The 115,111-nt window shown below is 72.6% G+C and carries 95 protein-coding genes and 2 pseudogenes (2 of these 97 running past the window's edge); 48 read left to right on the forward strand and 49 right to left on the reverse strand.

Annotated features, from left to right (window positions below; genetic code table 11):
• Positions 1-1,532, forward strand: the 3' portion of a protein-coding gene (locus tag ACFYZR_RS23250; protein WP_391913427.1) for a GMC oxidoreductase. It extends 70 nt beyond the left edge of the window; 1,532 of the gene's 1,602 nt are visible here — the last part of the coding sequence; the start codon falls outside the window, past its left edge; the stop codon is at positions 1,530-1,532.
• A gap of 118 nt (positions 1,533-1,650) precedes the next feature.
• Here the strand turns inward: ACFYZR_RS23250 and ACFYZR_RS23255 are convergent, their stop codons facing one another.
• The gene (locus tag ACFYZR_RS23255; protein ID WP_391913220.1) at positions 1,651-3,828 is read right to left on the reverse strand and encodes a PIG-L family deacetylase; all 2,178 of its coding nucleotides are present in this window, start codon (positions 3,826-3,828) and stop codon (positions 1,651-1,653) included.
• A 262-nt stretch (positions 3,829-4,090) separates the two neighbouring features.
• Between ACFYZR_RS23255 and ACFYZR_RS23260 the strand changes: the two genes are divergently transcribed.
• Entirely contained in the window at positions 4,091-4,666 is a 576-nt protein-coding gene (locus ACFYZR_RS23260) for an RDD family protein (RefSeq protein WP_391913222.1), read from the forward strand.
• Positions 4,667-4,697: 31 nt separating this feature from the next.
• On the opposite strand, the gene ACFYZR_RS23265 is transcribed toward ACFYZR_RS23260, so the two are convergent.
• Positions 4,698-5,744 carry a polyprenyl synthetase family protein gene (locus ACFYZR_RS23265; RefSeq protein ID WP_391913429.1) on the reverse strand — a complete coding sequence of 349 codons (1,047 nt, stop codon included), beginning with the start codon at positions 5,742-5,744 and terminating at the stop codon, positions 4,698-4,700.
• A gap of 10 nt (positions 5,745-5,754) precedes the next feature.
• A complete protein-coding gene (locus tag ACFYZR_RS23270) occupies positions 5,755-6,801 on the reverse strand; it encodes a tetratricopeptide repeat protein (protein ID WP_391913223.1) in 1,047 nt (348 codons plus the stop codon).
• A gap of 262 nt (positions 6,802-7,063) precedes the next feature.
• On the opposite strand from ACFYZR_RS23270, the gene ACFYZR_RS23275 reads away from it, so the two are divergent.
• Complete coding sequence (locus tag ACFYZR_RS23275; protein ID WP_391913225.1) at positions 7,064-8,680, forward strand: phospholipase D-like domain-containing protein; 1,617 nt, start codon at positions 7,064-7,066, stop codon at positions 8,678-8,680.
• Positions 8,681-8,883: 203 nt separating this feature from the next.
• The gene (locus tag ACFYZR_RS23280; RefSeq protein WP_391913227.1) at positions 8,884-9,816 is read left to right on the forward strand and encodes a D-alanyl-D-alanine carboxypeptidase family protein; all 933 of its coding nucleotides are present in this window, start codon (positions 8,884-8,886) and stop codon (positions 9,814-9,816) included.
• 15 nt (positions 9,817-9,831) lie between these two features.
• On the opposite strand, the gene ACFYZR_RS23285 is transcribed toward ACFYZR_RS23280, so the two are convergent.
• From ACFYZR_RS23285 to ACFYZR_RS23300, 4 genes are all read right to left on the reverse strand, one after another.
• Complete coding sequence (locus ACFYZR_RS23285) at positions 9,832-10,770, reverse strand: alpha/beta fold hydrolase (protein ID WP_391913229.1); 939 nt, start codon at positions 10,768-10,770, stop codon at positions 9,832-9,834.
• Positions 10,771-10,891: 121 nt separating this feature from the next.
• Complete coding sequence (locus ACFYZR_RS23290) at positions 10,892-12,196, reverse strand: wax ester/triacylglycerol synthase domain-containing protein (RefSeq protein WP_391913231.1); 1,305 nt, start codon at positions 12,194-12,196, stop codon at positions 10,892-10,894.
• Between the two features lie 70 nt (positions 12,197-12,266).
• Entirely contained in the window at positions 12,267-13,511 is a 1,245-nt protein-coding gene (locus ACFYZR_RS23295) for a glycosyltransferase (protein WP_391913233.1), read from the reverse strand.
• Between the two features lie 68 nt (positions 13,512-13,579).
• The gene (locus ACFYZR_RS23300) at positions 13,580-15,154 is read right to left on the reverse strand and encodes an alpha/beta hydrolase (protein WP_391913235.1); all 1,575 of its coding nucleotides are present in this window, start codon (positions 15,152-15,154) and stop codon (positions 13,580-13,582) included.
• A 144-nt stretch (positions 15,155-15,298) separates the two neighbouring features.
• On the opposite strand from ACFYZR_RS23300, the gene ACFYZR_RS23305 reads away from it, so the two are divergent.
• Positions 15,299-16,480: an aminotransferase class V-fold PLP-dependent enzyme gene (locus ACFYZR_RS23305; RefSeq protein WP_391913237.1), complete on the forward strand. Its 1,182-nt coding sequence runs from the start codon at positions 15,299-15,301 to the stop codon at positions 16,478-16,480.
• On the opposite strand, the gene ACFYZR_RS23310 is transcribed toward ACFYZR_RS23305, so the two are convergent.
• The 5 genes from ACFYZR_RS23310 to ACFYZR_RS23330 form a co-directional block, all read right to left on the reverse strand.
• Complete coding sequence (locus tag ACFYZR_RS23310) at positions 16,468-16,710, reverse strand: hypothetical protein (protein WP_126917194.1); 243 nt, start codon at positions 16,708-16,710, stop codon at positions 16,468-16,470. The two genes, ACFYZR_RS23305 and ACFYZR_RS23310, sit on opposite strands and share 13 nt — an antisense overlap.
• Positions 16,711-16,722: 12 nt before the next feature.
• The gene (locus ACFYZR_RS23315; RefSeq protein ID WP_391913239.1) at positions 16,723-17,013 is read right to left on the reverse strand and encodes a hypothetical protein; all 291 of its coding nucleotides are present in this window, start codon (positions 17,011-17,013) and stop codon (positions 16,723-16,725) included.
• A gap of 232 nt (positions 17,014-17,245) precedes the next feature.
• Complete coding sequence (locus ACFYZR_RS23320; RefSeq protein ID WP_391913241.1) at positions 17,246-18,388, reverse strand: amidohydrolase family protein; 1,143 nt, start codon at positions 18,386-18,388, stop codon at positions 17,246-17,248.
• A gap of 1 nt (position 18,389) precedes the next feature.
• Positions 18,390-19,748 carry a glutamine synthetase gene (locus tag ACFYZR_RS23325; RefSeq protein WP_391913243.1) on the reverse strand — a complete coding sequence of 453 codons (1,359 nt, stop codon included), beginning with the start codon at positions 19,746-19,748 and terminating at the stop codon, positions 18,390-18,392.
• A 117-nt stretch (positions 19,749-19,865) separates the two neighbouring features.
• A complete protein-coding gene (locus tag ACFYZR_RS23330; protein WP_391913245.1) occupies positions 19,866-21,092 on the reverse strand; it encodes a serine hydrolase domain-containing protein in 1,227 nt (408 codons plus the stop codon).
• A gap of 233 nt (positions 21,093-21,325) precedes the next feature.
• Here ACFYZR_RS23330 and ACFYZR_RS23335 point away from each other — a divergent pair, with 233 nt between their 5' ends.
• From ACFYZR_RS23335 to ACFYZR_RS23345, 3 genes are all read left to right on the forward strand, one after another.
• Positions 21,326-21,694, forward strand: coding sequence for a hypothetical protein (locus ACFYZR_RS23335; protein ID WP_391913247.1), 369 nt, complete (start codon positions 21,326-21,328; stop codon positions 21,692-21,694).
• 104 nt (positions 21,695-21,798) lie between these two features.
• Positions 21,799-22,002, forward strand: a complete 204-nt coding sequence (locus tag ACFYZR_RS23340) for a hypothetical protein (protein ID WP_391913249.1) — start codon at positions 21,799-21,801, stop codon at positions 22,000-22,002.
• Positions 22,003-22,223: 221 nt separating this feature from the next.
• The gene (locus ACFYZR_RS23345; protein ID WP_391913251.1) at positions 22,224-23,222 is read left to right on the forward strand and encodes an ABC transporter substrate-binding protein; all 999 of its coding nucleotides are present in this window, start codon (positions 22,224-22,226) and stop codon (positions 23,220-23,222) included.
• A gap of 84 nt (positions 23,223-23,306) precedes the next feature.
• On the opposite strand, the gene ACFYZR_RS23350 is transcribed toward ACFYZR_RS23345, so the two are convergent.
• Positions 23,307-24,440, reverse strand: coding sequence for a M20 family metallopeptidase (locus tag ACFYZR_RS23350; RefSeq protein WP_391913253.1), 1,134 nt, complete (start codon positions 24,438-24,440; stop codon positions 23,307-23,309).
• A gap of 155 nt (positions 24,441-24,595) precedes the next feature.
• Here ACFYZR_RS23350 and ACFYZR_RS23355 point away from each other — a divergent pair, with 155 nt between their 5' ends.
• The 3 genes from ACFYZR_RS23355 to ACFYZR_RS23365 are packed head-to-tail and all read left to right on the forward strand — an operon-like array spanning position 24,596 to position 33,370.
• Positions 24,596-31,759, forward strand: coding sequence for an amino acid adenylation domain-containing protein (locus ACFYZR_RS23355; RefSeq protein WP_391913255.1), 7,164 nt, complete (start codon positions 24,596-24,598; stop codon positions 31,757-31,759).
• 4 nt (positions 31,760-31,763) lie between these two features.
• A complete protein-coding gene (locus ACFYZR_RS23360; RefSeq protein ID WP_391913257.1) occupies positions 31,764-31,967 on the forward strand; it encodes an MbtH family protein in 204 nt (67 codons plus the stop codon).
• Complete coding sequence (locus ACFYZR_RS23365) at positions 31,964-33,370, forward strand: DHA2 family efflux MFS transporter permease subunit (protein WP_391913259.1); 1,407 nt, start codon at positions 31,964-31,966, stop codon at positions 33,368-33,370. The genes ACFYZR_RS23360 and ACFYZR_RS23365 overlap by 4 nt, the downstream gene beginning before the upstream one ends.
• A 54-nt stretch (positions 33,371-33,424) precedes the next feature.
• Here the strand turns inward: ACFYZR_RS23365 and fes are convergent, their stop codons facing one another.
• Together fes and fhuB are read right to left on the reverse strand one after the other, a co-directional pair.
• A complete protein-coding gene (fes, locus tag ACFYZR_RS23370; protein ID WP_391913261.1) occupies positions 33,425-34,645 on the reverse strand; it encodes an enterochelin esterase in 1,221 nt (406 codons plus the stop codon).
• 204 nt (positions 34,646-34,849) lie between these two features.
• The gene (gene fhuB, locus ACFYZR_RS23375; protein ID WP_391913263.1) at positions 34,850-37,036 is read right to left on the reverse strand and encodes a Fe(3+)-hydroxamate ABC transporter permease FhuB; all 2,187 of its coding nucleotides are present in this window, start codon (positions 37,034-37,036) and stop codon (positions 34,850-34,852) included.
• 146 nt (positions 37,037-37,182) lie between these two features.
• Between fhuB and ACFYZR_RS23380 the strand changes: the two genes are divergently transcribed.
• Complete coding sequence (locus tag ACFYZR_RS23380) at positions 37,183-37,938, forward strand: SDR family oxidoreductase (RefSeq protein WP_391913265.1); 756 nt, start codon at positions 37,183-37,185, stop codon at positions 37,936-37,938.
• Here the strand turns inward: ACFYZR_RS23380 and ACFYZR_RS23385 are convergent.
• A complete protein-coding gene (locus tag ACFYZR_RS23385; protein WP_391913267.1) occupies positions 37,923-39,320 on the reverse strand; it encodes an NB-ARC domain-containing protein in 1,398 nt (465 codons plus the stop codon). The genes ACFYZR_RS23380 and ACFYZR_RS23385 overlap by 16 nt on opposite strands.
• 338 nt (positions 39,321-39,658) lie before the next feature.
• Here ACFYZR_RS23385 and ACFYZR_RS23390 point away from each other — a divergent pair, with 338 nt between their 5' ends.
• From ACFYZR_RS23390 to ACFYZR_RS23400, 3 genes are all read left to right on the forward strand, one after another.
• Entirely contained in the window at positions 39,659-40,531 is an 873-nt protein-coding gene (locus tag ACFYZR_RS23390) for a hypothetical protein (protein WP_391913269.1), read from the forward strand.
• An 87-nt stretch (positions 40,532-40,618) separates the two neighbouring features.
• Positions 40,619-41,686 carry a YncE family protein gene (locus ACFYZR_RS23395; protein WP_391913271.1) on the forward strand — a complete coding sequence of 356 codons (1,068 nt, stop codon included), beginning with the start codon at positions 40,619-40,621 and terminating at the stop codon, positions 41,684-41,686.
• Between the two features lie 181 nt (positions 41,687-41,867).
• Positions 41,868-42,815 carry a polysaccharide deacetylase family protein gene (locus ACFYZR_RS23400; RefSeq protein ID WP_391913273.1) on the forward strand — a complete coding sequence of 316 codons (948 nt, stop codon included), beginning with the start codon at positions 41,868-41,870 and terminating at the stop codon, positions 42,813-42,815.
• Between the two features lie 13 nt (positions 42,816-42,828).
• Here the strand turns inward: ACFYZR_RS23400 and ACFYZR_RS23405 are convergent, their stop codons facing one another.
• The 5 genes from ACFYZR_RS23405 to ACFYZR_RS23425 all read right to left on the reverse strand — a co-directional run bounded on the left by ACFYZR_RS23405 (position 42,829) and on the right by ACFYZR_RS23425 (position 48,232).
• On the reverse strand, positions 42,829-44,016 hold the full coding sequence (locus ACFYZR_RS23405) for a cytochrome P450 (RefSeq protein WP_391913274.1): 1,188 nt from the start codon (positions 44,014-44,016) through the stop codon (positions 42,829-42,831).
• Positions 44,017-44,167: 151 nt separating this feature from the next.
• Positions 44,168-46,162 (reverse strand): ABC transporter ATP-binding protein, encoded by a 1,995-nt coding sequence (locus ACFYZR_RS23410; protein ID WP_391913276.1) that lies wholly within the window; start codon positions 46,160-46,162, stop codon positions 44,168-44,170.
• 165 nt (positions 46,163-46,327) lie between these two features.
• Positions 46,328-47,008 carry a phosphatase PAP2 family protein gene (locus ACFYZR_RS23415; protein ID WP_391913278.1) on the reverse strand — a complete coding sequence of 227 codons (681 nt, stop codon included), beginning with the start codon at positions 47,006-47,008 and terminating at the stop codon, positions 46,328-46,330.
• Positions 47,005-47,643, reverse strand: coding sequence for a phosphatase PAP2 family protein (locus ACFYZR_RS23420; RefSeq protein WP_391913280.1), 639 nt, complete (start codon positions 47,641-47,643; stop codon positions 47,005-47,007). Before ACFYZR_RS23420 ends, ACFYZR_RS23415 begins: the two co-directional genes overlap by 4 nt.
• 184 nt (positions 47,644-47,827) lie before the next feature.
• On the reverse strand, positions 47,828-48,232 hold the full coding sequence (locus ACFYZR_RS23425) for a rodlin (protein WP_391913282.1): 405 nt from the start codon (positions 48,230-48,232) through the stop codon (positions 47,828-47,830).
• A 346-nt stretch (positions 48,233-48,578) separates the two neighbouring features.
• On the opposite strand from ACFYZR_RS23425, the gene ACFYZR_RS23430 reads away from it, so the two are divergent.
• The 5 genes and pseudogenes from ACFYZR_RS23430 (at position 48,579) to ACFYZR_RS23450 (ending at position 54,062) form a co-directional block, all read left to right on the forward strand.
• Positions 48,579-48,893, forward strand: coding sequence for a putative quinol monooxygenase (locus tag ACFYZR_RS23430; RefSeq protein ID WP_391913284.1), 315 nt, complete (start codon positions 48,579-48,581; stop codon positions 48,891-48,893).
• A gap of 367 nt (positions 48,894-49,260) precedes the next feature.
• Positions 49,261-50,280 carry an isopenicillin N synthase family dioxygenase gene (locus ACFYZR_RS23435; RefSeq protein ID WP_391913286.1) on the forward strand — a complete coding sequence of 340 codons (1,020 nt, stop codon included), beginning with the start codon at positions 49,261-49,263 and terminating at the stop codon, positions 50,278-50,280.
• 134 nt (positions 50,281-50,414) lie between these two features.
• Positions 50,415-51,735, forward strand: a pseudogene (locus tag ACFYZR_RS23440) (DUF692 domain-containing protein).
• An 18-nt stretch (positions 51,736-51,753) separates the two neighbouring features.
• The gene (locus ACFYZR_RS23445; protein WP_391913288.1) at positions 51,754-52,764 is read left to right on the forward strand and encodes a TIGR04222 domain-containing membrane protein; all 1,011 of its coding nucleotides are present in this window, start codon (positions 51,754-51,756) and stop codon (positions 52,762-52,764) included.
• Between the two features lie 401 nt (positions 52,765-53,165).
• Complete coding sequence (locus ACFYZR_RS23450; protein WP_391913290.1) at positions 53,166-54,062, forward strand: S1 family peptidase; 897 nt, start codon at positions 53,166-53,168, stop codon at positions 54,060-54,062.
• A 37-nt stretch (positions 54,063-54,099) separates the two neighbouring features.
• On the opposite strand, the gene ACFYZR_RS23455 is transcribed toward ACFYZR_RS23450, so the two are convergent.
• Complete coding sequence (locus tag ACFYZR_RS23455) at positions 54,100-54,984, reverse strand: helix-turn-helix domain-containing protein (RefSeq protein ID WP_391913292.1); 885 nt, start codon at positions 54,982-54,984, stop codon at positions 54,100-54,102.
• 118 nt (positions 54,985-55,102) lie between these two features.
• On the opposite strand from ACFYZR_RS23455, the gene ACFYZR_RS23460 reads away from it, so the two are divergent.
• Positions 55,103-56,155, forward strand: a complete 1,053-nt coding sequence (locus tag ACFYZR_RS23460) for an NAD(P)-dependent alcohol dehydrogenase (RefSeq protein ID WP_391913294.1) — start codon at positions 55,103-55,105, stop codon at positions 56,153-56,155.
• 93 nt (positions 56,156-56,248) lie between these two features.
• Here ACFYZR_RS23460 and ACFYZR_RS23465 read toward each other — a convergent pair whose 3' ends face one another.
• The 3 genes from ACFYZR_RS23465 to ACFYZR_RS23475 are packed head-to-tail and all read right to left on the reverse strand — an operon-like array spanning position 56,249 to position 59,999.
• The gene (locus ACFYZR_RS23465; RefSeq protein ID WP_391913296.1) at positions 56,249-58,492 is read right to left on the reverse strand and encodes an MMPL family transporter; all 2,244 of its coding nucleotides are present in this window, start codon (positions 58,490-58,492) and stop codon (positions 56,249-56,251) included.
• Positions 58,489-59,712: a beta-ketoacyl-[acyl-carrier-protein] synthase family protein gene (locus tag ACFYZR_RS23470; protein ID WP_391913298.1), complete on the reverse strand. Its 1,224-nt coding sequence runs from the start codon at positions 59,710-59,712 to the stop codon at positions 58,489-58,491. Before ACFYZR_RS23470 ends, ACFYZR_RS23465 begins: the two co-directional genes overlap by 4 nt.
• The gene (locus tag ACFYZR_RS23475) at positions 59,709-59,999 is read right to left on the reverse strand and encodes an acyl carrier protein (protein ID WP_391913300.1); all 291 of its coding nucleotides are present in this window, start codon (positions 59,997-59,999) and stop codon (positions 59,709-59,711) included. Before ACFYZR_RS23475 ends, ACFYZR_RS23470 begins: the two co-directional genes overlap by 4 nt.
• A 352-nt stretch (positions 60,000-60,351) precedes the next feature.
• On the opposite strand from ACFYZR_RS23475, the gene ACFYZR_RS23480 reads away from it, so the two are divergent.
• From ACFYZR_RS23480 to ACFYZR_RS23525, 10 genes are all read left to right on the forward strand, one after another.
• The gene (locus tag ACFYZR_RS23480) at positions 60,352-61,086 is read left to right on the forward strand and encodes a Mut7-C RNAse domain-containing protein (RefSeq protein WP_391913302.1); all 735 of its coding nucleotides are present in this window, start codon (positions 60,352-60,354) and stop codon (positions 61,084-61,086) included.
• An 87-nt stretch (positions 61,087-61,173) separates the two neighbouring features.
• A complete protein-coding gene (locus ACFYZR_RS23485; RefSeq protein ID WP_391913304.1) occupies positions 61,174-61,443 on the forward strand; it encodes a DUF1876 domain-containing protein in 270 nt (89 codons plus the stop codon).
• 94 nt (positions 61,444-61,537) lie between these two features.
• On the forward strand, positions 61,538-61,978 hold the full coding sequence (locus tag ACFYZR_RS23490) for an MscL family protein (protein ID WP_391913306.1): 441 nt from the start codon (positions 61,538-61,540) through the stop codon (positions 61,976-61,978).
• 138 nt (positions 61,979-62,116) lie between these two features.
• A complete protein-coding gene (locus ACFYZR_RS23495; protein ID WP_391913308.1) occupies positions 62,117-63,826 on the forward strand; it encodes a sensor histidine kinase in 1,710 nt (569 codons plus the stop codon).
• 32 nt (positions 63,827-63,858) lie between these two features.
• Positions 63,859-64,512 (forward strand): response regulator, encoded by a 654-nt coding sequence (locus tag ACFYZR_RS23500; RefSeq protein WP_391913310.1) that lies wholly within the window; start codon positions 63,859-63,861, stop codon positions 64,510-64,512.
• Positions 64,513-64,805: 293 nt separating this feature from the next.
• Positions 64,806-66,077, forward strand: a complete 1,272-nt coding sequence (locus tag ACFYZR_RS23505; RefSeq protein ID WP_391913312.1) for a phenylacetate--CoA ligase family protein — start codon at positions 64,806-64,808, stop codon at positions 66,075-66,077.
• Positions 66,074-67,414, forward strand: a complete 1,341-nt coding sequence (locus ACFYZR_RS23510; RefSeq protein WP_391913314.1) for an MFS transporter — start codon at positions 66,074-66,076, stop codon at positions 67,412-67,414. The genes ACFYZR_RS23505 and ACFYZR_RS23510 overlap by 4 nt, the downstream gene beginning before the upstream one ends.
• Positions 67,411-68,556, forward strand: a complete 1,146-nt coding sequence (locus ACFYZR_RS23515; RefSeq protein WP_391913316.1) for a GNAT family N-acetyltransferase — start codon at positions 67,411-67,413, stop codon at positions 68,554-68,556. Before ACFYZR_RS23510 ends, ACFYZR_RS23515 begins: the two co-directional genes overlap by 4 nt.
• Complete coding sequence (locus ACFYZR_RS23520; RefSeq protein WP_391913318.1) at positions 68,553-69,710, forward strand: acyl-protein synthase; 1,158 nt, start codon at positions 68,553-68,555, stop codon at positions 69,708-69,710. The genes ACFYZR_RS23515 and ACFYZR_RS23520 overlap by 4 nt, the downstream gene beginning before the upstream one ends.
• On the forward strand, positions 69,707-72,205 hold the full coding sequence (locus ACFYZR_RS23525; RefSeq protein WP_391913320.1) for an acyl-CoA reductase: 2,499 nt from the start codon (positions 69,707-69,709) through the stop codon (positions 72,203-72,205). The genes ACFYZR_RS23520 and ACFYZR_RS23525 overlap by 4 nt, the downstream gene beginning before the upstream one ends.
• A gap of 64 nt (positions 72,206-72,269) precedes the next feature.
• On the opposite strand, the gene ACFYZR_RS23530 is transcribed toward ACFYZR_RS23525, so the two are convergent.
• The gene (locus ACFYZR_RS23530) at positions 72,270-73,829 is read right to left on the reverse strand and encodes a Na+/H+ antiporter (RefSeq protein ID WP_391913322.1); all 1,560 of its coding nucleotides are present in this window, start codon (positions 73,827-73,829) and stop codon (positions 72,270-72,272) included.
• Positions 73,830-74,072: 243 nt separating this feature from the next.
• On the opposite strand from ACFYZR_RS23530, the gene ACFYZR_RS23535 reads away from it, so the two are divergent.
• The gene (locus ACFYZR_RS23535) at positions 74,073-76,688 is read left to right on the forward strand and encodes an ATP-binding protein (RefSeq protein WP_391913324.1); all 2,616 of its coding nucleotides are present in this window, start codon (positions 74,073-74,075) and stop codon (positions 76,686-76,688) included.
• Positions 76,689-76,691: 3 nt separating this feature from the next.
• Here the strand turns inward: ACFYZR_RS23535 and ACFYZR_RS23540 are convergent, their stop codons facing one another.
• Positions 76,692-77,399 carry an esterase/lipase family protein gene (locus tag ACFYZR_RS23540; RefSeq protein WP_391913326.1) on the reverse strand — a complete coding sequence of 236 codons (708 nt, stop codon included), beginning with the start codon at positions 77,397-77,399 and terminating at the stop codon, positions 76,692-76,694.
• A 141-nt stretch (positions 77,400-77,540) separates the two neighbouring features.
• Here ACFYZR_RS23540 and ACFYZR_RS23545 point away from each other — a divergent pair, with 141 nt between their 5' ends.
• Entirely contained in the window at positions 77,541-78,104 is a 564-nt protein-coding gene (locus tag ACFYZR_RS23545) for a hypothetical protein (RefSeq protein ID WP_391913328.1), read from the forward strand.
• Between the two features lie 23 nt (positions 78,105-78,127).
• Here ACFYZR_RS23545 and ACFYZR_RS23550 read toward each other — a convergent pair whose 3' ends face one another.
• From ACFYZR_RS23550 to gndA, 3 genes are all read right to left on the reverse strand, one after another.
• On the reverse strand, positions 78,128-78,994 hold the full coding sequence (locus tag ACFYZR_RS23550) for a hypothetical protein (RefSeq protein ID WP_391913330.1): 867 nt from the start codon (positions 78,992-78,994) through the stop codon (positions 78,128-78,130).
• A 120-nt stretch (positions 78,995-79,114) separates the two neighbouring features.
• Positions 79,115-79,525, reverse strand: coding sequence for a nuclear transport factor 2 family protein (locus ACFYZR_RS23555; RefSeq protein ID WP_391913332.1), 411 nt, complete (start codon positions 79,523-79,525; stop codon positions 79,115-79,117).
• Positions 79,526-79,589: 64 nt separating this feature from the next.
• The gene (gene gndA, locus ACFYZR_RS23560) at positions 79,590-81,050 is read right to left on the reverse strand and encodes an NADP-dependent phosphogluconate dehydrogenase (RefSeq protein ID WP_391913334.1); all 1,461 of its coding nucleotides are present in this window, start codon (positions 81,048-81,050) and stop codon (positions 79,590-79,592) included.
• A gap of 441 nt (positions 81,051-81,491) precedes the next feature.
• Here gndA and ACFYZR_RS23565 point away from each other — a divergent pair, with 441 nt between their 5' ends.
• From ACFYZR_RS23565 to ACFYZR_RS23580, 4 genes are read left to right on the forward strand one after another with little or no spacing between them, the layout of a single operon-like run.
• Complete coding sequence (locus ACFYZR_RS23565) at positions 81,492-81,833, forward strand: hypothetical protein (protein WP_391913336.1); 342 nt, start codon at positions 81,492-81,494, stop codon at positions 81,831-81,833.
• Positions 81,830-83,305, forward strand: a complete 1,476-nt coding sequence (locus tag ACFYZR_RS23570) for a PrsW family glutamic-type intramembrane protease (protein ID WP_391913338.1) — start codon at positions 81,830-81,832, stop codon at positions 83,303-83,305. Before ACFYZR_RS23565 ends, ACFYZR_RS23570 begins: the two co-directional genes overlap by 4 nt.
• A 14-nt stretch (positions 83,306-83,319) precedes the next feature.
• Positions 83,320-83,640, forward strand: a complete 321-nt coding sequence (locus tag ACFYZR_RS23575; protein ID WP_391913340.1) for a hypothetical protein — start codon at positions 83,320-83,322, stop codon at positions 83,638-83,640.
• A complete protein-coding gene (locus ACFYZR_RS23580; protein WP_391913342.1) occupies positions 83,630-85,888 on the forward strand; it encodes a hypothetical protein in 2,259 nt (752 codons plus the stop codon). Before ACFYZR_RS23575 ends, ACFYZR_RS23580 begins: the two co-directional genes overlap by 11 nt.
• A gap of 154 nt (positions 85,889-86,042) precedes the next feature.
• On the opposite strand, the gene ACFYZR_RS23585 is transcribed toward ACFYZR_RS23580, so the two are convergent.
• Positions 86,043-86,525, reverse strand: coding sequence for a transposase (locus ACFYZR_RS23585; protein ID WP_391913344.1), 483 nt, complete (start codon positions 86,523-86,525; stop codon positions 86,043-86,045).
• Between the two features lie 107 nt (positions 86,526-86,632).
• On the opposite strand from ACFYZR_RS23585, the gene ACFYZR_RS23590 reads away from it, so the two are divergent.
• Positions 86,633-87,070: a hypothetical protein gene (locus tag ACFYZR_RS23590; RefSeq protein WP_391913346.1), complete on the forward strand. Its 438-nt coding sequence runs from the start codon at positions 86,633-86,635 to the stop codon at positions 87,068-87,070.
• Positions 87,071-87,257: 187 nt separating this feature from the next.
• Here the strand turns inward: ACFYZR_RS23590 and ACFYZR_RS23595 are convergent.
• Positions 87,258-87,389: pseudogene (locus ACFYZR_RS23595) on the reverse strand (TetR/AcrR family transcriptional regulator); the annotation flags it as partial.
• Between the two features lie 145 nt (positions 87,390-87,534).
• Here ACFYZR_RS23595 and ACFYZR_RS23600 point away from each other — a divergent pair.
• Positions 87,535-87,693 (forward strand): hypothetical protein, encoded by a 159-nt coding sequence (locus ACFYZR_RS23600; protein ID WP_391913348.1) that lies wholly within the window; start codon positions 87,535-87,537, stop codon positions 87,691-87,693.
• 80 nt (positions 87,694-87,773) lie between these two features.
• Here ACFYZR_RS23600 and ACFYZR_RS23605 read toward each other — a convergent pair whose 3' ends face one another.
• From ACFYZR_RS23605 to ACFYZR_RS23635, 7 genes are all read right to left on the reverse strand, one after another.
• Positions 87,774-88,022, reverse strand: coding sequence for a metal-sensitive transcriptional regulator (locus tag ACFYZR_RS23605; RefSeq protein WP_391913350.1), 249 nt, complete (start codon positions 88,020-88,022; stop codon positions 87,774-87,776).
• A gap of 87 nt (positions 88,023-88,109) precedes the next feature.
• Positions 88,110-88,991 carry a sulfite exporter TauE/SafE family protein gene (locus ACFYZR_RS23610; RefSeq protein ID WP_391913352.1) on the reverse strand — a complete coding sequence of 294 codons (882 nt, stop codon included), beginning with the start codon at positions 88,989-88,991 and terminating at the stop codon, positions 88,110-88,112.
• On the reverse strand, positions 88,988-89,572 hold the full coding sequence (locus tag ACFYZR_RS23615; RefSeq protein ID WP_391913354.1) for a rhodanese-like domain-containing protein: 585 nt from the start codon (positions 89,570-89,572) through the stop codon (positions 88,988-88,990). The genes ACFYZR_RS23610 and ACFYZR_RS23615 overlap by 4 nt, the downstream gene beginning before the upstream one ends.
• Before the next feature lie 194 nt (positions 89,573-89,766).
• On the reverse strand, positions 89,767-91,152 hold the full coding sequence (locus tag ACFYZR_RS23620; protein WP_391913356.1) for a rhodanese-like domain-containing protein: 1,386 nt from the start codon (positions 91,150-91,152) through the stop codon (positions 89,767-89,769).
• Positions 91,153-91,207: 55 nt separating this feature from the next.
• Positions 91,208-91,519 (reverse strand): rhodanese-like domain-containing protein, encoded by a 312-nt coding sequence (locus tag ACFYZR_RS23625; RefSeq protein WP_391913358.1) that lies wholly within the window; start codon positions 91,517-91,519, stop codon positions 91,208-91,210.
• Positions 91,520-91,829: 310 nt separating this feature from the next.
• Positions 91,830-92,435 carry a hypothetical protein gene (locus ACFYZR_RS23630; protein WP_391913360.1) on the reverse strand — a complete coding sequence of 202 codons (606 nt, stop codon included), beginning with the start codon at positions 92,433-92,435 and terminating at the stop codon, positions 91,830-91,832.
• A 114-nt stretch (positions 92,436-92,549) separates the two neighbouring features.
• On the reverse strand, positions 92,550-94,934 hold the full coding sequence (locus ACFYZR_RS23635; protein WP_391913362.1) for a phosphoketolase: 2,385 nt from the start codon (positions 94,932-94,934) through the stop codon (positions 92,550-92,552).
• Positions 94,935-95,136: 202 nt separating this feature from the next.
• Here ACFYZR_RS23635 and ACFYZR_RS23640 point away from each other — a divergent pair, with 202 nt between their 5' ends.
• The 6 genes from ACFYZR_RS23640 (at position 95,137) to ACFYZR_RS23665 (ending at position 99,655) form a co-directional block, all read left to right on the forward strand.
• Positions 95,137-95,319: a hypothetical protein gene (locus ACFYZR_RS23640; protein WP_391913364.1), complete on the forward strand. Its 183-nt coding sequence runs from the start codon at positions 95,137-95,139 to the stop codon at positions 95,317-95,319.
• A 38-nt stretch (positions 95,320-95,357) separates the two neighbouring features.
• Positions 95,358-96,266, forward strand: coding sequence for a universal stress protein (locus ACFYZR_RS23645; RefSeq protein WP_391913366.1), 909 nt, complete (start codon positions 95,358-95,360; stop codon positions 96,264-96,266).
• A 301-nt stretch (positions 96,267-96,567) separates the two neighbouring features.
• Positions 96,568-97,035 carry a hypothetical protein gene (locus ACFYZR_RS23650; protein ID WP_391913368.1) on the forward strand — a complete coding sequence of 156 codons (468 nt, stop codon included), beginning with the start codon at positions 96,568-96,570 and terminating at the stop codon, positions 97,033-97,035.
• Positions 97,036-97,120: 85 nt separating this feature from the next.
• On the forward strand, positions 97,121-98,056 hold the full coding sequence (locus ACFYZR_RS23655; RefSeq protein WP_391913370.1) for a hypothetical protein: 936 nt from the start codon (positions 97,121-97,123) through the stop codon (positions 98,054-98,056).
• 394 nt (positions 98,057-98,450) lie between these two features.
• A complete protein-coding gene (locus tag ACFYZR_RS23660) occupies positions 98,451-99,413 on the forward strand; it encodes a Dyp-type peroxidase (RefSeq protein ID WP_391913372.1) in 963 nt (320 codons plus the stop codon).
• A 17-nt stretch (positions 99,414-99,430) separates the two neighbouring features.
• Positions 99,431-99,655: a hypothetical protein gene (locus ACFYZR_RS23665; protein WP_391913374.1), complete on the forward strand. Its 225-nt coding sequence runs from the start codon at positions 99,431-99,433 to the stop codon at positions 99,653-99,655.
• 449 nt (positions 99,656-100,104) lie between these two features.
• Here the strand turns inward: ACFYZR_RS23665 and ACFYZR_RS23670 are convergent, their stop codons facing one another.
• The 4 genes from ACFYZR_RS23670 to ACFYZR_RS23685 form a co-directional block, all read right to left on the reverse strand.
• Positions 100,105-100,881 (reverse strand): polysaccharide deacetylase family protein, encoded by a 777-nt coding sequence (locus tag ACFYZR_RS23670; RefSeq protein WP_391913376.1) that lies wholly within the window; start codon positions 100,879-100,881, stop codon positions 100,105-100,107.
• A gap of 374 nt (positions 100,882-101,255) precedes the next feature.
• Entirely contained in the window at positions 101,256-102,473 is a 1,218-nt protein-coding gene (locus ACFYZR_RS23675) for a cytochrome P450 (RefSeq protein ID WP_391913378.1), read from the reverse strand.
• Positions 102,470-103,225: an alpha/beta fold hydrolase gene (locus tag ACFYZR_RS23680; protein WP_391913380.1), complete on the reverse strand. Its 756-nt coding sequence runs from the start codon at positions 103,223-103,225 to the stop codon at positions 102,470-102,472. Before ACFYZR_RS23680 ends, ACFYZR_RS23675 begins: the two co-directional genes overlap by 4 nt.
• Positions 103,226-103,319: 94 nt before the next feature.
• Positions 103,320-104,213 (reverse strand): alpha/beta hydrolase, encoded by an 894-nt coding sequence (locus ACFYZR_RS23685; protein ID WP_391913382.1) that lies wholly within the window; start codon positions 104,211-104,213, stop codon positions 103,320-103,322.
• 175 nt (positions 104,214-104,388) lie between these two features.
• On the opposite strand from ACFYZR_RS23685, the gene ACFYZR_RS23690 reads away from it, so the two are divergent.
• The 3 genes from ACFYZR_RS23690 (at position 104,389) to ACFYZR_RS23700 (ending at position 107,675) form a co-directional block, all read left to right on the forward strand.
• On the forward strand, positions 104,389-105,408 hold the full coding sequence (locus ACFYZR_RS23690) for a hypothetical protein (protein ID WP_391913384.1): 1,020 nt from the start codon (positions 104,389-104,391) through the stop codon (positions 105,406-105,408).
• 625 nt (positions 105,409-106,033) lie between these two features.
• Positions 106,034-106,645 carry a response regulator gene (locus ACFYZR_RS23695; RefSeq protein ID WP_391913386.1) on the forward strand — a complete coding sequence of 204 codons (612 nt, stop codon included), beginning with the start codon at positions 106,034-106,036 and terminating at the stop codon, positions 106,643-106,645.
• A 70-nt stretch (positions 106,646-106,715) separates the two neighbouring features.
• On the forward strand, positions 106,716-107,675 hold the full coding sequence (locus ACFYZR_RS23700) for a sensor histidine kinase (RefSeq protein ID WP_391913388.1): 960 nt from the start codon (positions 106,716-106,718) through the stop codon (positions 107,673-107,675).
• A 121-nt stretch (positions 107,676-107,796) separates the two neighbouring features.
• Here ACFYZR_RS23700 and ACFYZR_RS23705 read toward each other — a convergent pair whose 3' ends face one another.
• From ACFYZR_RS23705 to ACFYZR_RS23730, 6 genes are all read right to left on the reverse strand, one after another.
• Complete coding sequence (locus ACFYZR_RS23705) at positions 107,797-108,648, reverse strand: hypothetical protein (RefSeq protein ID WP_391913390.1); 852 nt, start codon at positions 108,646-108,648, stop codon at positions 107,797-107,799.
• Between the two features lie 25 nt (positions 108,649-108,673).
• Complete coding sequence (locus ACFYZR_RS23710) at positions 108,674-109,570, reverse strand: papain-like cysteine protease family protein (protein WP_391913392.1); 897 nt, start codon at positions 109,568-109,570, stop codon at positions 108,674-108,676.
• 20 nt (positions 109,571-109,590) lie between these two features.
• Positions 109,591-111,324: a mycolysin gene (locus ACFYZR_RS23715; RefSeq protein ID WP_391913394.1), complete on the reverse strand. Its 1,734-nt coding sequence runs from the start codon at positions 111,322-111,324 to the stop codon at positions 109,591-109,593.
• Positions 111,325-111,653: 329 nt separating this feature from the next.
• Positions 111,654-113,213: a hypothetical protein gene (locus ACFYZR_RS23720; RefSeq protein ID WP_391913396.1), complete on the reverse strand. Its 1,560-nt coding sequence runs from the start codon at positions 113,211-113,213 to the stop codon at positions 111,654-111,656.
• Positions 113,214-113,331: 118 nt separating this feature from the next.
• The gene (locus tag ACFYZR_RS23725; RefSeq protein WP_391913398.1) at positions 113,332-114,501 is read right to left on the reverse strand and encodes a glycosyltransferase; all 1,170 of its coding nucleotides are present in this window, start codon (positions 114,499-114,501) and stop codon (positions 113,332-113,334) included.
• A gap of 4 nt (positions 114,502-114,505) precedes the next feature.
• Positions 114,506-115,111: the 3' portion of an alpha/beta fold hydrolase gene (locus tag ACFYZR_RS23730; protein ID WP_391913400.1), read on the reverse strand. It continues 231 nt past the right edge of the window; the window shows 606 of its 837 coding nt (coding positions 232-837); its start codon lies off the right edge, out of view; its stop codon occupies positions 114,506-114,508.

A 115,111-nucleotide genomic window follows, 5' to 3' on the forward strand; every position in this document is an offset into this window, starting at 1 on the left:
CCGGCCGGGCGGCCGGGGACGGCGGGACGTCCGTGCCGGCCGTGGTGATCGGCACCGGTTACGGCGCCGCCGTCGCGGCACTCCGGCTCGGTGAGGCCGGGGTGGAGACCCTGATGCTGGAGATGGGGCAGCAGTGGGACAAGCCGGGGTCGGACGGCAAGGTGTTCACCGGCATGCTCAAGCCCGACGAGCGCTCCAGCTGGTTCAAGAAGCGCACCGAGGCCCCGCTCGGCTCGTTCCTCTGGTTCGACGTGGTCAACCGTGACATCACGCCGTACGCCGGAGTGCTGGACCGGGTCAACTACGACCAGATGTCCGTCTACGTGGGCCGCGGCGTCGGCGGCGGCTCGCTGGTCAACGGCGGCATGGCCGTGACGCCCAAGCGCTCCTACTTCGAGGAGGTGCTGCCGCAGGTCGACGCCGCCGAGATGTACGACCGGTACTTCCCGCGCGCCAACTCCACCCTGCGCGTCAACCACATCGACACGAAGTGGTTCGAGGACACCGAGTGGTACAAGTTCGCCCGCGTCTCCCGGGACCAGGCCGCCAAGGCGGGCCTGGGCACCACCTTCGTGCCCAACGTCTACGACTGGGACTACATGCGGCGCGAGGCCGCCGGCGAGGTGCCGAAGTCCGCGCTCGCCACCGAGGTCATCTACGGCAACAACCACGGCAAGATGAGCCTGGACAAGACCTATCTGGCCGCCGCCCTCGGCACCGGCAAGGTCACCATACGGACCCTCCACAAGGTCAAGGCCGTCCGGCGGCAGAACGACGGCTCGTACGTCCTGACCGTCGAGGAGACGGACGCCTACGGCAAGACGCTGGCGTCCAAGGAGATCTCCTGCACCTATCTGTTCCTCGGCGCCGGCAGCCTCGGCTCCACGGAACTGCTGCTGCGCGCCCGGGAGACCGGCGCCCTGCCCGACCTCAGCTCCGAGATCGGCAAGGGCTGGGGCCCCAACGGCAACATCATGACGGCCCGCGCCAACCACATGTGGAACCCCACCGGCGCCAAGCAGTCGTCCATCCCCGCCCTGGGCATCGACGACTGGAACAACCCCACGGCACCCGTCTTCGCGGAGATCGCCCCGATGCCCGCCGGCCTGGAGACCTGGGTCAGCCTCTATCTGGCGATCACCAAGAACCCCGAGCGCGGCACCTTCGTCTACGACGCCGCCGCCGACCGGGCGGACCTGCGGTGGACCCGCGACCAGAACGCCCCGGCCGTCGCCGCCGCCAAGTCGCTCTTCGACCGCGTCAACAAGGCCAACGGGACGATCTACCGCTACGACCTGTTCGGCACCCGGCTCAAGGCCTTCGCCGACGACTTCTGCTACCACCCCCTCGGCGGCGCCGTCCTGGGCAAGGCCACCGACCTCTACGGCCGTGTCTCCGGCGCCAAGAACCTCTACGTCACGGACGGTTCGCTGATTCCGGGCTCCATCGGCGTCAACCCCTTCGTGACCATCACCGCGCTCGCGGAGCGCAACGTCGAGCGCGTCATCCAGCAGGACATCAAGACGAAGTGACGTGGCGCTCCGCCGGGCATCGGGATCGGTCGCCCGCGGGCCGGCGGGGGCCTCTCGCGCCCACGCGGCGGAGCCGCAATCGACACTGCCCCGCGCCCCTTCCGGGGGCGCGGTTCGCTCAGGACGTCAGTACATCGCTCAGCGTCCTGCCATCGTGGGTGACCCAGGACGCGACGGCTCCGCCTCCCGTACCCCCGACCCGGGCGCTGCCGAGCCGTCCGTCCGTGCCCAGCACGACCGCGACCGTGCGCCCCCGGGAGTCCCGGGTGAGCGCGGCCGTGCCCCGGTGGGGGACGCCCCCGCCGAGCCAGGGGCCCGGGCGGCCGGAGCCTGCGGACAGCCGCACCAGTCCGGCGGCGTCACGAGCGGCGAGCACGGTGACCGTGCCCTCCCGCGCCAGCGCCACCCGGCCGTAGCCGCCGATGGGCGCGCACTGGGCGGTGACGCGCCAGCCGGCGCCGCCCGGCCGCAGATCGGCGACCACCACCCGGGAGGTGACGGGTTCGCGCAGGGCCAGGCGCATGCCCCCGCCGGGGAGCGCGGCCAGGCTCAGCGGGCCGGTCGCGGCCGGGAGCAGGGTGGGCCCGGCCGCGCGCGGCGCTCCGCCCGGCTCCCGGGACCGCCAGTGGTGGACGGTCCGGGGGCCGGCCGCGACGACGTGGACGCGGCCCGTGTCGTCGACGGCGGCGGCCAGACCGTCCTGGACCACCACGGGCCGCCCGGGGCCCGAGGGCAGGGACCGCCACGCCTCCCACTCCCCGGCGCCGTCGGTGGAGCGAAAACTCACCCCGCCCGACCGGTTCCGTACGAAGACGAACACCCTGCCGTCCCGGCCGGTCACCGCCACCGGATAGCCCGTCTCCAGCGATCCCGAGGGGTCCTTCTCCGGCGCGCCGAGGGAGAGCCACGGGCCGAAGGCCGGGGCCGCGGCGGACACCGTGCCGGTCTGGGCCGTCGTCACCACCTCGCGCCGGTGGGGGACGCCGGGCGCGGGAAGCACGGTGCGCACGGAGAACAGCCCCAGCGTGCCGTCCGCGTGCCGCAACGCCTGCACCTGACCCTCCAGCAGGGAGCCGCCGAGGGGCACCGGGCCGGACCAGACGCCGCTGCCCGCCCCGGTCTCCGTCCAGCAGTGGGCCTGTCCGCCGAGGACCGCGAAGGCCGCGAGCCGTCCGTCCGGCAGCGGTCGCACCCAGTCCTGTGTGCCGGGGGCGCGGTGGCGGAGGTTGTTCGTCCAGCGGGTGTCCTTCGAGCGCGCGCCGACCTTGCGGTCGCCGCACCCGGCCGGATCGCCGCAGTCCCGGCCACCGACCCAGCCGTAGACGTCGAGGACGGTGGTCTTGTGGGCGGTGGCGGCGTCGTCGAGGCTGTTCGGCAGGAGGGCCACCTCGTAGCCGAGGTAGCTGTCGACGGCCGTGAGCCGGGCGGGTCCCCGCCCCCAGTACCGGGCCAGGGCCGCCTGCGCGAAGTGGGCGGAGGCCGTGTGGTCCTGGTGGTCGTAGGTGGCGATGCCCTGGAGCACGGCCGGGGCGCCGGCGTAGTACGGCTGGCGCGCCAGGCGGGTGGGGTTGGGGTCGAGGGTGCGGACGACCGTGGGCCGATGGCGCTCCAGCACGGCGGCGAGCGAGTCGATCACCTGCTCCCGGGTGTAGCGGAAGGCGCGGCCGACCGGGCTCGCGGTGGGCACGAGCGTGGGGAGGTCCCGCGTCGCGCCCAGCCACAGGCCCCGCAGGCTGTCCCGGCGCGGCGCCCGCAGGGTCCGGGCCTCGACCAGCTCCATGAAGATCAGCTGGACCCGGGGTGCGGCGACGAGCGTCTGCGACTCGACCCGGAAGCCCGGCAGAAGCGTCAGCGGCTCGACGTGCCAGGGGCTGAGCCAGTCGCCGGTGACCATGTAAGCGGTCGCCTCCCGCAGCCCGTTGATCCTCGCACGGGCGAAGTCGGGCCGCCGCTCCGGCAGTCCGGCGTAGCCGGGGCCGACGCTCAGCGCGTTACGGCCGTCGGACTCGCCGCCGGTCATGCAGACCGTCACCACCGGAGCCCCGCCGCGCAAGGCCAGCTCCAGCTCCGGGTTCATGAAGTACAGCGAGTCGTCGGCGTGCGCCATGATGTGGACGAAGGCCTCCGCCGGGGCCTCGCTGGCGGGCCGCGCGGTGAACCGCCCCCGCCCCGCGCCCTGTTGCGCCCCCGGCGCCGACCACTGGAGAGCGCCCGCCGCGCCCGCTCCGGCGACGAGGCCGCACCCGGCGACCCGCAGGATCCGGCGGCGCGCTATTCGTCCTGACACAACGGACACGACGGATCTCCCCTCGGCGACGGTGGGGGTGCGGAAAGAGAAGGACTGATCGTATGATCCGCGTCCGCCGGTTTTCCCGCTGTTGTGTAACAGCCGTGCCACGGCCACAAGGGATGACAAAAGGGCGACAATCGAAAGTTATGGCAATGTCCGGTGATCCGATGATCCGCGCCCGTTCTCCGGATAACCGTTTGTCATCGATCTCCGCGGTCCCCCGAAACCGATTTGTGTGATCGGCGGAGTCTCCTATTGGATCAGTTGTGTGAGTCATTACCAGCAGCCTCCGGCCGCCGGGCAGAACCCGTACGGTCAGAACCCCTACGGCCAGCAGCCCCCCTACGGCCAGCCGCAATCCCCTTACTACCCGCCGCCGATGCCCCCGATGGGTGCCGGTGGCCCCCCGCCGCAGGCCCTCGCCGGCCAGGGAGCGCGCCTGGGCGCGCGCATCCTCGACGGCATCTTCGTGGTCATTCTCATGATCGTCCCGCTGGTGATCAGCGGCGCGATCAGGGCGACCGCCGACGGCGCGGCCCCCCTCGCGACCCTCGTGATGCTCGTCGGCATGATCGCGGTGTTCATGCTCTACGAGCCGCTGATGCTCTCGAAGTCGGGTTCCACCTTCGGCAAGCGCATCTGCGGTATCCGCGTCGCACGGCTTTCCGACGGCCAGAACCTGTCCTACGGCGGCGCGCTGTGGCGCATGTTCAGCAGCTACCTCATGGGCTTCGTCCCGTTCCTGGGCCTGCTGAACATCCTCTGGTGCCTCTGGGACAGCCCTTACCGCCAGTGCCTCCACGACAAGGCCGCCAGCAGCGTCGTCGTCCTGCGCGCCGCCTGAGCGCGGGCCGCGCCACGCGGCCCGCGCCCCGTCACAGCCGCCGGTCCACCAGGAACCCGGTGAGCGCGACGAGTTCGTCCACCGTACGGGGTGCCAGTGGCACCCCGTACAGGCATTCCCGGGCCGCCGCCACCCGGCGCCGGGCCTCCGCGAGCGCGGCGTCCCGGCCCCCGGCCTCCTCGACCAGCCCCGCCGCGCGACGGGCCGCGCCGGCGTCCAGCGGGACGCCGGGGGCGAGGAGCGCGGCGAGCTCACGGGCGGCGGGGCCGTCCGCCGCCAGCGCGGCCAGCACCGGAAGGGTCTTCTTCCCCCGCGTCAGATCGCTGTGGACCGGCTTGCCCGTGATGCCCGGATCACCCCAGATGCCCAGCAGGTCGTCCACGGCCTGGAAGGCCGGCCCCAGTTGCCGGCCCGCCTCCCCGAGCGCCTCCACCACCAGCGGCGGGGCGCCCGCCAGCACCGGACCCAGCGTCAGGGCGCAGGCCAGCAGCGAGCCGGTCTTGCCCGCCGCCATCGCCTCGTACTCCGCCGGGCGCACGGCCCTTCGCCCCGTCCAGGGCCGGGCCTCGAACAGCAGGTCGTCCGCCTGTCCCCGCACCAGCTCGCGCAGCGCCCCGGCCAGGTGCGCCACCGCCGCCCCGGTGCGGTCGCCACCGTGCCGGGCGAGCGTCTCGACCGCGAGCGCGAACAGGGCGTCCCCGGCCAGCACCGCGGGCCCGGTGCCGTACGCCCGCCAGGCGCTCTCCCGGTGGCGCCGCCGTTCGTCGCCGTCCATGACGTCGTCGTGCACCAGCGAGAAGGTGTGCACCAGCTCGACGGCCACCGCCGCCGTGACGCCCTCGTCCCCGGCCGCGCCGACGGCCTCGGCGCCCAGCACCGCGAGCGCCTGACGGACGCCCTTGCCACCGCCGCCCGTGCCCGGGGTGCCGTCCGCCTCGCTCCAGCCGAGCGCGAACGAGGCCATCCGGCGCGGCCACGGGTGGAGGGTGCCCACCGCCTTCCGCAGGGCCGGGTCGACGAGCTCCCGGCAGCGGCCGAGCACCCCGTCCGGCGACACCGGAGGCAGCGGAGTGTGGATGGACGTCACGTCAGCCCTCCGATCCGGCCCGGCCGGGGACGATCCCGAGCTCCGCGCACGCCTTGTCGACCATGTCCCGGGCGTGCAGCAGCCCCAGCCCGCCCAGCCTGCCGCGCAGCTCCTCCAGGTCGGCGGCCGTCTCCGCCAGGTCGCGCCCGAGCCGGGCCCGCGCCTTGACCAGGCCGAGCGTCGCCAGCGCGGCGCCCCGCGGCTCGGACATGGCCCGGAACTCCTCCAGGGCGCCGGCGTAGACCTCCCGCGCCTCCTCGTACCGGCCCGCCCGGAAGAGCACGTTGCCGCGCATCTTGTGGTTGTAGGCCAGCGCGCTGACCAGGTTCATCTCCCGGCAGGCGGTCTCCGCCCGGGACAGCAGCGCCAGCGCCCCGTCCGTCCCGCCCCGCAGCGACAGCACGTCGGCGATGCCGCGCAACGCCCAGGCGTGCCCCCGCGCGTCGTCGGCGTCCTCCGCTATCCGGGCCGCCTCCTCGAACATCTCCAGGGCCTTGTCGTACGCGCCGGTGTTGCGGTGCATCTGCGCGATGCCCTCCAGCGCCCACACCGTGTGCCGGGCCTCGCCGCGCTTGCGGGCCTCGGCCAGCAGCTTCTCGTGGAGCTCGGCGACGGCCCGGTAGTCGCCCTGGATCCGGCCGGTCTCGGCCAGTCCGGCGAGCGAGTAGCCCCGGGCCACGATGTCCCCGCCGCGCTCGGCGAGCCCGGCGGCCAGGGCCAGTCGGCGCCGGGCGAGCCGGAGTTCGCCGCGCTGCCGGGCCAGGGTGCCGCCGCTCCAGACCGCCCACGCCATGGCGCCCTCGTCCCCGGCCCCCCGCGCCGCCCGGTAACTCGCCTTCCAGGCCTCCTCGGCCTCGGCCACCCGGCCCAGCCGCCGGCTGGCCTCGGCGACGGCCAGCCCCGCGTGCGCCGTATCCAGCGCGGATCCGGCCAGTTCGGCGCGCCGCCGTTGCTCCACCGCCTTGGTCAGCACCTCCTCCAGGGAGGAGTTGACCGAGAGCTCGCCGAGCGCGCCCCGGTACTCGGGCGCGAATGCCTTCCCGTACATGTCTGCCTTTCTTCGTGACGCCACGGGCGGGGCGGGCACGGTCGCCCGGTCCCACCAGTGGTCACGAAGCTATGGCCAAGGGTCGCCCGGGCGAATCCATCCACGAGGCGGTCCGGCGTACCTCTGAGGGCTGGTGGCCGAAGTGCGTGTCATACGTGAGATGTACGGGTCCGAAGAGCTGATAGTTTCTGCGCGTTGATCTTCCGTTGGCCGACTCTTGGCCTTCCGTTCACGGAATCGTTACTTGTTGAAGGACGCACCAATGCCTCGCCACCGGCTCCGCCGTTTACACCGTCTCGCCTCCTGCGCGGCGGTCTCGGCCGTCGCCCTCGCCGCCCTGCCGGCGGCCCCCGCCTTCGCGGCCACCTCCGCGACCCCGCACCTCGACGCCGTGGAGAAGACGCTGCGCGAGGTGTCGCCCGGTCTCGAGGGCGACGTCTGGCAGCGCACCGAGGGCAACAAGCTGGACGCCTCCGCCGATGACCCGGCGGGCTGGCTGCTCCAGACCCCCGGCTGCTGGGGCGACGACAAGTGCGCCGACCGCCCCGGCACCAAGCGGCTGCTGGCGAAGATGACGGAGAACATCTCGCGGGCGAAGCGCACGGTGGACATCTCCACCCTGGCGCCCTTCCCCGACGGCGCGTTCCAGGACGCGATAGCCGCCGGCCTCAAGACCGCCGTCGCCTCCGGGAACAAGCTGAAGGTCCGGGTGCTGGTCGGGGCCGCGCCGGTCTACCACCTCAACGTCCTGCCGTCGAAGTACCGGGACGACCTCAAGGCCCGGCTCGGCAAGGCGGCCGACGACATCACGCTGAACGTCGCCTCGATGACCACGTCCAAGACCAGCTTCTCGTGGAACCACTCCAAGCTGCTCGTCGTGGACGGCGCCTCCGCCATCGCCGGTGGCATCAACAGCTGGCAGGGCGACTACGTCGGCACCGAACACCCGGTGACCGACGTGGACATGGCCCTCACCGGCCCCGCCGCCACCTCCGCCGGCCGCTACCTGGACACGCTGTGGACGTGGACGTGCCGGAACAAGAGCAACGTCGCCAGCGTCTGGTTCACCTCCTCGGGCGGCGACTGCATGCCCACGATGGAGAAGGACGCCAACCCGGCCTCCGCCCCGCGCACCGGGAACGTCCCCGTGATCGCGGTCGGCGGCCTGGGCGTCGGCATCAAGGACTCCGACCCGTCCTCCGCGTTCCGGCCCCAGCTGCCGACCGCCCCCGACACCAAGTGCGTCGTCGGCCTGCCGGACAAGACCAACGCCGACCGTGACTACGACACGGTCAACCCCGAGGAGAGCGCCCTGCGCGCCCTGGTGGCCAGCGCCGAGCGCAGCGTGGTCATCTCCCAGCAGGACCTCAACGCCACCTGCCCGCCCATCGCCCGCTACGACATCCGGCTCTACGACCAGCTCGCCGCCAAGCTCGCGGCCGGCGTGAAGGTCCGCATCGTCGTCAGCGACCCGGCCAACCGCGGCGCGGTCGGCAGCGGCGGCTACTCGCAGATCAAGTCCCTCGCCGAGATCAGCGACACCCTCCGAGGCCGCCTCGCCCTGGTGACGGGTGATCAGGACAAGGCCCGGGCCGCGATGTGCGCCAACCTCCAGCTGGCCACCTTCCGCAGCTCCGACAGCGCCAAGTGGGCCGAGGGCCACCCCTACGCCCTCCACCACAAGCTGGTGTCGGTGGACAGCTCCGCCTTCTACATCGGCTCGAAGAACCTCTATCCGTCCTGGCTCCAGGACTTCGGCTACATCGTCGAGAGCCCGGAGGCGGCGAAGCAGCTGGAGAGTGAGCTGCTCGACCCCGAATGGAAGTTCTCGCAGGCGACCGCGACGGTCGACCACGCGAAGGGCGTCTGCTCGATCTGAGCGGGTTTTCCCGGCCCTGCAGAGGGGGAGTGTCCATGGCGCGAGCCACGGCCGCTCCCCCTCTTTCCGTAAATAAATACGTTCGACCCTCGGGTGATCATCCGACTGTATTCACTGAAGAGTGAACGGATTTCCTCTCGCGCGGCGCCGGGTGCGAGCATGCGCACGCCCCGATCCGACCAGTGAGGAAATCTGGAGACTCTATGCAGCGATATGGGGGACGCGACGCACGGCCGCTCCGCTGGGGAGCGGCGCTGACCGCGTCGGTCGCGGCCGTGGCGCTCGCCCTCCCGTCGGCCACCGCCGAGGCGGCGGGCGGACCGGCGGGAATCGGCGCCAAGGGCGCCTATCTGCTCGACGGCGGCACGGGCCGCCCACTGTGGAGCAAGGAGGCCGACACCCGGCGGCAGATGGCCAGCACCACCAAGATCATGACTGCCGTGGTCGTCCTCGACGAGCACGCCGGCGAACTGGACCGGGAGGTCCCCGTCAAGCAGTCCTACCGCGACTACGTGGCCCGGACCGGCGCCAGCACCGCCGACCTGCGCACCGGCGACAAACTGACCGTACGCCAGCTGCTCTACGCGCTGATGCTGCCCTCCGGCTGCGACGCCGCCTATGCCCTCGCCGACACCTTCGGCAGCGGGGACACGGAGGAGGAGCGCACCGCGTCCTTCGTCGCCGCCATGAACGCCAAGGCTCGCGAACTGGGAATGCGCGACACCCACTACGACTCGTTCGACGGGATCTCCGGCAGCGGCGAGAACTATGGCACCCCGCACGACCTCGCCCTGCTCACCCGGCATGCGCTGCGCGGCGCGACGCTCGGCTCGGTGGTCCGTTCACTGAACACCCAGCAGAAGGCGACGAATGTGAATCGCCTCTACACCTGGTACAACACCAATAAACTCCTCGGCTCCTACCGGGGCGTCGTCGGTGTGAAGACCGGGACGACGCAGGCGGCCGGGCCCTGCCTCGTATTCGCCGCCACGCAAAAGGGCCGCACGGTCGTCGGCGTCATTCTCAACGACGCCGTGGGCCGTTATCCGGACGCCGCGAAAATGCTGGACTACGCCTTCGGCGCCAAGACCAGGATGACGCTCCGGAAGCTCCCCAAGGGCGCCCACGAGGACTGATCGCGGCCCATGGGATCAGTGCTCCTTGGGCGGGCGCGGCGCGGGGACCGAACCCCGCGCCGGACGTCGGAGGTACTCGACCGGATGGCAGTAGTCCAGCCCGTCCAGGGAGTCGCCGGAGAAGAAGCGCAGCACCAGGTCGACGAGTTCGGCCGGGCACTCGAGATGGACCAGGTGGTCCGCGTCCCGGAGCATGGTGAACCGGGCGTCGGGCAGCCGGGCCGCCGCCTCCCTGCCCAGCGCGGGGGTGCTCAGGGGGTCGTGCTCGCCCGTGACGACCAGTGCCGGGGCCCGTACGGCGCCACCGCCGGGCAGCCGGGTGTGCGTCAGCAACCGCCGCGAGTTGTCGCGGTATTTGACGAGGTCGTCGGGGGTCAGGTCGCGCAGGGCCCGGGTCAGGCACCTGACGACGGTGGCCCGGCGCGAGATCGTCACCCTCGGGGAGAGGCATGTCATGCCCTCCAGTACGGACTCCACGAACTCCGCGTGCCGCTCCTCCGCCAGCAGGCGCAGGGTGTGCTCGACCCTGCTCCGGGTCCCCGCCGTGAGGTGCGACATCGTGCCGACGAGCGCCAGGTGCGCGACCCGCCCGGGGTGCCGCCGGGCCCATTCGCAGGCCACGGCCGTGCCGTAGGACGTCGCCAGGACGTTGACGGGTGCCGGGGCCACCTTGGTGAGCAGCTGGTCCAGCGCCTCCGCGAGGAAGTCGAAGCCGAAACGGGCGGGCAGCCGGTCCGCGCCGCCCCAGCCGGGCAGGTCCACCGTGATGACGCTGGCGGCCTCCAGACACCCCTGCTCCAGCCGCCCCCAGGCGGTCTGGTACTGGAACGCCCCGCCCACGAAGACGATGGGCGCGATTCTGGCGTCCGGCTGGTGGACGACCCGGCCGCTGTACGCGTAACCGTCGAGGGTGAGCGGGATGACCTCTTCCAAGAGGGCGGTACGCGTCGGCACTGCCGGTCTCCGTTCGTGGGGGGCCTTCACCAGAGGAACGACGGCCAATGGGGGGACGTTACTGCCCATATGCCGTACAGGGCGTGGTAACGGGCGGCTGATCGTACGGGTCGTCCGCCCCTCAAGGCCGCATCGCGTGGATCCCCTCCCGGATGAGCGACGGCAGCCGCGCGGCCAGCTCCTGGTGGCCGTGATCGGTGACCACGGCCACCACCGCGTGGGCGTCGTGGAGGAACATGGTCACCGCCAGCGCCCGCTCCGGACCCAGCGGCGGCAGCCCGCCGATGCCGACGAGCCGGGCCGGGCCGATGCCGAGACGGCTCGCGTGGGTCGCCACGCTGCTGCACAGCAGCGAGGAGTACAGGGGCGAGTTCGCGTAACGGCCGAGGGCGTCGCTCAGCGGCCCGTGCTTCCGGGGCCTGGACGACACCAGGAGCGCCTGGGCCCGTGCCCGTCGCTTGAACTCCGCCCGCCGGGTGAAGCCGTCGACGGCCGCCAGCCGCCGCCGGGGGTCGCCGTGCCCGGGCAGCGGGACGCGGACCGTGGCGTAGTGGTTGCCGAGCACCACCGGGCCCTCGCCGTCGCGCACGTCGACGGGGACCATGGCGCACACCCCCGGCAGCCACGGCAGCGGACCGGTGGCGCCCGCCGCGCGCAGCGCGCCGGCCACTGCGGCGAGGAATACCGCGTTGGCGGACGCCCGCCCCGACGGCAGGGCGTCCCGGGCCGTGCTCACCTCCGCCATCGGCACCCGGCTCCAGCCCACCGCCCGCCGGGGGTCCACCGGCCCGTGGAACGGCAGCGGCCGGGCCCGGGGCAGCAGGTCCGCCAGCGCCCGGACCGGCCCGAGGCGGGCCGGGGCCGCATCCGCCCGGCCGGGCTCCGGCCGGGTACGCGGGCCGGGCACGGCCGACGCCGGCGCGTCGAGCAGGGCGCGCAGCAGCGTGATGGCCGACACCCCGTCCAGCAGGGCGTGGTGGGTGCGCAGCAGCAGGGCGAAGCCCTCGTCCGTGGGCAGCAGATGGAGCTGCCACGGCGGCCGGGCCGGGCCGAGGGGCTGGGCGAGCAGCTGGGCGGCCCGGGCCTCCAGCCCGTCCGGCGCGGGGGAGGCGACGACGTGGTGCCCGGCGTCGAACTCCGGCCCCTGCGTCCACTGCGGCCACGCGTCCGGCGCGGCGCCCGGCGTACCGGGCGTCAGCCGCAGCCGCTCGTGGTGCCCCCACCGACGCAGGACCCGCGCGCGCAGCTGGGGAAGGGGCGGCGGCGAGCCCTGGAACCAGGCGACGAGACACCAGGTCAGGCAGATCGTCCCGCTGTTCTGGTCCCGGTACATCCAGGCGTCCAGCGGCGGCATGGGCAGGCCGCCCGGCCGCCCGGTCCCCGGCGCGCCGAGGGCGAGGCCGGTGGGATGGGGGTGCGGTGTCACGGATCTCCTCGTCCGAAGATTGCCCGGCCCGGTGGCCGGCGCGCGTTGTCCCCCCGAGGGAGCCGGCCGCTCACCGGCCGCGCTCCGCGACCGCGCGGGCCACGGCCCCCGCCCCGTCCTCCAGCCCCAGCCTGGCCGCCAGTTCGGTGGCGCGCCGGGCGAATCGGGGCTCGCCCGTGGCCCGGCGCAGGGCGGCGGCCAGCCGGTCGGCGGTCAGCCGGGCGAACGGCAGCACACCCGGGCTCACCCCCAGCCGCGTCAGCCGCTCGGCCCACCACGGCTGGTCGGTGAGGACCGGCACCGGCACCGCCGGCACCCCGGCGCGCAGCCCCGCCGCCGTCGTCCCGGCGCCCGCGTGGTGCACCACGGCCGCCATGCGCGGCATCAGCCAGCCGTGCGGGATCGGGCCGACGGTGATGACGTCGTCGTTGAGCACGGACAACCCGGCCCAGCCGGACTGCACCACCCCCCGCAGCCCCGCCCGGCGCAGCGCCTCGGCCGTCAGCCCGGCCAGCCGACCGGGATCGCCGGGCATCATGCTGCCGAAGCCCACGAACACCGGGGGCGGGCCGGCCGCGAGGAAGTCCGTGACCAGCGCCGGGGGCTGCCAGTCCGCGCACTCGTGCGGCCACCAGTAGCCCGCCACGCCCAGCCCGGGCCGCCAGTCGGCCGGGCGGGGCACCACCGAGGGGCTGAAGCCGTGCCAGATGGGCCATCCGGCGCGCTCCCGGGCCACGCGCAGCCGGTGGGTGCCCCGGTGGGCCAGCCCGAGCCGGGCGTGCAGTTCCCGGTTGGCGCCGGTGTAGACCGCGTCCAGCAGCGCGTTCGCCACATGGCCGCGCAGCCGGTTGGCGTGCCCCGGGGGCCGCCAGGCCGTCGTGCAGGGGGAGAACGCGGAGGTGGGGGTGTCGGGCTGGAGGAAGACGCCCATGCTCGGCAGGGCGTGGTAGTCCGCCACCACCCGGCCCAGCGGCGCCGTGATGGCCGACAGCAGGACCAGGTCGGCCTTGAGGTCGACACCGGCGAGGATCCCGTCGACGAGCGAGATGGCCGCCCGCTCGGTGGCCCGGACGAACCGCAGACCCGCCAGCGGTGTCCGCAGGCCGCCCCGCAGCCGGGCGTGGGCGTCCAGCAGCTCCTCGAAGGGGTCCGCCACCAGCTCGCGCATCCGCAGCCCGCAGCAGGCCACCACATCGGCGAACTTCGCGTGGGTGAGGATCTCCACGTCGTGGCCCTCGGCGAACAGCCGGTGACCGAGACCGGTGTAGGGGGCGACCGAGCCCATCGTGCCCGCTGTGATGATCTGGATGCGCATCTCCCGGCCTTCCTGCCGCCGCCCTGCCGACTCAACGACAGGCCCCCCGCACCGGATACGGCAGGGCGCTATCGGGCTGCCCCGGCGGGGACGGGGAGCGGCTTGGCCTGGCACGTCATGTCACGCTTCGGCACCACGCCGTCGAGGAGGTAGGCGTCGACGACGCCGTCCACGCAGGCGTTGCCGTTCTGGTACTGGCCGTGGTCGCCGTCGCCGGTGACGGTGACCAGGCGCGAGCCGCGCAGCGCGCGATGGGCCTTGAGGGCGCCCTCGTAGTACGTGGCCGGGTCGTGGGTGGAGTTGACCATCAGGGTGGCCGGCAGCCCCGCGCCGGTCACCTTCACCTCGGGCGCCCCCGACTTCGGCCAGTACGCGCACACGGAGGCGTACGTGAGCTCGCGGGCGCCCAGCAGCGGCAGGTTCACGCTGTCCTTGGCGCTCCGCGCGACCCAGTGGTCGATGTCGCGGTCCCACGGGGTGTCGTTGCAGGTGACCGAGAAGTACTCGGCGAAGAAGCCCGAATCGGGGTAGTGGCCGAAGAGCTGCCCGACGAGCCCCTTCTCCTGCGGCGTCGCGGTGTCCCAGTGATCGAGCGCCGCGAGCGCCCCCGCCAGCGCGGGGAAGCCCTGGGACGCCTTGTAGATCGCCGAGCTGGTGCCGGCGTCGAACAGATTGGGGTCGAGGACCGCCGAGCCGAGGTCCAGCGGGTGGTCGTGGAGGGCCGCGCGCCGGCGCTCCCAGTTCGCCTTCGCCTCCGCGACCGTGCTCCCGTAGTGGTAGACGCCGTCGTACTTGGCCAGCCACGGCAGGAAGTCCTGGTCGAAGCGGCGCTGGAAGCTCTTCGGCTGACCCGTCATCCACTGTTCCATCGTGCTGTCGAAGCCGATGTTGCTGTCGAGCACGGCGCGCTCGACGCGCTGGGGGAAGAGGGCCGCGTAGTAGGCCCCGACCGTCGTGGCGTACGAGGCCCCGTAGTACGAGATCTTCGGCGCCCCGAGCAGCGTGCGGTACAGGTCCATGTCACGGACCGTCTGCTCGGTGGTCAGGTAGGGCAGCAGACCGCCGCTGCGCTCCTGGCAGTCGTTCACGAACTTGCGCGAGCGCTCCAGCACGCCCTGGATCGCGGCGGGGGAGCGGTCCCGGGAGTCGCCGGCCATGAGGGCCGGGAACTCCGCGTCGGTCTGGCACACCGCGTGGGTGCTGCGTCCGACGCCGCGCTGGTCGAAGCTCACCACGTCGTAGACGGCGGCCACCGAGGGCGACGCCTTGGCGAAGCCCCCGGGCCTCAGCAGTCCCTTGCCGCCGGGGCCGCCCGCGGCCATCATCAGCACCCCGCGCCGCTTGGCCGGGTCACCCGCCGTGTGCCGGGAGACCGCGATCTTCAGGTCCGGGCCGGCGTCCGGGTGGTGCCAGTCGCGCGGGACGGTCATCGTCGCGCACTCCAGCGACGGGTCCCCCTCGCACGGCCGCCAGTCGAGCTTCTGGTCGGCGTAGCGGGCCGGTACGGCCGGCGCCGCCGTGACGGCCGGGTGGGGGCGGGCCTGGGCGGCGGCCGCCGGAAGGACGGAGACGGCGAGGGCCGCCAACACGGCGGCCGAGAGAGCGGACGCCTTACGACGACGGGACGTGGCGGTTGCGGACATCGGATCCTCCTGCGCGATTGCGGTGACACCATCGATATTCGCGTCCGACAGGTACATGATCGATCCCGCTGCTATCCGTTCCGGGGGTGGTACTGGTGCCACCCCCCGACGGACGACCCCTCTCCCGCAGGAGGACCGCACGTCATGGACATCACCGCACTGCGCGCCGGCACCCCCGGCTGCGCCCACCGGGCCCATCTGAACAACGCGGGCGCCGGCCTGCTCTCCCGCCGGACCCTGCAGACCGTGACCGCCCACCTCGAACTGGAGGCCCGTATCGGCGGCTACGAGGCCGCGACCGAGCGGCTCGACGCCATCGAGGCGGTCCCCGCCGCCGTCGCCGAACTCATCGGCGGACGCGCCGGGGAGGTCGCGCTGTTCGACAACGCGACCCACGCCTGGCACGCCGCGTTCTACGCGCTCACCTTCCGCCCCGGCGACCGGATCCTGACCGGGCACGCCGAGTACGGCAGCAACATGCTGGCCTATCTGCAGATCGCCCGGCGCACCGGCGCCGAGGTCGTCGTGGTCCCGGACGACGAGCACGGGCAACTGGACACCGCCGCCCTGGAGAGGCTCGTCGACGAGCGCGTCCGGCTGGTCGGCGTCAGCCACGTCCCCACGGGCGGCGGCCTGGTCAACCCGGTCGCGGAGATCGGCCGGATCACCCGCCGGGCCGGGGTGCCGTTCCTGCTGGACGCCACCCAGTCGGTCGGCCAGTTCCCCGTCGACGTCCGCGCGATCGGCTGCGACATGCTCGTCGCGACCGGCCGCAAGTTCCTGCGCGGACCGCGCGGCACCGGATTCCTGTGGGTGCGCCCCGAGATGCTGGAGCACCTCGAACCCCATGTCAACGAGTTCTCCGCGGCGGCCTGGGACGACAAGGACGGCTTCATCTGGCGGGAGGGCGCCCAGCGGTTCACGACGTTCGAGATGAACTACGCCGCCGTCCTCGGCCTGGGCAGCGCCGTGCGCCAGGCCCTGGAACTCGGCCCGGCCGTGGCGGGCGAACGGACCCTCGCCCTGGGCGCGGCGCTGCGGGATCGGCTCGACGCGCTGCCGGGCGTCACCACGTACGACCTGGGCCGCGAGCGGTGCGCCATCGTCACCGCCCTGGTGGACGGCGTGCCCGCGGCCGAGGTCAAGGAGGCGCTGACCCGGCACGGGATCAACGTGAGCCTGACCTCGCCCGACCAGGCGCGGATCGACGGCCGGGACGTCCACCCGCTGGTGCGGTTCTCCCCGCACTACTACAACACCGAGGAGGAACTCGACCGGGCCGCCGGGGTGCTGGCCGGCCTGGCGCGGCCGGGTCAGCCGAGATAGTCGATCTGATAGATGTGCAGGGTCTTCGTCTGGTGCCCCAGGTAGATGACGACGAGGACCTCGTCCAGCACGAGCATCCGCATGATCCCGTCGTCCTCGCCGTACGGGACGGTCACCGTGAACGGGTCCGTGCAGGCCGAGGCGAGGACGTCGCTGAGCCGTGCGCTCACCGACGGCGGGAGGGAGTCCCAGACGGCGGCTATCGTGGCGTCGTACTTGAGCGCGTACACCGCTCCAGGTTCTCAGCCGCAGGGGGTCCCGTGGGCGCGAACGAGGGCGGCGTCCTCCTGGACCTTCTGGGTGATGTCGATCCACTCGCCCGGGACCTCGCCGCCCGCCGCCTCGGCGGCCGCCGCCTGTCGGCCACGCTCGACGGCGGCGAGCGTGCGCTCGGCGATGCCCTGCCACTTCGCGAAGACGGTCAGCATCTCGTGCGCCGGGGCCCGGCCGATCTCGCCGATGAAGCGTCGGGAGAGGTCGGGGCTGCCGAGAGCGTCGCGGATGCGCTCGATGCTCCACGGTCCGGTGGTCATGGGTCCTCCCCGCGTCGGCGGCTCGACCGCCCAGAGTAGCGAAATTGTCCTCTCCGTATGGCGGGAACCCGATGCGGCCGTGGACCGAGGGCCGCCTACCGCAGGAGGACCACGCGGCGGAACGGCTCCGGCCGTTGGACAGCGGACGGTCCATACGCCGCGTCGCGCCGGCGGCCGGGCGTGTCGTACACACATACGGGGTGGTCCGTCTCGTTCCCGGTGACCTCGACGTCTAGCCGGCCCGGCCCGTCTCCCCGGGGGCCGCCAGGCCGTATACGCGCCGGGCGTTGTCCGCCGAGATCAGGGCCGCGACCCGCTCCGCCTCCGCGGCCGGCCAGGCGCCCTCCCGCACCCACTCCGTCACCAGCCGGACGAGCGCCCGCCGGAAGAGCTCCGCGCCCACGACATAGAGCTCCGCGAGCCCGTAGGCGTCGGTCGAGAACAGCAGCTTGCCGAACGGCGTCAGCTCCAGCATCTCCGCCAGCACGGCCCCGGCCCGCGCGCCGGTGTGCGCGAGGGTCAGCCCCACGTCGGCGTAGACGTGCGGGAAGACGGCCGCGAGATAGGCGGCGCCGCGGTGGTACGGATAGCAGTGCAGCAGGACCACCGTGCAACCGGTGGGGCGCACGGCCCGGAGGAAGTCGGTGAGCAGCAGCGGGTCGCTGTGGTGCAGCCGCAGGTCGGGGTCGCCGAAGCCGGTGTGGATCTGGAGCGGCAGCCCGGTGCCGGCGGCCGACCACAGCAGATGGCGCAGCAGCACGGGGTCGGTCAGCCGGCCGCCGGGGGCACGGGTGACCAGCCACCGGTCCGCGGCCGTGCGCACCTCGGCCGGCCGGGGCCGCTGGGGAGGGAGGTCCAGCCCGTGCCGGTAGGCGGCCAGCGACTTGAAGCCCACGACCGTACGGGTCGCGTCCGTCACCGCCCGGTCCAGGGCGTCCAGGAAGGCGGCCGTGCCGTCGGCGCGGTCGGCGAGCCCCTCCGCCAGCGACTCCAGGCGGAGGACCTCATGGCACGGGGCGCCCCCGCCGGCGGCCGCCAGCTCCTGGGGCGTCGTCAGATCGCCCGGTATCCCGGTGTCCACCACATACGCGCCGATGCCGGTCGCGCCCAGCAGCCGCCGGGTGACCTCGGCCGCGCCCAGCTCGCGGCGGCGGTCGAGATAGCGGTGGGGCGGGGCGTGGGGCTCCAGGTCCAGCAGGGGAGGGCACCAGCGGCGCACGGCGAAGCCGAGCTGGCTGTCGAAGAAACCGGTGCCGGGCGCGGCGGCCGCGTCCGACTCGGTGAGCCACGCCTCGAAGGCGGCGTCCGTGAGGTCGCCGCGCGCCACGCCGTGGCAGTGCTGGTCCACCAGCGGGGGCAGCCGCAGGGCGGTCATCTCAGTACCGTCCCCGGGTGGCCGCCGCGATCTCCTCGGGCAGGACACCGTCGAACAGCCGTACCTCTCCCTTGCGGACGGCCACGACGGCCTCGAACAGCGCGTCGCCGAGCGCGTCGCGCAGCAGCCCCGAGCGCTCGAAGTGCTCCACCGCCTCGCTCAGCGAGGCGGGCAGGCGCGGCGCGACGCCCGTGGCCGCCGGGTCGCCGCTCACCGGCGGGGGCAGGGTGAGCCCGGCGTCCAGGCCGGCCAGCCCGGCGGTGACGACCGCGCCGACGACCAGATAGGGGTTGGCCGCCGGGTCGAAGCACTTGACCTCGGCGTTGGCCGCCCCGGGGGCGTCCGGGGCGCCGGTGATGAAGCGCAGCGCGGCCTCCCGGTTCTCCAGGCCCCAGCACTGGAACGCGCCCGCCCACCGCGAGGGCGCGAGCCGCAGATAGCTCGCGGGCGACGGCGCGCCCAGGGCCAGCAGCGCGGGGAGCTCCGCGAGGATCCCGGCGAGGAACGCCTCGCACTCGCGCGTCATGCCGTACGGGCCGTCACCGCCCGAGCAGAGGGAGCGGTCGTCCTCCCAGAGGCTGAGGTGGAGATGGGCGCCGTTGCCCACGCCGTCCGGCACGACGACGGGCCCGAAGAAGGCGTCGAGGCCGTGGGCCAGGGACACGGCCCGGACCGTCTCCCGGACGAGCATGGCGAGATCGGCGGCGCCCACGGGGTCCGTCGCGGCGACCGACACCTCGAACTGTCCGGGCGAGTACTCGGGGTGGAGCTGGAGGACGTCGACGCGCTGGGCGGCCAGGGCGTCGAGGATGTCGCCGAGATAGCCGGACAGCTCGGTCACCCGCGCCATCCCGTAGGCCGGGCCGGAACAGGCGTAGGCCAACTCGGGGCCCTGCGCGCCCGCCCGCGCCACGACCCACTCGGTCTCGAACCCCGTGCGCAGCCGCAGCCCCCGGGCGGCCGCCGCCTCGGTCGCCCGGCGCGCGAACCGCCGCTGGCAGGCGGCGTACGGGCCGCCGTGCTGCTCGTAGCGGTCGGCGGGCGCCCAGGCCCAGCCGGGCCGGGCGGCCAGCACGGTCAGCCGGTCCAGGTCGGGGAAGAGCCGCAGGTCCCCGTCGGGGCCGCCGATGTGGGGGCTGGTGACGCTGGAGTCGTCGACGAGGTAGACGTCGAAGCAGGGCGACATGCCCACGCCCCAGCGGGCGGCATGGGCGAGCCGGCTCGTGGGGACGGTCTTGACGCGGGAGATGCCCGCGTTGTCGACCCAGGCGAGGGCGACGCCGTGGACGCCTTGCGCGGAGAGCTGCGCGGCCGCCTGCCGGGCCGCCGACTCCTCCCGCTCCCGGTCGGGTCGTTCCACGGCCGCTCCTTCCGTCGGGAAAGTCGAGTGAGGCGGACCGTGTCCGGGGAACCGGGCACGGTCCGCTCGTATTACACCTCACCGGCCCCGGCTCGCGCCGGAGATCCGGAGCACGCGTCAGCGCAGCGAGGTGAGCTTGTTGAGGGTGTCGCGCTCGGCGCCGGCGGGCTTGGCCGCGCCGCAGTACTCGGCCTGGACCAGGGAGACCAGGTCGGCGTGCCAGTCGCCGTTGTAGTTGAACGCGGCGGTGTGGCCGCCCTTCTCGTCGGAGACGACCAGGGAGGTGGAGCCGTGGATGCCGCCGCTGTGGGCCCAGACGGTCACCCCGCACGACAGGGTGGCCGACATGATGCCGAGCCCGTAGCGGGCCGGCGAGTCCTTGCCCATGGGGACGCTGGTGAGCAGTTCGCGCTGCTGCTTCTCGGGCAGGAGCCTGCCGCCCAGCAGCAGGTTGTAGAAGCGGTTGAGGTCGCCAGTGGTGGAGATGATCGCGCCGGCCGCCCCGCCCCAGGAGGGGTTCAACTCGGTGACGTCGTAGACCTTCGCGTCCGGTTCCGGCTTGAGGAGCTTGCTGTAGGCACGGCCGTGCGGGCCCGGCATCGCGGGGGAGTTGCCGGGGAAGGTGGTGGAGCGCAGTCCTGCGGGGTGGATGACGCGCCGGGTGACCTCGGTGGCGTAGGAGCGCCCGGTGACCTTCTCGATGATCATCCCGGCGAGGATGTAGTTGGTGTTGGAGTAGTGGTAGTCCTTGCCGGGCGCGAAGTAGGGCTCGTGCCGCAGGGCCACGTCCACGAGTTCGCGCGGGGTGCGGGTCTCGAAGCGGCGCTCCATGAACTCCGTGGAGAGGTACTTCTGGAAGCCGTCGTCCTCCGTGTAGTTGTAGATCCCGCTGCTGTGGTTGAGCAGCTGACGGATGGTGACGTTGCGGCCGTCGTGGCCGCCGTTGCCGCGCAGTACGCCCGGCAGCCTGCTCTCCACGGTGTCGTCGAGGCTCAGCCTGCCCTCGGCCTCCAGCTGGAGGAGGACGACCGAGGCGAAGACCTTGCTGATGCTGCCGACGCGGAACCGGTCCTCGGGGAGCCGGGGCCGGTGGCCCTTGAGGTCGGCGACGCCGGAGGACCCGTTCCAGGTGACGGTCTTGTCCGGAAACCTCTCCCGGGCCTGTGCCAGGACGCCGGGTACGCCCGCCTTGACCTCGGCGTCCATCACGTCCTGGGTCGCGCGGTGGCCGTGCTCCGTCCCGGGCGCGGCGGAGGCCGCCGGGGCCGTGGCGGTGAGGGCGCCGGCGGCCGTCGCGGCCACCACGAACCCGGCCAGTGCTCTGCGCATGGACCGTGCGGTCATCTTTCCTGCCTCTCGTACGGGAACGCGGACACTCCCCAGGACTTCTGCGATGTCCCGGGAGTTGAGCGGCAGTTGGGAGGACCTGAGGTGAAGGGAGGGATTTCGGCCAGGCCACGTCCGGGCATTCGGTCGTATGGTCCGACCGGAGATATCCAGGAATTTCACATTCGACTTCACAATCTCACCCGATCGACGGAATGCACCCGGGGTGGCCCGGAATCTACGCTTGGTGTATGTCGATGTGGGGTCGCACAGCGGTACCGCAGCCCGCGCTGCGGGCTGTGGTCGCCGTGCTGGCCTCCGTGCTGCTGGTGCTGACCGGGTCGGCGTCCGCCGGGATGGAGCGCGTCTCCGTCCGTGAGGAGTCCCTCGCCTCCGCCTCGCTGTCCGACGACTCGTCCGACGAGTGCGTCGCCTGCGTGCCCGAGCAGCGTGTGCCACGTCCGGGGAGGGTCGGGCGGCCGGCGGGCAGGCTTCTCTGCCCGCCGGCCTCCACATCGTCCGCCGGGGGGACCGGGGGGCTCCCCGGCGGGCGGGTTCCGCCGCGGCCCGGCGACGTTGTCGCCGCGGGCCACGCGCAGCATTCCGTTCTGCGCTGCTGAGCACTGCCACGCCCCGATCCCGCCGCCGATGTGCCGCGGGCGGGGCGTCGCTGACACCCGGGCTCGTCCCGGCAGGCCGGCAGTTCAGACCGAGGAGTGACGCCATGCGCATCGATTCCGCGCGCGCTCTCGGCGCCTATGTGCGCGCCGAGGCCTATCGCGCCCACCGTCCCGCTCCCGAGCCGGAGCCCGCCCCCGTCGTCGTCGAGGAACGGCCGGACGCGTCCCCGGACGCGGAGGACGGCGTCCCGCGGGAGTCGCGCCGGGCGAGGGTGCTCGCCCGGCTGCTGTTCCTCCGTCAGGAATAGCGGAGGCCTCTCGGCAGCGAACGGATCGAAGCGGCCCGCCGTCCCGGCGGGCCGCTTCGCCGTGCGGGACGGGACGGGGCGGTACGAGGTGGCCGGGGCCGGGAAGGGGACCCCACCCCGCGAGGTGACTTTAAGGTAAGGCTAACCTAATATCCACCTTGTCCGGCGGGAGTGATCCCGTACGGCGCCCTCTTCTCGTATTCCAACGTCCGGAGCATCTGATGACCTCGCCCAACCGCCTCCTCCAGTCCGCCCCGCGTCGCGCGGCGCAGGCTCTCGCCGCTGTGGGTGCGGCCGCGCTGCTGCTCACCGGCTGTGGCTCCGACTCGGACTCGGGCTCGGACAAGACGAAGAGCGAGGCGACGTCCGGCGGTGGCGAGACGCGCATGATCAAGGACGCGACCGGCACGGCCGTCAAGGTGCCCGCCCACCCCAAGCGCGTCGTCACCCTCACCCAGGAGGACCTGGACGCGGTGCTGGCGCTCGGCATCAAGCCGGTGGGCATCACCAACGGCCAGGGCCTGAACAAGCCCCCGGCCTACCTGGAGGACAAGGTCAAGGGCATCAACGTCGTCGGCAACCTCCTCCAGCCGGTGATGGACAAGGTCCTCGCGGCCAAGCCCGACCTGATCCTCGCCGGTGACATGCAGGACCAGAACGTCCTCAAGCAGCTCCGCGAGATCACCCCGGCCACCCTGGTCACGATGGCCCCGACCGACGACTGGAAGCTGTCCTTCCGGGGCGTCGCCAACGCCGTCAACGGCCTGGACAAGGCCAACAAGGTCATCGCCGACTACGAGGCCAAGGCCAAGAAGGCCGGCGAGGAGCTCGGTGAGAACAAGGGCGCCGAGGTCTCCATCGTCCGCTGGAACCCGGACGGCCCCAGCTGGATGGAGAAGAAGCAGTTCGCCAGCGGCGTCGCCCTGGACATGGGCCTCAAGCGCCCCAAGACGCAGGACAAGGACGGCAACGCCCACACCCCGGCGCTCAGCCTTGAGAAGATCAGCGAGATCGACGGCGACTGGCTGTTCCTGTCCACGCTGACCTCGGACGGCGAGAAGGCCCTCAAGGACGTCCAGGAGAAGCCCGCGTACAAGGACCTGAACGCGGTGAAGAAGAACCACGCCGTGACCGTGAACGGCTCGGTCTGGTCCACCCGCGGCGGCCCGCTGGCGAGCGACGTCGTCATCGAGGACATCACCAAGGCGCTGAAGAAGTAACCACCCCGGACGGGCTGACGAAAGTCAGCCCGTCCGGCGTTTGAGGACAAAGCACGGTAGCCCGTCCGGCGTTCGAGGACCCGGCTACGCGCGACGCGTCGCCGCGAAGTCGGCGGCCGTCCATGCCATTCCCACCGCCCCGTCGATGATCGCCCGCTCCGCCTCCGGCGACACCGCCGCCTCGGCGAACTCCGGCTCGTGCGGGCTGCAGGCGCCGCCCGTGATGTCCAGCACGGGATGGATCGACGGGACCGCGTGCGAGACGTTGCCCATGTCCGTACAGGCGAACGCGTCCTTCTCCTGTGGCTCGGGCCGGCCCAGCGCCCGGGCGTTGGCCGTCCACAGGGCGATCAGGCCGGGGTCGGTGCGGAAGTCCAGGTAGTCCGGCTCGGGACGGGTCAGCGACACCTCGCAGCCGGTGGCCAGCGCCCCGGCGCGGAAACACGCCTCGACGCGCTCGCGCAGCTCCCTCAGGTCCTCGGCCGCCGAGGCGCGGATCTCGTACTCGGCCGTCGCCCGGTCGGGGATCAGATTGGGCGCCGTGCCCGCCCCCGTGGTCACCCCGTGCACCTTCCACTGCGCCGGCAGCTGCTGGCGCAGCAGCCCCAGCGCGACCTGTGCCACCGTCAGGGCGTCGGCGGCGTTGCGGCCCTCATGGGCGTTGAGGCTGGGGTGCGCCGCCTTCCCCCGGTACTCGACCGAGAGCGTGCCCAGCGCGAACGAGCGGAACTCGGCCACTTCGAACGGGCAGGGGTGCACCATCATCGCGGCGTCCACCCCCTCGAAGGCCCCCGCCTCCAGCAGCAGCGCCTTGCCCGCGCCGCGCTCCTCGGCAGGGGTGCCCAGCACCCGTACGGTCAGGCCCAGTTCGTCCGCGAAGGGGGCCAGGCCGAGCGCCGCGCCGACGCCCGCCGCCGCGATCAGATTGTGGCCGCAGGCGTGCCCGAGGCCGGGCAGGGCGTCGTACTCGCAGGCGATGGCCACGGTGACCGGGCCGGAGCCGGCGGTCGCCGTGAACGCCGTGTCCAGGCCGTGGGCGGGGGCGGTGACGGCGAAACCGTGCTCCCGCAGCTCTTCCGCGCACCACGCGGCCGCCTGATGCTCGGTGAAGGCCGTCTCGGGGTGCGCGTGAATGCGTCGGCTGAGCGCCAGAAGCCCCTCGCGGCGATCCAGCACGCGCTCGCGTATGGCTGATTTGAGGCTCTCGGCCACGGTCATGTCCGCTCCAGTGTCGTCGTCTTCGCGCGGTGTCCGCAGCAGCCGGACCCACGCTCACAAGCGATCAGAAAATAGCTTAGGCTTACCTAAGCTGACGCACCGGGGGTTACCGGTGCGACCAGGAACGTTCGCCAGAAACCGGGAGCCCCCACGCGATGCGTCACCACCAGGACGAGAACTCCGCCGAACTGCCGCTCCTCGCCGCGCAGTCCGGAATCCTCTACGCCCAGGCTCTCGACCCCGCGAACCCGGTCCTCAACACCGGCGACCGCGTGGAGATCGCCGGACCCCTGGACGAGGAGCTGTTCGAGCGCGCCCTGAGGCGGACCACCGCCGAGGCCGAGACCCTCGCCCTGCTGGCCACTGCCGGTGACGGCACCACCCCCGCCCAGCGCCTCGGCGCCCCCGCCCCCGCCCTCCACCGGCTCGACCTGCGCACCGCCGACGACCCCGAGGCCGAGGCGGCGGCCTGGACCGCCGCCGACCTCGCCCGCCCCGTCGACCTCACCGAGGGCCCCCTCGTCACCCACGCCCTCATCCGCCTCGCCGACGAGCGCTACTGGTGGTACCAGCGCGTCCACCACTTCGCCGTCGACGCCTACGCGCTGACCCTCATCGGGCGCCGCCTCGCCGAGGTCTACACGGCGCTGGCCACCGGCACCGAGCCCACCGCCGACCCCTTCGGCACGCTTCGCGAACTCGTCGCCGACGAGGCCGCCTACCTGGCGAGCGAACGCCACGCCACCGACCGCGCCCACTGGCTCGAGCGCCTCGCCGACCGGCCCGAGCCCGTCTCGCTCTCCGACCGCCCCGCCGCCCCCGCCGGGACCGTCCTGCGCCACTCCGCCGAACTCCCCGCCGGCTCCCTCGCCCGGCTGACGGCCGCCGCCGGCACGGTGAAGGCCACCTGGGCCGAACTGCTCGTCGCCGCCACCGCCGGCTATCTCCACCGCGTCACCGGCGCCGAGGACATCGTGCTCGGCCTGCCGCTGAAGAGCCGCACCAACAAGACCGCCCTGCGCACGCCCGCCATGATGGTCAACGTCATGCCGCTGCGCGTCACCGTCCGCCCCCAGGACACCGGCGCCGGTTTCCTCCGCCGCGTCGTCATGGAGATGCGGGCCGCCAACCGCCACCAGCGCTACCGCCAGGAGGACCTGCGCCGCGACCTCGGGCTCCCGCCGGAGCAGCCGCTGTTCGGGGCGATGGTCAACATCAAGCCCTTCGAGAACGAGGACCTGGACTTCGCCGGCCTGCCCGGCGTCGTGCGCAACCTCGCCGCCGGCCCCGTCGACGACCTGGCCTTCGGCGCCACCCCGGGCCCCGACGGCACCCTGCGCCTCGGCCTGGACGCCAACCCCGCCCGCCACGACGCCGACTCCCTCGCCGCCCACGCGCACGGACTGCTCCGCTACCTCGACGCCCTCACCGGCCTGCTGCTCGAGGACGCCCAGCGACCCGTCGGCACCATCGACCTCCTCGACGCCGAGGAGATCCACCGGGCCACCGCCGGCCGCACCGAGGCCCCTGCGGACCGCACCCTGCCCGAGCTGTTCGCCGCGCAGGCCGCCCGCACCCCCGAGGCCGTCGCCGTCCGCGCCGGCGCCACCGCCCTCACCTTCGCCGAACTCGACGCGGCCGCCAACCGCCTGGCCCACGAACTGCTGGACGCGGGCGTGCGCCCCGGCACCGCCGTGGCCCTGGCCCTGCCCCGCAGCGCGGAGACCGTCGTCGCCCTGTTCGCCGTCCTCAAGGCGGGCGGCGTCTGCCAGCCCCTCGACCTCGGCCATCCCGCGCAGCGCCTCACCGCCGTCCTCGACGACACCCGCCCCGGCTGCCTCATCGGCACCACCGACGCCGTACGCGGCCTGCCCGAGCACACCGTGCCCGTCCTCCTCCTCGACGACGAGGCCACCCGCGCCCGGATCGCCGCCCGCCCCGCCACGGCCCCCGCCGCCCCCGCGCTGAACCAGCCTGCCTACGTCATCCACACCTCGGGCTCCACCGGCCGCCCCAAGGGCGTCCTCGTCACCCACGCCTCCCTCGCCAACCTCCACGCCGGGCACGGCACCGACCACATCGCCCCCGCCCTGGAGCGCACCGGACGGGACCGGCTGCGGATCGCGCACAGCGCCTCCTTCGCCTTCGACGCCTCCTGGGACCCCGTCATCTGGATGGTCCACGGCCACGAGCTCCACCTCCTGGACGACGCCGCCTACCGCGACCCGGCCACCCTCACCGCCTACGTCCACCAGCACCGCGTCGACTACCTCGACGCCACCCCCTCCTACGTCGAAGCGCTCGTCGCCGAGGGCCTGCTGGATCCGGGCCGGCACCACCCCGCACTCGTCGTCGTCGGCGGCGAGACCGTGCCCGACCCCCTGTGGCGCCGCCTGGCCGCCACCGAGGGCCTGAGCCCCATCAACCTCTACGGCCCCACCGAGACCACCGTCGACGCCTATTACTGGCTGGCCGACGACGACGGCACCCCCGTCGGCCGGCCCGTGCGCGGCTCACGCGCGTACGTCCTCGACAACTCCCTGCGCCCCGCCCCCGTCGGCGTCACCGGCGAGCTCTACCTCGCCGGTGCCTGCCTCGCCGCCGGCTACCTGGGCCGCCCCGACCTCACCGCCGAACGCTTCACCGCCGACCCCTTCGGCGCCCTCCACGGCGAGCCCGGCGCCCGGATGTACCGCACCGGCGACCTCGTGCGCCGCCGCCCCGACGGCACCCTGGAATTCCTCGGCCGCGCCGACGGCCAGATCAAGATCCGCGGCTTCCGCATCGAACTCGGCGAAATCCAGAACGTCCTGGCCGGCCACCCGGCCGTCGACCGGGCCGCCGTCATCGCCCGCGACACCGCCACCGGCAAGCGCCTCCTCGGCTACGCCGTCCCCGCCGAGGGCACCGCGCCCGACCCCGAGGAGCTCCGCGCCCACCTCGCCGAGCGGCTGCCCGACCACATGGTGCCCGCCGCGATCCTGATCCTGGCCGCCCTGCCCCGCACCGCCAACGACAAGCTCGACGTCAAGGCCCTGCCCGACCCGGAGCCCGCGGCCGCCGCGGACCGCGCCCCCCGCACCCCCCAGGAGGAGATCGTCTGCGGCCTCTTCCAGGACGTCCTCGGCCTCGACGCCGCACCGTCCCCCGACGCCGACTTCTTCGCCCTCGGCGGCCACTCGCTGCTCGCCGGCCGGATCGCCGCCCACGTCCGCGACGCCCTCGGCGACGACGCCATCGGCCTCGCCGACGTCTTCCGCAACCCCACCCCCGCCGCCCTCGCCGCCCTCGTCCGCGACCGGGACACCGACCCGGACCGGCCCGCGCTCGTGCCCGTACCGCGCACCGACCGGATGCCGCTCTCCCCGGCCCAGAAGCGGCTGTGGTTCATGTACCGCCTCGAAGGCCCCAGCCCCACCTACAACATCCCGCTGCTGCTCACCCTCACCGGCCCCGTCGACCAGGACGCGCTGCGCCTCGCCCTCGCCGACCTCGCCGAGCGCCACGAGACGCTGCGCACGGTCTACCCGGCCCTCGACAACGAGCCCCACCAGCTGATCCTCACCCCCGAGCAGGCCCGCCCCGAGCTGCGCGTCGCAGCGCTCGACGCCGACCTCACCGAGGCCGTGCGCCACTCCTTCGACCTGGCGGAAGAACTCCCGCTGCGCGTCACCCTCTTCTCCGACGGCGGCGAACGGCACACCCTGCTGCTCCTGCTCCACCACATCGCCGGCGACGGCGCCTCCACCACACCCCTCGCCCGCGACCTCGCCGCCGCCTACACCGCCCGCGCGGCCGGCCGGACGCCCGGCGCGGCTCCCCTGACCGTCCAGTACACCGACCACACGGCCTGGCAGGAGCGCCTCCTCGGCACCGCCGACGCGCCTACCCCGGCCGCCGCCCGCATGCTCGACCACTGGAAGACGGCCCTCGCCGGCCTGCCCGACCAGCTCGAACTCCCCACCGACCGGCCGCGCCCCGCCATCGCCTCCACCGCGGGCGACACCGTCCCCTTCGAGCTCGGCCCCGACGCCCACGCCGCGCTCGCGGCGCTCACCCGCGCGAGCGGCACCAGCGTCTTCATGGCCGTCCAGGCCGCCCTCGCCGCCCTCCTCACCCGCTACGGCTGCGGCACCGACATCCCGCTGGGCACCCCTGTCGCGGGACGTGACGACGACACCACCGCCGACCTCGTCGGATTCTTCGTCAACACCCTCGTCCTGCGCACCGACACCTCCGGCGACCCCACCTTCCGCGCCCTCCTGGAGCGCGTCCGCACCACGACCCTGGCCGCGTACGAGCACTCCGACGTGCCCTTCGACCGGCTCGTCGAGGAGCTCAACCCGCCCCGTTCGCTGGCCCGGCACCCCCTCTTCCAGGTGATGCTCGCCTGGCAGTCGATGCCCGACGCCGCGTTCGCCATGGGACCGGACCTCGCCGCGCGGATGACCGCCGTCCCCACCGGCACCGCGAAGTTCGACCTCACCCTCAACGCCGGCGAGCGACCCGGCGGCGGCATATCCGGCTTCCTGGAGTTCCGCACCGACCTGTTCGACACCGCCACGGCGGAACGTCTCTCCGCCCACCTCACCCGGCTGCTCACCGCCGTCGCCACCGACCCCGACACCCCCGTCGGCCGCCTGGCGCTCCTCGACGAGGCGGAGCTGCACCGCTCCCTCGTCGAGTGGAACGCGGGCCAGGACACGGCTGTTTCGGAACGACGCACCCTCGTCGAGCTGTACGAGGACGCCGCCCGCCGCCACCCCGGCCGCACCGCCGTCACCTGCGACGACGCGTCCCTCACCTACGCCGAGCTGTCCGCCCGCGCCAACCGCCTGGCCCGGCTGCTCGCCGGGCGCGGCATCGGCCCCGGCGCCATCGTCGCCCTCGCCCTGCCGCGCTCGCTGGAGCTCGTCACCGGTCTGCTGGCCGTCGCCAAGTGCGGCGCCGCCTACCTCCCCATGGACCCGGACTACCCGGCCGACCGGCTCGCCTACATGCTCGCCGACGCCGCCCCGGCCGCCGTCGTCACCGACACCGCGACCGCCGCCCGGATCCCGGCGCACGACCTACCGGTCGTCCTCGTCGACGGCGCCGACGCCGACGCGTACGCGACCGCCGACCTCACCGACGCGGACCGCACCCGGGCCCAGCGCCCCGGCGACGTCGCCTACGTCATCTACACCTCGGGCTCCACCGGCCGCCCCAAGGGCGTCCCCGTCACCCACCACAACGTCACCCGGCTGTTCTCCGCCACCGACCACTGGTTCGGCTTCGACGAGAACGACGTGTGGACCCTCTTCCACTCCTACGCCTTCGACTTCTCGGTGTGGGAGATGTGGGGCGCGCTGCTGTACGGCGGCCGGCTCGTCGTCGTCCCCCACCTCGTCAGCCGCGACCCGGCCGCCTTCCTCGGCCTGCTCGCCGACGAGGGCGTGACCGTCCTCAACCAGACGCCGTCCGCCTTCTACCAGCTGATGGCCGCGGACAAGGAGAACCCGGGCCGCGAACTGGCCCTGCGCTACGTCGTCTTCGGCGGCGAGGCCCTCGAACTCGGCCGTCTCGACGACTGGTACGACCGCCACGCCGACGACGCGCCGACGCTCGTCAACATGTACGGCATCACCGAGACCACCGTGCACGTCTCGTACATCGCCCTCGACCGGGCGAGCGCCGCCGCCGGCACCTCCAGCACCATCGGCGTCAACATCCCCGACCTGCGCGTCTACGTCCTCGACCCGTACCTGACGCCCGTGCCGCCCGGCGTCACCGGCGAGATGTACGTCGCGGGAGAGGGCCTGGCCCGGGGCTACCTCGGCCGGCACGCCCTCACGGCGGAACGATTCGTCGCCGACCCCTTCGCCCACCTCTTCGGCGAGTCCGGCAGCCGGATGTACCGCTCCGGCGACCTCGCCCGCCGCCGCCCCGACGGCACCCTCGAGTACTTCGGGCGCGCCGACCACCAGGTGAAGATCCGCGGCTTCCGCATCGAGCTCGGCGAGATCGAGGCCGTCCTCGCCGACCACCCCGACGTCGCCGACGCGGCCGTCGTCGTCCGCGAGGACACCCCCGGCGACAAGCGCCTCGTCGCCTACGCCGTCCCCGCCGGCGGGACCACCCCGGCCCTGCTGCGCGAGCACACCCGGGACGAACTCCCCGGCCACATGGTCCCCTCCGCCGTCGTCCTGCTGGACCGGCTGCCGCTGACCGCCAACGGCAAACTCGACCGCAAGGCCCTGCCCGCCCCCGACCTCGCCGCCGCCGTCACCGAGGGACGCGCCCCGCGCGGCCCCCGCGAGGAACAGCTCTGCGCGATCTTCGCCGACGTCCTGGGCCTGCCCCGGGTCGGCGTGGACGACAACTTCTTCGACCTGGGCGGCCATTCGCTGCTCGCCGTGCGCCTCGCCGGAAGGGTCAAGGAGGCCCTCGGCACGGACACCGGCATCGGCACGGTCTTCCAGGCTCCCACCCCGGCCGCGCTGGCCGCCGCCCTGGACGCCGAGGCCGCCGACGCCCTGGACGTCCTGCTGCCCCTGCGCCCCGCGAAGGACGGCGACAGATCGCCGCTCCACTGCGTCCACCCGGCCGGCGGCCTGAGCTGGTGCTACGCCGGACTCATCCGCCACCTGCCCGCCGATGTGCCGATCTACGGCCTCCAGGCCCAGGGCGTCGGCCCGGCCACGGCCGCCGAGCCGCTGCCGGGGACCCTGGAGGAACTGGCCGCGCACTACGTCGACCGCCTCCGCGAGGTTCAGCCCGACGGCCCGTACCGGCTGATGGGCTGGTCCACCGGCGGCATCATCGCCCAGGCCATGGCCACCCGGCTCCAGGACCTCGGCGCGGAGGTCGAGCTGCTCGCCATCCTCGACGCCTACCCCGCCGAGGGCTTCCGCGAGCTGCCCGTGCCCGACCAGGCCGAGGCCCTGGAGGCGCTGCTGACCATGGGCGGCCACGGCCCGGACAGCCTGGAGGGCGAGCCGCTGGAACTGGAGAACGTCATCGAGGTGCTGCGCCGCGAGGGCTCCCCGCTGGCCGGCCTCGACGACACCACCTTCGACGCCCTCAACCGCACCTACCTCAACACCAACCACCTGGTGCGCGCCTTCGACCACCGCGTCTTCAAGGGCGACGTGCTCTTCTTCCGGGCCACCGTCGACACCATCGACGACACCCTCACCCCCGACACCTGGACCCCCTATGTGACCGGGCGGATCGACAACACCGACGTCGCCTGCTCGCACAAGGACATGACCCTGCCCGAACCGATCGCGCACATCGCGAGCGTCATCGCCGACCGACTGCGGAAACTGGAGAACTGACCCCATGAGCGACGCACCCGCCAACCCCTTCGACGGCGACGGGGAGTTTCTCGTCCTCGTCAATGCCGAGGGGCAGCACAGCCTCTGGCCGGGCTTCGCCGCCGTGCCCGAGGGCTGGACGACCGTCCACGGGCCCTGCGCCCGGCAGTCGGCCACCGACTGGATCACCGGGAACTGGACCGACCTGACCCCGGTCTCCGCCCGGTGACCCGGTTCTCCCCGCGCATCGCCGTCGTGGTCGTCTACACGGCGGCGATGTGCATGAACGGGCTCGACTCCACCATCGTCAACCCGGCGCTGCTCACCATCGCCCGGGACTTCGGCGAACCGGTGTCGGCCGCCAACACCGTCGAGGTGGCCTTCCTCGTCGCGCTCGCCGTCGCCCTGCCCGTCGCGGGCTGGCTCGGCGACCGCCTCGGCACCAAGAGGGTCTTCCTCGGCGCCCTCGCCGTCTTCACGGCGGCCTCCGCCGTCTGCGGCCTGGCCCAGGACCTCCCGACGCTGGTCCTCGCGCGCGTCGTCCAGGGGGTCGCGGGCGGGCTGCTGACACCCGTCGGCATGACCCTGCTCTTCCGGGCCTTCCCGCCGCACGAGCGGATGAAGCTGTCCAAGGTGCTCATCGTGCCGACCGCGCTGATGCCGGCGCTCGGCCCGCCGCTCGGCGGCTTCCTGACCGAGCACCTGTCCTGGCACTGGCTGTTCTTCGTGAACGTGCCGATCGGCGCGGCCGCCGTGCTCCTCGGCGTGCTGGGGCTGACGGAGCACACGGAGGGCACCGAGGGCTTCGACCTGACGGGCTTCCTGCTGGCGACCCCCGCGCTGGGCCTGCTCACCTACGCGCTGGGCTTCGGCCCCACGCACGGCTGGACCACGGCCTCCGTCCTGGTCTCCGGCGTGCTCGGACTCGTGCTGCTGGCAGCGGGGTGCGTCCATCTGCTGAGGGCGCGCACGCCCCTGCTGGAACTGCGGCTGCTCGCCGACAAGGTGTTCGCGTCCGCCACGGTCCTCGCGCTGGTCACCTCGGCCGGGCTGATGGGCGTGCTCTTCGCGTTCCCGTTGCTCTACCAGGCGGCGCTGGGCGCCTCGGCGCTGGACGCCGGGCTGAGCGTCTTCCCGGAGGCGCTCGGGCTGATGCTGGCCTCGCAGGTGGCCGACCGGCTGATGCCCCGGCTCGGGCCCCGGTGGCTCGCCGTGCCCGCCCTGCTGCTGGCGACGGCGGTCTTCGGCGCGCTGGCCGTGCCGGGCGTGGCCGAGAACGCGTGGGCCGTGCGGGCGCTGATGTTCTGTGTGGGCCTGGTGCTGGGGACGGCCGTGCTCACCGTGCAGATCGCCGGGTTCGCGGACGTACCGCCCCCGGCCATGGGCCAGGCCATGGGCCTGTTCACCATCGTGCGCACCCTCGGCGGCGCGCTGGGCATCGCGGCCGTCGCCGCGGTGATCACTGCGTGGGGCGGCTCCGGTTCGCACGAGACGGACCCGGCCCCGTACCGGGCCGCCATCGCGGTCACCGCGGGCCTCGTCGCCCTCGGCACGCTGTGCGCGTTCCGGATGCCCAAGGAGGCGCCGGCGCCTCCGCCGTTCGACGACGAGCCGGAGGCCGTGCCCGCCTGACACCGAAGAAGGCCCCCACGCGCTGTGCGCGTGGGGGCCTTCTCGCGCTCGCCGCTACCTTCCCAGCAGTCCCACGAGCCCGTCGGCGAGACCGCCGCGCCAGCAGGCGTAGTCGTGGCCGCCGTTGAACTCGTGGTAGGCCACGTCGTAGCCGCGCGCTTCGAGCACGTTGCGCAGGTGGCGGTTCTGCGGCAGGAGCATCCACTCCTGGAGGCCCACCTCCAGATGGAAGCGGACGGGCAGCCGCTCGCGCGTCGCGAACTGCCGGGTCAGCCACTCGCTGCCGCCGTCGAACTCGGTCCCGTCCGGCCACCAGAAGGAGCCCGACTGGGACAGCGCGTTCCCGAACCGCTCCGGCCTGCGGAAGGCGGCGAACGCTGCCGTCAGACCGCCCGCGCTCTGCCCCGCCACGACCGTACGGGCCGGGTCGGCCGTCACCCCGTACTCCCGCGCCGCCCACGGCAGCAGCACGTCCGCCAGCCAGTCGACGAACTCCTCGCTGCAGCTGAGATCGGCCATCCGCCGGTCGCGGCCCATGGTCTCCACCATCAGGGTCACGGTCGGCGCGATCCGGCCGTCGTGGTGGAGGTTGTCCAGCGTCGTCCCGAAGTCCAGCACCGGGCCCCACATCTCGCCGTCGAGCAGCACGGCGACGGAGTACGGGCCGTCGCCGGTGGTGTGCCCGGCCGGCAGATGGACTCCGACGCGCCGCCCGTCGACCTCCGCGGCGATCCGCGCGCCGCGCGGCACGCTCTCCCGTACGGCCGCCCAACCCTGCGCGGGCGCGTCGGGGAGCTCCAGCACGGAGGACGGGTTGCGGCCGTCGCGGGCCGCGAGCGAGGACCCCGCGGCGAGCGGGTCGGGCAGCGCCTCGTCCAGCACGCTCAGCCAGCTGCGGCGATCGGCGCGCAGGGCGTCCTCGCGGGAGCCGTGGTGAACGGAGAACTGGTACGACGCTCGGTGATCCGCCCGCAGCCGGTGGCTGATCGCCCACACGTCGGTGCCGGGCACCTTCGCCATGAGGTGGGGAGTCAGGTCGCCGGCGTGGCGGTCCTTGTCCGTGACGGTGTGGAGGAGGGCGAGGACGGCGGAGGCGGGGGCGGCGGGGTCGTCGCGCCAGAGGAAGGTGACGAGGCGCCAGGCCGGTTCCCCGGCGGGGTCCGGTTCGACGAGGGGGGTGCCGTGCGTCGCGGCGCGCTTCCAGAAGGCGTCGACGGCGCCGGGGTCGCCGGCCGCGTCGGCCAGCTCGCGGAGTATCGGGCTCTGTGTGTCCACGTGACTTCCTTTCGGTGGCAGGTTGCCGTGGGGGAGGAGGCCCCGGTCCCGCCCTTTCGCCGTTTCCTGGGGCTGCGCCCCAGACCCCCTTGTCCTCAAACGCCGGACGGGCTACGAATAGCCCCTCCGGCGTTTGAGGCGCGGGGTCCGGGGCGGAGCCCCGGTTGTGGGAAGGGGCGGGTAGGGGAAAGAACCGCCGGAGGCCTACACCCGCGCCGCCGCCGACCGCCCCAGCAGCACCCACAGCAGGAACGGTCCGCCAAGAACGGTCGTGACAATGCCGACGGGAATCTCGACCCCGTCGAAGAGCACGCGCCCCACCGTGTCGGCCAGCACGATCAGCACCGAGCCGACCAGCATCGACCCCACCACCGGCACCCGCAGCGGCCCCGCCAGCCGTCCCGCGATCACCGGCGAGGCGAGGGCGACGAAGCCCACCGGCCCGCAGACGCCCACCGCCAGCCCCGCCAGGGCCACCGCGAGCAGCAGGCAGAACATCCGCACCCGGTCCGGGGCGACGCCCAGGGACGACGCCGTGGAGTCGTCGAAGCGCAGCACGTTGAGCTGGCGGGCGACGACGAGGGCGAGCGGTACGAGGACGGCCAGGCCGATGAGGACGGGGGTGGCCACCGAGTAGCCGCGCCCGTTGAGGCTGCCGGAGGTCCAGACGTAGAGCGAGCTCGCCGAGTTCAGCGAGCGGCGGGTGAGGACGACCTGGGTGACGGCGGAGGCGAGGGCGGACATGGCCAGGCCCACCACCAGGACGCGGTAGCCGCGCTGTCCGAGACCGCCGGAGACGGTGGTGACGACGAGGACGGCCACCAGCGCGCCGAGGGGGCCGGCCCACCAGGCGCCGAAGGTGCCGGTGACGGTCGTGGAGATGAGGACGGCCGCCGTCGCGCCGTCGTTGACGCCCAGGAGCTCGGGGGTGGCGAGGCGGTTGCGGGCGAGGGTCTGGGTGAGGCAGCCGGCCAGGCCCAGGGCGGCGCCGGCGGTGAGCCCGGCGACGATCCGGCCGAGCCGGAACTTCTGGACCAGGAGGACGTCGAAGCGGTCGCCCGAGCCGAGGACGGCGTTGAACGTCCGGGTCAGGCCCATCTCGCTCTGGCCCGCGTACGCGGACAGGACGACGGCGGCGACGAGGAGCGCCGCCAGGGCGAGCGCCGCGAGCGCGGCCCGGCGCGGCAGCAGCACGGAGAGCGCGCCGCCCCGCAGGACGAGGCTGTCCTCCCGCTCGTCGCGGCGCGTCGGCCGCAGGGCCGCGAACCGCCGCTTGGGCGGCGGCGCGGCCTCCTCCGTGGCGGGGTCGGTCATGCCCATCGCCCCCATCCGCCGGGAGCGGACGATGCCGATGAGGACGGGGGCGCCGATGAGGGCGACGATGACGGAGACGGGTGCCTCGAAGGGCCGGGAGACCACCCGGGCCAGGACGTCGGCGCCGGTGAGGACGCCCGCGCCGATGAGCCCGGCGAGGGCGATCTGGGCGGTGAGCCGGGGGCCGGCGAGCGTACGGGCGAGGAAGCCGGCCAGCAGGCCGAGGAAGGAGATGGGGCCGACGAGGGCCACGGCGGAGGCGGTGAGCAGGGTGACGGCCACGGCGACGACCACCCGGATGGTGGAGGGCCGGTGGCCCAGTCCCTTGGCCAGGTCGTCGCCGAGGGCCAGCGCGGAAAGCGGGCGGGCGACGAGCAGGGCGATCACGAAGCCGACGGCGAGGACCGGCAGCAGACCGGTGAGCTTGCCGAAGCCCTCGACCCCCGCGAGCGAGCCGAGGACCCAGAAGCGGAAGCGGTCGTAGGTCTCGGCCGAGTTGACGACGATGACGCTGGTGAGCCCGCCGAAGGTGGCGCCCAGCGCGGAGCCGGCCAGGACCAGCCGCATCGGTGAACCGCCGCCGCGCCGCCCCGCGATGAGCAGGACCAGCGCGCTGGCGACGATGGCGCCGCCGAACGCCCACAGCAGATGGCCGAGGCCGCTCTGCACCCCGAGGAAGGCGATGCCCGCCACGACGCCGAGCGAGGCGCCGGCGTTCACGCCGAGCAGGCCCGTCTCGGCGAGGGGGTTGCGGGTGACGGCCTGGAGCAGGCTGCCGGAGGTGCCGAGGGCGGCGCCCACGAGGAGCGCGGTGAGGGTGCGGGGGATCCGCAGGTCGCCCACGACCAGGGACAGCCGCGCGTTGTCGCGCGCGCCGTGGAGGCCGAGGAGATAGTCCAGGACGGCGCCCGGGCCGACCTCGCCCGCGCCGACGGACAGGGAGAGGGCGGCGAGCACGAGGACGGCGAACAACAGTCCGGCGGCTATGACCGGCAGCTTCCGACGGCCGTGGGACGGTCTGGGAACTGCCTGGTCAGCGGCGGGTTTCGCCTCGGTGTCCACGTGCGACAAAGTCATAAGGTAAGGCTAGCCTAATGCCCTCCGGCGTCCGGAAGCTCCGGGGTCGTACCGCTCGGGCAGCGGCATCCGACCGGCATGCGAAGGGGTACATACCGCCATAAAGTGGTCCTGCTTTGTCGTCAGCCCCCTCCGAGGAGGGACGCATGCCCAGCCACACGCTCAAGGACAAGGTCGTCGTCATCGGGGGAGCGTCGAAGAACCTCGGCGGTCTCATCGCCAGGGAGGTCGGCAAGGACGGCGCGAAGGTCGTCGTCCACTACAACAGCCCGTCCTCCAAGGAGGGGGCCCAGCGGACCGCCGACGCGGTCAGGGCCGCGGGCGGCGACGCGGTCGTGCACGAGGCCGACCTGACCCAGGTCTCCGAGGTCGAGGGGCTGTTCGAGGTGGCCGTCGGCGCCTTCGACAGGGTCGACTGCGTGGTGAACACCGCCGGCATGGTCCTCAAGAAGCCGCTGACCGAGGTCACCGAGGACGAGTACGACAAGATGTTCGCGGTGAACTCCAAGGCGGCGTTCTTCATGATGCAGGAGGCCGCGAAACGGGTCGAGGACGGCGGGAAGATCGTCACCATCGTGACCTCGCTGCTCGCCGCCTACACCGGCCTCTACTCCGTCTACGCGGGCAGCAAGGCCCCCGTCGAGCACTTCACCCGCGCCCTGTCCAAGGAACTGTTCGGCCGGAACGTCTCGGTCAACAACATCGCCCCCGGGCCCATGGACACCGGCTTCTTCTACCCCGCCGAGACCGACGACTCCATCGCCTACCACAAGTCCTCCGCCATGAACGGCGAGCTGACGAAGATCGAGGACATCGTGCCGTATGTGAAGTTCCTGCTCACCGACGGCTGGTGGCTCAACGGACAGACCCTCTTCATCAACGGCGGCTACACCACCCGCTGACCCGGCCGGAGGGCCGGGGCGGCCGCCTCCGCCGCCCCCTCCAGCGCGAACAGCCGTATCACGGGCGGGACGACATAGGACGGCTCCGCCGCCCGGCGCCCGTCGAGGGCCTCCAGCAGATGGCCGTCCAGCAGGTCGCCGAGGATCCGGTGGGTCCGCGCGGTCCCGCACCCGAGCAGCGTCGCCGCGCCCCGCAGGCTGAACCCCTGCGCCCGGGCCGTCGCCAGCCGGCGCAGCGCCCACCGCGTCTGCTCGTCCAGCACGCCGAACGCCGCCGCCACGGCGGCACGCACCGTGAGATCGCCCGCGCTCAGCTCCCGCAGCCGGGTGCGCGGATCGCTGAGGACCTCGTCGACGAGGGTCCGCATCGTCCAGTGCGGCCGCGCCAGCAGCCGGCAGCCCACCACGCGCAGGGCGAGCGGGATCCGGCCGCACAACTCGGCCACCAGCGCCGCCTCCGCGCGCTCACGGCGCACCCGCTCCTCACCGGCCATCCGCGCCAGGAAGGCCAGCGACTCCTCCATGCCGAACGCCCCGACGTCGACGCGCCCGGCGCCCGGCAGCGCGGAGAGCCGGCGGCGGCACGTCGCGAGCACCGCCGACCCGCCCACCCCCGGGCAGGCACAGCGCACCTGCCCCTCCGAGACCGCGTCGTCGAGGACGATCAGCACCCGCCTGCGGGCCAGCACGGCGCGCAGTCGCGCGCCCGCCTCCTCCGCCGGGCCCGCCCCGGCCGCCGGTTCGCCCAGGGAGCGCAGGAGATGGCGGACCACGTCGTCCGGGCCGAGGGACGGGTGCCCGGCGGGGGACAGCTGGACGAAGAGCTGGCCGTCCGGGAAGCGGGAGCGGAGCCGGTGCGCGGCCCGCACCGCCAGCGCCGTCTTGCCCGCCCCCGGATGCCCCGCGACCAGCGTCAGCCGCTGCCCGCACCGGACCCCCTCGGGCGCCAGCGCCCCCTCGACGCCCAGCAGTTCGCGCTGACGGCCCGTGAAATCGACGATGTCCGGCGGAAGTTCGCAGGCGGTCGGGACGGGCAGACGCATTCCCGGGGCCCGGCCCCCGTCCAGCGGCCCGGCGTGCGCCGCCGTTTCGTCGCCGGACCGCTCCTCCGGCGCGCCGTCGTACTCCGGCGCGAGCCGCGCGGCCCTCGCCGCCTCGACGAGCCTGCGGGCGGCCTCGTCCCCCTGGGCCAGCGCCCCCGCCAGGAGCTCCACGGACTTCCGCTGGGGCCGGCCCGTCCTGCCGCGCTCCAGATCGCCGATGGCGCGCACGCTCAGCGTGGACGCCCCGGCCAGCTCCTGCTGGGTCATGCCCGCCGAGAGCCGGTAGCGGCGCAGCAGCGGGCCGAACGCGAGCCCCTGGGCACCGTCCGTCAACGTCATTCCCCCTCGGGCCCCTTCCCCGCCGGCACACGGCCGGCCGCGACCGGCCTGTGGGCCTCCTCGTCACCGGCCCACCCCAGCGTAGGACGCTCACCCCAGCGGTCAAGATGCCCCCTTCGCTCGCCGACGTCCGCTATGGGACGACCGCCGGCGCACGGCCCGCCACCCGCCACGCCACAACCCGCCGCCCGCCCCGCACGGTCCGGCGGCGGTCCACCGGCAGTCGCCCGGCAGTCCGCCGGAGAAGCCCCGGGAAGGCGTTGCGGGCGGTCCCGTCGCTGCCGCACGATGCCGCAGTCAGGGGCCGGTGGGCCCGAACCTCCCCCGGAAGGTGGTCGATGGCTGCGCACCGGCCCGCCGTCGAGCCCGGGCCCCGCTATGTGAAGGGCCACTGCGGCGGCGACGGCTTCCTGCTCCTCCTCGACCCCGGCAACGAAGTCGCGCTGTCCGAGGGCGCGGTCCGGGGGCTGTGCCACCCGCGCACGGGGCTCGGCGGGGACGGCCTGCTGCGCCTGTCGGCCGCCGGGCCCGGCAAGGGGCCCGCCCGTACGCGCGGTGAGTGGTACGTGGACTGCCGGGACGCCGACGGCTCCCACTCCCTGGCCTGTGGCCCCGGCGCCGGGTTCGCCGCCCGCTGGCTGACGGTGGCCGGGCTCGCCGGGCCCGGGGCGCTGTGGATCGGCACCCGGCTGGGCGACCAGCGCGTCACCGTCGACGCCAAGGGCCGTACGACCGTGGAGATGCCCACCCCGCGAGTCCTGGGCACGGCGGGTGTGACGGCGGACGGGGAGTCCTTCCCCGGCACGCTCGTGTCGCTGGGCGCCCTGCACCTGGTCTGCGTCATCGACACCCCCGTGTCCTACCTGGACTTCACCAAGGAGCCGCAGCCGGACACCGCCGCCTTCCCGAAGGCCGTCGGCGTGCTCGTGCCGGCCGCCGACATGGTCTTCGTCAACGTCCTGCCGCGCGGCAGCCTGCGCGTGCGCGCCTACCGGCCCGGGGCCGGGGAGACCCGCCCGGGCGGCGCCGCCGCGTGCGCGGCGGCCGCGGCCGTCCAGCACGCCGCGGGCCGCAGGGAGACCACGGTCGTCGAGAACGTCATGGGACCGCTGACGGTGGCGCTCGACGCGTCCGCCGCCACGCTCCTCACCGGCCCGGCGGGCATCGCGGCGGAGGGCGTCCTGGACGCCCGGTGGCTGGCGGCGTTGTGAGCCGAGACGTCGATTGCGTCTGACGCAACGCTCCCTTGACAAGCTTGCACTGGAGTCAAGGCCGGGGTCGGGGTGAGGATTTCGGGTATGAACTCCCTTCAGCGAGAAGACTCTTCGGTCCCGTCCTTCGCCACCCGTGACCAGCTGGCCGTCGTCAGCCAGACCGGACCCACCGTCACCTTCTTCGACGCCGTCACCCATGAGCGGCTGAACGTCGTCGAGGTGCCCGCCGAACCGCACGAGCTGTGCTTCGACCCGGACCACCGGGTGCTGTACTGCGTGAGCACGTACGTCCACGGCTACTACCACCGGCACGACGGCGAGGCCCGGCAGATCACCGTCATCGACGTCGACACCCACGCCGTCGTCGACGTCCTCGACACGGCCCCCGACCACGCTCCCCACGGACTCGCCCTCGACCGGGCGCGCGGCCTGCTCTACGTCAGCGTCGAGGCCAACGGCACCGAGCCGGGCGGGGTGGTCGTCTACGACACGGCGACCCGTGAGCGGCGCGGCAGGATCCCGGTGATGGCCGACGGCCCCCACTGGGTCGAGATCACCCCGGACGGCCGCCGGGGCTACACGACCAACAAGGAGGCGCCCTTCGTCTCCGTACTCGACCTGGAGCGCGGTGAGTTCTCCGGGCGGATCGAGGTGCCCGGGAGCGAGGGCCTGGACGTCTCGCCCGACGGCGCGTTCGTCTACGTGGCCGCGCCCAAGGGCGACTTCGCGGCCGAGCCGGCCGCCCGCCCCGGGGTCCGGGTGATCGACACCGCCTCGGGCGAGATCGTGCGGACCCTGTACACCGAGGGGATCGTCTTCCCGGTGCACACGGCGGCCACCGGCGCGGTGCTCGCGGGGGAGCTGCGCATGGAGAAGGGCGAGGGGGGCGGGCTCGGCAAGCAGGGGAACGGCGTGCTGACCGTCTTCGCGCCGGGCTCGCTGGAGGTCGCCGGGCAGGTGGAGGTCGGGGCGTTCCCGCTGACCGTCACCTCTTCGCCGGACGGCAGGACGGGCTATGTCTCCGCCGTCCTGTCCAGCACGGTCACCGTGGTCGACCTGACCGTCCCGAAGGTGCTCGCCACCCTTGAAGTGGGCCGTGCGGACGAGGCCGGGGCCCATGGCCTGGCCTATATCACCGCCGCCCGGGGCTGACGCCCGGGCACGGCGCGGCCGCCCGGGCCACCACCCGGGCGGCCCAATCGTCCCGGCCGCCGCGGTTGCGGGAGTGCCCGTCCGGCCCGAGGGTTGGTGTCAAGATCATCGAACCGGTGTCGATGCCGGGGTAGATGGCGGGTCGTGCGTGCCGGCGGACCGTCATCCGTGAGGAGTCAGCATGTCCGGATACGGCGAGTTGTTCCGGCGTGGTCGTGGGCGCCACCGGCGGCGCCGGCGGGCTCCGCTGAAGACGGCCGCCGCGGTCTCCGCGCTGGTGACGTGCTCGGCCTTCGCGGTGCACGCCGTGGACGACGACCAGGAGGACTGCGTACCGCTGCCGGCGGGTGCCAAGGGCGGCCGCCGCGACCTGCCGGCCTGGTGCCACGGCCACCACGCGGCGGGCGCCCCGGCGGGCAAGGGCGGCCCCGGCGACGCCGGTGACGGCGTGGCCCGCGACGGCGACAGCGGCCACCGGGACCGGCCCGCCGCCCCGCCCGCCCCCGAGGGCGTCTACGACCGCGAGCGCTGCGGCAACACCTCCGGGCGGATCCTGCTGACGCTGGACGACTGGCCCTACAACGACCCGGAGCGGTCGGTGCGCATCGGCGCCCAGCTGAAGGCGCAGGGCATCCGCGCGGCGTTCTTCCTGATCGGCAAGTTCGCCGCGCAGTACCCGCAGATCACCCAGCAGCTGCGGCAGCAGGGCCACTGGGTGGGCAACCACTCCTACACCCACCGCCATCTGCCCAGCCTGGACGACGACGAAATGTACGACGAGATCCACAACGGCGTGGCCGGCAATCTGCTGCGGCCGCCGTACGGCGACGCGGGGGAGCGCGAGCGCGAGACGGCGGCCGAGCTCGGCTTCCGGATCTGCAACTGGACCATCGACACCCACGACTGGGAGAAGACCCAGGGCCACGCGCGGAGCGTGGACGACATCCGTGCGAGCGTCCGCGACGCCACACCGGACGAGAAGCGCAACGGCGTCATCCTCGGCCACCTGTTCAGCAACTTCCCCGACGCCCTGCCCGACATCGTGAGCGATCTGCACGCCCAGGGCTATCAGATCTGCCGCAACAAGGGCCCCGTCACCGACAAGGTCTCCTACCCCCTGGACTGCTGACGGCCATCCGGGCTCAGTAGCGCACGGGCAGCGCGGCCAGACCGCGCAGGGCCAGGCTCGGCCGCCAGAGCAGCGTCTCCGGGCGGTCGGTGTCGAAGGCCAGGCGGGGGTGGCGCTCCAGGAGGCTCCGCAGGGCGACGGCCGCCTCCAGCCGGGCGAGCGGGGCGCCGAGGCAGTGGTGGAGACCGTGGCCGAAGGCCATGTGGCCGCGCGCGTCACGGTGGATGTCGAAACGGTCGGGGTCGGGGAAGCGGCTCGCGTCCCGGCCGGCCGAGGAGAGGATCACGATGACGGGCTCCCGGGCGGGGAGGGTGATGCCGCCGATCTCCACGGGCTCGGTGGTGAAGCGGTAGGAGGCCCGCTCCACGGGCGACCGGTGACGCAGCGTCTCCTCGATCGCGCCGTCCAGCAGCGACCAGTCGGCCCGCAGCTCGGCGAGCTGCCCCGGGTGGTCCAGCAGGGAGTACACGGCGCTCGATATGAGGTTGACGGTGGTCTCGTGCCCCGCGACCAGCAGGACGAAGGCCATGCCCAGCAGCTCGGCGGGGGAGAGGCGGTCGCCGTCGTCGGCGGCCGCCGCCAGGGCGCTGAGCAGGTCGTCCTCGGGGGAGTCGCGCTTCGCTTCGATGAGGCCGTGGAGGTACTCCGTCATGGCCTGCGCCGCGGCGGCCGCGGCCGCCATGTCCGTGAGCATGACCATCTCGTTGGACCAGGCGCGGAAGTCCGCGCGGTCGGCCGCCGGGACGCCGAGCAGCTCGCAGATGACGGTCAGGGGCAGCGGCAGCGCGAAGGACTCGACGAGGTCCGCGCGGCCGGTGGCGGGCAGGGCGTCGAGCAGCCCGTCGGTGATCTCCTGGATCCGGGGCCGCAGGGCCTCGATGCGGTGGGCGGTGAACTCCCTGGCGACCAGTTTGCGCAGCCGGGTGTGGTCCGGCGGGTCGGTCTGGAGCATGTTCGTCCCGATGGGCACGCCGCCGTCGCCCGTCCAGTCGGGGGAGTTGCGCAGATCGTTGCTCATCCGCGGGTCGGCCAGGGCGGCCCGGGCCTCGTCGTACCCGACGATCAGCCAGGACTCCTTGCCGTCGGGGGTGCGCATCCGGTGGACGGGGCCCAGCTCGCGCAGCCGTGCGTAGAGGACGCCGCGGTCGGCGGAGAGGTCCGCGCCGGGGTCGGAGTAATCCATGAGAACGGGTGTGGACATGGCTGGTCCCTTCCGCATCCGGAGACGACGGGAGAAAGTGGGGTGTGTTCCCCGTTTATAGGTCCCGACTGTAGCAGTAACTGGGGAGTGCTCCCCGGGTATGGGTGTGCGCGGGAGGGGTGCCCCGTCGGGCGCCCCTCCCGCACACGGCTCAGCTCCGGGCCCGCCGCGCGGTGCCGTCCGGGGCCCGGGAGCCGGGCACCGCCGGGCCGTCCCCGGCGAACTGCCCGCGCTGGAGCTCGTACAGATCACGGAAGACACCCGCCGAGGACGGGCTCATCAGCTCCTCGAAGGTGCCGCTCTCCCGGATCCGGCCGCGCTCCAGGACGTGGATGACATCGGCGTGCCGGACCGAGGCCAGCCGGTGGGTGATCAGCAGCACCGTCTGCCCGCCGTCCGCGAGTCGCCGGATCTGGTCGAAGACCTGGAGCTCCGCCCGGGCGTCCAGGGCCGAGGTGGGCTCGTCGACGATGAGGATCCGCCCCTCCCGGTAGCGGGCCCGGGCGATCCCCAGCCGCTGCCACTGCCCGCCGGAGAGCTGGTGCCCGCCCTCGTAGCCCCGCGCCAGCAGGGTGTCCCAGCCGCGCGGCAGCTGCTCGACCACGTCGTCGGCGCCCGCGTACCGGGCCGCCGTCTCCAGCCGCTCCTGGGACACGGGGTGGTCGGTGCGCCCGATCGCCACGTTCATCCGGCAGGTGAACGGCCACCGGTGGAAGTCCTGGCTGACCATCGCGAAACGCGCGAACACCCCGGCCCGGTCGAGGCCCGCCATGTCCGCCTCGTCCCACAGGATCCGCCCCGCGTCCGGGCGGTAGAGCCCGGCCAGCAGCTTCACCAGGGTGCTCTTGCCCGATCCGTTCTCCCCGACCAGCGCCACGATCTTCCCCTGGGGGATCGTGAGGCTGACGCCGTCCAGCGCGGGCCGCCGCGCGGCGGTGCCCGGATAGCCGAACGAGACGTTCTCGAAACGGATCTCCTTGGGGTTGTCCGGCACGGGCTCCCCGCCCTCCGGGATGGCCCGCTCGGCCGCCTCCCGGCACAGCCGCTCCAGGTCCTGCACATAACACGCCTCCTCGTAGAGGCTGTTGACCTGGAGGATCAACGAGGTCAGGCTCGCCGAGCCGCTGCGCGTGGCCAGCACGGCGGTGCCCGCGACGGACAGCCGCATCACCCCGGTCATCAGCAGCCCGCCCAGCGCGGCATAGGTGGCCAGGACCGCCGCCCCCGTCAGCGCCGAGGCGAGCAGCCGGACGCGCGCGGCGTCGTGCGCGAGCCGGGTCTGCTCGGCCTCCGAACTCTCCGACATGTCGCGGAAGTGCCGCAGGAGGAACGGGCCGACGCCGTGCACCCGAACCTCCGGCGCGGGCTCCGTCCGGATCAGCAGCCCGCTCAGCAGCCGCCCCGCCCGCGCGTGCTGCACCCAGCGGTGGAACGAGGTGTAGCGGGCCCTGGCGATGCGCAGCGAGGCCCACGCGCGGGGCACGGTCGTCAGGGCCAGCAGCGGCAGCAGCACCGGGTGGAGCACGGTCAGCACCCCCGCGGCCGCGACGAACGCGATGAGCGCCCCGACGACCCCCGAGCAGTACCTGATCATGCGGCGGGCCGCCGACGCCCCGTACTGCGCCGAGTCCAGCAGGCGGTGGAACTCCTCGTCCTCGATCGCCGCCAGCTCGACGTGGATCACCCGCTCCAGATACATCTCCGTGGCGACGCGCTCGACCTTGGGCTCCAGCCGTCCCGTGCCCGAGGTGGACGCCGCCGTGGCCAGCGCGCCCACCACGCCCGTGACCGCGACGACCAGCAGGGCGGGCAGGGCCGCGGTCACCCGCTGCCCGGTCGGACCGGTGGCCAGTACGGCGGCCAGCACATGGTTGACCGCGATCAGGCCGACGGCCTGGCCGACGCCCTGGGCGAGCTCCGCCACCGCCACCGTGCGCAGCGCGCCGGGGTCCGCCCGCCACGCCAGCCGGACCGTGGCGCCGACCAGGCGCGGCAGCCGCAGCGCCATCGCCCACAGGGACATCTCCAGATGGGCGTTCTCGTGCTTGTTCCAGCCCTGGTCGTGCCGGAGCGGACCGCCGAACAGCAACCGCTCGGACGGCGAGGCCTCTTGGGGACGGGGCTGGCGGGGCGGGCTATGACGCACAGAGCCTCCTCGTTGACGCCGGATCGGACGAGTGCTCGGAAAGCGACGCCCGGAGAGGGGCGTCACGGCCCCCCAAGGGCGTTTTCTCGTCCGGAAGTTCGAGGATGCGTCAATCGGCGGCCGATAAGCGGCCCGCCCGCCGGTGATTCACTCCGCCGTGGCGGGTCACCCGATCCGGGGGTTGCGCCGCCACGGCCGGACCGGCGGCGCCGGCCGGTCCAAGAAACGGACCAGCACCGGCAGCGTCAGCGCCAGCCAGCCCGTGGCCAGCAGCCAGCCGCCCACGAGGTCGGAGGCCCAGTGGACGCCCAGCACGACCCGGGTGAGCGCGACGCCCACCGCCCACAGCAGCGCGCAGCTTGCCGCCGCCCGGCCGGGCCGGCCCGGATACCGGCGCAGCAGCGCCCAGGCGAGCAGCCCGCCCGCCAGCGCGCTGGTCGTGGCGTGGCCCGAGGGGAAGGACGCCCTGTGGGCCGCGCTCAGCCAGCCGTCGGCCGGCGGGCGGGGCCGGTCCACGGCGACGCGCAGCCCGATCCGCACCAACTGGCCCGCGCCCAGCACCGCCTCCGCCGCCACGACGCCGAGCAGCCGCGCGGAGGCGATCCGGCCCGAGGTGGCGATCCAGCCCGCCGCGGCGGCCAGCAGATAGGGGACCGCGCCCGTACCCGTCGAGGTCAGGGCCTTCGCCGCCGTGCCCAGGCCCGGGCGATGCTCCAGGGCCGCCTCCCGCACCGCCGTGTCCACCGCGAACGGAGCGCCGCCGGCGGCCACCACCAGGGCCGTCAGGACGGCCAGCGCGGCCAGGGCCAGGGCCGCGACCACCGGCGCCGCCGGACGGCGGCTCACGCGGCCGTCACCAGCAGCGGCCGCAGCCGGCCCTTGCGGGCCCGCTCCACCCAGGGCGTACCCCGGGTCGCCAGGACGGTCAGGGGCGCCGCGAGCGCCACGCCCGTCAGCGCGCCGGCGGCCACGTCGTGCGGGTAGTGGGCGCCGATCCAGACCTGCGAGGCGCCCATGGCCGCAGCCGCCAGCGCCGCGACCGCCCCGAGCCGCCGCTCGACCAGCCACAGCGCGGCGGCCGTCGCGAAGGCGATCACCGCGTGGCCGCTGGGGAAGGACCAGTCCCCCCGGGCCGGGCACGACTCCAGGGTGAAACTCCGCGGTATCGAACGGCAGGGCCGGTCCTCCCGCACCGCCACCCGTACGACCATGTCCACTCCGTACACCATCGCCACCACCAGGGGAGTGGCCAGCGCCCGGGCCATCATCGGGGAGTCCGAGCGCCGGGCGAGCCACCAGGCGGTCAGCATCAGCGCGGCGAACAGCGCCAGCCCGAAGGCCGACCACGTGGAGACCGTATCGTTCAGCAGCCACGGCGCGTGCCGCGCGCCCCGGGTGATCTCCGTGTAGAGACCGCCGTCGATACCGGAACCGTCGAAGCCGGGGGCGCCGGGCAGGAGCGCCGGGGATATTGCGGTCACGAGTGCGGACCCTCCCATGATCGGGGGCCGGCCGGGCGGCCGGCCCCGCGTGCTGTGCCGTATTCCTCGATTCCCGGATCACACCGGGCAGTTCGCTTCTCCGTACATCCGGACATACAAGAATCCCCCCGCCCCGGGGCCCGTACACCCGGAGCGGAGGGAATTCCCGGCAATCGCGAGATCGTCAGTGGCCTTCGTCGCCGTTGCCGGAGCCGTTGCCCGAGAGTACCGGGATCTCGTCGACCAGGTGCGACAGCGGGTCGTCGCCGTCGTTGATCGTGGAGTTGTCGGTGCACTGCTGCTGTTGCTGCGAGCTGAGGATCGGCACGTCCTGGACGCCGACGTTGAGCGCGCCGATGAGCGACTGGATGCCGACCTTCCCGATGCCCAGGCAGAGCTTGTTGAGCGAGCCCTGGATCAGGCTCATCTGCGGGCTTTCCACGCCCCCGGTCGCGGTGTCGCCGTAGGCGGTCTTCGCACCGTTGGCGTTCGCGACGTCCTGGTCGTTGCCGATGGCCATCGCGGGGGTGGCGACGGCGCCGACCGCCGAGGCGGTCAAGGCCGCCGTGGCGAGAACCTTCTTGAGCACGTCAATGCCTTTCGATCGATCGATGTTTCCCTCCGGGAAGCGAACTGAGTAACTGCAAGTGAATGGGGAAGTTCCGGAGTTTCACTCATTCGCCCCAGCGAGTCATTTACCTTCCTGGGTATCCAACTCCTTTTAGGGCGGGGCTTGCCGGAGAAGTGCGCCCGGCCGCGTCACGGCTTCCGGAGTTCGCGCCGTTGCGGCTGGTAGCGTGCGCGGCGCGGCGGGAACTCCGGCCGTCGGCCCGCTCGGACAGCGCCCCCACACGCCCGCGTCCGGGCGGGCTTGCCGGACGCCGGGGCGATTCGCGCCGGCGCCGAGGAGGAAGGGCCGAGGGAGGAAGGTCCGTTTGACCGTCGAATACGTCCGCTACCGCATCGCCGAACCCGACCGCCGGGGCGCCTTCGAGAAGGCGTACGCCGCGGCCGCCCAGCACCTCTACGCCGCACCCCAGTGCCTGGCGTACGAACTGTCGCGCGGCGTGGAGGACCCCGAGCGCTACGTCCTGCGGATCGAGTGGACCTCGGTGGAGGACCACGAGGAGGGGTTCCGGCGCGGCCCGCACTTCCCGCCCTTCCTCGACGCGGTCCGGCCCTACACCGGGGACATCGAGGAGATACGGCACTACGAGCGGACCCTGGTCGTCGACAAGCGCCGCGGCTGACCCCGGGCGCACCGTCCGCAACGGCCGACACCGATTGTTAACGGCATGTGACGCGTGCCACCCCCGCACAACGGCGTGATCACCGCCGGGGCCGTATACCCTTCGGAATGTGAACCCGCTCGTCAAACGCCGCCACGTGGACTTCGTCCGTGTCACGAGCATGTCCTGTCGCCGGTCCGGCTGACCTTCACACCTTCGCGGCGCCCGCTTCCCGGGCGGCTGCCCCACGCGTCTTCTCCGCGTTCCCAGCTTTTCTCTTATTCCTAGCCGCTCCCCGGTCCCGTCGCCGCCGCACACCCTGCGCCGGTCGCACGGGTCGTCCGGCCATCCCCGGACGCCCGCCGGGCCCTCATGCTGTGGACTTCTTATGAACAACGAGCTTCCGGTCATCGATCTCTCCGCCGCCTCCGCCGGACCCGAGGCGCGCGCCCGTCTCCACGAGGCCCTTCACGCCGCCGCCCGCGACGTCGGCTTCTTCCACCTGACCGGCCACGGCATCACCGCCGACGAGACCGCCGGCCTGATGCGCGCGATGCGCGCCTTCTTCGCGCTCCCCGAGGCCGACCGGCTCGCCATCAGCAACCTCAACTCCCCCCACTTCCGCGGCTACACCCGCATAGGCGACGAGCGCACCGGCGGCAGCCAGGACTGGCGCGACCAGCTGGACATCGGCGCCGAGCGCGCCGCCCGCGTCCCCGGCCCGGAGGACCCCGGCTACTGGTGGCTGGAGGGCCCCAACCAGTGGCCCGCCGGCCTGCCGGAGCTGCGCACCGCCGCCCTGGGCTGGGTCGAGCGGCTCAGCTCGGTCGCCGAGCGGCTGCTGCACGAGCTGCTGGCCGCCATCGGCGCCCCCGAGGACTTCTACGACGAGGCCTTCGCCGACCGTCCCCACCTCCACCTCAAGCTCGTCCGCTACCCCGGCAGCGCCCCCGACGGCGCCGGCCAGGGCGTGGGCGCCCACAAGGACTACGGCTTCCTCACCCTGCTCCTCCAGGACGAGGTCGGCGGTCTCCAGGTCGAGGGCCCCGAAGGGGAGTTCATCGACGTGCCGCCGCTGCCGGGCGCCTTCGTGATCAACCTCGGCGAGCTGCTGGAGGTCGCCACCGACGGCTACCTCAAGGCCACCAATCACCGCGTGGTCAGCCCGCCCGGGAACCGGGAGCGCTTCTCCGTCCCGTTCTTCTACAACCCGCGGCTGGACGCCCGCATCGAGCCCGTGCCGTTCCCCCACGCGGACCGGGCGCCCGGCGTCACCCAGGACGCGGCCAACCCGCTCTTCGCCGAGTACGGCCGCAATGAGATCAAGGGCTGGCTGCGCGCCCACCCGGGCGTGGCCCGCAAGCACCACCCCGGCCTGCTGGAGGACGCCGGGACCCCCGTCGCCTGACATCCGGAGGAACCCTCCCCCCGGGATCGGCTCAAGGATTACCCTCTCCCTGACCAAGGATTGACCAAGTCGGGACGGGGAATCACCCTCGCATTGGGCGCGGTGCGCCGCGGGGGAGCCACGGGGGGTGGGGGATGAGCACGGTGCTGGGCACCGGCGTCGGCTGGCGGCCGGAGATCGCCGGGGACATCGAGCGGCTGCCGGGGATCGACTGGGTGGAGGTCGTGGCGGAGAACGTCTGCCCCGACCACCTCCCCGCCGCGCTCCAGCGGCTGCGCGCCCGGGGGACGACCGTCGTCCCGCACGGCGTCTCCCTGGGCCTGGGCGGCGCAGACCGGCCCGACCTGGCCCGGCTCGTCGCGCTCGCCGAGCTGGCCGAGGCCCTCGACGCCCCGCTGGTCAGCGAGCACATCGCCTTCGTCCGCGCCGGAGGCGCCCCGGCGGGCCCGGGCGGAGCCTCCCGGATCGAGGCCGGGCACCTGCTGCCCGTGCCCCGCACCCGCGACGCGCTGGACGTGCTCTGCGAGAACGTCCGCATCGCCCAGTCGGTGCTGCCCGTACCGCTCGCGCTGGAGAACATCGCGACCCTCCTCGCCTGGCCCGGGGAGGAGCTCAGTGAGGGGCGGTTCCTCGCCGAGCTGGTCGAGCGCACCGGCGTACGGCTCCTGATCGACGTCGCCAATCTCCACACCAACCACGTCAACCGCGGCGAGGACCCCGCCGCGGCCCTCGACGAACTCCCCCTCGACGCCCTCGCCTACGTGCATGTGGCGGGCGGCGTCGAACGCGACGGACTGTGGCACGACAGCCACGCCCACCCCGTCACCCGGCCCGTGCTGGACGTGCTCGCCGAGCTCTGCGACCGCGTCACCCCGCCCGGCCTCCTGCTGGAGCGCGACGACGACTTCCCCGAGGCCGGTGAGCTGGCCGCCGAGCTTGACGCGATACGCGCCGTCGCCGCGGGGGCCCGCTGCCATGGCTGACCCGACCGCCGGCGCAGCGGCACCCGGCGAGCGGGCCCCCGGCCGGGACACCGACGCCGCCCGGCGCCGGCTCGCCGAGGCCCAGTTCGCCCTGCTCTCCGCGCTCGTCGCGGACGCCCCGCCCCCGCCCGGCTTCGACCCGCACCGCGTGGACGTCCAGCGCCGCGCGCTGCTCGCCAAACGCCTCGGCGTCGTCCGCAAGATCGCCCCGGAACCGGCGGAGATCCTCGCCGACGACTTCCGCGACCTCTTCCTCGGCTACGCCCGGGGCCGCCCCATGACCGACGGATACCGCCGGGACGCCCTGGACTTCGCCCGCCACCTGCTGCGCACGGACGCCGTGACCGACCCGGACCGGGTCCGGCTGCTCACCGCGTGGCTGACCGAACGGACCGGCCCCGCCGCACCGCCCACAGGGCGCGTACGCCGCCGGGTGGCCGCCGTCCTGCGCCGTCTGCGCCCCGCGCGCTGACCGAAAGGCAACCACTCCATGATCTACGCCATTCTGGTGACGCTGTGCTGCGCGGCGCTGATCGTCGCGCCCTCCGTCGCGCTCGCGCGCGTCCGTCGGCAGGCCCGGGGCCGGGACGTCCGGCCGCAGGCCGAGGACGTCCCGGAGATCCTGGGCGTGGCCTACCTGCTCGGCGGTGCCGAACGCGTCGTCGACACCGTCATCACCGCCATGCACGCCGGCGGTCGCATCACTGTGCACGGTGACACGGTGACGGTGGTGGAACCCGATGCGAGCAACGCCGTGGAACGTGCCCTGCTCAAGCGGTGCGGCGCCGACTGGAGCGGCTCCCTGCGAACCGTCCGCCGGGAGCTCCAGCGCGATCCCGCCGTCGACGCCATCCGCCACTCCCTGGTGAAACTGGACGCGCTGCTGCCGCCGGGCTTCGTCCGCCGGTGGCGGCGCGTGGCCAGCGCGCAGACGGCGGGCCTGGTCATCGGGGTCGTCGCCGGCGTGGTGCTGCTCTTCCCCGCCGACTGCCGGGTCATGGGCCTCCTCCTGCTGGTGCTCACCCTGGGCGGGGTCATGGTCCGGGTGGCATGCGGCCCTCACAAATCGCTCGATCCCCACACCGACTTCGGCGGGGATCTCAGCCTGTCGATCACTGTCGACGACTCCTTGAACCCGATCTCCGCAGCGAAGCACCCCGCTGGGGCTGCCGGCGTCGTCGCCGTGCACGGCCGGTACCGCGTACCGGACAGGAAGCTCAGGAACCAGCTGTCGGAAGCGGCCAGGGCAGGGACGAGCCGCCGGACCGGCTCCACGAGCCGCAGCTCCAGCAGGTCCTCGTCCACGACGTCGTCCTCCTGGGCGTCCACGACCGCCGCGACGTCCGCGTCCTCCTGCGGAGGAGCCGTCCTCGACACCGGCAGCGACAGCGGTTCCGGCCACTCCGGCCACTCGGGCGGTCACAGCTGTTCGAGCGGCCACAGCTGCTCGTCCAGCAGCAGCTGCTCCAGCTCCAGCTGCGGCGGAGGAGGCTGCTCCTGAGCGACCCGCGCGGGGGGACGAGGCGGTGGAGCTCGGCTCCCCTCACGGAGACGGATACCGCGGAGACCGGGGCGGGGGAACGGCGGTTACCGGACAGTCGCGGCCTTCACCATCCGCTATGCGCACAGGGTGCGCGAGGCGGCCCGTCATACGCGATCGTGCGCATGACCTCTGACGCTCGTCCGGCGGTCCATCGGCGGAGCCGGAGCGGGTGCGCGTTTCTGCGTGGTCGTGTGCGACCGGATGTCTTCTTGTGCGTCGGCTTGTCCGGACGGGACACTCGTCCGGCAACTCTTGGCATGCACGCGACGTGCGGTCGCCGCTGTGCCGATACGAATCCTCCGGGCCCGGACGCGCGGTGCGCGCGACGGGCACACCCCCACTCGCAGGAGGTCGACGAGTTGAACCACTCACGCATACCCGGGCGCCGTGCCGCCCTGGCCGTCGCCGGAGCCGTGGTCCTGACCACGGCCTCCCTCACCCTCCAGAGCGCCCAGGCGGCACCCGCCCCCTCCACCGCCTCCGCCGCCGAACTGGCCTCCGCGAGAGCGGAACTGAACGCCCGCGCCGCCGTCCCCGGCACCGCCTGGGCGGTCGACCCCAAGCTCCGCAAGGTCGTCGTCACCGTCGACAGCACCGTCAAGGGCGCCCGTCTGGACCAGGTGCGCAAGGCCGTCGCCGACCTCGGCGACAAGGCGACGATCAAACGGGCGGCGGGCGTCCTCCGTCCGCTCGTCGCCGGCGGCGACGCCATCTGGGGCAGCGGAGTGCGCTGCTCGCTGGGGTTCAACGTCACCAAGGACGGCCAGCCGTACTTCCTCACCGCCGGGCACTGCGGCAAGGCGTCGGGCGACTGGTCCGACTCACAGGGCGGCGGGTCGATCGGCTCCACCGAGACCGCCGAGTTCCCCGGCCACGACTACGCCATCGTGCGCTACACCGGCAGCGCCGACCACCCCAGCTCCGTGGACCTCTACAACGGCGGCCAGCAGAACATCGCCAAGGCCGGCGAGGCGCGCGTCGGCGAGCGCGTCCAGCGCAGCGGCAGCACCACCCAGGTCCACGAGGGCCAGGTCACGGCCCTCAACGTCACCGTCAACTACCAGGAGGGCCAGGTCGACGGCCTGATCGGCACCAACGTCTGCGCCGAGCCCGGCGACAGCGGCGGCGCGCTCTTCGACGGCGACACCGCGCTCGGCCTCACCTCCGGCGGCAGCGGCGACTGCTCGTCCGGCGGCGAAACGTTCTTCCAGCCGGTGCCCGCCGCCCTCCAGGCGACCGGGGCCCAACTGCCCTGACCCGTACGTACGGCCGTGGAGCCGCCCCGGCGCGTGGCTACGCGCCGGGGCGTGCCGCCGGGACCGACCGCTCCGCACCACCCGGAGCCGTCTCCATCGACCAACTGGCCAGCAGCCGCAGCGACTCGGCGGACGGCGAGCCAGGCTCGGCGTGGTACGTCACCAGCACCTGGTCCTGATCGGCGGGCAGGACGAACGTCTCGCACGCCAGGGTCAGCTCGCCCACCACGGGGTGCAGCAGCGGCTTCACGCCGTGGCCCTTGTCCCGCACGTTGTGGGCCGCCCACAGGCGGCGGAAGTCCGCGCTCTTGACGGACAGCTCGCCCACCAGGGAGGTCAGCTTGGGGTCGTCCGGATGGCGCCCGGCCTCAAGCCGCAGGCAGGCGACGAGGTCGGCCGCCTTGGCCTCCCACTCCACGTACAGCTCACGCGCGGCGGGGTCGAGGAAGAGCTGCCGGATCATATTGCGCTGCTGCGGCGGCACGGCGGGGAAGTCGCCGAGCAGCGCACAGGCCAGCCGGTTCCAGGCGATGACGTCCGTCCGCCGCCCCAGCACATACGCCGGGACGCCCTCCATGGTGTCGAGCAGATGCTGCACGGTGGGCCGGACACGCTGCGGCCGCGCGGTGCGCGGACGGCTCCGGGCAGGCCTGACCAGATGCCCGAGGTGGTCCCGCTCCGTCTTGGAGAGCCGCAGGGCGTCGGCTATCGCCTCCAGCACCGCCGCGGACACGTTCTGCCCGTGCCCCTGCTCCAGCCGCGTGTAATAGGCGACGCTCACCCCGGCCAGCTGCGCCAGCTCCTCGCGCCGCAGCCCCGGCACCCGGCGCCGGCCGCCGTACGGCGTCAGCCCGACGTCCTCGGGCCGCAGCCGGGCGCGGCGGGAGCGGAGGAACTCGCTGAGCTCGGTGCGCTGATCCATACCCACCAGTATGCGGGCGGTGCCCGGACCGAAGGGTGTCCCTGCCAGTGGTAGGAACCCCGAACGTACTCTCAGCCGGGTTCTGGTTACCCGCGAGGCCCGGCCGGATCATCGACGTATGACGCACAACACTGTCCACGCATACGCGGCACCCGCTCCCAAGGCCCCTCTGGAGCGCACCACCGTCGCCCGCCGCGCGCTGGGCGAGCACGACATCCTGATCGAGATCAAGTACTCCGGCATCTGCCACTCCGACATCCACACCGTCCGCGGCGAGTGGGGGCACGAGACCTTCCCGATCGTGCCCGGCCACGAGATCGCGGGCGTCGTCGCCGAGGTCGGCGCCGGGGTCACCCGCCACGCGCCCGGCGACCGGGTCGGCGTCGGCTGCTTCGTCGACTCCTGCCGCGAGTGCGACAACTGCCGTGCCGGCCTCGAGCAGTACTGCACCGGCGCGAGCGGCCCGGTCGGCACCTACGCCGACACCGGCCGCGACGGCGAGTTCACCCAGGGCGGCTACTCCACCCACATCGTCGTCGACGAGAACTACGTCCTGCGCATACCCGACGGCATCCCCCTGGACGCCGCCGCGCCCCTGCTGTGCGCGGGCATCACCGTCTACTCCCCCCTCGCCCACTGGCAGGCCGGCCCGGGGAAGAAGGTCGCCGTCATCGGCCTGGGCGGCCTGGGCCACATGGCCGTGAAGATCGCCCACGCCATGGGCGCCGAGGTCACCGTCCTCAGCCAGTCCCTCCGCAAGAAGGACGACGGCCTGCGCCTGGGCGCCGACCACTATCGCGCCACGTCCGACCCGGCCACGTTCGAGGCCCTGGCGAACAGCTTCGACCTGATCCTCAACACCGTCTCGGCGGACCTGGACCTGGGCGCCTTCCTGGGCCTGCTGCGCACCGACGGCGTCATGGTCCAGCTCGGCGCCCCGGAGAACCCGCTGCCGGTCGTCTCCGGCTCCCTCTTCCGTCAGCGCCGCACCCTCGCCGGGTCGATGATCGGCGGCATCCGGGAGACCCAGGAGATGCTCGACTTCTGCGCCAACCACGGCATCGCCTCCGACATCGAGCTGATCCGCGCGGAGCAGATCAACGAGGCGTACGAGCGGGTGCTCGCCAGCGACGTCCGGTACCGCTTCGTCATCGACGCGGCGACGATCTGACGCCCGCGGCAGGGCGCCGGGCCGAACCGGCGCGAGGCCCGGGTGGGGCCGGAGGGGCTCGTCCCCTTCCGGCCCCACCCGCACCACCGCGGCTCAGTGCCCCCGGCCCGCCGGACCGAGCCGCGCGCCGACCCGGGAGTGCAGCCGCACAACCCACCGCGGTGCCCACCAGTTGAGCCGCCCGGCCACCGTCAGATACGCCGGTACGAGAACGCCCCGCACCAGCACCGCGTCGACCAGCACCGCCGTGGCCAGCCCCGTCCCCAGCAGCTTGAGCTGGCTCCCCTCGGAAGTGACCAGCGCGCCCGTGACCACGGCCACCGCCAGCGCGCCCGTGGTCACCAGCCGCCCGGTCCGCGCGACGCCCTCCACCACCGCCCCCCGGTTGTCGCCGGTCAGCAGATAGTGCTCCCGGACCCGGGAGAGCAGGAAGATCTCGTAGTCGATCGCCACCCCGAACGCGATGGCGAACAGCAGCAGCGGCATCGTCATGTCCACCGTCCCGGTGGCCGTGAAGTCCCCCACCACGGGGCGCAGATGCCCGTCCTGGAAGCCGAAGACCAGCGCCCCGAAGCTCGTGCCCAGGCTCAGCGCGCCGATGAGCAGCGCCTTCAGCGGGAGCACCACGCTGCCGGTGAGCACGAACAGCATCGCCCAGGTCGTGGCCGCCGCGATGCCCGCCGCCAGCGGCAGCCGGGCACGCACCGCGGCCTTGGTGTCGGCCAGCAGCGCCGCCCGCCCGGTCACCAGGTGCTCGCCCGGCGGGCCCGGCAGGGCGCGCAGCGTCCGCACCAGATCCTGCGCGGCCTCGGTCTGCGGCTCCCGCGCCCCGGCCACCAGCAGCACCGCGCCCGTACCCGAACCGGCGGTCACCTCGGAGCGCGCCCAGCCCACCGAACGCACCGACCGCTGGTCCGACACGTCGCGCTCGTACGCCCACAGGGCCGCGGCGTCGCGCACGGGGTCCACGTCCGGCAGCACGATCGCGAGGGTGTGGTCGGCGGGGGCGGCGAAGCCCGCGCGGATCGCGTCGGCGGTGCGGTGCGCCTCGGAGCCGGCGGGCAGCACCCGGTCGTCCGACAGGCCGAAGCGCACATGGGCGAACGGCGAGGCCATCAGCAGCAGCACCGCCGCACAGGCCCCGCCGAACCACAGCGGCCGTCCCGTCACCGTGCGCGCGACCCGCCGCCAGAACGGGCTGTCCGGGCGCGGCGGCCCCGCCGCCCGGCCCCGGCGCAGGGCGCGCAAAGGGTCCCAGCGGTCGATCCGGGTGCCGAGGAGCGTGAGCACGGGCGGCACCAGCAGCGTCGCCGCGGCCGCCGAGAACAGCGCGACGGCCATGCCCGCGCAGGCCATCGAGCGCAGGAACGGCAGCGGCAGCACCAGCAGGGCCGACATCGACAGCGCCACCGCGCAGGCGGACACCAGGACCGTGCGCCCCGCCCGGCGCGCCGTGCGCCGCACGGCGTTCTCGACGGGCCGCCCGGCCCGCAGCTCCTCCCGGTAGCGGGTGACGAGGAACAGCCCGTAGTCCACGGCCAGCCCGAAGCCGAGGGCGCTGGCGAGGTTCATCGCGAACACCGACACCGGCATCGCGTAGGTGAGCAGCCGCAGCACGGCGATCGTGCCGACGACGGAGACGGCGCCGATCAGTAGCGGGACCAGCGCGGCCACCAGCGAGCGCAGCGCGAGCACGAGCAGCAGCAGCGTCAGGGGGGCCGCCACCAGCTCGGCCCGCACCAGGTCCGCCCCGCTGTAGCGCTTCGCCTCCACGCTCACCCACGCCGGCCCGGTCGCGGAGACGGTCAGCGCACCGTGGCCGCCGGTGAGGCCGGGCACAAGCCGCTCGGCGGTGCGGGCCGCGTCCCGGTCGGCCCCGGCCAGATCGGCCGTGACCAGCGCCGCCGTACCGTCCTCGGCCCGCAGCCCCGCCTCCTCGCCCGCCCAGTACGAACGGACGCTCGCCACCCCGGCGGAATCGGCGAGCCGCCGGGTCAGCCGCAGCCCCTCCTCCCGCGCCCGCTCCGAATCCACGCCGCCCTCGGCCCGGACGAGCAGGACGAGGTCGGGCGTGCCGGCGCCGAAGCGGGCCAGCAGCCGGTCGGCGCGCGCCGACTCCGTGCCCGAGGCGAAGTAGCCGCCGTTGGCCAGCCGCCCGGAGGTGCCCGCGCCCACCGCCGCCAGCAGCAGCGTGAGCACGGCGGCCGCCGCCGGGACCAGCCACGGGCGGGCCCGCCGCAGCCGTTCGGCCGCGGGCCCGCGAGGGCGCGGAGGGGCCCCGGCACCGAGGGCACCCGGTGTCAGGGCCGCCGCGTCGAGGTCCCCGGGGGGCGTCACGCGGTCCGGAAGAACAGGACGGCGTTCTGGCCGCCGAAGCCGAACGCGTTGCTGAGCGCGCCTTCCATGCGGTGCCGCCGGGGCGCCTTCGCCACCACGTCCAGGTCCATCCCGTCGTCGAGGCGGTCGAGATTGGCGGTCGGCGGGATGATCTGCCGCTCCAGGGCCAGTACCGTGCAGGCGGCGTCGATCGCCCCGGCGGCGCCGAGCGAGTGCCCGATCACGCCCTTGAGCGAGGTCACCGGCGGCGGGGTGCCGAACACCGCGCGCAGCATGGTCGCCTCCACCTGGTCGTTGATCGGCGTGGAGGTGCCGTGCGCGTTGACGTGGTGCACTTCGAAGACGTCGGCGCGGGCGTCCGCGAGGGCGGACTCCAGTGCGCGCCGGGCCCCCGCGCCGTCGGGGTTGGGGCGGGAGGCGTGATAGCCGTCGCTGGACGCCCCGTAGCCGGACAACAGGCCGCGGACCCGCGCGCCCCGGGCCCGGGCGTCCCGCGGCCGTTCGAGGACGAGCATCGCCGCGCCCTCGCCCAGCACGAAGCCGTCGCGCTCGGCGTCGAACGGCCGGGACGCCCCGGCCGGGTCGTGCCGGCGCTGCGACAGCGCCTGCATCCGGTGGAAGGCGGCCGCGGCCATGGGGAGCCGGGCGCACTCGGTGCCCCCGGTGAGCGCGATGTCGCAGGCGCCCGAGCGCAGCAGATCCCTGGCCGTGCCGATCGCCGTCGCCCCCGAGGCGCAGGCGGTGGACGTGGTCAGGCACGGGCCCAGCGCCTGGACGTCCGTGGACACCTCCCCGGCGGCCATGTTGGGCAGCGAACGCAGCAGGGCGGTGGGGGAGATGGCGTCGATCCGGCCCTCGGCCAGGTTCCCGTACTCCTGGGGCCAGCAGTCGCCGCTGTTGCTCCCCACGCCCATGACGACCGCCACCCGGGCACCGTCCCAGGAGGCGGGGTCCAGCGCGGCGTCGGCGAGCGCCTCGCGCGCGGCGACCATCGCCAGGTGGATGAAGCGGTCGCTGCGCCAGGTGATCCTCCTGCCCACCAGCGCCCCGCCGTCGAAGCCGGGCACCCGGCAGGAGAAGTCGACCGGCAGCCCGGCCAGTTCGTCGTCGTACGCGCCGAGGCCCACGCCCGCGCACAGCCCGTCCCAGGTCGCCTCGCGGCCGATGCCGGCCGGGGTCACCATGCCGATCCCGGTGACCGCGACCTCCCGCTCGCTCACCGTCCCGGCCGGGCCGGCGCGGCGGACGGGGTCTCGCCCTGCGGCTGGGCTCCGATGCCCGCGCGCAGCAGCCGTTCGACCCAGGCGGCCGTCTCGCCGAGCGTGTCGCCCGCGGGCGCCTGGTCCAGGGGCCGCTTCAGGTGGTCCTCCAGCAGCGTCACCAGCTCGACTTTCGCGAGCGAGTCGATGCCGAGCTCCTCGAAGGTCGCGTCCGGGGCGATCTGCTCCCCGGGGACGCCGAAGTGGTCGGTGAGCAGACGGGTCATCAGGTCGTACGCGGTTTCCATCGATCGTTCTCCTCGATCGGGACCGGACATCGGGACCGGACTCCGGACACCGGGCAGCAGACATACCGTTCGTCTGATGCCATAGGACTCTTTTCCGGTTGATTGGTGCGCAGCAGCGTCCCACCGGCGATGGGCCCGGTCACCGGCGACACGCGCGCGGCCCAGGGGCGAGTCACCCGTCCTGCCGACCGGCCCGCCGATCGTCCCGCCGATCGTCCCGCCGGCCGTCCCGCCGACCGGGCGGGCGCCGCGGGGGCGGTCGTCCGGCGGCCCCGCGGGGGCCTCGGGGCGGTCTGCGGCGGGCCGGAAAACCCGGGGCGCCCCGGTGCCGCGCGATGGCATGCTGTGGGGCGTGAACGGTCCCGTGATCTTTGTCAGCGTCGCCCCTGAACTGCGGCTTTTCGTGTCCGCCGAGCGCCGGGCGGCGGCCGCGCCGGTGGTCACCGACGGCGTCTCCACCCTCGGGCACGTGGTGGAGTCCCTCGGCGTCCCGCTCACCGAGGCGGGCCCGCTGCTCGTCGACGGGCGCCCGGTGCCGGTCTCGCACGTGCCGGCCGAGGGGGAGCGCGTGGAGGTCAAGGCGGTGGCCCGGCCGCAGGAGGTGCCGGGGGCGCCGCTGCGGTTCCTGCTCGACGTGCACCTGGGCACGCTCGCCCGCCGGCTGCGGCTGCTGGGCGTCGACGCGGCGTACGAGAGCGAGGACATCGGCGACCCCGCGCTGGCCGCGCTCTCCGCCGCCGAGCGCCGGGTGCTGCTCTCCCGGGACCGGGGGCTGCTGCGCCGCCGGGAGATCTGGGCCGGCGCGTACGTCTACAGCGACCGGCCGGCCGAGCAGCTGAAGGACGTCCTGGGCCGGTTCGCGCCCCCGCTCGCCCCCTGGACGCGCTGCACCGCCTGCAACGGCCCGCTCCAGGACGCCGACAAGGACGCCGTCCGTGAGCACCTGGAGCACGGGACGCGCCACACCTACGACGTCTTCGCGCAGTGCCTGGCCTGCGGCCGGGTCTACTGGCGCGGCGCGCACCACGCGCGGCTGGAGACGATCGTCGACGACGCGATGCGCGAGTTCGGTGCCGCCGCGGCCTGAGGGGCTCCCGTGTCCGGTGTCGCAATCGGGCCGCCTGGTGCACGCTGGAGGGGTAGCGGACAAGGGGCGGGCCAGGAGGTGGACGCCATGACGCAGGTACCCGGCATGCACGTCGACGTCGAGTTCGACGAGATCGACAAAAGGACCCGGGCGGCCGCGCTGCTCAGACTCCCGGACGGCACCGAGATCCGGGCCAAGGGCAAGGCCGTCAGACACCCCGACGACCCCGAGCAGCAGCGGGTCGGCGAGGAGGTCGCGGCGGCGCGGGCGCTGAACAAGCTGTCCCGGGAGCTGCTCGACAAGGCCGGGCACGACATCGAAGAGGCCACCCACATCCCGGCGCACCCGGCGATGTGAGGACGGGGTCCCCCGGGCGGGCCCCGGGGTGAATCCCGGCACCGCTCCCGCGCCGCACAATGGGCGAAAGCGGGACAAAGGGTAGCTTTTCGCTGTGCTCAAGGGATTCAAGAACTTCGTCATGCGCGGTGACATCGTCACCGTGGCCGTCGGTCTGATCATCGCGCTGGCGTTCTCCACGCTGATCAAGGCGTTCACCGACTTCGTGGTCAACCCGGTCATCGCCCGGCTCCAGGGCGGGCACGGCCTGGGGCTGGGCTGGCAGCTCGGCCGCGCGGACAACCGCGCCACCTACCTCGACATCGGGTCCTTCATCTCGGCCCTGATCTACTTCCTCATCTTCATGGCCGTCGTCTACTTCTTCATCGTCGTGCCCTACAAGCACGTCCAGGCGCGGCGCGGGGTCGTCGTCTTCGACGAGCCCGGACCGCTGAAGACCTGCCCGGCGTGCCTCTCGGAGGACCTCCCGGCGGCGGCCGCGAAGTGCCGGCACTGCGGCACGGACCAGCCGTCGGGCACGCCCCGCCCAGCCTGACGGGCGGCCCGCCCCGCCCCCTGTCGGCTTCCCGCCGGGCCGCCGGGCCCTTCGGCCGGGACGGCGGCGACTTTCGTCGTACGCCCGAGCGACCTTCGGCGCGTGTGCCGGGGCGGGGGGAGTGCCTAGAGTGCGGGGGTGAACGCGACATCGTGGGCCCGTGAACTGTGGGGGCGGCTGACCGACCCGGGGCTGTGGACCCGGCGACGGCTGGTGGGGGAGTGCCTGCTCGCCGTCGCCTTCGCGCTGCTCGCGGGGGTGGCCGAGGCCGGTCACGGCTGGCCGCGGATGGCCGCCGTCGCCCTGGCGGCCGTGGTGCTGTCACTGGCGCGCCGGGCCCTGCCGGTCACCGCGCTGATCGCGACGTCGGCGCTGTCCGGGGGCACCGAGGGTGGCGCGAGCCTGCTGCTGATGGCCGTGGGCTGGTCCGCCGGGCACCGGATCGCGGGGGTGCTGCGGGCGTCGGTGGCCTTCGCCGGCTCCTTCGCCCTCTATCTGGGCCTGAGCCTGTGGAAGGCGGAGCTCTCCCCGGCCGGGACGGTCGTGCTCGCCACGGTCTTCTTCGTGGTGACCGCGGTCTTCCCCGGCCTCGCGGGCCGCTACTGGACGCAGCGGCGCACCCTGCTGGACACCCTGCGGCTGCGCAACGCCCAGCTGCTGCGCGAGCGGGAGATGATCGCCGGGCAGGCGCGGATGCGGGAGCGGCAGCGCATCGCCCAGGACATGCACGACAGCCTGGGGCATCAGCTCGCGCTCATCGCGGTGCAGACCGGCGCGCTGGAGGTGGACCGGGAGCTGACCGGCCGTCAGCGCGAGGCGGTCGGCGTGCTGCGCGAGGCGTCGGTGGCCGCCATGCGGGAGCTGCGCGAGGTCGTGGGCATCCTCAAGGACGGCGTCCCGGACGAGGAGCAGCCCGGCTCCCGGGTGGTGGCGGGCATCGAGGGCCTGGTCGAGTCCGCCGTCACGGCGGGCATGAAGGTGACCCTGGAGCGCTCGGGCGACCCCCGCCCGCTGGCGCCCGCCACCGACCACGCCGGATACCGCGTCGTCCAGGAGGGCCTGACCAACGCCGCCAAGCACGCCCCGGGTGCCGACATCGCCGTCGGCGTGCGCTACGAGCCGGACGCGCTGGTGGTGGAGGTGGCCAACGGGCCGGTGGCGCTGACCGTCGTGACGGAGCCCCGGCCGGACACGGTCAGCGGGGGAGAGGGGCTGACGGGGCTGCGGGAGCGGGCCCGGCTGGTCGGCGGCATGGTGTTCACCGGCCCCGGGGCGGGTGGCGGGGGCTTCCGGCTCGCGGCCGTGCTGCCCTACGAGGCCGCGGAGGCGAGGGAGACCCGGGGGAGCGCCGCCGACGCGACCTTCGTCGGCGCCGCCGACGACTTCCGGCGGCAGACCTGGGCGGGGGCCCCGAGCGAGGGTGGAGCGGTCATCGACCGGCTCGACCCCCGCGAGGAGTTCAAGGACATCATGGGCACGAAGAAGAGCAACGGCTGCCTGCTCGGCTGCGGAATCGCGCTGCTGCTCCTGGTGGCACTGGTGGTGGCGGCCGTCTTCACCATGGGCAAGGTCATCGACGAGGCCGACAAGGGCATGATCGACCCGAGCGTCTATCAGTCCGTCAAGGTCGGCGACCCCGAGCGGGACGTCCGGGAGAAGCTGCCGTCCGGCAAGTCCCTCTTCACCTCCGACGCCAAGGGCAAGATACCGCCCGCCCCCGCCGGGACCAGCTGTCTGACCCTGCTGTCCACCGACGACTCCCGGGGGCTGTCCGTCGACACGGTTTACCGCTTCTGCTTCAAGGACGGCAAACTGTCCGACAAGCGCGAGTTCCACGTCAAGAGCTAGCGAACAGCACACCATCCCAGGAGAAGACACCGGTGATCCGCGTCCTCATCGCCGATGACGAGCCGCTCATCAGGGCCGGCATCAGGATGATCCTCACATCCGCCGACGACATCGAGGTCGTGGCGGAGGCGGTGAACGGACGGGAGGCCGTCGACCTGGCCCGGCGGCACCGGGTGGACGTCGCGCTGCTCGACATCCAGATGCCGGTCCTCGACGGCCTGACGGCCCTCGGCGAGCTGGGCCGCCACGCCCCCGGCGTCCGGGCGCTGATCCTCACCACCTTCGGCGAGCCCGACAACGTCCTGCGCGCGCTGCGCCAGGGCGGGGCCGGCTTCCTGCTGAAGGACTCGGCGCCGGGCGAGCTGATCGGGGCCGTCCGGGCGGCAGCGGCGGGAGCCGCCTATCTCTCCCCCGCGGCGACCCGGCACGTGGCCGACTCGCTGGCCGCCGGCCCCGTGGCCGCCCGGGGCGAGGAGGCCCGGCGGCGCGTGGCGGAGCTCAGCGAACGCGAGCGCGAGGTGCTGGCCCTGCTCGGCGAGGGGCTGTCCAACGCCGACGCCGGGCGCAGGATCCATATGAGCGAGGCCACCGTGAAGACGTACGTCAGCCGGATCCTCGCCAAACTGGGCTGTGAGAACCGGGTGCAGGCCGCCCTGCTGGCCCGGGACGCCGGCCTGGGGGCGTAGGGCGCCGCCCGCCATAAGAAGTCCGGTCAGAACGGCTTTCAACAAAAGAAACAGAGGTTTTACGCCACGTCCACCTGACATGTGGTGAGCGGAGGGGTGATTCTGCGATATGTTCTACGGCGTTCCCTCGTGACCGAGCGTCAGACACCGACGCCGGAGCGACGCCGAGAGCGGTAACGCGCGCCTCTCGCGGAACAACCGGCACCGGCACGTGGCGAGCGCATCACAGCCCCCGCCGCGCCTTCGCCGTGCCCGGGACACACCCCCGTCCGTATCACCTAGGCAAAGGCCGCATGTCCGTTCACCCGCTATCGGACCTCATACGTTTCACCCGCCGGAACTCACCCTTCTACGCGGAGCTCTACGCCGACGTCCCACCGGACGTCCAGCACCTGACCGACCTGCCCATCGTGGACCAGAGCGCCTTCTGGGCGGCCAACACCCTCGACGACAACCGGGTGCTGACCGCGCCCCTGGGCGAAGCCGTCGTCTACAAGACCGGCGGCACCACCGGCGCCCCCAAGTTCTCCTGCTTCACCCGCGAGGAGTGGCGCGACTTCGTCACCGCCTTCGGCGGGGGCCTCGTCGAGGCGGGGCTGCGCCCCGGCCACCGGGTCGCCGACCTCTTCTACGCGGGCGAGCTCTACGCCAGCTTCCTGTTCGTCCTGGACTCCCTCGCCCACGCGCCCGTCGACAACGTCCGGCTGCCCATCGGCGGCGGCGCGCCGCTGGAGACCACCGTCCCCACCCTCGAGGACCTCGGCGCCCAGGTGGTGGCGGGCACCCCGACCACCCTGTGCCGGCTGGCCGAGCACCTGATCGCCACGGGCCGTCAGCTCCCGGCGGTGGAACTGCTGTTCTTCGGCGGAGAAGCCCTCTTCTCCGACCAGCGGCGGCTGCTCGCCACCGCCTTCCCCAACGCCGAACCGCGCTCCCTCGGCTACGCCAGCGTCGACGCCGGCCTCCTCGGCAGCCCCGTACCCGGCCCCGACCCCCGGGTGCACCGCGCCTTCACCCCGCACACGATCGTCGAGATCCTCGACGAGACCACCGGGGAGCCCATCCACGAGATCGGCCGCCCCGGCCGCGTCGTGGTGACCCAGCTCTTCCGCCGCCTCATGCCCGTCATCCGCTTCCCCGCCGGCGACCGCGCCGAATGGACGGACACCGAGGCCGGGCACTTCCGCATCCTCGGCCGCGCCGAGGAGGGCGTCCGCGTCGGCCCCGTCTCCCTCTACTCGCAGGACGCGCTCGACGCCGTCGCCGAGGCGGACACCGACGGCCGGGTGACGGGCACTCAGCTCGTGGTGCGCCGCCGGGACGGCCGCGACGGCCTGGTGCTGCGCCTGGCCACCGCCCCCGGCGACGACGACCCCACGGGCCTGGAACCCCTCGCCGAGGCCGTCGTCGAGCGGCTGAACACCGTCCGCCCGCTCTACCCCGACAGCGTGGCCGCCGGCTTCGTCCACCCCCTGACCGTGGAGTGGGCCCGCCACAGCGACCTCGTCGTCAACTCCCGCTCGGGCAAGCTCGTCCGGGTCATCGACGAGAGGCCCACCGCATGACCGCCGTGACCACGGACGAGGGCCGCCGCCCGCCCCTCGTCCTGCGCAACCGCGCCTTCGGCACGGTCTGGCTGGCCCAGGTGCTCACCCAGGCCGCCGTAAGGATGTTCCAGGTCGGCGTCTCCTGGTGGCTGATCGCCTACGCCGTCGCCGACGGACGCGGCCTCGCCTCCGGGCTGTTCATGGCCGTCAGCACGCTGCCCGCCGTGGCGCTCGCGCCCGTCGTCGCCCGGACCGTCGCCCGCTTCGCGCACCGTTCCGTGCTGCGCGCGGCGGCCGGGGGAGCGGGCGTCGCCGCCGCGGCCCTCGCCGGCTGGGCGTACGCCGGCGGGCTGCCGCTCGCCGCCGCCTACGCCGCGACCCTGGCCCTGGCCGCCTGCCAGGCCTTCTTCGACCCGTGCCTGACCACCTCCGTGCCCGAACTCGTCGACGACGAGGACATCGAGGCCGCCACCGGCTTCGAGATGTCCACCCAGTCGCTGGCGAGCCTCGGCGGAGCGCTCATGGGCGCCCTGATCGTCGACGGCGCCGGAGTGGCGGGCCTCGCCGTCGGCTGCGCGAGCGCCTATCTCGTGGCGGCCGGGCTGATCACGACCGTACGGTTCCGCACCCCGGCCGCGCCCGGCGCGGACGACAGTGCCGAGACGGGCGTCGAAGAAGCCGGCGGCCGGCGGTCGCTGCGGGGGATTCTGGCCGGGCTGCCGTTCGTCCGCCGGATCCTGCTCTGCTTCACCGCGGCCAACCTCTTCACCACCGCCGTCTTCGTCATCATCCCGCTGTACACCAAGTCCGTCCTGGCGGACGGCGGTTCCACCGTCGCCCTGCTGGAGGCGTCGCTGGGCGTGGGCACGCTGATCGGCTCGTTCACCGGCGCCCGCGTCCCCGGCCGGCCCACCGCCCTCGGCGCGTGGCTGCTGGCCCTGATGGCCCTGGCCCTGGCCGCCCCCGGCCTGTTCACGGGACGGTTCGTCTTCGCGGGTTGCCTGGTCGTCGCGGGCTGGTGCGTCGGCGTCATCGGGGTGCGGTTCGTGGCGCTGTTCCAGCGGCTCGTCCCCACCGCCGACAAGCCGGGCTTCTTCGCCGTGATGCAGGCCGTGCTCGGGGCGACCTTCCCCCTGGCCTCGCTGCTGTTCGGCCTGCTGGGCGACCGGCTCTCCCCGCAGACCCTGTGCCTGATCCAGGCGGCCGGACTCCTGCCCGCGGCCTGCGCGCTGGCCCTGCTGCGCGACCCGGGCACCGGACAGCACGACCCGGACACCGGACAGCGGGACGACGCGGACGTCCAGGACCCGCAGGCCCACCCGACCGAGCCCGTGGCCACCGGAGGACAGCGATGACCGCCACGATCGACCGGGCCACGCCCGCCGACATCGCCGAACTGCGCCAGCTCTACTACGCCGTCTACGGCCCGCACTACCCCACCGCCCTGGGCACCGACCCCGCCGAGATGTCCCGGCTCATCGCCGACCCGCACACCCTCTGGCTGGTCGCCCGGCACCCCGGCTCCGGCGGGCTCGCCGCGTCGGCGGCCATCCACGGCGAGGCCGGCAGCCGCGTCGGCCGGCTGGAAGGGCTCGCCGTCCACCCCGAGCGCCGCTCCGGCGGCCTCGCCCACGCCCTGACCGACGAGCTGTGCCGGCGGATGCTGGACACCGGACGCCTGGACTCCGTCTACGCCACGGTCCGCACCGTCAGCGCCGGCCCCCAGCGCGTCGTGTCCCGCAACGGCTTCCGCCCCATGGGCGTCCTGCCCAACGCCGTCGACCTCGACAGCCGTGAAAGCCTCGCACTCTACGCGCGTCACTCGCCGGGAGTGCTGGACCGGCGGCTGGCCGTCGCCGAGGTCCCCGCACCGCTCGCGCCCCTCCTGCGCGCCGTCGGCGCGAGCCTCGGCACCGACTACGGGCACACCCGCTTCACCGCCCCGAAGACAGTGCCCGCCCGCCCCACGACGGCGGCCCGGCTGGAGATGATCGAGGCACCCTCGTTCGTCCGCCGCCGCTTCCACGAGCGCTTCCCCGACAACGAGCGCTGGTTCTACCCGCTGCACACCCCCAACGCGCTGCTGGCGTCCGACGACGACAGCTTCGAGGTCTACGCCTACCTCAACCGCACCGGACGCTACTGCTCCCTGATCGCCGCCGCGCCCGACCCGGCCGCGGCCGCCGATTACCTGGAGCCCATCACCCGGACCCTCACCCGCGCGGGCGCCGGTTACGTGGAGGCGCTGGTGCCGCTCTCCGAGCACGGAGCGCTCTCGGCCTTCCTCGCCCAGGGCTTCATCCCCAGCGCCCTCTACCCGGCCATGCGCCCGCAGCCCGACGGCGACGGCTTCCACGACTACGTCGTGATGTCCCGCACCGCCGAACAGATCGACTTCCGTGAAGTGGTCGTCGACGCGCCCCTCCAGCCGTTCCTGGACGCCTACGCGGCGGCCTGGGCGTCGACCTACCTCCCCACTCTTGAGGTTGCCTCATGACACCCGTCAATCCCCATCTCGCACCCGTCGACGTCCCCGACCCGGCGCTGCTGCCGCACGTCCAGCGCCTGTGCGACCTGACCGACCCCTATGCCTCGGGCCCCGCCGAGGAGGAGCTCTTCGCCGCCGCCATGGCCGAGAGCCACGCCTGGCACACCGAACGCTCCCCGTTCTTCCGCTCGCTGTACGAGGGGACCGCCCCCGAGGAGCCCTACCGCGCGCCCCTGGTGCACGCGAACTTCTTCAAGCGCCACGAGGTGCTGTCGATCCCGCGCGACGACGTCCACCTCCACCTCACCTCGTCCGGCACCACCGGGCAGAAGTCGCAGATGTTCTTCGACGAGTGGACCATCCGCTCCGCCCAGCGCATGGTCGCCCGGATCTTCGAGCGCAACGGCTGGATCACCCCCGACCAGCCCGTCAACTACCTCCTCTACAGCTACGAGCCCGCCCCCGACCTCAAGCTCGGCACCTCCTTCACCGACAACTACCTCTGCGACTTCGCTCCCGCCCGCAGCATCGAGTACGCCCTGCGCCACACCGGCGGCGGCCACGAGTTCGACCCCTTCGGCTGCGTCGCCGCGCTGCTCCGCTACGCCGAGGAGGACGTACCCGTCCGCATCCTGGGCTTCCCCGCGTTCCTCTGGTTCACCCTGGAGCGGATGCGGGCCATGGGCCTGCCGCCCCTGAACCTCCCCGAGGGCTCCCTGATCGTCCTCGGCGGCGGCTGGAAGGGCCACACCGACCAGCAGATCGGCAAACACGAGCTGTACGCCCGCGTCACCGAACAGCTCGGCGTCCCCTCCGAGCGGATCCGCGACACCTTCGGCTCCGTCGAGCACTGCGTCCCCTACATCGAGTGCTCGCACCACAACCTCCACGCGCCCGTCTGGTCCCGCGTGTTCATCCGCTCCACCCGCACGCTGGAGCCGCTCGGATACGGCGAGCAGGGCTACCTCCACCTGGTCTCCCCCTACATCACCTCCGTCCCCGCGCAGAGCGTCGTCATGGGCGACCTCGCCTCCCTCCACCCCGGCAGCGAGTGCGGCTGCGACCTGGACACCGACTGGTTCACCATCCACGGCCGCGCCGGAGTGAGCCGCAACAAGAGCTGCGCGGTGGCCGCCGCCGAACTGATGAAGGGCATGTCGTGACGACCGAGACCAACCCGCACTACTGGCAGGGCACCTTCATCGACGACGAGGAGGCCGGCCGGCGCCTCGCCGAACTGCCCACCGCCGTCGGGGCCGCGCTCGCCGAACCCCTGGACACCGAGACCGTCCTCGCCGCCTGCGACGCGCTGTCCACCGCCCTCCTCGACCCCGCCCACCCCACGCACGCCCGGCTCGCCGCCCACCTGCCCGAGGGCGAGGACGGCACCCTCCTCACCGAACTCGGCGCGTTCCTCGGCCGCGCGGAACTCACCCGCAAGCTCCGCAGCGAACTCGGCGGCACCGCCCCCCAGCGGCTGAACCGCCCCGACGCCAAGGACACCGTCTACGAGGCCTGGGCGCCCGTCGGCCTCGTCGCCCACATCGCCCCCGGCAACGCCGCCTCCGTCGCGCCCCTGAGCCTCGTCGAAGGACTGCTGGCCGGCAACGTCAACATCCTCAAGACCTCCGGCGCCGACACCCTCCTAGCCCAGCACCTCCTCGCCGAACTGGCGGCCCTGGACGAGAGCGGGGCCATCGCCCGGCGCGTCATCGTGCTGCGCTTCCCCTCCTCCCGCCAGGAGTGGCTGCGCCTGATGTGCGCGCCCGCCGACGCCGTCGCCGTCTGGGGCGGCGAGACCGCCGTCGAGGGCGTGGCCGCCCACGTGCCGCCCGGCTGCCGCCTGGTGGAGTGGGGCCACAAGATCTCCTTCGCCTACCTCGCCCCCGACGCCTGGCAGGACGAGGCGACCCTGACCGCCCTCGCCGCCGACGTCTGCCTGCTGGAGCAGCAGGCATGCTCCAGCCCCCAGGTCGTCTACCTCGACACCGACGACGACAAGGACGTCTTCGCCTTCGCCGAACGCCTCGCCGCCGCCCTCGCCGCCGCGCCCCCCGGCCCGTCCGGCGACGAACTGGACACCGCCGAACAGGCCGAGCTCACCACCACCGAGCTCATCGCCCGCCTCGAGGAACACCTCGGCCTCACCCGCGTCCACACGGCCCCCGACGGCTCCTGGCGCGTCATGGCCGACACCCGCCCCGCGCTCACCGCCTCCCCGCTGCACCGCAGCGTCTGGGTCAAGCCCCTGCCCCGGGAACGGATGCTCGCCACGCTGCGCCCCATGCGCCGCTACCTCCAGACCGCCGGCATCGCGGGCACCCGCGCCGATGTCGCGGAGCTCTCCCGCCTCGCCCTGGCCGCCGGCGCCACCCGCGTCACGCCCGTCGGCTCCATGCTGGGCAGCTACGCGGGCGAGCCCCACGACGGCGTCTACGCGCTCCAGCGCTACAGCCGCCGCGTCGCCGTCCAGGCCGACGAGCGCTTCGCCACCGTCGCCTGCCTCGACGACCTGGTCCGCCCGACCGCGCTCCCCACGCCCACCGGGCCGCTGCTGGACAAGGCCGCCGTGCAGGAACTCAACGGCTCCGTCGACCGGCGCGACGCCGAGCTGTATTTCCGCAGCGGCGGCAGCACCGGCACCCCCGCCCTGTCCCTGTTCACCTACGACGACTACGACACCCAGATGCGCGCCGCCGCCCGCGGCCTCCTCGCCGCCGGGTACGACCCGAAGCACGACCGCACCGCCAACCTCTTCTACTGCGGCGGCATGTACGGCGGCTTCATCAGCTTCTTCTCCATCCTGGAGCGGCTGGGCGGCACCCAGATGCCCATCGCGGCCGGCCCCGACCACCGCGCCACCGCCGAGGCCCTGGTCGCCCACGAGGCGGACACCCTCTTCGGCATGCCCTCCTACCTCTGGCAGCTCCTCCACGACCAGAGCGACCTGCTGCGCTCCTACGGCGGCATCCGCAAGATCTTCTACGGCGGGGAGCACTTCACGGCCGAGCAGCGCCGCGTGCTCGCCGAGACCTTCGGCATCGAGACCATCCGCTCCATCACCTACGGCAGCACGGACCTCGGCCCGCTCGGCTACCAGTGCGTGGAAAGCGCGGGCGGAGTCCACCACCTCCACGCCGACCTCCACACCCTGGAGATCCTCGACGTCGACGCCGACCGGCCCGTGGCACCGGGGGAGACCGGCCGCCTCGTCTTCACCACCCACGCCCGGCGCGGCCAGCGCCTCGACCGCTACGTCATCGGCGACCTCGGCCGCGCCGTCCCCGGCCGCTGCCCCTGCGGCAACCACGCCCCGCGCTTCGAACTGCTGGGCAGGCTGGGCGACGTGATGCGCGTCGCGACGTACTTCCTCAACCACCGGCGGTTCGTGACCATCGCCGAGGAGGACCTCGGCTACGCCGGGGAACTCCAGGTCCTCGTCGAGAACGGCACGGCACGCGAGCGCCTCACGGTGCGCGTGGAGCGCTCGGCCGACCCGTCCGCCCTGCGGGCGGCCCTGCTGGCCGGCTACCCGGAGCTCCGCTCGGCGGTGGAGGAGTGGCTGCTCGACGTCGACGTCGAGGCGGTCGAGACCGCGGACCTCGTCCGTACGGCGACGACGGGCAAGCTCCGCTCGGTGATCGACGGCCGGCAGTAGCCGCCACCCGGGGGTCCGAGGGGGCGGAGCCCCCTCGGAAACGGTGAAAGGGCGGGGCTGGGGCTCACTCACCCAACCCCGCCTCCTCCAGGTCCAACGACCGCTGCAACCGCCTCCGCGTCATATCGCTTATCCGGTTCCCCTCGTACAACCGCCGCAGCTCCGCGCTCTCCGCCGCTATCACCGCCCGCCGCAGCTCGCGGTAATCGGTGGCCGAGAGAGCGGAGGCGGCGTCGTCCGCGTGATCCGCGTCCGCCTGGTCCAGCCGCGCCAGCAACCCCCGCCGCAGCTGGTCGATGACGGTCGTCGAGGCCGCCTCCAAGGACTCCAGCTCATCGAGGCAGTCCAGCCCCGCCTTGGCCAGCGCGGCCCGGCAGCGGGCCTCCTCGTGGGCGGTGTGCTCGGGCTCCAGCGCGATGCCGGACCAGCGGACCACCGGGGCCAGGGTGAAACCCTGGAGGACGAGCGTGAGGACGACGACGCCCGTCGTGAGCACCAGGAGCAGCGGACGGTGCGGCAGCGGCGCGCCGCCCTCCACCGTGAGGGGGATCGACAGCGCGGCGGCCAGCGGCATCACCCCCCGCGTCCCCGCCCACGACACCACCGCCGGGACGCGCCAGGACACCCGCCCGTCGCCCCGCCGGCGCTGCGTCAGCACGGACAGCGGAACCACCCCGAGCAGCCGCGTCATCAGGACCGTGCCGGCCACCGCCAGCACCCCCAGCGGCCAGTCGTCCCCGGCGGAGCCCAGCTCGTGGACGAGCGCCGGCAGCTCCAGCCCGATGACGGCGAAGACCACGCTCTCCAGCAGGAAGACCACCGTGCCGTAGACGGCGTGCACCTGGAGCCGGACGGTCGCGTTCGTCAGCCGGTGGCCGGTGCTCCCCAGCACCACGCCCGCCACCACCACCGCGGTGACCCCGGAGGCCCCCAGGTCCTCGGCGAGCACATACGCCGCGTACGGCGTCACCAGCGCGATCACCGTCTCCAGCACCGGATCGGCCGTGCGCCGCCGGATCAGCGCCGCGGCCCCCGCCACCGCGCCGCCGACCAGCACACCGCCCCCGCCCAGGGCCAGGAACGCGCCGCCCGTCGCCGCCGGGGAGAGCGCGCCCGTGGTCACGGCCGTGGCGACGGCGACCTTGAACAGCACCAGCGACGTGGCGTCGTTGAACAGGCTCTCCGCCTGCACCATCACCTGTACGCGCGGCGGCAGCGACAGCCGGCGCCCCAGCGCCGTGACCGCCACCGGGTCCGTACTGGCCAGCACCGCGCCGAGGACGAAGGCCGTCGTGCCGCTGAGCGGGGTGACGGCGGAGGCGACCACGCCCACGGCCGCCGCGGTGGCCAGCACCAGCCCGAAGGCCAGCACGGTCACCGGCCGCCACACCAGCCGCAGTTCGCGCCACGGTATCTCCTCGGCCGAGGCGAACAGCAGGGGCGGCAGCACCACGACGCTGATCGTCTCCGGGGCGATCCGGATATCGGGCACCCAGGGCAGCAGCCCGATCAGCACCCCGCCGACGACCAGCAGCGACGGCGCCGGGACCCGCCAGTGCCGGGCGCCCGTGGCGATGAGAGTGGCGAAGGAGACAAGGAGGAGTACGGCGGTCAGAGCGGTCACGTGAGGCTTCCCGTCGACGCGGTGGAGCGGCTCGCGCCGCACTGCCGCCGACCAGGCTTCCCGGCACTCCCGGGAGAAATCTACCGGGTTCCCCGAGTCCCCCGTCCCGCCCGTGACCTGCCGAAGTCAGGAACGTGTCAACGTCGGCCCCCGCACCGCCGCCCACGGGCCGGATCGGCCGACGATGGCCATGTACCCCTCCACACCGGGCGATCCGCCTCGCCCCCGACAGAAGGAACACCCATGGCCCAGGCCAGCGCTCCGCCTGACACTCCGGGCACCCGACCCGGCAGACTGAAGGTCTTCCTCGGCGCTGCCCCCGGAGTCGGCAAGACGTACCGCATGCTGGACGAAGGATGGCGCCGCGCCCTGCGCGGCACCGATGTCGTGGTGGCCTACGCCGATTGCCACCACCGCCCGCACACCGAGGAGATGCTCGAGGGGCTGGAGGTGCTGCCGCGACTGCACCGGGACTACCGGGGCATGGAGTTCACCGAACTCGACCTCGCCGCCGTGCTCGCCCGCCGCCCCGCCGTGGCCCTCATCGACGAACTCGCCCACACCAACGTGCCCGGCACCGGCAACACCAAGCGCTGGCAGGACGTCGAGGAACTGCTCGCCGCGGGAATCGACGTGATGACCACCGTCAACATCCAGCACCTGGAATCACTCAGCGACGTCGTCGAGAAGATCACCGGCGTGCCGCAGCGGGAGACCGTGCCGGACGACGTCGTACGCCGCGCCCACCAGATCGAGCTCGTCGACATGGCCCCCGAGGCGCTGCGCCGCCGCATGGCCCACGGCAACATCTACGCCCCCGAGAAGATCGACGCGGCGCTCTCGCACTACTTCCGCGTCGGCAACCTCACCGCCCTGCGCGAGCTGGCCCTGCTGTGGCTCGCCGAGCGCGTCGACGAGACCCTCCAGCGCTACCGCGCCGAGCACGGCATCGGCGGCGTCTGGGAGACCCGCGAACGCGTCGTCGTCGCGCTCACCGGCGGCCCCGAGGGCGACACCCTCATCCGCCGGGCCGCCCGGATCGCCGCCCGCTCCTCCGGCGGCGACCTGCTGGCCGTGCACGTCACCCGCAGCGACGGGCTCGCCGGCGCCTCGCCCGACGCGCTGGCCCGGCAGCGCCGGCTCGTGGAGAGCCTCGGCGGCACGTACCACACGGTCGTCGGAGACCAAGTGCCCGCGGCCCTGCTGGACTTCGCCCGCGCCGAGAACGCCACCCAGCTCGTCGTCGGCGTCAGCCGCCGCGGCTGGCCGGCCCGCGTTCTCGCCGCGCGCGGCGTGGGCGACAGCGTCGTCGAGATGTCCGGCGACATCGACGTCCACATCGTCACCCACGAGCGCGCCGGCCGGGGACGCGGGCTGCCCGTCCCGGGCAGCGGTCTCTCCCGCGTCCGCCGGATCTGCGGACCCGTGGCCGGGCTCCTCCTGCCCTTCCTGCTGACCGCGATCCTGCGCGAGGACGCGGCCGCCGAGGCCCTCGGCCTCAACCTGACCAGCGAGGCCCTGCTCTTCCTCGTCGCCGTCGTCGGAGTCGCCTGCATCGGCGGGGTGCTCTCCGCGCTGCTGGCCTCCCTGACGGCCTCGCTCCTGCTCAACTACTACTTCATCCCGCCGGCCGGGCAGTTCACGATCCACGGCGCCAACAACATCCTCGCGCTCGTCGTCTTCGCCCTCGTCGCCGGCACGGTCGCGACCGTCGTGGACCGCTCGCTGCGCCTGAGCCGCCGCGCCGCGAGCGCCACCGCCGCGGCCGAGACGCTCTCCTCACTGGCCGGCGGCATCCTCCGGGGCGAACAGGAAGTCCCCGACCTGCTGGAGCGCACCCGCCGGACCTTCGGCATGGAGTCGGCCGAGCTGCGCCCCCGGGCCCGCGACCGCGAGGCCGCCCCGGGCGCGGCCCGGGAGGCGGTGACACGGGAGGCGGGGTCACGGGAGGCGGGGTCACGCGAGGCGGTGGCCCGCGACGGGTCCGGGCGCGCCACGACCGAGGAGATCAGGACGCCGATAGGGGAGGACGCCGAACTCGTCCTGCGCGGCCGGGCGCTGCCCGCCTCCGACCGCCGGGTGCTCGCCGCCTTCGCCGCCCATCTGACGGCCGCCGTGGAGCGCGCCCGGCTGGCCGAGGCGGCGGCCGAGATCGAGCCGGTGCGGGCCGCCGACCGGATGCGCACCGCCCTCCTGGCCGCCGTCAGCCACGACCTGCGCACCCCGCTCGCCAGCGGCTGGGCCGCCGTCAGTTCCCTGCGCAGCCGGGAGGTCGACTTCTCGCCCGAGGACCGCGAGGAACTGCTGGCCACCGCCGACGAGTCGATGGCCAAGCTCAACCGGCTCGTCGACAACCTCCTCGACATGAGCCGCCTCCAGGCGGGCGCCCTGACCCTGAGCCTGCGCCCCACCGCCCTCGTCGAGGTCCTGCCCCTGGCCCTGGACAGCCTGCCGGAGGCGCCGGAGTGCCGGGTGGCCGCCCAGGACCTGGAGCGGGTCCCCGACGTCCTCGCCGACCCACCCCTGCTGGAACGCGTCCTGGCCAACCTGGTGGCCAACGCCGCCCGGCACTCCCCGCCCGGCCGCGCGGTCACCGTCGCGGCCAGCGTGCTCGCCTCCCGGGTGGAGCTGCGGGTCGTCGACCGGGGACCGGGCCTGCGGCCCGCCGACCGCGAACGGGCCTTCGCGCCCTTCCAGCGGCTCGGGGACACCGACAACACCACCGGCCTCGGCCTGGGCCTCGCGCTGTCCCGGGGCCTGACCGAGGCCATGGGCGGCACGCTCACCCCCGAGGACACCCCGGGGGGCGGGCTGACGATGGTCGTCTCGCTGCCGGCCGCCCCGGTCCCGACGGGATGACCGCTACTTCACACCGTCGGCGAGGAACGCGCGGAGCTGCCGCGCCACCTCGCCGTCGGTCAGCAGGTCGTTGTGCTTGAGGCACCCGGCCGTACGCGTGTTGACGGCGCCCGCCAGCGCCGTGCTCTCCACCGGGGCGATCTGCTCGTCGCACGACGACCACCAGGTGGCGTACCGGACGGAACCGGGCGTCTCGTCGCCCGAGTTGAGGGACTTCAGCACGTACGAGCCGGGCGTCATGTCGCGGCACCCCTGGTCCCACAGCGCGCACGCCCAGGCCAGGGACGTCCCGTGGTTGGGCCCGGCCAGCGACGCCCAGTGACCGACCCGGCCGGCCGCCGCCCCGCCGCCGAACGCGAGGTACCAGCGGGTCGGCAGACTCCCCAGGCTGTGCGCCACGACGTCCACGCGCGCGGCCCCGGTCCGGGCCAGCACCTCGTCGACATAGGCCGCGAACCGGCCGGCCAATACCTCGTTCGACGACCGACTCGTGTCGTACGACCACGCATAAAGCCGGTCCTCCGGGTAGCCGTTCCGGGAGAAGTCCGCGCGCATCCCGCCCCAGACGCCCGGCCCCGCGTTCCGGCCGTGGACGAAGATCACCGGATCCGGCGGGGCATGGCCGACGGCGGCCGGCGCGACGGCGAGGAGGGAGAGGAAGGAGAAGACTCCGGCGAGGAGGGCGACGAACGGTCTTCGCGGGATGCGCATACGGCGGACACCTTTCCATTTCCATACCCCTGACGGGGTGTCGGCTTCAGGAGGGAACTGTTCCGCCAACTCGCCCGCTGTACAAGATGAATACGAGAACCCGGGTGCCGCACAGGGACACCCGGCGACCGAGGGGGAGCCATGCGTACGACCCGATCCACCTGGCGCTCCGGTGCGGCATTCGCCCTGCTGGCCGCGCTCACCGTCCCGGCCGTCGCCTTCGCGGCCTCCGCCGGGGCCACCACCCGTCCCGCCGCCACGGCGGCGGACGACGCTCCGAGGACGGACGCTCCGCAGACGCACGAGGGCGGCACGTCCTCGGTCGTCGACCGGGTGGCGTCCTTCTACGGCGCCTACGTCGACGCCCGTACGGGCACGCCCGACACCACCCTGTCCAACGCCCTGCGCGCGCACTACCTCACCAAGGAGTTCCGCGCACGCCTGGAGACCTGGGAGCGGAAGAACGCCGCGGACGGCGTGCTCCGCGCGCAGAACACCCCGCGCGCCTGGCAGGTCACCTACGACAACAGCGGTGCCGGGCACACCTGGACGAAGGTCCGGCTGACCTGGGGCGACGAGAAGAAGCCGACGTACACCTACCTCAGTGTGCAGTCGGACCTCGCCACGAAGGAGATCTCCGACATCAAGGAGGGCACGGCGACGGGCGGCGCCGCCGACAGCTCGGCCGACAGCTCCGACGACTGACGGAGGGCGCCTGACGGAGAGCCCTACGCGGGCGGGGCGGCCCGCCGGACGAAGGACATCCCGCACAGGCCGCCCGGCCCGGCGCTCGCGCCCGAGACATAGGCGGTGTTCGCGCCGTGCCAGTACAGGGAGTCGACCTGGAGGGGCTCGTCCAGGAACCGCGCGGGCGCCAGCATCGCGCCCCCGAGCGGGTCGCGCTGCCGGTCGTGGGACCATCGCCGGACCTCGGACTCGCGCAGGGCGGTACCCCAGGACATGCCCCGGTCGAGATCCGCCAGCCGGAAGCCGATGAAGGCGCCTTCCGGGGTGTCCTCGCGGCGGACGGTCAGCTCGGCGGGACGGCCGTCGAGGTCGCCGGAGTAGCCGCCGTCCCCGGCGTACCAGTCGCGGTAGTCGCGGAACGGCCGGTTCTGTATGTAGCCGGGGCCCGTTCCGGAGCGGCGGAAGGACAGGGGGAAGCCGAGGCCGTCCCGCACGCTCGTCCCCGAGAGCCGGTCGGTGTCCTGGGTGTGCAGGGTGAGGACGCGCAGGGTGAGGGCGGCGGAGCCGCGCAGCGCGATGTCGCCGGCCAGATGGGAGGTCGCGGGGACGTCCTCAAGACTGCCGGTGAAGGCCTCGTCCCGGTCGAGGTCGGTGAGGGTGAGATAGAGGGTGTGCCGGGTGCCGGGGGACTGCCGCACGACGACGATCCTCAGCCGCGCCCGCCGGCCGTCGTACACCCCTTCCCAGGTGCCGTGGAAGGCGCGTACGTCCCGGAAGACCCCGCCTCCCTGCCTCGTGGTCGTGACGGCGGCCGCGGCGCCCGAGCCGAGACCGGTGCAGCCCAGGGCGAGGGCGGTGCCGAGGGCGGATCTGAGGGCGGTGCGGCGGGACGGTGAGCGGTGCTGCATCGGACCTCCCGGATTCCGTACGCGGAAATCTCCCGTGTCGAACGACGCCGCTCATGATGTGCGCTGTCACGCGGGCAGCAAAGTCCCCGAATGAGCCGACCGAGACTCGCCGACCGAGACTCAAGGCCTCTCATAGCAGTCGTAGTTGCGCTGGGAGACGATCCTCCCGTCCCGGAAGTCCAGGAACGTCGCGATGTGGGCGCGCAGCACGTGCCCGGCGGGCAGCTCCCCCAGGGGCACGGCCAGCGTGCCCGACCAGACGACCTCCAGGGCCACCCGGTCCCCGGCCGCGACCGCGCCCGTCACCTCGAAGCGCTGCTCGGCGAGGAGGTCGCGGCCCCGCTCCGCTGCGGCCAGGATGGCGGGCAGATCGCGCACGACGCCCTCGGGGAAGAGGGCGTTGGGCAGCTCGTGGTGGACGGCGTCCTCGTGGAAGAACCGGGCGAGTTCCTCGCCCGTGGCGAAGCGGGCGACGGCCTCGTGATAGCGCAGGGCCGTCTCGACATGGGGGTGCTGCGGCGCGTCCGGCATGACTTGACCATAGCGGTGCCCCGCGACGCCGGAACGCCGCGGGGCACCCTCGCGTACGGAGCCGTCAGGCGGTCTGCTCCTCGCTGCGGTCACCGCTCCAGAGGGTGTGGAACGAGCCCTCGCGGTCGGTGCGGCGGTAGGTGTGGGCGCCGAAGAAGTCCCGCTGCCCCTGGGTCAGGGCGGCCGGCAGCCGCTCGGCGCGCAGCGCGTCGTAGTAGGCCAGGGCGGCGGAGAAGCCCGGCGTCGGCACGCCGCGGCGCACGGCGGTGGCGACGACCTCGCGCCACGCGTCCTGGGCCCGGCCGACCTCCTCGGCGAACTGACGGTCCGCCAGCAGGGTGGGCAGCTGGGGGTCGGCCGCGAACGCGGCGCGGATGCGGTCGAGGAAGGCCGCCCGGATGATGCAGCCGCCGCGCCAGATGGCGGCCATCGCGCCCAGGTCGATGTCCCAGCCGTACTCCTCGCTCGCCTTGGCGATCATGTTCCAGCCCTGGGCGTAGGACACGACCTTCGACGCGTAGAGCGCCTCCTCCACGCGTGCGGCGAACTCCTCGGCCTCGGCGGGGGAGAGGGGCTCGGCCGACGGACCGGGCAGACCGTTCGCCGCCTCGCGCAGCTCCTTGTGCCCGGAGACGGACCGGGCGAACACGGCCTCGGCGATCCCGGACACCGGCACCCCGAGGTCCAGCGCCGTCTGCACCGTCCACCGGCCGGTGCCCTTCTGCTCGGCCTCGTCCGCCACGACGTCCACGAACGGACGACCGGTGGCGGCGTCCTTGTGGGCCAGCACCTCGGCGGTGATCTCGATGAGGTACGAGTCCAGCCGCCCGCCGTTCCAGGTCCGGAAGATCTCCGCGATCCGCTCCGGCGCGAACCCACCGACCGAGCGCAGCAGGTCGTAGGCCTCGGCGATCAGCTGCATGTCGGCGTACTCGATGCCGTTGTGCACCATCTTGACGAAGTGGCCGGCGCCGTCGGGGCCGACGTGGACGGCGCAGGGGGTGCCGTCCTTGGCCTTGGCGGCGATGTCCTCGAGGAGGGGGCCCAGGGCCTTGTAGGACTCGACCGACCCGCCGGGCATGATGGACGGCCCGTTGAGGGCACCCTCCTCGCCGCCGGAGATGCCGGCGCCGACGAAGTGGATGCCGCGGTCGCGGAGGTTCTTCTCGCGGCGGCGGGTGTCGGCGAAGTGGGCGTTGCCGCCGTCGATGATCATGTCGCCTTCTTCGAGGAGGGGTGCGAACTCCTCGATGACGGCGTCGGTGGGGTCGCCGGCCTTGACCATGATGATGAGGCGGCGGGGCTTCTGCAGGGCGGCGACGAATTCCTCGGCGGTCTCGGCGGGGACGAAGTTCCCTTCGTGGCCGTGCTCGTCGATGAGGGCCTTGGTCTTGGCGGCGGTGCGGTTGTGGACGGCGACGGTGTGGCCGTGGCGTGCGAAGTTGCGGGCGAGGTTGCTGCCCATGACGGCGAGCCCGGTGACGCCGATCTGTGCGGTTGCCGTGGTGGCGGGGGTGCTGGGCATTGCGGTGGTCCACTCCTGTCGCTGTGCAGTCGAAGGCTGGTGCGTGCGTCAACACGGCAGGGTCCGGGGATCTTCCCGGGATCATCCATGCGGGTGACCGGGCAGCAGCCCGGCCACCCTGGCACAGGACGCTCAAGAGCGGCTGGGGGCACGCTGGAGAAGGCCTTGGGCCTGTCACCTCGCTCGTCTGCAAGGGCCTCCGCGCCTGTGGTCCTTTTGTGTGACCTACACAAATACGAAGCGAGGTGCGTAGTCCATCTATCGGGGCTCCAGCGAAAGCATCCCGGCCCGACCTGCCGTCGCTGACTCCAAACCGGCACATCGCACGGTGGCTTTCACGGTTTCACCGCGATTTCAACGGTCCTTCATAGCGTCCAGTTGACGTGTACGCGGCTGCGTGTGGGGGTCTGCCGTGCGCTGCCCGGGTGAGTGGAGTCTGGCGTGACTGAACTGCTGTCCGAATCCGTCCCCGATGCCGCGCCACCAGGTGGCTCGGATGGTCGTCAGATCCGGGTGCTGCTGGGTGGCGGGCTCCTCGGGACGGTGCTCCTGGCGGCCTCGCTGGGGATCGACCTCTCGGGGGCCAATGATGTGAGCGTCCCCCAGATGCCGAAGCTGCCCTCGCTGCCGGCGCCTTCCTCAGGGCTCCCGACCGGCTTCCCGACCGATCTCCCGACCGATCTCCCGACCGATCTCCCGACCGGTTTCCCGACAGGCCTCCCGTCCGGCTTCCCGACGTCGTTTCCTACTGATCTGCCGGGCCTGCCGGGGGGTGGCTCGTGAGGAGTCTCGCTTCACTCTCGCTCTCGCTGCGGGACGATGCGGTGGCCCGGTCGCGGGCACTGCTGATTGCCCGGATCGTGATCGCCCTGTACTTCGTCGAGTTGCTGGCGAACGTGACCCGGCCGCACCGCCAGCCCGGCGAGGGCGTGCTGTCGATCTTCTACAAGCCGTCGTCGGACCTGACGAAGCTGATGAAGAAGTCCGACTTCTCGAACTCGTTCAGTCGGCTGATGTCCGTGCCCACGGTCATCTTCTGGCTCGTCCTGGCGGGCATCGCGGCTGCCGTGGTGATCCAGGTCTTCGCCGCGATCACCAGGCCCGCCGACCGGCGTGCCGCTGCGTTGACCTGGCTGACCCTGGGGTGCTTGCTGCTGCCGTTCGGGCTGCTCTCCCTCGTGGTCGTCTTCGAGTTCTTTCCCAGTGCGCTCGCCTGCGTGCCCAGTACGGCCTTCGTGCTGCTCCTGCTGCGTGGCTCGGTGCGGTTCGCCCGGGTCCCGCTGGGGGCGCTGCTGATGGCGTTCGGCTGGGGAGCTCTGATCGTGTTCAGCCTCGGCCGGGTCTTCTCCAATCTCGCCTCCGGCACGATGTTCAGCTACCTCGGCCCGGCTGCCGGCAGTGATCCCGCCCATCTCCTGGCCAGCACGGACCACATGCTGATGGCGGTCACCGTGCACCTCAGTCTGGTGAACACGATCGCCCTGGCGAGTGGCGTCGCACTGCTGCTGGTGCTGTTCCGCTACCGGATCACCGACGCACTCACCGGCCTGATCCTGGGCGCTTCCATGGGACTCGGATACGCCTTTGTGGACAGCCTGATGTACATCAAGGTCTACGGGTCGTTCGGCGGGCTGCTGGGATCGACCGGGGGCTTCGAGTACTGGATCCGGCAGTCCATCGGCCTGCTCGGCGGACAGGTGACCTTCGGTGCGCTACTGGGCGCAGGCTTCTGCCTCGCCGCCCGCGCGCGGCAGCACACGCTGCCGGCGGTGGCGGCGCTGATGACGGCGTTCGGCGGCAGCACGGCGGCCGAAGTCCTCTCCGGGTGGCTGTCGGGGAAGCTGCAGCACAGCGGCGGCGGCCCCTTGGACACTCTGGTGGTCTCCCCGCTGCTGTGGCTGCTGCCGCAACTCCCCTTCATCGCGCTGGCAGTCGTGCTCCTGGTGTACGGACTGCGTGAGCGCGGGGTCGTGCTGCGCGCGGTGCTGGCGCAGGAGGCCGAGGCGGGTTCGGCCGTCACCGCCGGGGAGACCTCCGTCCTGGGCTCGCCCACGCTGCGGCTCTGGGCCCTGGTGGGTACCTGGCGCCGGCACGGTCGGGGGACGGCGTTGGCGCTGTACCGCCTGCAGTCGGCGCAGTTGGAGCTGGCGGGCTGTCACGCGCAGGAGGACCCGCCGGACACGGCGCAGGAGGAACGGTCCGAACTGCGCGGCCAGATCATGTCGATGAAGGGTGTTCGGGCGGTGGCCTCATGACCGGTTTGAGGATAGTGGGACGTCTGGTGCTGGCCGTCGGCGTCATGGTCTGCACGACCGTGCTGATGACGCAGCCGGCCTCGGCCTGCCCGGTGGGCATCGGCTACAAGCCCTCGATGAGCATCAACAACCTGATGTACCACCGGACGTGCTCCACGGGCACCTCGCTGGCCGGGGCGGGCACTGTCGCCGTCCTCGCACTCGGAGCCCTGACCGCGGCGGGCTGGGCAGCCTACCGCAGGGGCGAGAGGCCCGGCCCGCATCCCGCCCTGGCCGGCTACCTGGACGCGACCGGTGTCGTCCGCGCGGAAGCGGGGCGCGACGATGCGTCGTAGTACCGCCCCGCGCCCGGCCGCGCTGCTGACCGCGCTGGTCACCGTGCTGCTGATGGTCGTTGCACCGGCGGGGCTTCCGGGGGCGCGGACGGCCGCGGCAGAGCCTACGCCTACGCCTACCGAATGGACCCCCGCGATTCAGCCGGGTGTCGACCTGAAAAACAGCAAGGACCTGGACGAGATCGCCCAGAAGTTCGTCCGGAATCCTCTGGGAGAATGGCTTGTCCAGGAGACCAACGCCTTGGGGTATGACGTCGGGTACCCCAACATTCAGGTGGCTTTCTTCTCCTTCAGCTGGATGGAGACCGATCCCCGCCTCCCGGTCTGGGTGCGGGACAAGTACCGGGTCTTCATGGCCGGCCTGAACCAGGAGATACATTCGCCCAGCACCAAGCCCAGATGGACCTATCCGCTACGTGCCCAGATGCTCGACGGCGAGAACTATTTGCTGGACGACCTCTTCAAAACCCTGGAGCAGCGCCCCACGGACTCCTACGGCAACGAGCAGGTGCTGTCGCTGACCACCGGATCGGTCAAAGGGAAGCAGGAGACCGATCCCGAAAAGAATCGGCATTCAGAAGATGCCATGGACGAATGGGTGACCCGCATCCTGGAAGCGGTCCTCACGCGCATGGCCCCCGGCGCCGATTCGGCACAGACGGAGGAAAGCAAGAAGGAGATCAAGGAGAAAAACAAGGAGGAAATCGATAAGGTCATCAAGGCCATCAAGAGTGAGGGAAGGGCGCTCGTCGGCCCGCGGACCTACTGCAACGACTGCAAGAAGAACGTCCCCGAAAACGGCTTCAAATTTAAGCACGTGAAATTCCTGGCACCGTACGACAAATACAAGTCGGTCCAGGCCGAGCTGACGAGCAAAAACCTCAAAGTGCTGAAGCCCCGCCTTCAGGCCGCCTACGACCAGCGCATCAAGAGCCTCGTCAATCAGGGGCTACAAAATCTGAACCTGGCGGCACCCTGCCCCGACCTGAAGAACCCCGGGGGAATGAACATCGCCGCCGCTGCCGTATCCGTGTCCCATCCCTGCGACCAGAGCAGCAACGTTCTCACCAAGACACTCGGTTCGCCCGCCTACGGCGGCGTCGACCTCTCCAACCTCCAGCTGCGCTACCTCTCCGACAACGGTGGCGGGGTGAAGTACGCCTTCTCCTCCCAGGCCGCAGAGAAGGGGCTGACCCAGAACCCCAGTGCCGCGAGCCAGGCACTGGTGGGCAGCATGGCGGACCTGCGCACCTGGCTGGCGCTGAGCCCTGACAAGTTCTGGGTCAACCTCAATCCCAACCAGCCGGACCGCATCATCGACAAGGACCTGGGCCAGACGAACGCCGGCCGCGCGCTACTGGAGGCCGACTGGCGGATGAAGCAGACGGAAGGGAAACTCCTCGACCCCAACACCTCCTTCGGCGCAGAGTACTGGCGCAGACTTGGCGGCTCGGGGGGAGAGAGCTGCTACTCCTCGCGGATGTGGATCGTCCCGGGGGAGGTGGAGGTGCGCCAGGACGGGTCCTCGCTCTACGTCCTGAAGGCCAACCTCAACGTGAAGGCCAAGGCGGAACAAGTCGCCGGGCTCGGGACCAACTGCAACAGCGATCCGCAGCAGACGGCGCGCAATGCGCAGCTCGAGCAGGAGATGGTGGTGCCGAAAATCGAGAAGGAGGTCAACTCCGCACCCGAGTACGCCCCGCTGCGCCGGGCGTTCCTGGCCCGGGTGGTGGCCCAATGGCTCCTGGACCGGCATGCCGCCGGCCACGCCACGTCCTTCGACAAGTTGATCGGCTCCGGGAACCTCGGCCCCGCAGTGGCGCACGGCAGTTGGCGGCCACAGCAGGTGTACGACGAGTACGTGCGCTCCATCCGCAATGGGACCTTCACCTACCGGCGGACTGAACACGTCGGCAACACCACGCTCACCTATGTGATTCGGACCGGCGGAGTCGACTTCAGCAATGTCACCTCGACCCGGCTGAGCGGCGCGGATATGAACCGGAAGGTACCGGGCTTGTCGCAGACGATCGCCAGCTCCGCGAACCGCCCCGCCACGGCCGCCGACGGCTCGATCTGGCTGGGTGACACGGCCAAGGCGCCGAGGGTGAGCAGCTGGGATCGCGTCCGCAGCTACTTCCTCGGCCGCACCGGCCTCCTCGTCCTCCTCGGGATTGCGTTGTTGGCCCTGCTGTTCTTCGTCCGCGACGGGTCGGCGCTGAGACGCAGGAGCCGGCGGGTACCGTGAGGCGGTAGGCCGAAGCCGCGAGTGAAACCCCGCCGGTTGTTCCGGCGGGGTTTCCGCGTGTGGCGCATGACGACGGCGTGCAGCATCCGAGCGTGAGGTAGATCGCCTCGTGTGAGACCCGCATAGCGGCATCGCCCGGAAACTGGCGACACAGTCATCCGGAAATCTGCTCCGGCGACCGGCTCGGCGCGAGCTTCTCCTCGACGACCGCCCACAGGCCGGGCAGAAGCGCCAGCTCCGCCGGCTTCGGGCGCCGGGTCCGCTGCCGTGTCTCCTGGTCCGCGACGATGGCCCAATAGTGCTCGCGACCGCCGTTGCGTTTGATCTCCCGCGAAATGGTCGACGGTGACCGCCCCAGCCGGCCAGCGATCCGGCGGGCGGACTCGCCGGCCGCGATGCCACGCGAGATCTCCGTCTTGGCCAAGGACGACACGATGACGTCAGTGACCGTCCGGGCCTCCCGCTTGGCCCCTTTCTTCGCGGCTTCCCATTTGAGCGCAATAAGTACAGTGGCCGCCCGGAGCCGGTTGGGGAGCCCACGAAGATGCGCGGGTTCGCGCGTACCTTTGGCGTCGTAGGTGGAGTGGCTCAAGTGCCCGGATACGCGCGAGACGTGCAGCGGCATGGTTTCAAGCAAGCGATGAAGGATCTGATCAAGAACTTGGTAGATCCGTCCGGGATAGTGAAGAGAAACAGCACGCCATCGAAGTCCGGCTGTCCGTGCCAGAAGGAAGAAGTAACTCTGTGACCGTCACTTCCTACACTCAGATCCCGGCTCTCCTGGTCGACTTCGTGCCCGAGGCGGCAAGTCTGATCGAGGGGGAGGCCGACATGCCCATCCGCGAGGCGGTTCGTGACGACGATTTCGCTCTCGGCTACTTCAATCTCCTCGGAAATGTGCTGTCCTACCCTCTGCTGATGCCTCAGCTGCGCTCGGGTGATCCGGATCGCGATCTCGTCGCGTGCTGCTTCGCCTTCATCGAGAAGCTGATGGAGAGCCCGGAGGACGGGATTCGATCGGCTGCGCACTTCCAGTGCTTGGAGCCGCTTCTCGATGCGGATGGTCTCCTGAAGACAGCGCTTCCGTTCATGGGGGAGCGAACGAGGGAAGAGGCGGCGAAAATGGTGCGGTTCTACGCCGTCGAAGTGGACGACGATACGCGTAGGCAGCTGGGGCTGTAGCTCTGCTGCATCCCGGTGAAAAAGAGGGGCAGGGGCCGTCGAACGGCTCCTGCCCCTCAGCGCATTCAGAGCTCGAGAACCCCGTGCCTCAGGTCATCCGCAACGTCAGGAAGAAGTCCGGCTTGTCCCCCAGCCGCGACAAGTCGCGCCCTGTCAGCTACTCGATCCTGCCCACCCGATACGGCAGATCGGCGGCGATCGCCGCTGCCGGCGACTCTGCATGGCACAGCCTCATCGACTCCTCGTACTCCCGCAGGGCGGGTGATTCGTCGATCACGCGCCACATCGGGGCGGCACTGTCCGCCGTGCAATGTCGCACAGCACGGCGAGCCGTGGCTGAAGGCTGCCCTCGGCCAGGCCGCCGTCAGCGCTTCGCGTACCAGGGAGACGCCGCATGCCACCGACGCGTCGCCTCCCGCCGAGGCAAGAAGCCTGCTCTCGCCGCCCCGGAACACTCCATCGTCATGGCGGTCTGGCGCATGTTCACCCACGGCGTCGAGTACACCGATCCCGGCAGCGGCCAAATCCTCGAACGCACTGGCCGCACCCGACAGCCCCGAGGGCTGGTGAGCCAGGTCAACCAACTCGGCTACCAGGTCACCCTTGATTCAGGAAGGGAATGATCTTCGTGCGGTCGAGTAGCGCGCGAGCGGCCTGTCGGTGGTGGTTGTCGTGCCGTTGGCGGGCCGCTCGGGTTCGGTCGTCAGGCGAGGGCGAGGAAGAGCTTTTCGAGTTCCTCCTCGGTCATCGGGGCGGCGTCGGCCTGTTGCTCGGCGGTGAGGCACTGGCGCATTCCACTGGCCACGATCTTGAAGCCGGCCCGGTCGAGGGCTCGGGAGACGGCGGCGAGCTGGGTGACGACGTCCTTGCAGTCGCGGCCGGCTTCGATCATGGAGATGACGCCGTTGAGCTGTCCCTGGGCGCGGCGCAGCCGGTTGAGGACCGCGCTCATCGCTTCTTCTTCGACCTTCACTGGACTCCTCTTGGCTGGTGCCGACTGTGCTGTTCAGGGTACCCCGGTGGGTATACGACGCGGGGGTCAGCGGCGGCCGGCAGGTTCCGGAGCGGGCGCCGCTGCCCTGGGCGGGTTTTCGGTGCGGGGTGTGTGCCCGCGCCGGAGCAGCAGCCCTGCCGCGATCGCGGGGCCCGCTGCCAGGACGACCGGGCCGGTCTGCCGGCTGAGGACGAAGAGGCCCATGGCGACGACGAACCAGCCGAAGCCGATGCGCAGGGTGTGCTGCGGGATGCGTCCGGCGAAGCGCCCGCCGATGAGGCTGCCGAGGACGGCGGCCGCGGTGACGGCCAGGGCCACGCTCCAGTCCAGGTGCGCGCCGGAGAAGTGTCCGGCCAGTCCGGCGAAGGAGTTCATGGCGATGACCAGCAGCGAGGTGCCGACCGCGATGCCCATCGGCAGGCCGGCCAGCAGCGCCAGCGCGGGCACGATGAGGAAGCCGCCGCCGGCGCCGAGGATGCCGGTGACCGCGCCCACGACGAGGCCCTGCAACAGCAGGCGGTGGAGCGGAAGTTCGCGGTGTGCCTGCTGGGGGGCCTTGTGCTGTGGGTTCCTGCGGGGGCCGCGGAGCATCGCGGCTGCCGTGGCGAGCATCATCAGCGCGAACGCGACCAGCAGCACGGTGTCCGGGATGTACGCGGCCACCCGTCCGCCCGCGTAGGCGCCGGCCATGCCGGCCAGGCCGAAGAGCGTTCCGGTGCGCCAGCGCACCCGGCCCGCGCGGGCGTGGGAGATCAGGCCCGCGAGGCTGGTGACGCCGACGACGAACAGCGAGGTGGTGATCGCCTGCTTGGTGTCCTGGCCGGCCAGGTAGACCAGGATCGGGACGGTGAGCATGGATCCGCCACCGCCCAGGATCCCGAGGAGGACCCCGATCAGCAGCGAGGCCGCGATGGCGAGAGCGGTCACGGCCGGCTCCGGAGGGCGGCGATCACCGAGGCGATGTCGGTGCGCGGTCCGCGGTTGTAGGGGAGCTTGGCGAGCAGCATGCCCATGGCGCAGGTGTTGGTGAGGGCGGCGAAGGTGAGGCCGGCTCCGACGGCGGTGCCGATCAGGTGCAGTCCGGGTATCGCGAGGCCGGCCAGCCCGGAGACGAGCACGATCGAACCGGCGATCAGCCGGACCTGGCGTTCCGGTTCCCAGCGGGCCGACCCGCGGGTCACCGGGCCGCCGGCCGTCTCCCAGGCGACCATGCCGCCGTCCAGGACGCGCAGGCCGGGCAGTCCGGCGTCGGCGAGTGCCTGCTCGGCCTGGGCGGCGCGGGCGCCGGAGCGGCATATCAGGACGGTGTCCTCGTCGAGGTGGTGGAGCAGCTCGGTGCGGTGTTCGCGCAGCGTGTCCAGTGGCACGTTGTAGGCGCCGGGGATGTGGACGGTGTGGAACTCGCCGGGAGTGCGCACGTCCAGCAGGCGCGGGCCGCTGCCGTCCTTGACGAGTTCCCTCAGGGCGGCGGCGTCGACTCTGGCGGGGGTGCGGGCGGGGGTGGTCATGGGGGGCTCCGGTGTCGGTTGGGCCGGGCGGGCTGGATACCCGCCCGGGTATATGTCGGGGTGTGGTGGGGCGCGGGTGTCCGGTGAGACGGGGGCTCCTGTCGGACACCGGCGGTTCGGGGTGCCGGGGCCGATGGCGGAGGGCTGCTGACTTGTCGGCCTCCGCGCCGGATCCCGGCGCCTGAGGGGTTCCGTCAGGCGGCGGCGGGTTCGGTGAGCAGCGCCCAGGCGCCGTAGCCGCCGAGTACGTCGGAGACGTCCTCGAAGCCGTGGTGGCGCAGCAGGCTGGCGGCGATGGAGGAGCGGTGCCCGCCGGCGCAGTGCAGTACCAGGGGGCGGCCGGTGGGGATCTCTTCCAGGCGGTGGGGCAGTTCGCCCAGCGCGATGTGGAGCGAGCCGTCGATGGAGCCGCCCGCACGCTCGGAGCAGTTGCGGACGTCCAGGACCACGGGGGGCCGGTCGCCGGCGAGGGCGGTGCGCAGTTGGTCGGCGGTCAGGCGGCTGGCCGGGGCGACCTCGTCGGGCATCGCCGCGAGGGCGTCGTCGGGGCTGCGCAGGTATCCGGCCACGTGGTCGAAGCCGATACGGGCGAGGCGGGTGGTGATCTCCTCCTCGCGGTTCTGCGGCGCGATGACCAGGATGCGGCTTTCGGGGGTCAGGACGGTGCCGGCCTGCTCGGCGAAGCGGCCGTCGGCGGGGATGTTGATCGCGCCGCGCACATGACCGGTGCCGAACTCCTGCGGGCCGCGGGCATCCACCACCACCGCACCGGCCGCGCGCTCGGTGCGGAACTCCTCCACCGACAGCGGCCGGGACGCGGCAGCCGGGTCGAACAGGTCGCGCTCCTGGCGGTTGAGGGTGGCGTCGTAGGCGAAGTAGCCGGGTGCGGCGGACTGTCCGGCGGTGACGATGGCGACGAACTCGTCCTCGCTCATCGGCCGGCAGGCGTAGTTGGTGGCGCGCTGGGCGCCGATGGTGGACTGCTTCTCGGTGGAGAGGTTCCTGCCGCAGGCCGAGCCGGCGCCGTGGGCGGGGAAGACCCGCACTTCGTCGGGCAGGCCCATCAGTTTGTGCTGCACGCTGTGGTAGAGCATCCGGCCGAGTTCGCCGGCGGTGACGCCCGCCGAGGCGAGCAGGTCGGGACGGCCGACATCGCCGATGAACAGCGCGTCTCCGGTCAGCACTCCGTAGGGGACCTCGTCGGCGGCGTGCTCGTGGACCAGGACGCTGATCGACTCCGGGGTGTGGCCGGGGGTCTCCATGACTTGCAAGGTGACGTCGCCGAGGCTGATCCGCTCGCCGTCGGCGAGCTTGCGGATCGGGTACTCGGTCTCGGCGCGTTGCCCGTAGCCGATCCAGGCGCCGGTTCGGGCGGCCATCTCCAGGTGACCTGCGATGAAGTCGGCGTGGAAGTGGGTGTTGACGACGGCCTCGACGGTGAAGCCGTGGGCCTCGGCGTCGGCAATGTACTCGGAGATGTCCCGGCGCGGGTCGACGACCACCGCCTTGCCGGTGGACTCGTCGGCGATCATGTACGACGCCTGGGAGAGACAGTCGAGGTAGTGCTGGGCGAAGAACACGGGGAACAACCTTTCGGTCGAGGATTTGCAGGCCCTCGGTATACCCGGTGGGGTATTAAAACGGACATGGTGGGGCCATGGTCGGTCGGTGACGGACCGCGGCTTCGGGCAGGTCGGTGCGTGTGCGGGCCGGTGGCGAGAGGTGCCCGGCCTGAGCCCGGCCGTGGGTGCCGGCGGCGACCGGGCGGGCGTCAATACCGCGGGCGCGCATCCAGTCGGTGGCGTCCAGGCTGCGGCCGCCGCCGCTCCCGCAGATCACATACGCCGGCCGGTCCGCCGGGGCGTCGGCCCGGGCGGGCAGCTTCGCGAGCGGCACGGGCGGCGCGCCGGGCACGTGTCCCGCGCGGTACCCCTCCGGCTCGCGCACGTCCAGGACGAGGTCGCCCTCGGTCCAGGCCGTGGCGAAGGCGCCAAGGTCGATTCCGCCGGTACGTCATTCCTCCTTCCGTATACCCCCCTGGGTATCTTGTCTTCGAACGTAACGCCTTGGTGGTGCGACTGTCAAATACCCCGGGGGGTATCTCGTGAAGCGGCAAGCGGTTCGGATCGGAGGCCATGGAACCGCCCGCTGTGCACCACTGCGGCACGTTCGACCCCGTCGGCGGCACCACAACCATCCACTGTGTTTCGTCGCCCGGCCCCCTCCAGGGCCGGTCCGCGGCCGTGCCGAGCTCAGCTCACTCCCGCGGGCCGGTCTCGTACAGGCGTAGCGCGACGACGAGACCGGAGGCGGCGGTGGGGGCGGCGACGCCCCGGATAGCGGTGGTCAGCCCGTAGGCGTCGGCGAGGGTTCCGGCGGGCACGGCTCCCACGGCGAAGCCGCCGTCGTGCCACAGCCGGTGGACCCCGACCGCGGCCTGCACGAGCGTCCCCGCCGTGATCAGGTGCTTGCGGCCGATCCGGTCGGACCACCCGCCGCCGGTCAGGATCTGGCCCAGTCCCCACACAGCCGGACAGAGCGCGGCCGGCAGCCCGATCCGGGCGACCGATAGGCCGTGCGCGGCGAACAGCAGGGGGAAGGCGCCCCAGGCGAGGGCGTCATTGAGGTCGTTGGCCATGCCCGCCCAACTGGCCGACGACAGTGCCCTGTCGGTGAGGCCGGCGGCGCCCGCGACCTGATGTGTCGTCAGCTCGCTGTGGTGGTCCGGGTTCGTGGGTACGGGGCGGAGGGCGGCGATGGCGCCGGTGGCCATCGCCGTGGCGGCGAGCGCACCGTAGCCGGCGGCCTCGTTGAGGCCCATCACAAGGCCCCGGCGGGCCGGCCCGACCAGGTCGGTCTTCATGATGACGGTGGTGGACCGTCGGCGGCCGGGGCCGGGACGGGCCCGCCGTGACGGAACGGGCTCGGCCGGGCCGCCGCTGCTCTTCCCGCCCCTGCGGCGACCGGCCCCGTGCTGTCAGTCCGGCCAGGTCCAGTCGGCGACCTCAGGGAGGTCTGTGCCGTGTTCCCGGATCCAGGTGTGGTGGCGGGTGCGGGCGTCCTCCATGGCCTGGCGCACAGTCGCGGCGCGGACGGCGAGGCCGGGGACGCGGTCGATGACGTCCATGACGAGGCGGTAGCGGTCGAGGTCGTTGCGGACGACCATGTCGAAGGGCGTGGTCGTGGTGCCGATCTCCTTGTAGCCGCGGACGTGGAGGTGGGGGTGGCCGGTGCGGCGGTAGGCGAGGCGGTGGATGAGCCAGGGGTAGCCGTGGTAGGCGAAGACGACCGGCTTGTCGCGGGTGAACAGCGCGTCGTACTCGCGGTCCGGCATCCCGTGGGGGTGCTCCTCGGCCGGCAGCAGCCTGGCCAGGTCGACGATGTTGACCACGCGGAGCGCCAGGTCCGGCAGATGGCGGCGGAGGATCTGGGCGGCGGCCAGGACCTCCTGGGTGGGGACGTCCCCGGCGCAGGCGAGGACGGCGTCGGGTTCCTGGGTGCCGTTCTCGGTGCCGGCCCATTCCCAGATGCCGGCGCCCCGGGCGCAGTGCGCCCGTGCCTGCTCCAGGTCCAGCCAGTCGAAGCTGGGCTGTTTGCCGGCGACGACGACGTTGACGTAGTCGCGGCTGCGCAGGACGTGGTCGGCCACCGACAGCAGGGTGTTGGTGTCCGGTGGGAGGTAGACCCGTACGGCTTCGGGGCTCTTGTTGAGGATGTGGTCGATGAAGCCGGGGTCCTGGTGGGAGAAGCCGTTGTGGTCCTGGCGCCAGACGTGCGAGGTGAGCAGGTAGTTGAGGGAGGCGATGGGGCGGCGCCAGGGGAGGCGGCGGGTGACGCGCAGCCATTTGACGTGCTGGTTGACCATGGAGTCGACGATGTGGACGAACGCCTCGTAGCAGGAGAACAAGCCGTGCCGACCGGTGAGGAGATAGCCCTCCAACCATCCCTGGCAGGTGTGTTCGGACAGGATCTCCATGACGCGGCCGTGCCGGTCGAGGTGTTCGTCGACGGGGAGGGCCTCGGCCTGCCAGGCCTTGCCGGTGGCCCGGTAGACGGCCTGGAGGCGGTTGGAGGCCGTCTCGTCGGGGCCGACGAGCCGGAAGTCCCGGCGTTCGCGGGTGGCCTCCATGACGTGCTCCAGCAGTTCGCCCAGCACGCGGGTGGGCTCGTGGAGGGTCGCGCCGGGCTTGTCGACCGGCACCGCGAAGCGCTCCAGCGGGGGCAGGGGGAGTTCGCGCAGCAGCAGGCCGCCGTTGGCGTGCGGTGTCGCCCCGAGCCTGCGGGTGCCCTCGGGCACGCAGGAGAGTACCTCGGGCCGTGGGCGGCCCTGTTCGTCGAAGAGCTCCTCCGGGCGGTACGAGCGCAGCCACGCCTCCAGTTGCCGCAGGTGCTCCGGGTTGTCGCGGACCCCGGCGAGCGGCACCTGGTGGGCGCGCCAGGTGCCCTCGACCGGCAGGCCGTCGACGTCGGCGGGGCCGGTCCAGCCCTTGGGGGTGCGTAGCACGATCACGGGCCAGTGGGGGCGTTCGGTGATGTCTTCCTGCCGGGCGGTGCGCTGAATGAGGGCGATCCGGTCGAGGGCGGTGTCCAGGGCGGTGGCCATGGCCCGGTGGACGGCTGACGGGTCGTCGCCGGTGACGTGGAGCGGTTCGTGGCCGTAGCCGCGCAGCAGGTCGTCGAGCTCCCGCTCGGGGAGGCGGGCGAGGACGGCCGGGTTGGCGATCTTGTAGCCGTTGAGGTGGAGGATGGGCAGGACCGCGCCGTCGTGCACCGGGTCGAGGAATTTGTTCGAGTGCCAGGAGGCGGCCAGCGGTCCGGTCTCGGCCTCGCCGTCGCCGATGACGCAGGCGACGAGCAGGTCCGGGTTGTCGAAGGCGGCCCCGTAGGCGTGGGAGAGGGAGTAGCCCAGTTCCCCGCCCTCGTGGATCGACCCCGGGGTCTCGGGGGCGACGTGGCTGGGCACGCCGCCGGGGAAGGAGAACTGCCGGAACAGCCGTTCCATGCCCGCCGCGTCCCGGCTGACGTCGGGGTACGTCTCCGCGTACGTCCCCTCCAGCCATGAGTTGGCCAGTACCGCGGGCCCGCCGTGCCCCGGCCCCCAGACGCACAGGGCCCGCAGGTCGCGGGCGCGGATGACGCGGTTGAGGTGGGTGTGGACCAGGTTCAGGCCGGGCGAGGTGCCCCAGTGACCCAGCAGCCGGGGCTTGACGTGCTCGCGCCGCAATGGCTCCCGCAGCAGGGGGTTGCCCATCAGATAGATCTGCCCGACGGCCAGGTAGTTCGCGGCCCGCCAATGGGCATCCAGGCCCCGCAGCTCCTCGTCTGTGGGACCAGCCGTCGTCGTTGTCGTAACGTCCGGCATGACTGCCTCCGAAAGGGGACGGGGGACCTACGTGCGACTCCGTCCCAGCCTGCCCCTTGCTCCGAGGGCATCGCCAGGGCCGATCGGAGGACGTCCGGGGCCGCTCGGCCCCTTCACTGCCTTGCCCGCCAGGGGCTGACCGGTCTCGGCGTCCGTGACCAGCGCACCCAGATTTTCCGGCTGTCGCGTCAGGACGTTCAGTGTGGCCTCCGAGGCATGGACCCGCGCGGACCTGACCGTCACCGGGGCAGGGTCGCCCGGGACCGAGTGCGTGGACCAGTGGGACGGCGCCGAGCCCGGCCACGGCTGGGAGGGGACCTTCGGGCCCCGCCTGGACCGTACGGCCCCTGGGGCGAAGGCCCCCGGGTGGCCGAACCTGGGGTAACGGGCCCATCGTCGCGCGGCCCATCGCCTCTGGAGAACATGATGCTTCGGACAGATGCTCCGCCCGCCGAGCGCGTGGTGGTCGGTTTCGACGGTTCGGACCCGGCGCTGTCGGCCCTCGACCGGGCTGCCGAGGAAGCCGAACGGCGTACTGCCTCACTGGAGGTCGTCTGCGGCTGGCCCTGGGGTCTGCACCTCCCGAGGACCGACACGGACCCCCGTGAGAAGCGGCAGCCGCCGGCCGAGGGACAGATGCTCTACGCCGCCGGTCGTGCCGTCACGGACGCGGCCCTGGAACGGGTCCGCTCCCGCTTCCCGGACCTGCCGACCATGCCGCACCTCACCACCGAGCCGGCGGCCCGTGCCCTGGTCCGGGCGGGGCGCGGCGCCGGACTGACCGTGGTCGGCACCCGGGGGCACGGCGGCTTCACCGGTCTGCTGCTGGGCTCGGTCGGGCTGCGGGTGGCCGCCCACTGCACCGGGCCGTTGCTGGTGGTGCGTGGCGGGAACGCCCCCTCCCATGGTGTCGTTCTGGTGGGTCTCGCCTCGGAGGCGGACGACGATGCCGTGCGGTTCGGCTTCGAGGAGGCGCGGCGGCGCGGTGCCGCGCTGCGCGTGCTGCACGCCTGGCAGCACCGGGGGGTACCGGGCGTCCTGCCCGCCGCGGAGCTGTACTGGGAGGGATCCGACGATCAGAGGCAGTGCCAGGCCGCCGTGCCGGCGTTCGCGACGGCCGTACTGCGCGAGGAGTTCCCGGACGTCGAGGTCCGTACCGAGTCGGTGTACCAGGGCGCGGGGCAGGCCCTCGTCGAGGCGAGTGCCGATGCCGACGTCGTGGTCCTCGCCACGCACCGGCCCCGGCACCCGCTCGGCCTCCAACTCGGGCCCGTCACTCACGCCGTGCTGCACCACGCCCACTGCCCCGTGGCCCTGGTTCCGGTGACCTGACGCGACACCGGCCCCCTCACCTCGCCCGCCCCGTTCGTCTCCGAGGTCTTCGACACCTCCCCGCAAGACCCGCAATGCGTCCCCGGGGCGCCACGAGTGCACCTGAGGCGCACGGCTGGCACGCAGGGGGCTTCGGAGTACCAGATGTCGGGTGGAGCTGTTGCGTCAGGTCCTCGTTGTCATGATCCGAAGCACTGATCAGCCGTCTGCCGGTGGTCCGCGCCGTGCAAGCCGCCCGGCTTCAGAGGCCGGGAGCGGGCCGACAGCCCCCGCCCACTCAGTGGGCGCGCCCAGCCGTCCGGTGCCACGCTGGAGGTGGGTTCCGGCCTGCTACGGGTTCACCATCGTCGCGAACGTCAAGCCGGGCCGAGCCGACGCGATACGGGAGCACGGCCATGCGCTGGCCAGGGCGCTGGAGCAGGATCCGTACCTTCTCGCGCCATTGAAGCTGCACTACCTGCGCTGGGTCCTGTTCGACGACGACACCCGCTTCATGTACCAGGGGATCTTCGACACCGACTTCGACAAGTACACCGAGGACGCCGTCGCGCTGTTCAGCAAGGCGGGCGTGAGCACCGCCTTCGAGAACCTCGAAGGGTTTCCCGAGGACTGGCGGACCAACCCGGAGGCGTTCGTACGCTACGTACGCGACCACCACTGTCCGAGCTTCATCGAGTACGGGGAGTATCCGTACGTGACGGCGGACGAGATCAAGAAGGCTCTGCGGATCAAGAGCGCCCTGTCGGAGATGCTCGACCAGATGCAGTGAGGGCTGGGCGATGAGCGAGGCCAAAACAGCGCGGACCTACAACCAGAGGCACATCCCTCGGAAGTACAGCCCAGCCGGACGGCGCGTGAGTATCTACGTGTCGTGGAGCTATCCCGCCGAGGCAGGCCGGAACGCGGCCGAGCTGGACAACCGCTTCTCCACGATGACCGAGGTCAGGCGGGTGGCCTGGCCCGCGTACGAGGACCCGAAGTGGTCGGACCCCTACCGGTTCCAGCAGGGCATCGCCGGCTCCCTGGAGCTGTTCTTCTGGGCCTGGGTGCCGTTCCAGGACTTCGTCGAGGAGGTGACCGGGCATCCCGTCCCGGTCTACCAGCGCATCGACCAGGCCGGTTTCCACACCCCGCTCGATGAGCGGGTACTCGACGACACGGACGTCCTGTTCGTCTTCGGACTGGACCACATGATCACCAGGCAGGAAGCCGAGCCCGGGGAGATCGAGTCGCTGCGGGCCTTCCTCGCCCGGGACGACGCCCGCCTCGTCCTCGGGCCCCACCACGACGTCGGCGCGTCGGACGAGCTGTCCGTGCGGGAGGTGGAGTACCGCCACCACGGCGATCCCCTGGTGCCGCGCCAGCAGCGGTTCGCCACCTACGCCAGGGACCTCATGAAGGGCCTGGGCGTGCCGGTCGTCAACCGGTACGGGCTGCGTCCCGCCACCGGTGAGGACAACCGGATCGCTCCTTTGTCGACCGTCCCGGACCTGGACGAGAAGGGGTGGCTGAACGGGGTCACGAACTTCAACTTCCACATGCACCTGCCGCACTACGCCGTGACCACCGACGAGCCGAAGGCCGTCCACGTGCTGGCCCGGCAGCCGATCGACACCTCCCGGCCCCATCCGTTCACCGACGACGGGAACACCGAGTTCAACATGTTCCTGTGGATGCCCCCGGGCGGTGACCGCGCGGCCGACGTGCTGCTGGCCGACTCCACGATCTTCAGCACGCTCTTCGGCGCCGACGACAGCCTGCGGAACTTCTGGCGCAACCTCGTTACGTAGCGATGCCGCAAGGAGGCCGACGTGAGCGCACCCACCCACGTCACACTCGAACTCGACGACATCCAGCGCGGGGTCCTCAGCCCACGCCCCACCCCGTACGCGGCGACGTACCTCGCCTTCCGCATCGACGACCGCACCCAGGGCCGTGAGCTGATGCGGCGGGCGAGCGCGGCGGCGACCTCCGCCGCCGACACCTCCAGCCCCCTGGGGGACACCTGGGTCAGTGTCGCCGTCACCTACTGGGGCCTTGAGGCCCTGGGGGTGCCGCGTTCCTCGCTGGAGACGTTCGCCTGGGAGTTCCGGCAGGGCATGGCAGCCCGCGCCCGAACGCTGCGCGACGAGGGAGCGAGCAGCCCACAGCACTGGGAGGCACCGCTCGGCACGCGCGACGTCCATGTGGTCATCACGGCGATCGCACCCGACCCCCCCGCACCTGGAGGCGGCCATCGACCGCGCCCGCCCCGCCTACGAGCGTCTCTCCGGCGTGACGGCCATCTGGAGGCAGGACTGCTACGCACTGCCCACCGAGAAGGAGCACTTCGGCTACCTCGACGGCGTCAGCCATCCGGCCGTCGAAGGCAGCGGCATCCCAGGCTCCAACACGCTGGAAGCGCCCTTGAAGGGCGGCGAGTTCGTCCTCGGCTACCCCGATGAGCTCGGCGGCGTCCAGATGCCGCAGCCGACCGTGCTCGGGCGCAACGGCAGTTATGCGGTCTTCCGCAAACTCCACCAGGACGTCGTCGCCTTCAGGCGCTATCTGAGGGACAACTCCGCCGGCCCCGAGGACGAGGAGCTGATCGCCGCGAAGATCATGGGGCGCTGGCGCAGCGGGGCCCCTCTGGCGCTCGCCCCACAGCACGACGACCCCGCGCTCGGCGCCGACCCGCACCGCCGCAACACCTTCCTGTACGAGCAGAACGACCCAATGGGATTCGCCACGCCCGGTGGCTGTCACATTCGCCGGGCCAACCCGCGCGACGCCTCGGTGGCCGGGGAGGTACGGCTGCACCGCATGATCCGGCGCGGCGCCGTCTACGGTCCGCCACTGCCCGATGGCGTGCTGGAGGACGACGGAGCGGACCGCGGCCTGATGTTCGCGTTCATCGGCGCCCACCTGGGCCGGCAGTTCGAGTTCGTCCAGTCGGAGTGGATGAACGACGGCGTCTTCTTCGGAGCCGGCAACACGAAGGACCCCGTCGTCGGCGCCGCCGACGGGGAAGCCGGCCACACCATCCCCCGACGGCCGGTGCGGCGCCGCCTAGCCCCGCTGCCCCGGTTCGCGGTCACCCGTGGAGGCGAGTACTGCTTCCTGCCGAGCCTGAGCGCCCTGCGCTGGCTCGGGGACCTCCACGACTGACAGGGCGGACAAGCGCCATGGACACCCTGCATCTCGTGCTCAACGCGGTCACCGTCATCTTCATCGCGGCCACCATGTTCGCCGCCGGCCTGCGCGCCACCGTCCCGGCATTGCGCGGCGTCTTCGCCGACGTCCCCCTGCTGTCGCTGGCGCGGCGATGCAGGTACTGCTCGCCTCCCTCGGCAGCCTCGCCTTCGCCGACCAGCCCGCTGTTCTGGGCGCACTTGCCGCGATCCTCCTGAGCGGCCTGGCGGCGGCCCTCCCGATCGCCACGCTTCTGAGCAGGCGCCGGGGTGCCCCAGAAACGCCGGGCACTGAAGTGCCCCGCAATGACACGTCCATCCGGTGATTCAGACACAACCGCCACGTACACCCCGACCGAGCTACGGCAGCGCAGCCGCCCGGAGAGCGTCGCGGGAACGATGCCGCTGCTGTTGCGTGCGCGGCGGAAGCGGGAGGACCGGCGGCGCGGGGCGGCCCGGCCCGGGTGGTGGTGGGCGAGTGGGGCACGAGGAGGCGGGTCGGCGGCGAATGCCTGGATCGCAGGCGGCGGCGCGCGCCTGACGATCGGCATCCGCTGGGGCCCCGTCCGGGGAACGGTCACAGTGACGGGAAGGCGAACGGACCCGCTGCGGCGCCCGATACGGCTGCGGCAGGGGGCGTTTGCCGCACCAGTGCCGCCTCTCCGGCATCAGGTTGCGGACGGGGCCTTCCGGCCGTGTGCCGGTGGGTGGCGGTCGGGGGTGGTGAAGCGGTAGCCGGCGGCGATCAGCCGTGGCAGGTAGGCGTTCAGGGCGGCGACGGTCTGGGAGCGGTCGGCGCCGGTGCCGGGCTGGGGGTGGTCGTCGCCGCCCTCGACCCCGTCGTGGTTCAGCACGATGGCTCCGCCGGCCGCTCCGGCGAGGACCCGTTCGGCGATGGCGCCGGCGCCGGGGTTGGTCCAGTCCTTGGGGTCCACCGACCAGGAGATCGGGCGCAGGCCGAGCTCGGCACAGAGGGCCAGGGTGCTGTCGGTGAACTGGCCGTACGGGGCGCGGAACAGAACGGGCCTGTGGCCGCTGATGCGGGTGATGGCGTCTTGGGCGCGCCGGATCTGCTCGCGGACGTCAGCGGTGGCCAGGCCGTCGAGGCGGGGATGGGACCATGTGTGGTTACCCAGCGTATGTCCCTCCCTGACGATGCTGCGCACAACGTCGGGGTAGCGCACGACGTTGTCACCGCAGACGAAGAACGTGGCGCGGACACCGTGGTCACGCAGCCCGTCCAGCACCTGCGGTGTGTATTGCGGGCTGGGCCCGTCATCGAAGGTGAGGGCCATGACCATGGGACCGGCGTTGACCACCTCCTCAGGCGTGGGGACCGACTCGGACACAGCAGCCGACGCCGCCGGAGTGCCCACCCCGAGCAACACGGCCCCACCGGCCGTGAGCAGCCGACGGCGGGACAACGAACGGTCAGTCGGCGGCACAGGGCCATTGTGCACAGGAGGCCGTACTCGTATCGGCTTCCGACACGAGTTCGGCAGTCACCGGCCGATCCTCGGCTGTATCGCCGTGGTTGTGGAGGTGCGCGTCCAGTAGCCTCCGCAGCGTGCTGCTCGATGTGGGCATCGCGGTGGTCCACTGCTGTCGCTGTGCGTCGAAGGGTGGTGCGGGTGTCAACACGGCAGGGTCCGGGGATCTTCCGCGGATCGTCCGTACGGGCGACCGGGCAGCAGCCCAGGCGTGCTCGCACGGGACACTCACGGGCGACTGGGGACGCGCTGGAGGTGGTCCTGGCCGGTTCTCACGGGGAGGGGGCGGTCCCGTCCTGCTGAGGCGTCGGTCGCAGCGCGGGCGGAAGTCACCAGGCCACCCATGCCTCGCGGAGACCGTATGTGGTGGCGTCGGACGTCAGAGGGAGATCCCGCTCCGGAACCGCGAGGCGCAAACCGGGCACATGCGCGGAAAGAGAGGCGAGGACGCACTGGAGGATGACGCGGGCCAGGTTCTGGCCCAGGCACTGGTGGACGCCGTAGCCAAAGGCGAGGTGATGCCGGGCGTTGTGCCCGGTGCGCAAGGAGCTGGGGTCGGGGAAGACACTGCTGTCGTGGTTGGCCGCCAGGAGGGAAGCGATGATGCCGTCGCCCGCACGGACGCTCACGTTCCCGAGCCTCATGCCGGCCAGTGCCACACGCCTGCTGACGGGGTCGGCCACGCTGTAGTAGCGCAGCAGTTCCTCCACCGTGCCGGGGATCTCGGCCGGGTACCGGGCGAGGGCGGCGATGCGCCCCGGCTCGCGCAGCAGGCCGACCGTGCCGAGCCCGATCGTGTTCATCGTGGTGCCGTGGCCCGCGACGAGCAGCATGGCGGCGATCCGGGTGAGAACCTCGCGGTCGTACGTGCCGGCTTGGCGGAGTTTCTCGGCGATGCGGCTCAGCAGGTCGTCGGCAGGGGCTTGCTCCTTGGCAGTGACATGGTCGCGCAGGTAGTCGTCCAGGGCTCTGCGGGCCGCCTCCCGCTGTCCGGCGGTCACCGTCGTGCGGACCTGGGCCCCGATGAGCCGCAGGATCAGGTGGTGGTCGGCGTAAGGGATGCCGAGCAGGTCGCACAGGACGAGCAGGGGAACCGGCCGGGCGAAGGAGTCCACCAGATCGACGGGCCGGGCCTGCCGCATGAGACGCACGACCTGGCCGTCGACCAGACGGCGGATGCGCGGACGCAGGGCGTTCATCCGGCGGAGGGTGAACTCGCCGGACAGCAGGCGCCGCAGGACGGTGTGCTCGGGTGGGTCCAAGGAGACCAGGTTGCCCTTGTCCGGTCGGTGCGGGGCGAGCGGGACGATGGTGGGGAAGCCGACGTCGCCGCGATTGGAGCCGGAGCGTGGGTCGGCCAGTACCCGGCGGACGTAGGCGTAGGAGGTGACCAGCCAGGCGCGGCGGCCGTCCCGGAACGCGACGCGGGTGACGGGCGCACGGCTGTGTAGCTCGGCGTAGTCCGGGGGCGGAGCGAAGGAGCAGGCCGGGGGCATCGGGAATGCGGGGTACTCCCGGGCCTGATCGGACGCCGTGGCGCGGGTCATGCCAGGGCTCCGGTGGTGTCCCGGGCGTCCGCGATGAACGTGGTGAGCAGGTTCACGTACGCGTCGGGGTCCTGGACATGCGGGCTGTGACCCACGCCCGTGAGGCGTCGCAGGTCCGCGTGCTTCATGACCTCCGCGAGTTTGACGGTGATCGGGGGCAGCCAGCGCACGGTGTCGGCGCCGTAGGTGAGCAGCGCCGGGCCGGGGAAGGCGGACAGTGCGTCAAGGTCGATGCCGGCCCAGTGGGGGTCGGCCTGTTCGGCGGCCCAGACGGGGGTGTTGGCGAGGATGCGGTCGCGGACCGGACCCGGGAGGCGACCCCAGACGCCCGGCCCGAGGACCACATCCTCGAGGAAACCGCGGGCGCCCTCCTCGTTGCTGCCCGCGCGGATGCGGGCCGTCGCGGTGTCGATGCCCGCTTGTGCGGCGCGTACCAGCGCAAGGGCCGGGCCATCGTCGACAATCCCGAGCAGAGGTGACTCGTGGGCGATGACGCTGCGGAAGAGTGCCGGGTGGCGGGCGGCCAGCCCCAGCACCGTGGAACCGCTGTAGCAGACGCCCGCGACGTGGGCGGGGCCGAGTCCGAGGGTCTTGATGAGGGCGGCCAGGTCGTCTTCGTGCTCGCGACGGACGCAAGAAGCAAGACTGTGGCCATGCGTGCTCGCGCTGTGGCCGCGGCGGTCGTAGACCAATACCCGGAAAGACCGTGCGAGGGCTTCGCGTACGGCGCGCCAGCTGTGTCCTCCCGCCATTCCCCCCCGTGCACCAGAACCAGCGGTTCGCCGTGACCGAGGACTTCATATGCCAGCTCTGCTCCACGGACATGGACACGCGCCACGGTATGACTCACCCTTCTGTCTCCGGCCTCAGGCCCATCAGCCGCAATACCCCGGCACCGAGCTCCGTCGCGCCCCGCCCCAAGTCCAGGGGAAGATCGAAGTGATGGCGTCCGGCCACCACCAGGTCGGTCACGTCGGTGCCGCAGGAACGGGCTCGCGCGACGAACTCCCGGTGCTGGCGGGCGTACTCGTCGGTCTCGCTCTCGCCCCGGCCCACGAGGAGAGGCGGCATCCGGACCAGGGGGCCGTGCTGTGGGCTGCATGCGCGGGCCGTCGGCCCGTCCAGGCCAAGTGGCTCGTTGATGTACGTCCCGACCAGCGGTTCCAGGTCGTACACGCCGCCGAGCAAGGTCGCACTGCCGACGGCTGCCAGCGGATCGATTCCGCTGCGCTGCCATGCCCCGGTGTCGGCCAAGGCATGAGCCACCAGCTGGGCGCCGGCGCAGTGGCCGCTGAGATGGATCCTTCCGGGAGCGCCCGGCAACTGCGGGGCATGGCCGCACAGCCACCGAATGCCCTCCCCGACCATGGCCGTGATGGCAGGCAGGGAGTAGCCGGGTGCCAGTGGGTACCCCAGCGCGATGAACGCGGCCCCGGCCGCGACCATGCCGATCGCGGCGAACGAGGACTCGGCACGGCCGAGCTCCTGCCAGTAGCCGCCATGTACGAACACGTGCAGGGGCGCGCCCGGGCGCTCGGCCGGGAAGTAATCGAACCGCTGCTCCGGCGCCGGGCCGTAGGCCACGGCCTCGTGCACGTCGAGCAGCCGACGCGCGGACTCACTGCGCTTCGCGTATTCGGACAGGCAGTACTGCATATCAGGAGCGCGGGAGCTGGGCGAGTACTGCCGGGCCAGCTCATCCAGCCCGTAGCGTCTCCAGGCGGCCGTCATGCGCCTCATCCTGACACCGGGTCAGAAGGAACGTTAAGGCGCACCTTTCAGCCACCCTTTCCTCGGAGGGTATGCGGGTGTGGACTGCGGCCGCGGCCGCGGTGCGACCTTGACACTGACGCAGCGGCAACTTGGACGATGACGCCGTACGGCAGACACAGTCACCCCACCGGAGGCGTCCGTCATGTTGCGCGGCAAGGGCATCCATTACGACACCGGCACCTTTCCCAACGGCGACACGTCGCGCCCCGTCTTCGACGTTCGGGACGCCGAACGGGACATGCGTGTCGTCGCGGAGGACCTGCACTGCACCGCTGTCCGTATAACCGGGGGCGATCCGGACCGTATCGAGACCACGGCGCGGTACGCGGCGGAGGCGGGCCTGGAGGTCTGGTTCTCGCCGTTTCCCTGCGAGCTGTCGAACGCCGAGATGCTGCCGCTGTTCACCGACTGCGCCGAGCGGGCGGAGCGACTGCGGCGCGACGGCGCCGAGGTCGTCCTCGTCGCCGGCTGCGAACTCAGCGTGTTCGCCCGCGGATACCTGCCCGGGGACACACTGAACGAGCGCATTCCGGTCCTGGCGGGGCCCGGCCGTGAAGCCGCGCTCCAGGGCATCCCCGGCAAGGTCAACGCCTTCCTGGGGGAGGCCGTCGACACCGTGCGGCCCCTCTTCGGCGGCCGCGTGAGCTACGCCTCCTGCCCTCTGGACGGCGTGGACTGGGCCCCGTTCGACATCGTCGGCCTGGACGCCTTCCGTAGCCTGCGCAATGCGGCGACCTACCGCACCGACCTGCGCGAGGAATGCGGCCACGGCAAGCCCGTCGCCATCATGGAGGCCGGCTGCTGCACCTACCGGGGAGCGGGAGAGCACGGCGGCGCCGGCTGGTACATGGCGAGGGCGGCCGACGGCGTCACCCTCAAACCCGGCCTGGTGCGCGACGAGGGCGAGCAGGTCCGCTACCTCGACGATCTCATGACCGTCTTCGAGGGGGAGGGCGTCGATTCCGTCTTCTGGTTCAGCTTCGCCGGTTTCAGCACACCTCACCGGACGTCCGGACCGGACGAGGACCTCGCCTCCTACGGCATCGTCAAAGTCCTGGACGAGCACAGCGGCTATCCCGCCGACAAGCGCGCCTACCCCGACATGCCCTGGGAACCGAAGCAAGCGTTCCACGCGCTCGCCACCCGCTACAGGGCCCACTGAGCTCCTTCGGAGTGGTCACCAATCAGGCTCGTGGCACGGGTCCGTGAGCACTTTGACGCCCGCGTGCAGGGGGGGCTCACGAACATGAACCGAGTGCGTCTTCCTGTCGAGGACACCGCCCTGAGACGCCCGGACGCCGATGAAGAACAGCCCGGAATTCCTCCGGACCGCGCTACCGCGATGTGTTTTTGATGGGGAGCCATGTGCTCGCGTTAGGTGGGCCTGAGGGATCGGAAGTGACGAGGGTTGGTGTGCTCTCTTCCGGCGAAAGGCATTCGTGTCCGGAACAGCCGGATCTCAACCGAAGATCCACTTGATCTTTCTTCGCCGGCGGCATATTTTCCCGTCAAGAAGTGCAATTCGCGCTTTTCGGGATGGATAGTGCCTGGTGGGTGATTCGGGCGAAACGGTCGCCATTGGCCCGCCCGCTGCGGGAAATCCGTAGAAGTCCGCAAGATTTCTGCGGGCTAGCCGCAAGGAAATTGAATTTTTGACCGTCCATTGCAGGAATTTCGTCGGTTGACAAGATTGGCCACTACATCAGAAGGTGAATGCATCCATTAGGACGGCAAAGCGGTCATGCTTTCCCCGCGCCCGAAAGGCTAGGCAGAAGATGGGGGGTCCCGTGCGAGTGGTCCTGGCCGAGGATCATCCGACCGTACGAGCTGGAACCCGGGCGTTCCTGGAGCCTGAGGGCTTCGTCGTGGTCGGGGAGGCCGCCTGCGAACGCGAGGCGTTGGAGATCGTTTCCCGGCAGCAGCCCGATGTGCTGATGCTGGACGTGAGGCTGGAGTCGGGGCTGGCGCTCAAGGCCATTCCCGAACTCCTCGCAGCCGCACCGGGGATGGGAATTCTCGTGCAGAGCTGCTACGAGGACCGCGCCATCATCTGCGGGGCCCTGGCCGCGGGTGCCGCGGGCTATCTGCTGAAGAACAGCCCCGTGTCCGAACTGGTCGTCGCGGCACGGACGGTGGCGTCCGGAGGACGGTACGTACAGCCCTCGCTCGGCGCCGGGCTGGCCCGCGACCAGGGCCGGGAGACGGAACTGCCCCTGCGGGAGCGGCAGGTCCTGGGCCTGCTCGCCGAGGGGCACACCAACCGTGAGGTGGCCGCGCGGCTGACGGTCAGCGTCCGCACGGTGGAGAGCGTCAGGGCCGCTCTGCGCGCCCGGCTGGGCCTGGTCACCAGGGCCGACCTCGTGGCGTACGCCCGCCGGAACCGCCCGTCCGATGTGTAGCCGAACCGCCCGGCCGGCCGTGGCACACCCGCCACCCGGACCAAGCGCGCTCGGCGGCATCTGCGTCGCGGTGAGCCTGGTGGGCGCCGTCTCCTACATGGCCAACCTCCTCGCCGACGACCGGCTGCCGGCCCGGTCGATCGCGACCCCGAGCGTCGCCCTGGCCACCGGCGCCCTCGCGCTGCTGACCTGCGGACTGCGACGGGCCCGCCGACTGCTGATCTTGATCTGCTGCGGATTCACGATCCTCAGCGTGGACAGACTGGCCCACTCCGCACCGACGGACCACGCGGCCATGGCGTTCCTGCTCGCGGCATCGGTGTACGCCGTCCCGGCCTGGCCCGAGATGAAGGTGGTCCTCAGCCGGGGACGCGCCAGTGCCATGGTGGAGCGGCAGGAGCACCACGCGGGCCTGCTCGCGGGCGAGTTGCACGACGAAGTCCTCCAGCTGCTGGCACTGACCCGACGACGGCTCGACGCCGCCCGCGCATCGGACGACCCCGGTGCGCTGCGTGCGGCGATGGAGGACGCGTCCCGCACGCTCGACGAACAGGCCGGCACGCTGCGCCGCATCATCGCCACGGTGAGCCCGGTGGCCGTCCAGGGGCTGGGGCTCGCCGAGTCGGTCACCTCCCTCGCCGGTCAGGTCGCCGCCGAGAACGGGCTCGTGGTGGCCGTGGAGGTCCAGGGCGACCGGCCCCATGCGTGCACAGGGGAGAACGGCGTGAACCTCGCCGTCTACCGGGTCGCCCAGGAAGCGCTCACCAACGTGGTCAAGCACGCCGACGCCCGGCACATCACCCTTGCCCTCACCTGTCGCGACGAGGGCATCAGCCTCACCGTCACCGACGACGGACGCGGCCTCGGACCGACCCCGCCGAGAGCCACCGAGGGGTACGGCATGCAGGGCATGCGCTGGCGCTGCGAAGCGTACGGCGGCACGTTCAGCGCCAGGACCGCCGTCACCGGTGGCACGGTCGTCCGGGCCGTGTTCCCCCTGCGCAGCTGCCGGAAAACCCGGGCGTCCTAGCCGGCCGGCCACGCCGGCTCCTGCCTGCCCCCGGCCCGCACAGGTCGGCCAGGGGCACGGCCCGCTTGCCCACACAGCCCGGCGCCCGGTCCACGGCGCCGGGCGCCGGGCTGTGGCGGGGTCAGACCGAGCGGCGTCGGCGGCGCAGGTGGAGGACCGCCGCGCCCGTCACCGCCAGGGCTGCCGCGCCGGAGGCGGCCGGGAGCCAGGAGCGGGAAGGGGCGGTGGCGGCCTGGTCCTCGGCGAGGGCGTAGCCGCCCGCGAGACCCTTGCGGTCGTAGGCCGAGCCGGGCAGCTTGTCGCCGTAGCGCTTGGCGACGAGTTGCTGGTACGCCGCGAGCGGGACGCGGGGCTTGCCTTGCAGGGCCGTCCGGGCTTCCTCGTTGAGCGGCTCGACGGAGCCGCTGCCGGTCAGCCGGTACCAGCCGTGGATCTGCGGCTCCATGAAGGTCCGCTCCCGGTCCGTGCCGCGTTCGGCGGCGCTGATGTCCGCGTCGCCGTCGCGGATGCCGGCCAGTTGCCAGGTACGGTCGTCCTGGCCGCCTTGTCCCGGGGCGAGCAGGACGGCGGCCTGACGGCCGTTGGCGGCCGAGACGCGGGAGGCGAGGTAGGACAGCCGCAGGGCCGCGCCGGCGGTGACCTTGGCCTTGCCGGCGACGAACTCGGGAGAGAGCTCGTAGAAGGGGACCGGCTTCTTGAGGTCGAAGCCGGGTGCGGCGCCGGGTGCCTGCGCGGGGCCGGGTGCGGCACCGGCCGCGCCGCCGTCCGCGCCGCCGTCCGGGGTGCGGCCCTCGACAGCCGTCAGGAAGCGGGTGACGGTGTCGTGGACCGTGCCGGAGCGCAGCACCTTCTGAGCCGCGGTGTAGTCGGTCGCCGCAGGGGCGGTGGGGCCGTCGGCGGCTTGTGCAGAAACGATTCCGCAGAGGGTGGCGACGGCGGTGGCCGCACACAGGGTGGCGGCGCGTCGGGTCATACGGTGCATGGTGGGTCGTCTTCCTCTAGCCGCGCATGCCGATGCGCGTGTGGGTCCACTGGAAGGAGTTGTTCCTGGAGTAGCTGGAGTAGTTCCACCAGGTGTACGTCTTGGTGGTGGGCCAGGGGTCGCCGACCGCGATCATGTTGCTGGTGCTGTCGTAGCCGTAGATGAGGTTCATGTGGCCGCCGCCGGAGTTCCAGCCGATACGGACGGCGAACGGGCGCCCGTTCGCGATCTCGGTCCGGGTCTCGCCGAAGGAAGCGTTGCGGTACAGGTCGGTGCCGCTGCTGCTGAAGCCCATGTTGCGGAGGCCGTTGGCCATGTCGCCGAGGGTGGCGGGGCGGTTGTTGCAGTCCAGCCGGTTGTTCTGGGCGGCCAGGCGGCAGAAGTCGTACTGGTTGTAGCGGGTGTATCCCCAGTAGTTGGCTATGGTCAGGCCGGTGGCGTCCCAGCACCACTGGTCCTTGACCTGCTTCTGCATGCTGATGTCGAGGGCTTTCCGGCCGGTGGTGGGCCGGTCGGTGGGCTCCGTGGAGTTGCAGACCGGCAGCTTCCCGGTGTTCTCCCGGATGAACGCGTCGGCGATGTAGTACTTGCCGGAATAGATCCAGCGGGAGTTGTTCTCGACGACGTCGCCGGTGGTACGGCAGGACATCGTGATGCGGTCACCGACCCGCGATTTTCCGGTGATGCCGGCCGAAAGGGACGGCTGGGAGCGCTGGTTGACCGTGCTGAAATTGCCTCGCCCGCCGGTGACCGTGCCGGTGACGGCGGCCTCGGCCTGGGGGGAGATGCTCAGCAGGAGCCCGCCGGCGAGGGCGGCGGCGCCCGTCGTGGCCAGAAGTTTCTTGTTACGCCTTGACGCAGGGGCGGCGTGTGTGTGCGTCGATATGCGGGTTGATCTGCGGAAACTGTGCATGGGGTTTCTTCTCTTGCGGATCAGTACTGGATGGTGTGGTTGTAGAGGATGGCGCGGGCCTTCGAGCCGGTGTCCAGGCCGTACGCGGGCCGGTCGGTGAGGAAGTACTCACGGAAGGTGGACTGGCGCTCGCGGGACATCATGGTGTTGCTCTTCGTCCAGCCCCCGTCGACCTGGGACCACAGATCGACCAGCGCGGTGGCGACCCGGGCCTCGCAGGCGTCGCCCCAGTCGATGCCGCGTGTGGTGCGGTCGTTGGCGAGGTTCGTGGAGCTGCCGTTGCCCCACGTCATGACGGTGTCCTTGAAGGCGCGGAACGCCACGGCGTCGGCATAGCCCTCGGTCCAGCCGCAGGTGGTGGAGGAGGTGCGGTTGACGTAGTGGGGCGAGCAGTTGGTGACGTTCGGCCACCATCCGTTGTAGAGCTTGCCCATGAGGGAGTGACCGGCCTCGTGGACGGTGGTGTGGCCGGAGTCGGGGTCGCTGTCCGCGAGGTGGACCTTGTCGTCGCGGTTCGTCCAGTACGTACAGTCCTGGGAGCCCGGATACCACTGGACGGTGATCGGGGTGCAGCGGCCGTCCCGCTGGTTGCTCGTCCAGCAGGTGCTGATGGAGCCCCGGTCCCACCAGAGCTTGTTGAGGGTGTCGAAGGCGTGCCAGGCGCGGCTCTGGCCGCTGTTGGCGTAGACGGTGCCCAGGCTCTTGTTGCCCGAGTTGTTGCCCGAGACGTTGCTCAGGGCGTTCGAGGTGGTCGAGTAGCGGCGGTTGTATCCGTCGACGACCGACCACATGCTGCCGGCCTGGGTCTGGAACTCCGCCCAGACCTGGGAGGTGACGGCCGTGCTCGGCGTGTAGCAGAGCTTGAACGTGCCGTCTCCGTTGCCGGTCAGACCCGTGGCGAGCTTCTGCGTACCGCCGCCCGCGGTCGCCCTGCCCCAGAGGGTGACGTTGGCGTTGCTGACCGGCAGGTCCCGGTCGGCCTTGCGGTTCCAGCTGCCGCCCTCGGAGGACTGGAAGCGGTTGCGCAGCGTGCCGCTGACGCAGACCGGGGCGTAGGGCCTGCCGGGGGCGGCGGCCTGTGGGGGAGTGCTCGGTGCGGTCGGGGCGGCTGCCCCCGGGCGTGCCGGGCGGTCGTTCGCCGTGGGCCCGCCGGCCGTGGGTCCATCGGCCGTGGGCCCGTCGGCCGGGGTCGCGTCGGCCTTGGTGACGGACATGCCCTTGGCGGTGGAGCCCTTGGCCTTGCCGATGGTCAGTTCCACCGAGGCGTGACCGGCGCGGCGCGGGTCGGGGCGGTCGATGTCGCTGATGTCCGCCTGGACCTGGGCGGGGCCCGCGGCGACGGCCTTGACCTCGAGCTTGATGGTGCGGGTGCCCGGGCTGAGGGCCAGCGTCCGGCTGGTGCGCTGGCCGAAGGCGTCCTTCGTGGGCGCGGCGAGGGCCGGGTCCCGGTCGACGATCCGGAGGGCGGGCGGCAGCTGGAGGGAGAGGCCGGCGCGCTTGACGTCGGTCCGCGCCGTGACGGCCACGGTGAGGGTGGTCCGCTCGCCGATGGCGGGGAGGCGGCCGAGGGAGGCGGTGACGCCGAGACAGCTCGGCGGCGCTTCGGAGTTCTTGTCCGCGGGTCGGACCGTGCAGCTGTCCGCCGAGGCGGGGGCGACCGCGTAGGCGGACGGTACGGCGACGGTGGCGATACAGGCGCCTATGCCGCACGCCGCGACCAGCGCGGCGGGTCTCGGCAACCGTATTCGGAACATGGGCATGCCTTTCTGCGGTGTGCACGACGGGACCTGTGCACGCCGATTCGAACCGTGGAGGGTGGGTGCTGTCGCGATCGTCAATCGCCGGTAAATGGCGGTTTCTTGAGCGACAACTCGCCGAAACTTTACGTCATATGGATTGTGCATGTCGCATTCGGTATGCAACTGCACGACGCAAACGGCGAATAGATGTGGTGTCACCTGCGGTGTTGCGGTAAACCCGCAATTAATGAAAGGGCATTGGGGCGCACCCAAATGGAACGCGTCGGCCCGACGGCGGCCCGTCAGGAGTGAAGAGCCGTTCAGTCGGGCCGGGCGTCGGTGTATCAGCGGCGCCGGGGCCCGCTGCCGCCGGACTGGCTCTTGTCGGCCGGTGGCGCGTCGTCCTGCGGAGTGCGCGGCTGGGGGATCTGTATGGCTCCCTTGCCGTGTGCGAGTTGCACCTCACGCTGCACCTTGGGCATCGGCAGGCGCACCGCGAGCGCCTGAACGCCGCCGATCTTCAGGTACGGCATGACCCATCCCTCCAGGTCGACTCCCGCGAACAGCTTCCAGTCGGCGTCGGCCGCGGCCTTGCCCTCGGCCGACCCGCCGGCCCTGCCCTTGACCTCGGTGCGCACGTACGGCGCGGCCACGTCGCCCTTCACGCCCACGCTGCCGTAGAGGCCGAGGTTCGCCTCGGTGCCGAACCGGACCTTCGCGTTGACCGCGGCCGAGGCGCTCGCCTTCAGCGTCGCGGGAGTGAAGTTCGCCTTGGCCTCCGGCTGCCAGCCCTCGCGCAGGCCGAACGCGGAACCGAGGGCGAAGTCGCCCTTCACTGCGTCCTGTTGGACGTCCAGGCTCGCCTTGCCGTCGGCGTCGATCAGGACGTAGCAGGTGAGGTCGATGTTGACGGTGACAGGAAGTTCACCGACGTAGAAGGTCGGGTTGGCGTGCAGGACGACGAACGGTACCCGCACCGGCTTGCCGTTCATCGTGGGAGCCGTCCGCCCCTTGAAATGGAAGGCCGAGGACCAGTCACCGCTCAGCCGCAGGCCGGCCCCCGACGGGCCGTCGCCGGAACCGCGGCCGTAGTAAGAGAAATCGACCTCGGGCGCGAGCTGGACGAAGCCCTTGAACGATGCCTTGGTGGGGCTTTCCACCCCGTCCCCCTTCGCGTTCTTCTCCGTGTCGAGAGAGGTGTCGACATCCACGCGCAGGCTGCCGAAGGGCAGCTTGAGGCCCTCGGGCCCGGCGTGGACGTTGCCGCGCTTGGCCCAGGAGACCTTCACCCCCGGGACGAGCGAATCGGCTGTGAATCCGGACGGGTCGACGGGCAGTTTGTTCTCGACCTTGGTGTCGCCCAGGACCGTGGAGAGATCGACCGGGGTGGTACGGACCTCGGTGCCCTTCGAGGTCTTCTTCCCCACCTCCGTGACCTTGGCCAGGAGGCCCTGGGGCGCGCCGGGCACGGGCTTGCTGGCGACGATGTCGCCCACGGCGACGGGGTTCTTCGCCGCAGGCGTTGCAGGCGTTGCAGGCGCCGTAGACGTCGCAGGTGTCGCCGACTGCTCCGGCGTGCCGGACGCGCTCGGGGTGGCCTGCGCGAGGGTCTGGGAGATGACGGCGCGCCCGCTCTTCGGGTCGATCGAGTCGACCTTCACCGCCGACTTGCGCGCCTTGACGCCGCCGCCCGCCGGAATGGCCACCGCGCTGGGTTCGGCTCCCCCGGGGGATGTCTTCCCGAGGACGAAGTCGTTGGGCGGAGCGCTGATTCCCGCGGTGTTCGCCGTTTCGTCCGAGGCGTCGGTGGAGCCGCTCCCGAATGGTGAGCAGCCGGCCAGGGCGAGTGAGAGAGAGGTGAGCAGCACTGGTGCCAGTGCCGCTCTTCTGTGGAGGTTGCGCATGGGGGATCCTCGTGGATGGTGGTGAGGGGTCTGTTTCCCTGCAAAAGGGATGGCGGGAACATGCCATGTCAGGGCATGGGTGGTACCTCCCGTTCGGCAGGGCCTGCGGGCCGGCGGGTCACTTCGTCCCCGCCGCCAGGGCTTCGAGGTGCACGGCCGCGGCCGCGGCGCCCCCTGCGGCGCGGAACGACGCGCGCACCCTCCCGGCCGCCTCGCGGAAGCCGGGTTCACGGAGGACGGTGTCCAGCGCCGCGCCCACCACGTCGGCGGTCGCCCGGTTGAACCGGACCCGTACGCCCGCCCCGGCGTTCGTCACCTGGGCGGCGACGGCGGGCTGGTCGTCGCGGATGGGCGCGACCACCAGGGGGAGGCCGTTCCACAGCGCTTCGCACACGGTGTTGTGCCCGCCGTGGCAGATCACCGCGTCGCACCGTTCCAACAGGGCCAGTTGGGGAACGCGCGGCCGGACCAGCACCCGGTCGGCGAACTCCGGCACCGTGCCCGTCGGGTCGACGATCACCGCCTGAGCCCGGTCCGGTCGTCCGCGCACCACCTCGGCGCACGCGGCGAGGAAGCGGGGCGCCACCTCGGCGTTGGCCGTGCCGAGGGTGATCAGCACGGTGGGCGTCCGGGGGTCGAGCCGGTGCCAGGGGAAGTCGTCCGCGGCCGGCCGGGCGGCGATCGACGGGCCGACGAACCGGACCTGTTCGCCGGCGGCCGGGACCGGCCCGGTCAGGGCCTCGGTGCTGAAGGCCAGCACCAGCCGGCCGGACAGCCGGGGGTCCGTGGTGCTCCAGGGGTCGCCGATCCGCCGTCGCAGCTCCCCGATCAGCCCGGCGATCCAGGAGTCGACCTTCGGCAGCCCGGACAGCGAGGTGAAGCCCGCCGTGGTGGTCGCCGAGGTGGCCCACACCAGCCCCAGCCGCTCGGCCACGAGGCCGCCGGCGACGGCCTGCTGGTCGGCCACCAGGACGTCCGGCCGGAACTCTTCGACGGCCGCGCGTACGCCGGGCGCCATGTGCTCGGCGAGCGGTCCGAGGAACCGCTCCCACAGGAACTTCAGCGCCGCCGGGCCGCGGAGCGAGGGCGGCCGCAGCAGGGCGGGGTCGGCCAGGTCCGGTGAGGAGCACCGGAACACGGTCGCGCCGTCGCCCACCAGCGGTCCCACGACCTCCGGCAGCCCGGCCCAGGCCACCTGGTGCCCGCGCCGGACCAGTTCGGCGGCGACGCCGACCGTGGGGTTGACGTGCCCGGCCAGGGGTGGCACCACGAAGAGGAAGCGGCTCACCGGATCACGTCCCCCTCATCGGCGGTGTGGTCCTGGCCGCCGCCGGTACGGGCGTGTGCGCGCGGATCCACTCCAGGATCAGGTCGCCGGCCGTCTCCGTGGCGCCGACCAGGACCCAGTGCTCCTGGTCCGGCAGCACCACGGTGCGGCAGTGCGGCAGCAGTGACCCCAACCAGTCCGCCTGCGCGGCGAGTTCGGACTCGGCCCCGTAGAGGGCGAGCACCGGGCAGTCCACCGCGCGGACGGCGTCCTCGTCGAGGACCCGGCTGGCGGGGACGTCCCGCACCGTGGTGGTGGAGTGCAGCAGCCGGGCGGCCGACCGGACGCGTTTGGTCACGTGCTTGCCGTGCTTCTCGGTGAGTTCCTCGAAGAGGCCGTCGCGGGCGAGCTCCTCCGCCCCGCGCGCGAGGTTGGCCGCCATCTTGCGGGACCAGGCGACGGTGGCCGGCTCCGACTCGATCATCGAGACGCTGGCCACCCGGCCGGGGTGGCGCGCCGCGTGGCCGAACGCGATGGTGCCGCCGTAGGAGTTGCCCACCAGGTGCACGGGGCCCGCCGGGGCCAGCTGGTCGAGGAGGGCCTGCAGGTCGTCGAGGTGGTCCTCCAGCCG

The sequence above is a fragment of the Streptomyces sp. NPDC001678 genome (assembly GCF_042892945.1).
Lineage (GTDB): Bacteria > Actinomycetota > Actinomycetes > Streptomycetales > Streptomycetaceae > Streptomyces.

What these genes read in the sequence shown, in the direction of transcription:
- ACFYZR_RS23335 (WP_391913247.1), top strand. Translation starts at nt 21,326, where the DNA reads ATGTCGATGTGGGGTCGCACAGCGGTACCGCAGCCCGCGCTGCGGGCT.
- ACFYZR_RS23630 (WP_391913360.1), bottom strand. Translation starts at nt 92,435, where the DNA reads ATGAAGACCGACCTGGTCGGGCCGGCCCGCCGGGGCCTTGTGATGGGC.
- ACFYZR_RS23270 (WP_391913223.1), bottom strand. Translation starts at nt 6,801, where the DNA reads ATGTACGGGAAGGCATTCGCGCCCGAGTACCGGGGCGCGCTCGGCGAG.
- ACFYZR_RS23345 (WP_391913251.1), top strand. Translation starts at nt 22,224, where the DNA reads ATGACCTCGCCCAACCGCCTCCTCCAGTCCGCCCCGCGTCGCGCGGCG.
- ACFYZR_RS23395 (WP_391913271.1), top strand. Translation starts at nt 40,619, where the DNA reads ATGAACTCCCTTCAGCGAGAAGACTCTTCGGTCCCGTCCTTCGCCACC.
- ACFYZR_RS23555 (WP_391913332.1), bottom strand. Translation starts at nt 79,525, where the DNA reads ATGCCGGACGCGCCGCAGCACCCCCATGTCGAGACGGCCCTGCGCTAT.
- ACFYZR_RS23340 (WP_391913249.1), top strand. Translation starts at nt 21,799, where the DNA reads ATGCGCATCGATTCCGCGCGCGCTCTCGGCGCCTATGTGCGCGCCGAG.
- ACFYZR_RS23385 (WP_391913267.1), bottom strand. Translation starts at nt 39,320, where the DNA reads ATGACGTTGACGGACGGTGCCCAGGGGCTCGCGTTCGGCCCGCTGCTG.
- ACFYZR_RS23720 (WP_391913396.1), bottom strand. Translation starts at nt 113,213, where the DNA reads ATGCGCAACCTCCACAGAAGAGCGGCACTGGCACCAGTGCTGCTCACC.
- ACFYZR_RS23635 (WP_391913362.1), bottom strand. Translation starts at nt 94,934, where the DNA reads ATGCCGGACGTTACGACAACGACGACGGCTGGTCCCACAGACGAGGAG.
- ACFYZR_RS23535 (WP_391913324.1), top strand. Translation starts at nt 74,073, where the DNA reads ATGGCCCAGGCCAGCGCTCCGCCTGACACTCCGGGCACCCGACCCGGC.
- ACFYZR_RS23685 (WP_391913382.1), bottom strand. Translation starts at nt 104,213, where the DNA reads ATGAGGCGCATGACGGCCGCCTGGAGACGCTACGGGCTGGATGAGCTG.
- ACFYZR_RS23665 (WP_391913374.1), top strand. Translation starts at nt 99,431, where the DNA reads ATGGACACCCTGCATCTCGTGCTCAACGCGGTCACCGTCATCTTCATC.
- ACFYZR_RS23455 (WP_391913292.1), bottom strand. Translation starts at nt 54,984, where the DNA reads ATGGATCAGCGCACCGAGCTCAGCGAGTTCCTCCGCTCCCGCCGCGCC.
- ACFYZR_RS23300 (WP_391913235.1), bottom strand. Translation starts at nt 15,154, where the DNA reads ATGTCCGCAACCGCCACGTCCCGTCGTCGTAAGGCGTCCGCTCTCTCG.
- ACFYZR_RS23690 (WP_391913384.1), top strand. Translation starts at nt 104,389, where the DNA reads ATGTTGCGCGGCAAGGGCATCCATTACGACACCGGCACCTTTCCCAAC.
- ACFYZR_RS23460 (WP_391913294.1), top strand. Translation starts at nt 55,103, where the DNA reads ATGACGCACAACACTGTCCACGCATACGCGGCACCCGCTCCCAAGGCC.
- ACFYZR_RS23485 (WP_391913304.1), top strand. Translation starts at nt 61,174, where the DNA reads ATGACGCAGGTACCCGGCATGCACGTCGACGTCGAGTTCGACGAGATC.
- ACFYZR_RS23675 (WP_391913378.1), bottom strand. Translation starts at nt 102,473, where the DNA reads ATGACCCGCGCCACGGCGTCCGATCAGGCCCGGGAGTACCCCGCATTC.
- ACFYZR_RS23545 (WP_391913328.1), top strand. Translation starts at nt 77,541, where the DNA reads ATGCGTACGACCCGATCCACCTGGCGCTCCGGTGCGGCATTCGCCCTG.
- ACFYZR_RS23475 (WP_391913300.1), bottom strand. Translation starts at nt 59,999, where the DNA reads ATGGAAACCGCGTACGACCTGATGACCCGTCTGCTCACCGACCACTTC.
- ACFYZR_RS23645 (WP_391913366.1), top strand. Translation starts at nt 95,358, where the DNA reads ATGATGCTTCGGACAGATGCTCCGCCCGCCGAGCGCGTGGTGGTCGGT.
- ACFYZR_RS23705 (WP_391913390.1), bottom strand. Translation starts at nt 108,648, where the DNA reads ATGACCCGACGCGCCGCCACCCTGTGTGCGGCCACCGCCGTCGCCACC.
- ACFYZR_RS23660 (WP_391913372.1), top strand. Translation starts at nt 98,451, where the DNA reads ATGTGGTCATCACGGCGATCGCACCCGACCCCCCCGCACCTGGAGGCG.
- ACFYZR_RS23330 (WP_391913245.1), bottom strand. Translation starts at nt 21,092, where the DNA reads ATGACCGCACGGTCCATGCGCAGAGCACTGGCCGGGTTCGTGGTGGCC.
- ACFYZR_RS23305 (WP_391913237.1), top strand. Translation starts at nt 15,299, where the DNA reads ATGGACATCACCGCACTGCGCGCCGGCACCCCCGGCTGCGCCCACCGG.
- ACFYZR_RS23715 (WP_391913394.1), bottom strand. Translation starts at nt 111,324, where the DNA reads ATGTTCCGAATACGGTTGCCGAGACCCGCCGCGCTGGTCGCGGCGTGC.
- ACFYZR_RS23380 (WP_391913265.1), top strand. Translation starts at nt 37,183, where the DNA reads ATGCCCAGCCACACGCTCAAGGACAAGGTCGTCGTCATCGGGGGAGCG.
- ACFYZR_RS23355 (WP_391913255.1), top strand. Translation starts at nt 24,596, where the DNA reads ATGCGTCACCACCAGGACGAGAACTCCGCCGAACTGCCGCTCCTCGCC.
- ACFYZR_RS23550 (WP_391913330.1), bottom strand. Translation starts at nt 78,994, where the DNA reads ATGCAGCACCGCTCACCGTCCCGCCGCACCGCCCTCAGATCCGCCCTC.
- ACFYZR_RS23510 (WP_391913314.1), top strand. Translation starts at nt 66,074, where the DNA reads ATGACCGCCGTGACCACGGACGAGGGCCGCCGCCCGCCCCTCGTCCTG.
- ACFYZR_RS23580 (WP_391913342.1), top strand. Translation starts at nt 83,630, where the DNA reads ATGCGTCGTAGTACCGCCCCGCGCCCGGCCGCGCTGCTGACCGCGCTG.
- ACFYZR_RS23445 (WP_391913288.1), top strand. Translation starts at nt 51,754, where the DNA reads ATGATCTACGCCATTCTGGTGACGCTGTGCTGCGCGGCGCTGATCGTC.
- ACFYZR_RS23360 (WP_391913257.1), top strand. Translation starts at nt 31,764, where the DNA reads ATGAGCGACGCACCCGCCAACCCCTTCGACGGCGACGGGGAGTTTCTC.
- ACFYZR_RS23350 (WP_391913253.1), bottom strand. Translation starts at nt 24,440, where the DNA reads ATGACCGTGGCCGAGAGCCTCAAATCAGCCATACGCGAGCGCGTGCTG.
- ACFYZR_RS23680 (WP_391913380.1), bottom strand. Translation starts at nt 103,225, where the DNA reads ATGGCGGGAGGACACAGCTGGCGCGCCGTACGCGAAGCCCTCGCACGG.
- ACFYZR_RS23600 (WP_391913348.1), top strand. Translation starts at nt 87,535, where the DNA reads ATGGCGGTCTGGCGCATGTTCACCCACGGCGTCGAGTACACCGATCCC.
- ACFYZR_RS23320 (WP_391913241.1), bottom strand. Translation starts at nt 18,388, where the DNA reads ATGACCGCCCTGCGGCTGCCCCCGCTGGTGGACCAGCACTGCCACGGC.
- ACFYZR_RS23275 (WP_391913225.1), top strand. Translation starts at nt 7,064, where the DNA reads ATGCCTCGCCACCGGCTCCGCCGTTTACACCGTCTCGCCTCCTGCGCG.
- ACFYZR_RS23615 (WP_391913354.1), bottom strand. Translation starts at nt 89,572, where the DNA reads ATGACCACCCCCGCCCGCACCCCCGCCAGAGTCGACGCCGCCGCCCTG.
- ACFYZR_RS23400 (WP_391913273.1), top strand. Translation starts at nt 41,868, where the DNA reads ATGTCCGGATACGGCGAGTTGTTCCGGCGTGGTCGTGGGCGCCACCGG.
- ACFYZR_RS23540 (WP_391913326.1), bottom strand. Translation starts at nt 77,399, where the DNA reads ATGCGCATCCCGCGAAGACCGTTCGTCGCCCTCCTCGCCGGAGTCTTC.
- fhuB (WP_391913263.1), bottom strand. Translation starts at nt 37,036, where the DNA reads ATGACTTTGTCGCACGTGGACACCGAGGCGAAACCCGCCGCTGACCAG.
- ACFYZR_RS23710 (WP_391913392.1), bottom strand. Translation starts at nt 109,570, where the DNA reads ATGCACAGTTTCCGCAGATCAACCCGCATATCGACGCACACACACGCC.
- ACFYZR_RS23605 (WP_391913350.1), bottom strand. Translation starts at nt 88,022, where the DNA reads ATGAGCGCGGTCCTCAACCGGCTGCGCCGCGCCCAGGGACAGCTCAAC.
- ACFYZR_RS23515 (WP_391913316.1), top strand. Translation starts at nt 67,411, where the DNA reads ATGACCGCCACGATCGACCGGGCCACGCCCGCCGACATCGCCGAACTG.
- gndA (WP_391913334.1), bottom strand. Translation starts at nt 81,050, where the DNA reads ATGCCCAGCACCCCCGCCACCACGGCAACCGCACAGATCGGCGTCACC.
- ACFYZR_RS23295 (WP_391913233.1), bottom strand. Translation starts at nt 13,511, where the DNA reads ATGCGCATCCAGATCATCACAGCGGGCACGATGGGCTCGGTCGCCCCC.
- ACFYZR_RS23505 (WP_391913312.1), top strand. Translation starts at nt 64,806, where the DNA reads ATGTCCGTTCACCCGCTATCGGACCTCATACGTTTCACCCGCCGGAAC.
- ACFYZR_RS23405 (WP_391913274.1), bottom strand. Translation starts at nt 44,016, where the DNA reads ATGTCCACACCCGTTCTCATGGATTACTCCGACCCCGGCGCGGACCTC.
- ACFYZR_RS23280 (WP_391913227.1), top strand. Translation starts at nt 8,884, where the DNA reads ATGCAGCGATATGGGGGACGCGACGCACGGCCGCTCCGCTGGGGAGCG.
- ACFYZR_RS23390 (WP_391913269.1), top strand. Translation starts at nt 39,659, where the DNA reads ATGGCTGCGCACCGGCCCGCCGTCGAGCCCGGGCCCCGCTATGTGAAG.
- ACFYZR_RS23315 (WP_391913239.1), bottom strand. Translation starts at nt 17,013, where the DNA reads ATGACCACCGGACCGTGGAGCATCGAGCGCATCCGCGACGCTCTCGGC.
- ACFYZR_RS23435 (WP_391913286.1), top strand. Translation starts at nt 49,261, where the DNA reads ATGAACAACGAGCTTCCGGTCATCGATCTCTCCGCCGCCTCCGCCGGA.
- ACFYZR_RS23520 (WP_391913318.1), top strand. Translation starts at nt 68,553, where the DNA reads ATGACACCCGTCAATCCCCATCTCGCACCCGTCGACGTCCCCGACCCG.